This window comes from Corynebacterium confusum (assembly GCF_030408715.1).
Classification (GTDB): domain Bacteria; phylum Actinomycetota; class Actinomycetes; order Mycobacteriales; family Mycobacteriaceae; genus Corynebacterium; species Corynebacterium confusum.
Window position 1 is genome coordinate 2,236,004 of record NZ_CP047202.1, and the last position, 115,343, is coordinate 2,351,346.

Consider the following 115,343-nt stretch of genomic DNA (forward strand, 5'->3'; position numbering starts at 1 on the left):
CCTGCAGCAGGACGTCGAAGACGTCCGAGTGGGCCTTTTCCACCTCGTCGAAGAGCACCAGCGTGTACGGGCGGCGGCGGACCGCTTCCGTGAGCTGGCCGCCGGCCTCGTGGCCGACGTATCCCGGAGGGGCACCGACCAGGCGGGAGACGGAGTGCTTCTCCCCGTACTCCGACATGTCGATGCGCACCATCGCCGAGGCGTCATCAAACAGGAAGTCCGCCAGGGCCTTGGCCAGCTCGGTCTTACCGACGCCGGTCGGGCCCAGGAAGAGGAAGGAGCCGGTCGGGCGGTTCGGGTCCGCGACCCCGGCGCGCGAGCGGCGCACCGCGTCCGAAACGGCCTTGACGGCCTCGGACTGGCCCACCACGCGGCGGCCCAGGATCTCTTCCATGTTCAGCAGCTTCTCGGTCTCGCCCTCGAGCATCTTGCCAGCCGGGATACCGGTCCACGCGGAGACGACCTCCGCGATGACGTCCGGGCTGACCTCCTCGGTCAGCATGGAGTTGGTCTCCGACTGGGCGTGGGCGCGGGACTCGGCGTCGGCCAGCTGCTTCTCCAGCTCCGGGATGCGCCCGTAGCGCAGCTCCGAGACCAGCTCGTAGTCGCCGTCGCGCTCGGCGATCTCCGCCTTGCGCTTAAGCTCCTCGAGCTCCTCCTTGGCCTCCTGGACCTCGTCGATAGCCTTCTTCTCGTTAGCCCAGCGGGCCTTGAGTTCGCCCAGCTTCTCCCGCTCGTCCGCCAACTCCTGCTGGAGCTTGGCCAGGCGGTCCTGGCTAGCGGCGTCGGATTCCTTCTTCAGCGCCAACTCTTCGATCTCCAGCCGGCGGACGACGCGCTCGAGCTCGTCGATCTCCTGCGGGGAGGAGTCGATTTCCATCCGCAGGCGGGAGCCGGCCTCATCGACCAGGTCGATGGCCTTGTCCGGTAGGAAGCGGTTGGTGATATAGCGGTTCGACAGCTCCGCCGCCGAGACCAGCGCCGAGTCCTGGATGCGCACGCCGTGGTGCACCTCGTAGCGCTCCTTCAAGCCACGCAGGATGCCGATGGTGTCCTCCACCGAGGGCTCGCCCACGTAGACCTGCTGGAAGCGGCGCTCCAGGGCCGCGTCCTTCTCGATGTACTTGCGGTACTCGTCCAGGGTGGTCGCGCCCACTAGGCGCAGCTCGCCGCGGGCCAGCATGGGCTTAATCATGTTGCCCGCGTCCATCGAGCCCTCGCCCGTCGCGCCGGCGCCGACCAGGGTGTGCAGCTCATCGATGAAGGTGATGATCTGACCCTCCGAGGCCTTGATCTCATCGAGCACCGCCTTCAGGCGCTCCTCGAACTCGCCGCGGTACTTCGCGCCAGCGACCATCGAGCCAAGGTCCAAACTAATGAGGGTCTTGCCCTTTAGCGACTCCGGCACGTCGCCGGCCACGATGCGGCGGGCCAGGCCCTCCACAATCGAGGTCTTACCGACGCCGGGCTCACCGATGAGCACCGGGTTGTTCTTGGTTCGGCGCGAGAGCACCTGCACCACGCGGCGGATTTCCTGATCGCGGCCGATAACCGGGTCGATCTTGCCTTCCCGGGCCCGGGCGGTCAGGTCGGTGGAGTACTTCTCCAGGGCCTGGAACTGGTCCTCCGGGTTTTCCGTGTTGACCTTGGCAGCCCCGCGCACCGACGGGAACGCGCCCTTAATGGCGTCGTAAGTAGCGCCGCGGCTGGTCAAAAGATCCGCCGCGTCCGTCTTCGAACCGGCGATGGCTGCCAACAGCACCTCGGTCGAAACGTAGTCATCCCCTAATTCGCCCGCCAACTCCTGGGCCCGGGTCAGCACGTTGAGCGCGTCCCGGTTGAAGTTCGGGTTGGCCATATTCGACCCCTCGGCCTTCGGGTAACCGTCGACCAGGCCGCGGGCCTCCTGCAGCACGGTCTGCGGGTCCACGCCGGTGGCCTTCAGCACCGGGGCGGCGATGCCGTCCTGCTGGTCCAGGATGGCCGCCAGCAGGTGGGCCGGGCGGATATCCGGGTTCCCACCCGCGGAGGCGGTCTGCAGCGCCTGCTGCAGGGCCTCCTGAGTTTTCGTAGTTGGGTTGAATGAGTTCATAATCTGCTTTCTCCTTTAAGTAAATCTCCCTACCTCGGGGCGATGATCCCACTGTAGAGGCTTCACTAGATGTAACGCAGACAAACTTGAGTATATTCCACTCAACTTTCGAAAATCTTATTTTTCTTGGTTTTGGGACGCCCCCTCGGCTGCGTGGCCGGTTCGGTGTCTACCCTCGTGCTCGCCCTCGCGCCAGCCGACAGCCTCACCGAGCTGCTCGGTCAGGTAGTCCGGCGCGATAACCACCACCGTCAGCCCCGTCGAGGCATTGTCCAACCGCGCCGTCGACGTGCGACGGGCTAGCCTTCCTACCGGGCCCCGACCACCTGCGCGGCCACCGGGTCGCCGTCCGCGGTCATCGGCATATCCGTGACGTAGACGAACCGGTCCCAGCCGTAGCGGGCCCGAATAGCCTCCGCCGAGGACGATAGCGCGATGTTGCCGGCGCCATCCGTGGGCACGGACTCCACCACCACGTCCGAATCACTTAGTTCTTGATTGACCACTCGGACGGGCAGGCCGTTATCGACCAGCACTCCCCACTTGGACACACGCGTCACGCACCTTTTCTCTTCACATATTCGGGGAAGCTTATTCTACGCGCGGGGTCTGGCTCGGATCGGCAAAGCCGCCGCGACCCCTTTTTCGGACTTGGGTGCGGCGGCTGGCGGCGCCGGGGCTTTAGGACTTCTGGCCGACGTGGCCGATGCCTTCCTTGAAGATGGTGCCGCGCGGCGGCATCCAGCCGGCGAAGCGGAAGGTGAGGTAGATGCCGACGGCAATCGCCAGCGAAATCCAGCCCAGCCCGGCGGTGAAGCCGTAAATCACGGCGATCGGGGCGACGACGGTCATGCTGATCTCGAAGGGGCCGAAGCCAACGTAGGCCATGCCGTATTCCGACAGGGCGCCGGACTCCAGCTTCGGGTCGACGATCTTGAGGATGGCGATACCGGTGGCGACGGTGGCCGTAGCCCAGCCCCAGCCGAAGATGCCGCGCTCAATCCAGCGCTCGCCGAAGAACTCGGCCGGGAACCACAGCAGGAAGAAGGTGCAGTAGATGGTACCCAGCACGAACAGGATCAGCAGCGGGACCCAGTAGCTAGCGATAGCGGCCGGCACGATGGCGGCGATACCGAAAGCGATCAGGTAGTCGGTGGCGGCGCCGGAGACCGTGGAGACGGCCTCGCGGTCCAAGTAGTCGTTAGCGCCGATGGCGTTCATGATGGCGCGGATGATAAGGCCCACGACCATGGACATGGCGAACAGCGGGATGGAAACGTTCTCCCAGACCGAGGAGATAGCCGAGTTGATGAGGTAGGCAATCATGACGGTCAGAACGATGAAGCCCAAGTGCAGGGTCAGCGGCTCAATCGCGGACGGGTTGGTGGTCGCGCGCCCCAGGGACGGGCGTTCCTCCACGTTGCGGATGTAGCCGCGGCGCAGCTCCTCCGGCAGCTCCTTCGGGACGTGGGAGACCTTGCCGCGGCGAATGCCCCAGTTGCCGGCGACGACGCCGCCGGTGATGGCGGCCAGCGTACCGACGGTCGCCGCGGTGAAGCCCAGCGACGACGCGGCCTCCGCGCCGACGCCCTCCAACGCGCCGCCGACCGCCGCGGCGGTACCGAAGCCGCCGGTGAAGCCGACCGGCAGCATCATGCCGAACCAGTTCGGGGTATCGAAGACCGGCATGAACAGGAAGACGCCCAGCAGGATGAACAGGCCCCACTGGCCCGTGAACATCATGGTGGAAAAGCCCCACATGTTGCGCGCGCCCTTGCGCATGGAACCGCCGACCTCCATGGAATACGCCATGGAGGCGAACACGACCGCAATCAGCAGGGAGGTGTAATCACCCAGCGCGTCGGAGAAATTGATCCAGCCCAGCACTTCGGGGCCCACCAGCAGGCCCAGCAGGCCGGCCGTGATCGGGGCGGGCAGGAGCAGGTCCTGGAAAATGAACTTGACCTTGTGACGCAGGACGTTGCCGATCACCATGAGCAACGAAATCCAGCCCACGTCCAACATCAGGGAATAAGCAGAAAACTCTTCCACCGGCTATCCTTTCACCTTCATCGTGAATTGCCGCCGCCCACCGCGGGCCGCGGCCGCTCCCCGCGGGGCGCCGGCCTGTGAATTCGCCGTGGAACCGCTGTCACCGCGGCACGCCAAATTCGAAAAAGCTGACTTTTGGGGGAGGACTGACTGTGAACACATTACTTGCTTACGGGTGATATACAACATACCGGGGTGTTTTATTAGGGCCCCATTACCCCCGAATAAAAAGGGTCAATCCTCGGCAAACCATTAGACTAGCTGGTATGCGCTCAGCCGAAGTTGTGGTCATCGGCGCCGGTCAGGCCGGGCTCGCGCCCGCACCCACGCCGGCAAGCGCCCCGCCTCAGTCGTGTCCACCACGGGGATTCCGCCGTGGCAGGACTACTTGGACGCCGTCGACCGCGGCCTGCTGGTCTCCCGCGGCATGTTCAGCGCCATCGATGCCACCGGCGTCACCTTCTCCACTCCCCGCCCGTTCGCGTCCCCGGAGGTTCACGACGCGGATGCCGAGACCCGCGCCAAGGCCTGGCGCCCCTTCCCCGCCGGCACCCACATCGAGGTCAACACGATCTTTTGGAACACCGGCTTCCGCCCACACCTGGGCCCCCTCGCGGGACTGCGGTTGCGCAGCCCGCACGGGGGAATCGAGATGCTCGACGAGGTCACCCCGGCAGCCAACCCGCGCGCCCTGCTGGCCGGGTACGGCTCCACCGCCTCGACCGTGGGCGCCACCCGCGCCGGCCGGCTGGCCGCCAAACGCGCGGCGGAGATTTTGGGTAGGTTTTAGGGCTGGTTTGGGCGGTAATGCGAGTTCCGACCAACTTTTGGCCCGCCTGCCCGCTCCGGAGACGCAAACTTGATCGGAACTCTCGCGAGCGCGGGCCGGCCGCCCCGCGCCTACTAGCGCCGGCTAGCGATAGCGCGCCCAGGACACCTCCCGGATAATGCCCGAGTGCCAGTTCCACACCCCACTGGATGACATGGGCGCCGGCCGCGGCTGCGTCACCTGCTTGACCACCCGCTCGAGGTGGTAGTGCACGCAGCTGCCGCTGTAGCGCAGGACCGTGTACCCCGCCTGCGTGGCCTCGTTCGCCTTCCACCGGTCCCGGATGAAGGTGTCGGGCGACTCCGCGGTGTGAAACTGGTAGCCGTCCACCTCGATGAGCATCTTCAGCTCCGGCAGGTGGAGGTCGAAGAAGTACTGGCCTACCTGCACGTTGGTCTCCACCCGGTACCCGGCGTCCCGCAGTCCCCGCACGAGTTTGCGCTCGAGCGGGGAATCGCTGCCGATGGAGGCCCGCCCAATGAGGCCGCGAGCCCGCTTGCTGAGCCGCAGGCCGGAGTTGTGCCGCTCCAGCATGCTCTTCGCCTTCCGGCCCCGATACGTCTGCTCCAGCAGCTCGATGGCTTCCTCGTCAGTGCAGTGGTCAATCACTTGGGCGGGTAGATGCACCCGTACCCCTTCCACCTGGAGCACCGCCAGCCGCTGGGTCCGGTAGCCGACCACGTAGGCAGACCGCGGGAGCTTGCGCGAGGCCGCTACGTGCAGCGGGAAGCTGAGCGGCTGGCCCAGGTAGATCTCGCGCGCGGTCGGCCCGGTGGCCACCGTCCGGGGCCAGTGGCGCATGATTATTGCCAGCAGCTCCCCCGGCGTCGGCTCCCGCGTCAGGTACAGCCCCTTGGCAATCTTGACGTAAACTCCGGCTGCTGCGCGCCGCCACAGCGTCTTGGCGTCTACGCCAGACACGACGATGTCGTCCATAAAGTATTCCCCCTGCTCTACAGGCTAGCAGCGGAGGGCGCTTCGCCGGGGCGCACGAGAATCTCGCCGGTGCGCACGAGAGTTCCGATCAATTTTTCTCCGCGGGAGCGCGCTGGCAGACCACAACTTGCTCGGAACTCTCGGTGAAACACGCTTGCAAGCCCCTACGCCCCTGAAACCCACGCCTTTCCCTTTTGTTGATACGTCCACTGGAATGGCGGGCATGAAAGCCTTCGGATTCTTAAGCTTCGGACACTACGCATTCGGCAACCAGCGCGGCCCCTCGGCCAGCAAGGTCGCCCGCATCCACCTCGACCTCGCCCAGGCCGCGGACGAGCTGGGCGTGAACAACGCCTCCTTCCGAGTGCACCACTTCGTTCCCCAGGGCTCCGCCCCGATGCCCCTGCTGGGCGCGGTGGCCGGCAGCACCAAGCGCATCGAGGTGGGCACTGGTGTTATCGACATGCGCTACGAAAACCCGCTTTACCTGGCCGAGGAGGCCGCCGCCCTGGACCAGATAGCCGACGGACGCGTCGCGCTGGGCATCTCCCGCGGCGCGCCGGAGGTCGCCGAGCGCGGCTGGGAGGCCTTCGGCTACCGCTCGCAGGCCCCCAACGGCGCCGACCTAGCGCGGGCAAACTTCGAGTGCTTCCTGACGGGCATCGATGGCGCGGGCATGGCCACCGCAGCGCCCCTGGACCGCCAGTACCCGAACATGTTCCAGCCGGGATCGCAGCTGCCGGTCTTCCCGCACTCGCCCGGGCTGCGTCGCAATATTTTCTGGGGGTCGGGCACCTACCAGTCGGCGGAGCAGGCCGCCCGCGACGGGGTGAACCTGATGTCGTCCACCCTGGTCTCGGAGACCTCCGAGCAGACTCTGGGCGAAATCCAGGCCGAGCAGATCCGCCGCTACCGCGCGGCCTGGGCCGCGGCGGGCCACGATTGGGCCCCGCGCGTGAGCATCTCCCGGTCCATCTTCCCCATCGTCGACGGCGCCGACCACCAGCTGTTCGGCATGCAGGCCACCAGCCACGACCAGGTCGGCATCCTGCCGGACGCGGGCGCGTCCACCTTCGGCCGCACCTACGCGGCTGAGCCGGACAAGCTCATCACCCAGCTGCGCAAGGACCCGGCCATCGAGGCCGCCGATACCCTGCTGCTGACCATCCCGACCGCCATGGGCTTGGAGACTAACGTGAAGCTCCTGGAGAACTTCGCGCAGCACGTCGCCCCGGAGCTGGGCTGGCAGCCCAACACGGAAGGCCCGGTCACCGGCTACGAAATCTAGCCCGCCCGCGTCGGCCGGCCGCTCCGGCCCAGTAGACTGAGGGCATGAATTCGCGTGTGGAAACCTACGGGCTAGCGGCTGCGTTTTCCCTGGAGGAAGCCGCGGAGCTTATCGAAGCCAGCCACCCGGACGCCGAGCGCCTCCACCGCGCGGTGCACGAGAACCTGTTTGTCGACGTGGTCGAGTCGCGCCAGGTCTTCTCCTGGGACCAGCACCGCGTCCACGCGGACTTCCTGCCCGCGCTGGCCTGGCTGGTGCGCTCCGTGCGCGTCGAACCGGGCGAGCTGGTCATCCCCGCCGCGGTCACGAAGCGGCTCGAGGACATGGCCCGCGCGCACCGCCGCCACGGCTTCCCCGCCGAGCTTTACTCCACGCTCGCCAGCGCCTTTGGGAAGGCGCTGCGGGATGTAGGGGCATCGACGACCATTTCGCGGCGGCTTTCCAGCGTCTTCACGCAGGTCTGCGAGGTGATGCGCGCGGCCCACCACGCCGCGGACATCGCCGGCATCCCGCCGGCCTACGCGGGCCGCGTGGTGGCGGTGGACAAGCCCAACCGGGCGACCGCCGTTGTGCACGTGGAAATCGGCACGGCCCTGGAGTGTTCGCCCGGCCAGTCCGTGCCCGTGACCTCCTCCCTGCTACCCGGCACCTGGCGGGAGATGACCCCGGCCGCCCCAGTGGATGCGACCGGGCAGCTCGAGTTCCACCTGGCCGCGGCCGGCGATGCCTCCACCTCCCTCATCCGTTCCCACCCCGGGGATTGGTGGACGCTCGGCGCCCCGGCCCAGGATTTTCCGGCCGGGGCCGGCAACGCTGAAGTCCTGGTCAGCCGCAGCACCGGCTGGGCCGCGCACAAGGCCCACCTCCTGGCGCTGTGGGCCAACGTCGCTGCGGGCAGGGTGCCCGAGCCCGCGCGCATCGATGTCATTCGCCTGGCCGAAAGCCCCGGCGCCTTCTACGACACCCATTTCCAGGAGAATTTCGCCGCGCTGGCGCCCTGGGTGCGCTTCCACCACCTGGCGGAAAGCCCGCGGGATCCGTGGCTGCTGAGCCCGGCGGATCCGGCGCAGTCGCTCGACGTCACCGTCACGGACGATGGCGCGGCGGCCATCACCGCCATCGCCGGCGGGCGGGACACCCACGTGGTTGGCCCGGGCATTACGCAGTTAGCCAGCCGCGTGGGGGCGCGAGCCGCGGACTGGCAGCCGGCGGGTTTCCAGGCCTAGCCGCCAGCTGGTCTAGGTCCGCGACTCCAGCACCGGCAGGGCGCGGCGCGTTTCTGCGACCTCATCGGCGTCAATGTCGGCGTAGATAATCTCTTCCTCGTAGCCGGCCTCGGCCAGGCGCTTGCCCTGCGGGTCCACGATGACCGAGTGGCCGATGCCCGTGGGTCCGGAAGGGTTGCCCGCCTCATCGTTGCCGCCCGGGCGGGCCTGGCCGGCCGCGCACAGGTAGCTGGTCGAGTCCAGCGCGCGGGCCGCGGACAGCAGGCGCCACTGCTCAAGCTTGCCCGGTCCGTCGGCCCAGCTGGTGGGCACGACGATGAGCTGCGCGCCGCGCTGGGCCAGGGCTCGGAACTGGTCCGGGAAGCGGATATCGAAGCAGACGGCCACGCCGACGGTCCACTCGCCCACCTCGAAGGTCACGAGATCGACGCCGGGGCGCACGGTGTCGGATTCGCGGTAGTCGAAGGCGTCGTAGGTGTGGATCTTGGCGTAGCCGCGGTGGATATCGGGTCCGGTAATCAGCGCGGTGTTGTAGACGCGGTTGATGGTCTTGTCGCCCTTGACGTAGCTGTCGGCGGGGCTGAACATGCCCGCCACCACGGTCACGTCGAGTTCGGTGGCGAGCGCGTGCAGGCGCTGAGCAAATTCACCATCTAGGTCCTGGGCCCCCTCGTCGAGGCGACCCGTGGCGAAGGCCTGCATGGTCGCCTCGGGCAGGACCACCAACTGCGCTCCCTCTGCCGCCGCTTTGCGTACCTGACCTTCGGCTTTGGCGAGGTTTTCCGCCCAGTCGGGCCCGGTGGTTACCTGGACTGCTGCAATCTTCATGGTCTCCACACTAGGGGGATATCCGCCGGGTTGCGAGAAAAATCCTGGCCCTCGATCCGTGACAGCCCTAGCGCCGGCGTGGACAAGACCTTCAGACTGAAGGCATGAACCAGTTAACTATTAGTAGCTCTGCCCGTGATTTAGTCCGCCGACAACTATCCGACTCCTACCCTTACCCGGCGCAGGAGACCTCCCCGCCGCTGGGACGCTACGGCGCCCGGACGGCGGCGGTCCTCCACCGCGCGCACGCCGCCTGGAACGCCCGCACCACCGGCTGGGAGGCGCGCCGCCGGGAACAATTAGCCGACCTCGCCCGCTTCCTCGACTACGCGGCGGGCATCGATGAGACGCTGGTTGCCGCCTTCAAAGGTGGGCAGCACCGATGACGACCTCGCTCGCCCTCCGGCAAGCAGCCGGGAGCCTAGACGCGGCCAGCGGAACGCTCGCGGACCGCTCTGCATATCTTACCCATGATGGGGCTGCGCTATTGTGGGCTGGACTAAGCGGCGAGGCACCGCTGGTGGCCAGTCGAAACCTGCAGTACTACGCCCGGCAGCTCGAGCCCGAAGCGCAGCAAATGCGGCTGGCCGCCGGTCTGATGCAGGCTTACGCGGAGCTCCACGCCCGCCTGGAAGACCTGGAGGGCCGCGCCGTCTTGGCGCTAGGCGGAGCCGCGGCCACGCCGCTATTGATGGCCCTGCGCGGCATCGGCGACGGGCTGGACTGGGCGTGCGCGCGCAGCATCGACGCGCTATGCACGGGCACGCTGCCGGAGCCGCCGCAGTGGCTGGGCGATTTCGAGGACCTGAGCGTCGATGCCATCCACGAGCTCAACCTAGTGGCCTCCTCCGAATTCGTCCAAGAGTTCACCCGGGCCAACCCGGATATTCGGCTGCTGGAGGTCTCGGAAGGACGGATGGTGGCGATTGTCCCGCCGCCCGGGGAGCAGGTGTCCACCGAGCCGGCCAGTGTCACCACCTTCATCGAAGGGGTGGGCTCGGCCGATCCGGAGAAATGGCAGCGCACCATCGACAGGGCCCGCCAGATAGCCCAGGCCACGGGCGGGCCGGCCATCGCCTGGGCCGGTTACGCCGCCCCGCCCGGCCTCGCACACGGGGTCCACGCAGAACCCGCTCAGCGCGCCGGCCGCGACCTGGCGCGCTTCCAACGCTCGCTGCGGCAGCGCTACCCGGGCGCGCGGCAGACGGTGGTGGGCTACTCCTACGGCAGTGTCGTTGCCGGCTCCGCCGCCACCCAGCCGGAAGGCCTGGCGGCTGACGACCTAGTCCTGCTGGGCAGCCCCGGCGCGGTGGCCGAAAGCGCGCGTGACTACCGCCTGCACGGCGACGACCCGCAGGTGCATTCGCTAACAGCGAAGGGGGACCCGATAGACGCGGTCGCCTCACCGTGGGGCGGTATCCACGGCCCCGATCCCACCAGCCGCGGTTTCGGGGCCCGGCCCTGGCCCGACCCGGTTTATGGCGACCACGGTTCGTATTTCTCGGATCCCCGGTTCTTCGAGCACCTCGGCGACATCGCGCGAGGTAAGGAAGGAGGTTTTTAGAACAGGCCGGTTGGCTTCTCGGAGTAGGACACGAGCATGTTCTTGGTCTCCTGGTAGTGATCCAGCATCATCAGGTGATTCTCGCGGCCCAGGCCGGACTCCTTGTAACCGCCGAAGGCAGCGTGCGCCGGGTAGTTGTGGTACTGGTTAATCCACACGCGACCAGCCTGGATGGCGCGGCCGGCGCGGTAGCAGATGTTCTGGCTGCGCGACCACACGCCGGAGCCCAGGCCGAAGTTGGTGTCGTTGGCAATCTGGATGGCTTCGTCGAAGTCCTTGAAGGTCGCCACGGACAGCACCGGGCCGAAGATCTCCTCCTGGAAGATGCGCATGTCGTTGGTGCCCTTGAAGACGGTCGGCTCGATGTAGTAGCCGTTTTCCAGGCCATCGAGCTGGTTGACGTTGCCGCCGATGAGGGTCTCAGCGCCCTCGTCCGGGCCGATCTTCAGGTACTCGATGATCTTGTCCATCTGCTCCTGGGAGGCCTGCGCGCCCATCATGGTCTCGGTGTCGAGCGGGTGGCCGATCTTGATTTTCTTCACGCGCTCGATGGCCAGTTCCAGGAACTTGTCCGCGATGTCCTCGTGGACCAAGGCGCGCGACGGGCAGGTGCAGACCTCGCCCTGGTTCAGCGCGAACATGACGAAGCCCTCGACGCACTTTTCCAGGTAGGAGTCGTCCTCGTCCATGATGTCCGGGAAGAAGATCGACGGGGACTTGCCGCCCAGCTCCAGGGTGACCGGGATGACCTTGTCCGCGGCGGTCTTGTTGATGATCTTGCCAACCGGGGTGGAGCCGGTAAACGCAATCTTGGCGATCCGGTCGGAGCCGGACAGCGCGGCGCCGGCCTCGTCGCCTAGGCCGTTGACCACGTTGAGCACGCCCTCCGGCAGGATGTCGCCGATGAGATCGAGCAACAGGAGGATGGAGGCCGGGGTCTGCTCGGCGGGCTTGAGGACAATGCAGTTGCCGGTGGCCAGGGCCGGGGCGATCTTCCACGCGGCCATCAGGAGCGGGAAGTTCCACGGGATAATCTGGCCCACGACGCCGAGCGGCTCGTGGAAGTGGTAGGCCACGGTGTCCTCGTCCAGCTGGGAGATGCCGCCCTCCTGGGCGCGGATGGCGCCGGCGAAGTAGCGGAAGTGGTCCACGGCCAGCGGGATATCCGCGGCGAGGGTCTCGCGCACGGCCTTGCCGTTTTCCCAGGTCTCGGCAACGGCGATCTTCTCGAGGTTTTCCTCAATGCGGTCCGCAATGCGCAGGAGCACGAGGGAGCGCTCGGCCGGCGAGGTCTTGCCCCAGGTCTCGAAGGCCTCCTCGGCGGCATCGATAGCCAGGTTGATGTCGGCCTCTTTGCCGCGGGCGACCTGGCAGAAGACCTCGCCGGTCACGGGCGTGATGTTGTCCAAGTACTCGCCGTCGACCGGCGGGACCCACTGCCCTCCGATGTAGTTGTCGTAGCGCTCGCGGAAGTTAACAATTGCGTCCGGGGTGCCGGGGTTTGCGTACTGCGTCATGATGTGAAGTCCTTCAACTGGTAGTCGGCATTTACTGCATTTACTGCGGTCACTGTGAAGACATTCGCACGAAGCTCCGCTTAGTGAGCCCAGTCACGAAATCTTGCACGCCATCATATCCAGTTGGCCCGCCCGCCGCTAGGGTTTTCTTTTCCCTGCCAAACCAGTCGCCAAACCACCAGTTGAGAGAAGCAAAAATCTCTGCCCCCGGAGTCGGGGAACAGAGATTGGCTCGGCCGCGTAAACGCGCACGCTTAGGCCGAACGGTGCTTGCCGCCGCGGCGCGGGGACCACATGACCACGGAGGTCGAGCGCGGCACGTGGACCAGCTCGCCGCGCTGCGGCTGCCTCCCGCGCTTTTGTAATTCGGCGCGCAGCTGGGCGACCTCGTTTTCCAATTCGTCGCGCTCGGCGGCCAGCTTGTCGCGCTCCTCGGTGAGCTCGATGATCGCCTTGATGCCGGCCAGGTTGACCCCGTCCTCTTGGGACAGGTTCTGGATCTTGCGCAGCATCGAGATGTCGCGGTCCGAATAGCGGCGGCCGCCGCCGCTGGTGCGGGCCGGGGTGACCAGCCCCAGGCGGTCGTAGGTACGCAGCGTCTGGGCGTGCATACCAGACAGTTCCGCGGCCACGGAGATGACGTACATGCTAGAAAACTCGCTCATGGCTTCTCACCTCCTAGTTCCGCGTGGTGCCCCCGGCCCATCCGGCGCGGGGGTTGAACCCGGAGTCCTTCTCGGCCTGGGCGTAGGAGCGCAGCGCGCTGGAGGCGGCGGCGTCCAGATTGTTCGGAACCTTGACCTGGACGGTGACCAGCAGGTCGCCGGCCTTGCCGCCGCGGGTCGGGATGCCCCGGTTGCGCACGCGCAGCGTCCGGCCGTCCGGCGTGCCCGCCGGGACCTTGACGCGCACCGGGCTATCGAGGGTCGGCACCGTAATGGTGTCGCCCAACGCTAGCTCCGCGAACGAGACCGGGACCGTGATTTCCAGGTCGTCGCCCTTGCGGGTAAAGACCTGGTCGGGCTTGACGTGCACGGAAACGAACAGGTCGCCGGCCGGGGTACCGTTGGGCCCGGCCTCGCCCTGGCCCGCCAGGCGCACCTTCTGGCCGTCGATAACGCCAGCCGGGATGCGCACGGTGATAGAGCGGGTGCGGTGGACGGTACCGGTGCCGTTACAGCTCTCGCACGGGTCCGTGACGGTCTGCCCAGTGCTGCCGCAGTTCTGGCAGGGCGCGGAGAACCCGAAGCTACCGCGGTGTTCCGAGGTAAAGCCCGTGCCGTTGCACTGCGTGCAGGTGGTGGTGTGACCGGTCTTCGAGCCCGAGCCGTGGCAGGTGGTGCACGGGGCCTCGCCGCTGAGCTGCAGCGGGATGGTGCTACCCTTGGCGGCCTCGCGGAATTCGAGGGTTATTTCCGTTTCGACGTCCGCCCCGCGCGTCGGCCGAGCTGCGTGGCCAGCACCACCGCCGCGGTTGAAAACGCCACTGAAGATATCCCCAAAACCACCGCCTCCAGTTTGTCCAGAGTTCCCGAAGAGGTCGGAGAGGTCGAAGTCTTGCGCCCCGTGCGTTTGGCGAAACCCGCCGGGAAATCCGGCGCCTCCTGCCCGGCCGAAGCCGCCGCCCCTGCGCAGCATGGCCTTGAAATCGTCGTACTCCTTGCGTTCCTTCTCGTCGGAGAGGACGTCGTACGCCTCGGCGGCTTTCTTAAACTTCTCCAGCGCCTCCGGGTTGTCCGGGTTGGCGTCCGGGTGGTTTTCCCGGGCTAGCTTGCGGTAAGCGTGCTTAATCTCGCCAGCGCTTGCGGACGAGGAGACCCCCAGATCCGCGTAATAATCTTTGTCTGCCCATTCTGGCTTAGCACTCACTGGGCATCTCCTCCTTTCGAGGTGAAATAGTGTTTCTCAGCCTCGCTATGTGTTTACTAAAAATTTTATCTAAGACTAAATAAAAGGGGCGCCGAGGATAACCTCCCCCGGCGCCACCATTAGGAACTAACTCTGCTCGGACCCGTGCGAGTCCGCGCCGCCTTCCGCGTCGTCTGCGGATGCGGACGAATCACTGGGGTCGGCGATGGTGACCATCGCGTTGCGTACCAGCCGGTCGCCGACGCGGTAGCCGCGCCGCAAGACGGTGCCCAGCACCTTCTCGTCGCCGCTGGAGAGATCCTGCACTGCCTCGTGGATCTCCGGGTCGAAGGCGTCGCCCTCTTCGCCGAAGGCGGCGAGCTTCTGGCCCTGCAGCACGTTGTTGAGCTTGTCGGCCATGGATTTGAGCGGGCCGTCCTCCAAGTCCCCGTGCTGGCGGGCCAGCTCGAGGTCGTCGAGGATGGGCAGCAGCTGGGCGATGACCTGGGCCTTGGCGTTGTCAATAACGCCCTGGCGCTCGCGTTCGGTCCGACGGCGGTAGTTGGTGTACTCCGCGTTCAGACGCTGCAGGTCTTCGGTGCGCTCGGCCAGCTGTGCCTCGAGGTTCGGCTCCGCGGCCGCCTCGGGGTCGACATCGCCTTCGACGTCGGCCAGGGCCTCGTCCACATCTGCCTCGAGCGTGGGATCCAGCACGGCCTCTTCGGCGGCGTCCGCCTCTGCGTCGGCCTGGGCATCGGCAGCCTCGGCGGCAGCTTCCTCAGCACGGTCCGCCGAGGTAGCCTCCGGATCGGTGTTGTCCGGGTCGCCGGGGTTATCCGGCATTCCGTTGAACTGAGTCATTACTTGTCGCCATCCTTGTTGTCGGTGTTGTCGGTGTCCTCGTCCACGACCTCAGCGTCGACGACGTTCGGATCTCCCTGGGCACCAGCGTCACCGGACTGGCCTTCCTGGCCAGCCTCGGCAGCCTGTGCCTCGTAGATCTCCTTGCCCATCTCCTGGGAGACGGTGGACAGCTTCTCCACGGCGGACTTAATAGCCTCGATGTCGTCGCCCTTGAGGGCCTCGTCGACGGCATCGGCACCCTCGGTCACCTTGGTCTTGGACTCTTCGGAGACCTTGTCGGAGTTCTCGTCCAGGAACTTGCGGGTCTGGTAGGAGGTGGATTCCGCGTTGTTGCGGGTCTCCTGCTCCTCGCGGCGCTTCTTATCCTCTTCGGCGTGCTGCTCGGCGTCCTTGACCATGCGGTCAATCTCCTCCTGGGACAGGCCGGAACCATCCTGGATCTTGATGGTGTTTTCCTTGCCGGTGCCCTTGTCCTTGGCGGAGACGGAGACGATGCCGTTGGCGTCGATGTCGAAGGTGACCTCAATCTGCGGAACGCCGCGCGGTGCCGGAGCGATGCCGCCCAGCTCGAAGGAGCCCAGCAGCTTGTTGGCGGCAGCCATCTCGCGCTCGCCCTGGAAGACCTGGATCTGGACGGAAGGCTGGTTGTCTTCCGCGGTGGTGAAGGTCTCGGACTTCTTGGTCGGGATGGTGGTGTTGCGCTCGATGAGCTTGGTCATCACGCCACCCTTGGTCTCGATGCCCAGGGACAGCGGGGTCACGTCCAGCAGGAGGACGTCCTTGACCTCGCCGCGCAGGACACCAGCCTGCAGGGCGGCGCCCACTGCGACAACCTCGTCCGGGTTAACGCCCTTGTTCGGCTCGCGGCCGGTCAGCTCCTTGACCAGGTCGGACACGGCCGGCATACGGGTGGAGCCACCAACCAGGACGACGTGGTCGATATCGCCGACGGACATGTCAGCGTCCTTGATAACCTGGTTGAACGGAGCCTTGGTGCGGTCCAGCAGATCCTGGGTGATCTTCTGGAACTCGGTGCGGGTCAGGGTCTCGTCCAGGAACAGCGGGTTCTTGTCAGCATCCACCGTGATGTACGGCAGGTTGATGTTGGCCTGCTGGGAAGCGGACAGCTCAATCTTGGCCTTCTCCGCGGCCTCGCGCAGACGCTGCAGAGCCATCTTGTCCTTGGTCAGGTCGATGCCCTGGGCGCTCTTGAACTTCTCGACCAGCCAGTCAACGATGCGCTGGTCCCAGTCGTCGCCACCCAGCGAGTTATCGCCTGCGGTAGCCATGACCTCGACGACGCCGTCGCCGATTTCCAGCAGGGAGACGTCGAAGGTGCCGCCGCCCAAGTCGAAGACCAGGATGGTCTGCTCCTGCTCGCCCTTCTCCAGACCGTAAGCCAGCGCAGCCGCGGTCGGCTCGTTGACAATACGCAGGACGTTCAGGCCTGCAATCTGGCCGGCCTCCTTGGTGGCCTGGCGCTGCGCGTCCTCGAAGTAAGCCGGCACGGTGATGACCGCGTCGGTGACATCCTCGCCCAGGTAGGACTCAGCGTCGCGCTTCAGCTTCATCAGCGTGCGGGCGGAGATCTCCTGCGGGGTGTACTTCTTGTCATCAATGTCGACGGTCCAGTCGGTGCCGATGTGGCGCTTGACGGAACGGATGGTGCGGTCGACGTTGGTCACCGCTTGGTTCTTAGCGGACTGGCCGACCAGGATTTCCCCGTTCTTGGCGAATGCCACGACGGACGGGGTGGTGCGGGAGCCTTCCGAGTTAGCGATAACGGTGGCCTCGCCACCTTCCAGTACGGAAACCACCGAGTTAGTGGTGCCAAGGTCAATACCTACTGCGCGTCCCATAGTCTTTTCTCCTTCTAGTGTTTGTTTCTCATAGTTGATTGCCTGTGGCTCAACTTCTGACGAGTACGTCAGCCACTCTAACAGAAGTCTGCTCCAAGTTGTTTCAAACCTGAGTGCTGGCCACTCAATCTACACAACGCACCACCCATCAAAGTTGTTCCCACTCGACTCAACTTTTTATATCTTTTTCATTTTCCCAGCTCAGAGCATGTTGTCCACCTTCGGTTCCGCGAGCGTGTCCGAAAGTTACCTCCAATAAGTATCCGAAAGAAGATAGGCAAGAGGTTCAAAACTCGGCAGACTGTAAAGCACAGCAGCCGGGAACGGTCGCAACAGCAACGGGACTGGCTGGTTTTTCGACCACCCGGGCTGCTCCTATTCGAGAGATTCAGATTCTTCTACACCGAAAGGAACTCTTATGTTCGACTTCCTGACCGACCTCAGCTCCGCCATCGACTTCGAGCAGCTCATCAAGGGCATCTCCGACCTGATCGACGGCTCCTCCGAGGACTCCGCTTCTGAGGCAGCCGAGTCCACCGAAGCTGCTTCCAACTAAGCCTTAACCTCCACTAAATAGAGGCACGAGACTCTTTCACTGAACTTCCCCCGCCGCCCGAGTTCGCGTCGCTCCCAAAAGAGCATCGCATGGGACAAAACTCGGACGGCGGGGGTTCCTCTATCTTCAGCCCGTGGCACCAAACACTAGGCAGTAGGCACGAGCACCACAGCGCTAACGATGCCACCTGCCCCACCGCACCACGTCCGCCTTTCTGACTCCACCACTCCGGCTCCGCATAGCTCGGACGATCTCTTACGGACTAACGTTGAATACAGAACTTTCATCAAGACCGCACCTCGTTCCGCTCGCCAAAGGAGTCCGCTTGTCGGCACTACGACCCCTGCCTGCCCTGCGCAAGCTCCGATCCGTGATGACGCTGGAGCGCGCCGCCATCTTTGTGGGCGCCTTCTGTCTCATACTCAGCCTGCTCGGCGCCACCATGGAGCCGCCGGAACTCCAGCTGGTCTCCGTGGTGTTGGGAATCGCGCTGACCTGCGCGACCGTGGGGGCCTACCGCTACCCGCTGGCCATGACGGTGCTCTTCCTCATCATCTGGATCACCGCCTCTATCGGCACTCACAACACCTACCTCAGCTGCGTTTTCATTGTTCCGGTCCTAGTCGCCATCGTGGCCTACCACGGGCGGGTGTGGCTCACTGCGGGCGCCGGGCTGACGATGTGGGTGGCCGGCCTTATCGATCCGGTCTCAGACCAAACCACCGTCAACCTCCCCACCGCCGCGACCTGGGGCATGTACGTCAGCCTGGGCATAGTCATCGGCAGCGCTTACGGGCACTCGGCGCGGCGCTACAAGTCAGCCATGGTGGAATGGGACCGCGACGTCCGGAGGCGGCAAAACGATCTCGCCGAGATGCTCCATAACTCAGCCGTGTCCAGCATGACGGTCAACACCATGCAGCTGGAGGCCTTGAGCTTGGAATACGCCAAGGATCCCAAGCTAGCCGAGCGCCTCGACGAGCTCAGCGACTCCATGCGCTCGACGATGTCCGAGATCCGCGCTTTGACCAGCGTCCTGCGCAGCGCCAACGACGATCCCCAGTCCGTCCTCGGCATCGGCGACAAGACCGGCAAGAAGCCCACCACCTTCGCGAAGCTGCTGACCGAAGAAGCCAGCCGGCTCCAGAAGCTGAACAGGCATCCAAATACGACGATCATGCTGGACGATTTCGATCCCAGCTTCAGCCAGGACGTCCTCGACGCGGTCGCCGCAATCGTCAACGAGGCGTGCATCAACGCCGTGAAGTACTCCCCGCCGGGGGCAGAGATCAGCCTGACCGTCCGGCCCTACCTGGGATGGATTAGCCTGACAATTTCGAACCCGATCGCGACTTCCCGGGTGGCCGACAACTCCATGTCTTCGGGCATAGGCCAGGCCTCTATGCACCGGATCGCCACCACCATCGACGCCAAGCTCGCCAGCACGGAAGACGACGGCAACTGGGAGGTCACGTTATCTCTTCCGCCACATAGCTATACACGTCGGTGATCTCACATAACCTTGGCGAATATCATTGAGCTAAGTTATGCTAACGCTTGTTATCACCTCAACCACTCTCTAGAACTCTCCCTGGAAGGGACCCCTAATGAACGCTCTCGCAGGTTTTCTCGCCCCGTTATTCCTCTCTTCGCAGCTGATCGGCGGCGCCCCCGCCCTTAGCTCCCAGAACGCACCGGTTACCGTCGCCCCGTACGAGTCCCTCGCCGAAAAGGCCTTCGGCTGCCCGTCCCCGTTTTGCCCGGGTCGGTAATTAACCTCCTGGTCGTCGACGACGACCCGCTGGTACTCGAAGCGCTAGGACACTACTTCGCTAGCGCAGACGACATGAAGGTTGGCGCTACCGCCGAAAATGGAAAAGCCGCCCTTGCTCTGCTCGGGGAGCAAGATTTTGACGTCATCGTGGCAGATATTCACATGCCGGAAATGGACGGCACGACGCTGCTGCGCAAGGTCGGGGAGATGGACAATCCCCCGGTCTTTATCGCGATGACCGCGATGGACAATGACGACACCCTCCTGGACGTCATGTCCCATAAGGCGGCCGCCTATATCCTGAAGAGCTCTAAGCCCACCTATATTTTGGAAACCGTGCGCGAAGCCGTAAAGGGCGGCACGGTGGTCACGCCGCAGTCGCTGACCCGCCTGGTCGAGCACCTGCCGGAGCTCCAGACCACCACCATGCGCCCGACGGCCGCGCTGGATAGTTACGATATTCCGCCGGCACAGCTACGGGTGCTGGAGCTGCTGTGTGAGGGCCAGTCGAACGCGGAGATCGCGGCATCGACGGGCTATGCCGACGGCACGATTAAGAAATACATCTCGTACCTGCTGGCCGAATTCCAGGCCAAGTCGCGCCTGGATCTGGCCATCAAGGCGCTCAAAGCCGGCTACGGCCAGTAATAGCCGCCCACCCCGCTCTACCCCCTAGGTCGGGACTTCCTGCGGAAACGAATCAGCCCTTCTACCCCCATTAGGCAATTTTTCCTACACACTAGCGTCAGTTGTGTGGGTTTCTTATAATGACCGAAATAGCAAGCAGCATTACACCCACCACTTGTGGTTGTCTAAGTCACAAAGGCAGTAGGGTGGCTGCACAACATAACGGTCGTTCCGCCCGGGGCGTCCGCAATCACGAGTCTTTGTCTTAGCTCTAGTGCCTGTGCGCTAGCTCCAGACCTAGTTCTATCTCTTTGTCCTCTAGCCAGGTAAGGAAGGTGAGCGTTGAACGTCTTTCTGGCGCGGATTCGCCGCGCGAGTGACCGGCCTCCCGTATAGACAGCCGGCACACTCCGCCACAAAGATTGGTCCAACCTGCGGCACGCGCACCCGCGTGCACGGCAAGCGTATGGCTGCTTCCCCGCCAGAGAATTCTTCCCCAACCCGGTTGGGGCGGCGTTCGGCGCGGCGGAAGCGTTAAATAACACTTTCCATTTCCACCCGGCCCGGGTAAAACCCCGGGACGCTCGACTAACCCGCACGCCAGCTGGGGATAGCCGCAGCGAGCCACCATCACTGGCCCGGGTCTCACCGCACACAGAGGTAGAACCACCATGACTTCTCCTGCCAACACCCGTTTGCCCGAATCCGACGACGTCGAAGCCATCGTCGAATCCGCCGTCCGCCAGGCCCGCACCTGGCTCGCCGCTAGCGCTAACGAGAAAGACCAGGCCACCGAGCAGCTCGCGGACCTGCTGCGCGACACCGACGGCGTTAAGTTCACCATGGACTTCGTCGACCGCGTTATGCGCCCGGAAGACGACAAGGTTGCAGCTCACGCGCTGAAGAAGATTAACGAAAACTTTGATCCGGCCTTCCTGGGCAAGATCAACGCCTCCCTGATCGGCTTGGGCGGTTTCTTCGGACCGATCCTGCCGAACCTCGTGATGCCGCTAGCCCGCATGCGCATGCGTCAGATGGTCGGCCACTTGGTCGTCGACGCTGAGTCCGACGTCCTGAACAAGACCCTGGACAAGGCCGCCGAGTCCGGCGAGCAGCTCAACCTGAACCTGCTGGGCGAGGCCGTCCTCGGCGAGGACGAGGCCCGCTCCCGCACCGAGCGCACCCTGGCGCTTATCCGCAACCCGCGCGTGACCTACGTGTCCGTGAAGGCCTCTTCCATCGTGGCCCAGCTCAACCCGTGGGACATCGACGGCTCCGTCGAGCGCCTCAAGGAGCGCCTGCGCCCCCTCTACGAGGAGGCCGCCAAGCGCAGCCCGAATGTCTTCATCAACCTGGACATGGAGGAGTACCACGACCTCCACCTGACCATCCGCCTGTTCAAGGAACTGCTCAGCGAGCCGGAGTTCAAGGAGCTGGAAGCCGGCATCGTCCTGCAGGCCTACCTGCCGGATACCTTCGCCGCCCTGCAGGAGCTGGCCGAGTTCGCCAAGCAGCGCGTGGCCGAAGGCGGCGCCAAAATTAAGATCCGCCTGGTCAAGGGCGCCAACCTGTCCATGGAGCACGTCCAGGGCGAGGTCCACGGCTGGCCGGTCGCCCCTTACATCACCAAGCCGGAGGTCGACGCCAACTACTTCCGCCTGCTGGACTACATCCTGCGCGATGAGTTCGCCGACTCCGTGCGGATTGGCGTGGCCACCCACAACCTCTACACCGCCGCCCTGGCCGCGGAGCTGGGCAAGAAGCGCGGCGTCATGAACATGATGGACTCCGAGATGCTGCAGGGCATGTCCCCGGCCCAGCAGGAGGCCGTCCGCAAGGTCTTCGGCGGTCGCCAGATCCTCTACACCCCTGTCGTCCACATGGAAGACTTCGACGTCGCCGTGTCCTACCTGGTCCGCCGCCTAGAGGAGAACTCCGCCCCGCAGAACTTCCTCTACGCCCTGTTCGCCCCGGACGAAGCCCGCAGCGATCACCTGACCCCGCTGCAGGATCAGGAAGCCCGCTTCCGCCGCGCCGTGAAAGACCGCTGGGACACCTTCGCCGGCGCCCGCCGCCAGCAGGACCGCAACGCGGAGGAAGGCCAGGGCCGCCAGGCCCCGGTCACTGGCCGCTTTGTCAACGAGCCGGACACCGACCCGGCGCTGCAGGCCAACCGCGAGTGGGCCCTGAAGTGGCTGGACACCGACCCGGGCGAGCACACCGTTACCCAGGTCACCGACCCGGCCGAGGTGGAAACCGCCGTGGCCAAGGCAAAGACCCTGGCCGAGGACTGGGGCTCCAAGACTGGCCACGAGCGCGCTGAGGTCCTGGATACCATCGGCGACCACCTGGCGGATTACCGCGGCCGCCTGGTCAGCGTCATGGCCCACGAGGCCAACAAGACCGTGACGCAGTCCGACCCGGAGGTCTCCGAGGCCATCGACTTCGCCACCTACTACGCGCACTCCGCGCGCCTGCTGGACGAGGCCCGGTCGAAGTTCACCCCGAACCGCGTGACCGTGGTGACCCCGCCGTGGAACTTCCCCGTGGCCATCCCGGTCGGCGGCGTGCTGTCCTCCCTGGCGGCCGGCTCCACCGTCATCATCAAGCCGGCCCCGCAGGTCGTCCACTGTGCCCAGGTAGCCGTGGAGGCCATCCACGCCGGCCTGAAGGAGCACGGCCTGGACACCGACCTGGTTCAGCTGGTCTACACCGACGAGAGCGAAGCCGGCAAGACGCTCATCTCCCACGCAGACGTCGACGCCGTCATCCTGACCGGCGCTTCCGACACCGGCGCGCTCTTCCGCTCCTGGCGCCCGGAGATGAACCTGATGGCTGAGACCTCCGGCAAGAACGCGCTGATCATCACCCCGGCCGCCGATCCGGACCTGGCCATCCAGGACCTGTACCTGTCCGCCTTCGGCCACTCTGGCCAGAAGTGCTCCGCCGCCTCCCTGGTCATCTTCGTCGGCGCCGCCGGCACCTCGGAGCGCCTGCGCAACCAGCTGCTGGACTCCGTGCGCACGCTCATCCCGGGCCCGGGCTACGAGGTCAAGACCACCATGAACGGCCTGGCCGAGCCGCCGAGTGAGAAGCTCTACCGCGGCCTGACCCAGCTGGAGCCGGGCGAGAAGTGGCTCATCAAGCCGGAGAAGCTCAACGAGGAGGGAACCCTGTGGTCCCCGGGTATCCGCGACGGCGTCCAGCCGGGCTCCTGGTACCACCTCAACGAGTGCTTCGGCCCGGTGCTGGGCATCATGCACGCCGAGACCCTGGAGGAGGCCATCGAGTGGCAGAACTCCACCGGCTACGGTCTGACCGGCGGCATCCACTCCCTGGATGACGAGGAGATTGACTACTGGATCGACCACGTCGAGGTCGGCAACGCCTACGTCAACCGCGGCATCACCGGCGCTATCGTCCAGCGCCAGTCCTTTGGCGGCTGGAAGAAATCCGTCATGGGCCCGGGCGCCAAGGCCGGCGGCCCGAACTACGTGCCGCAGATGGGCACCTGGGAGGACGGCGAGCTGCGCGCCCGCGACGTGGACATCAAGGCCAACATCGCCGGCGAGCTGCGCCAGTGGACCGACCGCCTGGACTCCGTGCTGGACGAAGGCGACGCCTCCTGGCTGTGGCGCGCCGCGGAGCTGGACCAGCTAGCCTGGCAGGAAGAGTTCGGTCGCAACCACGACCGCACGGCTCTGATCTCGGAGGCCAATATCTTCCGCTACCGCCCGCTGCTGTCGGCCCTGTCTGTCCGCGTTGGCGAGGGCTACAAGGTCCGCGACGTCGCCCGCCAGCTGCTGGCCACCGCCATCACCGGCACCCCGATCGACATCTCGGCCCCGGCGAACATCGCCGCGGACCTGCGCGACATGGGCTTCCGCGCCCGCACCGCCAGCACTGAGGAGTTCGCCAACGAGGTCGCCGAGATGTCCTCGGCCCGCATCCGCGCCCTCGGCGCGGTGGAGCAGCCGGTCCAGGAGGCCGCGGTCAAGTCGAACTCGGTCGTCCTCGACCAGCCGGTCCTGGCCGATGGCCGCCGCGAGCTGCTGCCGTACCTGCTGGAGCAAGCCATCTCCGTGACCATGCACCGCTTCGGCATCATCCGCGATACCGGCGATATCCGCCGCTAGGGGCAGTACCAGCGTTTCCGCGGCCGCCGCTTGTATGGCAAAGTTGGTCCCTATGGATAGCCAGCATGACGATATAAGCACCGGACAAGCGTCCGCCTCCCACCAGGCGGACGCCCAACCGGCCAAGGAAAACGCTCAACAAGACGCCAAGAAGGACCAGACCACCACCCTGGTCAGCCAGGACGACCACGGTCTGGGCCGGGAAACCGCGCGCGACACGCCCGGCGACTCGGACAAGAAGGCCCAGGTACTGAGCGCGGATCTGAACTCCGCCGCGCGCACCTCGCTGCAGCTCATCGCTGTCATCGCGGGCGTCGCCGTCGTCGGCTACCTCCTGCGCTTTATCTGGGTCGGGCTCCTGCCAGTCATCCTGGCCATCCTGGTCAGCACCGTGCTTTTTCCCATCACTGCCTGGCTGCGCCACCACAAATTCCCGCGCGCCCTCGCCGCGGTCACCACTCTGCTGGCCTTCTTACTCATCTTCGTCGGCATCTTCTCCGCCATGGCCCCGGTGGTCTCCAACCAGGGCGCGACGCTGGTCAGCCAGGCCGAAAGTGGCATCAACGAGCTGGGCCACCTGGTGGAAGAATCTCCCATCAACGTCGATGGCGGGCAGCTCGAATCCGTCATGGACGACGCGGTGAGCTTCCTCAGGGGCCAGGCCAGCAACATCGCCACCGGCGTGATGACCGGCGTGTCTGCGGCCAGCTCCGTCCTGGTGGCCTTCGTCATCATGCTCTTCGTGACGTTCTTCATCATCAAGGACGGCGACAAGTTCCTACCGTGGCTGCGCAAGTACACCGGTTCCGCCGCCGGCTGGCACATCACGGAGCTAGGCTCGCGCATCTGGTCCACCCTGGCCGGCTTCATCCAGGCCCAGGCCGCCGTGGCCTTCGTGGACGCTGCGCTCATCGGCCTGGGCCTGTGGGCCCTGCAGGTGCCGCTGGCCTTCGTCATCGCCGTGGTGACCTTCTTCGCCAGCTTCATCCCGATCATCGGTGCCGTCACCGCCGGCGCCCTGGCCGTCATCATCGCGCTGGTATCCAACGGCCTGACCAACGCCCTGCTGGCTCTGGCTCTCATCGTCATCGTGCAGCAGGTGGAGGGCAACCTCCTGCAGCCGCTGCTGCAGTCCAAGGCCCTGGGCCTGCACGCCGCCGTGGTCCTGCTGTCCGTGACCATCGGCTCGACGTTGTCCGGCATCATCGGCGCCTTCCTGGCCGTGCCGGTGGCCGCCACCATCACGGTAATGCTGCGCTACTACGCCGAGATGACCGGCCTGCGCTCCGGCGAGATCGACCCGGACGAGCTGGACATCTCCACCGGCGAGGGCCCCACCCCGCGCCAGAAGGTCGCCGAGCTCTTCCACTCCATGAGCCCACAGCACTAAGCAGATACTGCTAGCTAAGCTGCGCGCACGCTAATGCCCGGGCCGATAAACACCGGCCCGGGCATTGTTGTGTTTTTAAGCGTCTCGACTAGCGCGGCAACAGGCCCAAGTCGGTGACGGCGGACATCAGCTGGCGGGCGCCACGGTCCAGCACGCCGGCCCAGGTGCCCACGGAGGACTCGTCGGCCGGGTCGGAGACCTGCTTGAGCAGGGTGCAGGGGACCTCGAAGCGCTGGCAGACCGCGGCCACGGAGTAGCCCTCCATGTCGCACAGGGCGGATTCCTGGGCCAGGCGGTTGCGGGTCTGGGTATCGGAGACGAAAAGGTCGCCGGTGGCCAGCGAGCGCACCGGCAGGCGCCCGGAGGTAGGCAGCTCGATGCGCTCGGGCAGCAGGTACTTGCCGAGGTCGGACAGGACCTCCAGCATGAAATCATGCTTGGTAACCGCGTCCACCTCGAAGACGCCGGCTAGGCCGTCGTGCAGGGCACCGGCGGTACCGATATTGACCACCCGAGAGGGCATCTCGTCACGCAGGCGGGCCTCGGTCAGAACCTCGGTCAGGGAGATTGCGGCCGGCAGCGTCCCAATGCCGGTAATCAGCAGTGCGGCGTCGTCAGGGACGTGCGCCGCTTCAGCGTCGACGGCAGCCACAAACAGCGGTTTATCAGCAATGCATCTCATACTTTCGATCTTACGTGGACACCGGATCGCTTAGCACGGCGGCTCGGGTTTAGTGCCCGCCGCTCCCCGCGATCGCGCCGCGACCTCAGCCCTGGTGGGCGAATTCCCACAAGGTAGCTGCGTGGTGCGGATTCACCTCGATGTCGAAGTGGGTGGCTGCGCCCGGCTCCTCGCTGCCGCGCAGCAGCACGCGGGCCAGGAAGCGGTGGTGTTCTACTCCCAGCTCGCCTAAGACCTGCTGGATGATCTCCGCGTGCTCGAAGCAGAAGCCGCCGCGGCATCGGCAAGCGCGGGCGGACCGGATACCCGGTCGCGGTACTGTTCCAGCATGGTGCCTGGGCACCTCCTTATTGCCGGGCGGCTTCCCTCAGCCGCCTACGTCGGTGGAGGCCCATGATACGCGGGCCCTGCCGCCGGCTACCGCAGGCGCCGCCCCACGAAGCCGGCCGCCAGGGTGTTGCCGGTGCTCGGGTCCACCAGCAGGAAGTTGCCCACCGCGCCGCGGGCGGCGTAGTCCTCGACCGGCAGCTCGACCGGGGTCTGGAGCACGACGTATGCGATCTCGTTAAGGGTAACCGCCTCCGGGTCATCCTGGTCGGCCACGCCGTCTAGGTCCAGGATGCGCTCGACCTGGGTGATGCGGGCCTTGACCACGGCGGTGCCGTAGCGCAGCTTGACCATCGGGCCGGGCTTTAGGTCCTTTTCCGTCAGCGCGACGACGGTGGCGGCGAACTCGCGGGTGGCCTCCGGCCGCTCGGTGCCGGCGATGAGGTCGCCGCGGGCCAGGTCCACGTCGTCGGCCAAGCGCAGCACGACGGATTCGCCGGCGCGGGTGACCTCTACCTCCCCATCGGTGGTGTCGATGTGGGTGACCGTGCTGGTGCGGCCCTCCGGCAGGGCCACCGTGTCGCCGACGGCAATGGATCCTGCCTGCACGCGGCCGGCGTAGCCGCGGTAGTCGCTGGCGTGCTCGCGGATGACGTACTGGATGGGGAAACGGAAGTCCAGGTCCTCGGCGCGGCCGCCGGCCACCGGCACGTCCTCGAGCGCCTGCAGGACGGTCGGGCCGGAGTACCACTCCATCTGGGTGGAGGGCTCGACCACGTTATCGCCCTTGAGTGCGGAGATCGGCACGACCTGGGTATCGGTCAGGCCCAAGCGTTCGGCCAGGGCGCCGAATTCTTTCTCGATGGCGCGGAAGGTCGCTTCGTCGTAGTCCACCAGGTCGATCTTGTTGACGGCCAGGATGACGTGGCGCACGCCCAGCAGGGCCGCGACGTTGGCGTGGCGGCGGGTTTGCTCGACCACGCCGTGGCGGGCATCGATAAGCAGCACCACGACCTGGGAGGTCGACATGCCGGTCACGGTGTTGCGGGTGTACTGCACGTGCCCTGGGGTGTCCGCCAGGATGAAGGTGCGCTTGTCCGTGGCGAAGTAGCGGTAGGCCACGTCGATGGTAATGCCCTGCTCACGCTCTGCGCGCAGGCCGTCGACCAGCAGGGACAGGTCCATGCCGTCGAAGCCACGGTCAACGCTGCTGCGCTCCATGGACTCCATCTGATCGGCCAGCACGGACTTGGTGTCGTGCAGCAGGCGGCCGACGAAGGTGGACTTGCCGTCGTCTACGGAACCGGCGGTGCATAGGCGCAGCGTCTCGCGCTCTTTGAGCTGATCCACTCCCTGGACCGGGGACGGGCTTTGGGTGGTAGGCATCAGAAATAGCCCTCCTTCTTGCGATCTTCCATGGCGGACTCGGATAGCTTGTCGTCCGCGCGGGTGGCGCCCCGCTCGGACAGGGTAGAAATGGAAATCTCGGCCAGCACCTCATCCGGGGTGGAGGCGGTGGACTCGACGGCGCCGGTGCAGGACATGTCGCCGACGGTGCGGTAACGCACGGTCTTGGTCACCAGCTCCTCGCCCTCGGCCGGCCCGCCCCACTCGCCGGGGGCCAGCCACATGCCGTTGCGGTTGAACAGCTCGCGCTGGTGGGAGTAGTAGATATCGGGCAGCTTGAGGCCGCGGGCGCCGATGTATTCCCAGATGTCGGACTCGGTCCAGTTGGAGATCGGGAAAACGCGGATGTTCTCGCCGGCCATCTTGGCACCGTTATAGAGGTTCCACAGCTCCGGGCGCTGGCGGCGCGGGTCCCAGCCGCCGAAGGAGTCGCGCACGGAGAAGATGCGTTCCTTGGCGCGGGCGCGCTCCTCGTCGCGGCGCGCCCCGCCCAGCACGGCGTCGTAGCCGCGCTCGGCGATGGTCTCAACCAGCGGGACGGACTGCAGCGGGTTGCGGGTGCCGTCGGGGCGCTCCTGCAGGTCGCCGCGGTCGATCCAGTCCTGGACCTTGGCCACGTGCAGGCGGGCGCCGGATTCCTCGACCAAGCGGTCGCGGAACTCGATGACCTCCGGGAAGTTGTGCCCGGTGTCCACGTGGAGCAGCTCGAAGGGCACGGTGGCCGGGGCGAAGGCCCGGCGGGCCAGTTCGAAGACCACCACGGAGTCCTTACCGCCGGAAAAGAGCAGCCCAACCTTGTCGAACTGGCCGGCTACCTCGCGCAGGATGTGGAGGGATTCGTTTTCTAGATCTTTCAGGTGTGGGGAAAGTGCAGTCATTATTCGTGTAACCCGCATTCTGTCTTGCCGTCAGCGAATACTCGTCCCGAGCGGGCGTCGTCGCCCTCTGCCACGGGGAAGGTCAGGGGCGCGCACCCGATGGAGCGGTACCCCTGCAGGGTAAGGGGGTGGATGATGAGGGCGTGGTCGCGGATGTAGGCATCCGTGTCATCCAGATCCCAGGTGATCATCGGCGAAATCTTGAGCCGACCCGTGCGGTCCAGGCTGAGCGCTGGGGCTTCCGCACGGTGCTCGGAGTCCGCCCGGCGAAGGCCGGTAATCCAGCCCACGTAGTCATCCATGGCCATGTTCAGCGGCTCCACCTTGCGCATGCGGTTGTAGGAGGCCACGTCCCAGGAGTACATGCGCGGGCCGTAGATTTCGTCCTGCTCCTCCGGGGTCAGCAGGGGCCGGATGCGGCGCAGCGGCAGGTCCGGGTAGCGCTTTTCGACGGCGTCGGCGGTCTCCAGGGTTTCCGGGAAGTGGAAGCCGGTATCGATGAAGAGCAGATCCCCGTCGAGCCCGGCCTGGTGGGCCAGCTCGGCGAGCACGGTGTTTTCCATGGACATGGTCACCGCCACGCGGCCCGGCGCGTGGTTCACGGCGAAGTCCATGATCTCTTCCGCGCTGGCGTTGTACAGCTTGTCCGCCCAGCGGTCCACCAGTTCCTGGTTGGCGGCGGCTACCGCGGGCGGCAGTGGCGCGGTGTCCCGGGTTCCTTCCGGACTCTGGCTGGCGTCGCGATAATTCTTACCACCACCCAGCAAGTTCACGTTTGTTGTCATTATTTTAAGTGCGCTCCTTTGGGGTCAGTGCACCTTACTCTAGGTAATGCGGCCGGTTCGCGCAGCCGAAGTTCCAGCTCCGGGCACCCACGGGGGCGTTGTACTTGGGGAACGGGCAGAATATAATTGCCCCCATACTGAACCGCTCGGACTATATTTACAGACAGTACGGTCTAGACGAATTGCACTAAGGAGGTCATCATGCCTAGCGCCCTCGGCTCGCGCGTCGCCGTCATCGGCGACGGCCCCGCCGCGCTTTCCGCCACGGAACGACTCATCGGGGCCGGCATGTGTGTCGATCTCATCTCCTCCCGGCCCGCCCCCTTCGGGCTCCTGCGTCACTTCGCCGCCCCGGGCACGCCCACCGACGGCATGCCGCACCTGCGGCTCATCGGCAACGTGCGCGTCGGCTCCGACGGCGACATCACCCACCGCGAGCTGCATGCGCTAAGCAACCACCCCGACCCCGATCTGCTGGTCCTGGAGCTGCACGCCCGCGGCCTGGCGATTACCACCTGGGAGGGCTGCTTCCACCCCGCCGCGGCGACCGCGGAGCCCGCGGCACCCACCGACTGGGACGCCGTCATCAGCCGCGCCGGCCTGGCGCCACTGTGCTTCTAGGCTTCTAGGCAACTAGCCTTCCCCGATCCTCGCGCAGACCGCTTTACACAGCTCTAGGCGGGTGTCCCGGCCTTAGATTACTATTGCCTGCGTGGAACTTATCCGAATTATTATGAGCCGCTCGAAGCCCTACGTCGGCTTCGTCCTCGCGGTGCTCGTCCTGCAGTCGGCCTCGACTGCGGCGACGCTCTATCTGCCCTCGCTGAACGCCAGCATCATTGACGAGGGCGTATCCCGCGGCGACGTGCCCTTCATCTGGCGCACCGGCACTATCATGCTGGGCGTGGCCCTAGTCCAAGTGCTCACCGCCGTCGCCGCGGTCTGGTTCGGCTCCCGCACCGCCATGGGGCTGGGCCGGGACCTGCGCCGGGAGGTCTTTGCCAAGGTCACGCGCTTTTCCTCCGAGGACCTGCACCACTTCGGCACGCCGACGCTGATTACCCGCGCCACCAACGACGTCCAGCAGGTGCAGATGGTCTACCTGATGGCACTCAACTTCATCATCACCGCGCCCATCATGTCCATCGGCGGCGTCATCATGGCCATCCGCGAGGACGCCGGGCTGTCCTGGCTGGTCTGGGTCTCCGTGGGCGTGTTGCTGGTGGTCATCGGGCTCCTGATCGCCAAGCTGGTGCCGCTGTTTAGCCGCATGCAGCTGCAGCTGGACGCGCTTAACGGCACGGTCCGCGAACAAATCGCCGGCATCCGCGTGGTGCGCGCCTTCGTGCGCGAACGCTTCGAGACCGAGCGCTTTACCGAGGACAACCGCCAGCTGACCCAACTGTCGCTGCGCATCGGCCAGCTCTTCGTGCTGATGTTTCCCATCATCACCGTCATCCTCAACGTCGCCACCGGTGCGGTGTTGTGGTTCGGCGGCCACCGCATCGAGGCCGGCGATGTCGCCGTCGGCTCACTGACGGCGTTCCTGCAGTATCTGCTACAGATCCTCGCCGCGGTCATGATGGGCTCGTTCATGGCCGTCATGTTCCCCCGCGCGATGGTCTGCGCCAAGCGCATCACCCAAGTGCTGGCCCACTCGCCCAGCATCGACGAGCCGGCCAACCCGCAGGACCCGCCAGCCGCGGGGACTGGCTGCACCGTCGAGATGCGCGAGGTCAGTTTCAGCTACGCCGGCGCCGAGGAACCCGTGCTCAGCGACATCAACTTCACCGCGCACCCCGGACGCACGACCGCGATCATCGGCTCCACCGGCGCGGGCAAGACCACGCTGATCTCGCTCATCCCGCGGCTCTACCTGCCGGCTTCCGGCCAGGTCCTCATCGACGGCGCGGACACCGCGCTGATGTCTAGGGCCGCCCTGGTCAAGCGCGTCAGCATGGTCCCGCAGAAGTCCTTCCTGTTCAGCGGCACCGTGGCCAGCAACCTGCGGATGGGCAACCCGGCAGCTAGCGATGCCGATCTGTGGGACGCCCTGCGCATCGCCCAGGCCGACTTCGTCAACGACCTCGACATGCCGATTGCCCAGGGCGGCACGAACGTCTCCGGCGGCCAGCGCCAGCGCCTGTGCATCGCCCGCATGTTGGTCGCCCGACCCCAGGTCTACCTCTTCGATGATTCCTTCTCCGCCCTGGACGTGCTCACCGATACTCGCGTGCGCGAGGCCATGCAGGAACGCGCGCGGGAGGCGACCACCATCATCGTCGCCCAGCGCGTGGCCTCCATCCAGGACGCGGACCAGATCCTCGTGCTCGAGGCCGGGCGGATCGTGGCCCGCGGCACCCACGAAGAATTGCTCACCACCTCCCCGACGTACCGAGAAATCGTCGAATCTCAAGAGACTGCGAGGGCCTAAACCATGGCTGATACTCCTTCCACCTCCCAGCCCACCGATTCCCAGCCCACCGACGCGGAGCTGGCGGCTCTCGAGTCCCAGGTCTCCGGCGACGACTGGTCCGGGGCCGCGCCCCGCCAGGCCAAGCACTTCTGGCCCTCGGCCACCCGGCTGGTGGGCCTGCTCGCACCCTACAAGTGGCAGCTCGCATTCGTGGGGCTTTTGACCGTCGGCAGCGTCTTCCTCACCGTCTACGCTCCCCGGGTGCTCGGGCGCGCGATGGACGTCATCTTCTCCGGCGTCGTCTCGCGCCAGCTGCCCGCCGGCCTCAGCGCCGAGCAGGCCGTCGAGGGCCTGCGCCAGACCGGCCACGACCGGATGGCCGACATGGCGGCCGCAATGGATCTGGTGCCCGGCAGCGGGATCGACTTCACCAAGCTTGGCCAGCTCATCCTGATTGTCATCGCCATGTACGTCTTAGGCTCGGGCTTCCAGCTCTGGCAGGGGTTGGTGCTCAACCGCCTGGTGATGGACACGGTCTTTAAGCTGCGCCAGGACGTCGAGGCCAAAATCCACGCGCTGCCGCTGAGCTACTTCGACACCACCCAGCGCGGCGACCTCCTCTCGCGCACCACCAACGACCTGGACAACGTCCAGCAGGCCCTGCAGCAGGCGCTGTCCCAGCTGTTCTACAACCTCCTGCTCATGGCAGGTATAACCGTCATGATGTTCACGGTCTCCTGGCAGCTCGCGCTCGTCGCGCTGCTAGCCATCCCGCTGACCGGCGTCATCATGGCGGTCATCGGCACCCGCTCGCAGCGCCAGTTCGTCTCCCAGTGGCGCTCTACCGGCCAGCTCAACGGACAGGTCGAGGAGTCCTTCACCGGCCAGGAGCTGTCCCTGATCTTCGGGCGCACCCAGGCCATGCAGGAAGAATTCGATAACCGCAACACCGCGCTCTACGAGGCCAGCGCCTCCGCGCAGTTCCTGTCCGGCATGATGATGCCCATCATGCAGTTCGTCTCCTACCTGTCGTACGTGGCCATCGCCGTCCTCGGCGGCCTGCGCGTGGCCCACGGGCAGATGACGCTGGGCGATGCCACCGCGTTCATCCAGTACTCCCGCGAGTTCAACCAGCCGCTGGGCCAGCTCGGCGGCATGATGCAGCAGATCCAGTCCGGCGTCGCCTCGGCCGAGCGCGTCTTCGAGTTCCTAGACGCCGACGAACAGTCCCCGGATCCGGCGCCGGCCGGAGGGAGCTCGCCGCAGCGCGCCCGCGGGCTGGTTGAGTTCCGCGACGTCAGCTTCTCCTACGACGACCAGACCCCGCTCATCGAGGACCTCAACCTGCGCGTCGAACCCGGCCAGACGGCCGCCATCGTCGGCCCCACCGGGGCGGGCAAGACCACGCTAGTCAACCTCATCATGCGCTTCTACGACATCGACTCCGGGAGGATTCTCCTCGACGGCACGGACACCGCCGAGCTCTCCCGCGGGCAGCTGCGCAGCCAGGTCGGCATGGTGCTCCAGGACGCGGTCCTGTTCAAGGGGACCATCGCCGACAACATCCGCTACGGGCGCTTGGACACCACCGACGAGGAGGTCGTTGAGGCGGCCCAGGCCACCTTCGTGGACCGCTTCGTGCACTCGCTGCCGGATGGCTACGACACCGTCATCGATCAGGACGGCGGCTCAGTCTCGGCCGGCGAGCGCCAGCTCATCACCATCGCCCGCGCCTTCCTGGCCCAGCCCGCGCTTCTCATCCTGGACGAGGCCACCTCCTCGGTCGACACCCGCACCGAGATGCTGGTCCAGGACGCCATGAACGCTCTGCGCGCCAACCGCACCTCGTTCATCATCGCGCACCGGCTCTCTACCATCCGGAACGCGGACGTCATCATCGTGATGGACAACGGGCGCATCGTCGAGCAAGGCAGCCACTCCGAACTGCTCGCCCGGCGCGGCGCCTACTGGCGGATGAATATGAAATCTTGATTCCACGCCCTACCCTTTAGTCTAGGTAAGGTACTTTCCCCCTTGACTTATCCGCAGCCAATGAAGGAGCCCGCCCATGCTTACCGGCTGGATCGCCGTTGTCCTCTCGTTGCCCGTCTGGGCGTATTTCGGCTACCGCGCCTGGGGCATGTTCTCCTTCATCCGCTCCGGCGGCCCCACCCAGCTCAACCGCTTCGACCAGCCGCTGCACCGCCTGGGCCGCGTGCTGGTGGAGGTCTTCGGGCACGCCCACTTCAAGGGGCGCCCGCTAGTCAACGCCGCGCACTGGCTGGTCATGATCGGCTTCCTCTTCGGCATCCTGGTCTGGTTTGAGGCCTATATCCAGGCCTTCAACCCGGCCGGCGGCTGGCCGCTGTTGAGCGACTGGCCGGTCTACCACTTCCTCGAAGAGGTCCTGGCGCTCGGCACCATCTTGGGCATCGGCTTCCTCGTCGCCGTCCGCCTGAAGCTCGGCCATACTGAGCGCGGCAGCCGCTTTTATAATTCGCAGACCACCAGCGCCTACCTGGTCGAGGCCATCGTCTTTTCCGAGGGACTCGGCATGCTGCTGGTCAAGGCATCCAAGCACGCCACCTACGGCGGCGGGAGCTGGGCCACCGACTTTGTCAGCCTCCCGCTGTCGCAGGTGCTGCCGGCCTCCCCGGGGCTCATCCAGGCCTTCGCGTTGTTCAAGCTGCTGACCGGCCTGGCGTTTATCGTGCTCCTCTCCCGCCAGTTCACCTGGGGAGTGATGTGGCACCGCTTCCTGGCGTTTTTCAACATCTTCTTCCAGCGCAACCCGGATGGGGAGAAGGCCCTGGGCAAGCTGCCGACCCCGGATCTGGAAGAAGACCTCACCCCGGGCAGCTGGAAGCTGCTGCTGGACACCGGCACCTGCACCGAGTGCGGGCGCTGCCAGGATCTGTGCCCGGCCTGGAATACTGAGAAGCCCCTGTCACCGAAGAAGCTGGTCATGGACCTCGGTTCTGCCGCGGTGGATAACTACAACCCGCACGCGGGCGTGGACGTGCTGTCCATGGCCGGGGTCATCGATGACGATGTCCTGTGGTCGTGCACCAACTGCGGCGCCTGCGTCGACCAGTGCCCGGTCGACATTGAGCACCTCGACCACGTCGCGGATCTGCGCCGCTTCAAGGTGCTGGCCGAGTCCGATTTCCCCTCGGAACTGACCGGCCTGTTCAAGAACCTGGAGACCAAAGGCAACCCGTGGGGCCGCAACAATTCTGAGCGCCGCACCTGGATCGACCAGGCCCGCGCCGACGGCATTGAGATCCCCATCATCGGTGAGGACGAGACCGATTTCGCGGACCTGGAGTACCTGTTCTGGGTCGGCTGTGCCGGCGCCTACGACGACGCCGCCAAGGTCACCACCCGCGCCGTCGTCGATCTGCTGCACACCGCCGGCGTGAAATTCGGTGTGCTCGCCACCGGGGAGACTTGCACGGGTGATCCCGCCCGCCGCGCCGGCAACGAGTTCCTGTTCCAGATGCTGGCCCAGGAAAACGTCGCCACCCTCAACGAGACCTTCGACGGCGTGCCCGCCGGGCAGCGCAAGATCATCACCACCTGCCCGCACTGCTTCAACACGCTGCGCAACGAGTACCCGGACTTCGACGGCCACTTCGACGTCTTCCACCATACGCAGCTGCTCAACCGCCTGGTGCGCGACGGGCTGCTCAAGCCGGTGCCCCGCACCGCGGAAAACCGCAAGCCCATCACCTACCACGACCCGTGCTTCCTGGGCCGCCACAACAAGGTCTACGACCCGCCCCGGGAGCTGCTGGAGGCCACCGGCGTCAAGGTCAACGAGATGGACGCCACCCGCGACTCCGCCTTCTGCTGCGGCGCCGGCGGCGCCCGCATGTTCATGGAAGAAAAGCTCGGCACCCGCGTCAACGAGTTCCGCACCGAGCAAGCACTGTCCACCGGCGCCGAGGAAATCGCCACCGGCTGCCCCTTCTGCAACGTCATGCTCACCGGCGGCGTCAAGACCCTCAACGAGGGCAAGACCCCTGTCACCGACGTCGCCCAGATGCTACGCAGCTCCATCGCTACCGATGCCGACGGCACCCTGCCGCCAGCCCGCCCCAAGGCCTTCCTCGGCGAGCCCATCCGCCTGACCCGCATGACCGCCGAGCCCACCGAGAACACCACCGACACAGCAGAAACAGCGAACACCGAAACCGTCACGCCCGCACGGCCGGCAGCCCCAGCAGCACCTGCTTCCAAGGCCCCGGCAGCACCTAGCGCGCCGGCCGCTGCTCCCAGTGCTCCGGCTGCACCGGCCGCGCCAAGCAATCCTTCCGCGCCGGCTGCTCCTAGCGCTCCCGCTGCACCATGTGTGCCGAGCGCACCTGCCGCTTCGGCAAGTCCCGCGTCTTCGGCTCCCACAGCTCCCAAAGCACCTGCTGCCCCGGCATCGCCTGCGTCTTTTGCTCCAGCAGCACCTAGCGCGCCCGCAGCTTCCAGCGCACCTTCAGCCCCGGCTGCGCCGAAGGCTCCTACTGCACCCGCAGCTCCCCAGGCACCTGCGGCACCTAGTGCCCCGAGCGCACCCTCTGCGCCTTCGGTCCCCAAGGCACCAGCAGCGCCTGAAGCACCGGCCGCGCCCTCTGCCCCGGCGGCGCCAACTGCACCAAGTGCGCCAGCCGCGCCGAGCACTCCTGCTGCCCCGGCTGCACCGAAGGCTCCTACTGCACCCGCTGCACCCCAGGCACCTGCCGCGCCTTCCGCGCCGGCAGCGCCGAGCGCACCCGCAGCGCCCGCTGCTCCTTCGGCCCCGGCTGCTGGTTCGGCATCGGATGCCGAACCGGACGCTGAGGCAGACTCCGACCAGGACGACTAAGGCGGGCGTCGGCTGCGGCATCGTGAGTGAGCTGCGTGACGCTGCTTGAGTTCTGGGAAAAGGCCTGTTCCGGCTAGGGTATAGCAGGTGTTTAATAGTGACTCCGGCGCCGCCCTGATTCTGGCGGCGAGTGACGAAGGAATTACAAATTCACTGGTCTCCTTCGCGTGGATTATGGCCGCTGCGCTGGCCGCGCCCCTGGTTTCCTTCATGACTGGGCGGCGGCTGCCGGCGGTGCCGCTGCTGCTGATTTTCGGCATGATTATCGGCCCGTCGGTGCTGGATCTGGCGCACGAGGACCCGGGCATTGAGATGCTCAGCGAGATTGGCGTCGGTGCGCTGTTCTTACTGGCCGGCTTCGAAATCAACATCACGTCGCTGAAGTCGAAAGAGGCCCGCACGGCGGCCTCCACGTGGGCGATGTGCCTGGCGGCGAGCCTGCTGGGCGCGTGGGCGATCTTCCGCTTCGATAACCTGCCGCTGGCCATCGTCATCGCCATCGCGGTGACCTCAACGGCGCTGGGCACCATCACGCCGATGCTCAAGCAGAACGGCATGATGGGCACCCAGGTGGGCCGCTCAGTCATGATTCACGGGGCCATCGGTGAGGTCGGCCCCATCCTGGCGATGGCGCTGCTGCTGTCCACGCGTTCTACCTGGCAGACCGGGCTAATCCTGCTGGGCTTTTTCGCCATCGCGGTGGCCCTGGCGATGGTGCCGAGACTGGTCGCCAAGGCCATGCCGCTGGTGCGCAACGCCTTTCTGCAGGGCGCCGGTTCGACAAACCAGACCATCCTGCGGTTCATCATGCTGATGCTCGCCGTGCTGATGGCGGTGGCCGCGGTCTTTGAGCTCGACATCGTGCTGGGCGCGTTCGCCGCGGGCATGATTTTCCACCAGATCATCCCCAACGAGTTCCACCAGCGCCTCGAGCACCGCCTGGACGTGCTGTGTTATTCCCTGCTGATCCCCGTCTTCTTCGTGGCCTCCGGCATGTCGATCGACTGGAACGTCATCATCAGCCGCCCGCTGCTCGTAGTGAGCATCCCGCTGCTTATCCTCGTCACCCGCGGCCTGCCGGTCTTCTTGCGCGAGAACCTCCACCACACCGGCTCCGAAATCGAGACTGTGCGCGAGCGCCTCCAGGTCGCCTTCTATGCGGCCACGGGCCTGCCAATCATCGTGGCGGTGACCTCCATCGCGGTCAGCTCCGGGATCATGGACAACGAGCAATCCTCGCTCTTCATCGCCGGCGGCGCGCTGACCGTGCTCATCTTCCCCATCCTGGCCAGCCTGTGCCAGGAAAAGGACCCGGTCACCGGCAAGCGCTCCACCTACCGTGCGCGCGTCGTGGAACAGACCCCGGCGCATGATTCCGAGCCGACCTCCCTGGCCGAGCTGCGCGACCGCGACAACGCCGAACACGAGAACCTCAAGCGTCACGAGGCCAGGCACAACGGACAGGGGTCCGAGGCGGCTAGGTCTGAGTCGTCTGAAGCTGAGGCTACTGGGGATGGTGTCGCAAAGGATGGCGACGGCGTCAGCAAGAACGGATAGACTTTTGGGTATGAGCTACGACGATTCCCTGCGCCTGTCTGATGCCGAACGCAACGACGCCCTGACCGCTTTGGCCAAGGCCGTCGGCGAGGGCCGCCTCAGCGTGGACGAATTCGAGGAACGCTCCGATTCCGTCATGGGCGCGCGCACCCGCCGCGACATCGTCCCCCTGTTCACCGACATCCCGGACCAGCCCATCGCCGAGCCGAAGATCTACTCCCGCGCCGACGTCGAGCGCGCCTGGGAGGCCGGCCGCAAACCCAAGCTGGCCACCGGGCTCATCGGCAGCCTGCTGCTGACCATCGGCGGGACCTCCACATTCATCGGTGCCTTCGGCGCGGCCGGGGTCGGCGCCGCGGTGGGGTTGGTGTCTGCCTCCGTCGCCGCCTTCCTGCTCATCCCGGTGCTGTGGATCGCGCTGTATGTGCTCAAGGTAGGCCCCAGCTCCTGGCACGCGCCCAGCCCCCGCCAGGTCGAGCGCCAAAAGCACAAGGAAATCCTGGCCACCCAGGCCGAGCAGCGCGCCCTGATGTGGGCCCATAACAAGCAGACCGCGGGCGAGCTGACCGGCCAGGCCCTCGACTTCGCCAAGCGCCGCGTGGACAACTGGAGCCAGTCCAAGGACGCCAAGAAGCGCAGCGATTAGGACACGTCCCGGTCTAAATTTCGTCATCGCGGGTGAAAAAGTGGCACAATTGCGGCATGACTACCACGCCGAACCGCCGAATTTTTGACCAATCCGACAAACTCAAGGGTGTCGCCTACGACATCCGTGGGGAGGTCTCGGCCGAGGCAGAGCGCATGGAGCTCGACGGCCACAACATTCTGAAGCTCAACACGGGCAACCCGGCGGTCTTCGGCTTCGACGCCCCGGACGTCATCATGCGCGACATGATCGCCGCGCTGCCCACCTCCCAGGGCTATTCCACCTCCAAGGGCATCATCCCCGCCCGTCGCGCCATCGTCACCCGCTACGAGCTGGAGGACTTCCCGCACTTCGACGTCGGGGATGTCTACCTGGGCAACGGCGTCTCCGAGCTGGTTTCCATGACCACCCAGGCGCTGCTCAACGACGGCGACGAGGTCCTCATCCCGGCCCCGGACTACCCGCTGTGGACGGCGGCCACCTCCCTGGCCGGCGGCACCCCGGTGCACTACCTGTGCGACGAGGAAGACGACTGGAACCCGTCCATCGAGGACATCAAGTCCAAGGTCACGGAGAAGACCAAGGCCATCGTGGTCATCAACCCGAACAACCCGACGGGTGCGGTCTACTCCCGGCAGACGCTGCAGCAAATCGTGGAGATCGCCCGCGAACATAACCTGCTCATCCTGGCCGATGAAATCTACGACCGCATCCTCTACGACGGCGCGAAGCACACCTCCATCGCCTCCCTGGCCCCGGATCTGCTGTGCATTACCTACAATGGCCTGTCGAAGGCCTACCGCGTGGCCGGCTACCGCGCCGGCTGGATGGTGCTCACCGGCCCGAAGAACCACGCCTCCGGCTTCATCGAAGGCCTGGAGTTGCTCGCCGGCACCCGCCTGTGCCCCAACGTTCCGGCCCAGCACGCCATCCAGGTCGCGCTCGGCGGGCGCCAGTCCATCTACGAACTGACCGGCACGGACGGCCGCCTGCTCAAGCAGCGCAACATCGCCTATGAAAAGCTCAATGAGATCCCCGGCGTCAGCTGCGTGAAGCCGATGGGTGCGCTTTATGCCTTCCCGCGGCTGGACCCGAACGTCTACGAGATCCACGACGACTCCAAGCTGATGCTGGACATCCTGCGCTCGGAGAAGATCCTCATGGTGCAGGGCACCGGCTTCAATTGGCCGGACCCGGACCACTTCCGCGTGGTCACCCTGCCGTGGGCGTCCCAGCTGGACAACGCCATCGAGCGCCTGGGCAACTTCCTGGCCAGCTACCGCCAGTAGCCGCCGGACGCGCGCCCGCCCGCGGGAGCCGCGGTAAGCACGCCGGGCCCAGCCCCGGAGTGATTTTTCGCTGCCGAGGCTACTTTGTGCGCACACAGAATTGAAAACATTTACTATTAGTGGCTATGGCACGACACTCAGTAAAGCCGGCCGGTCTGAACCCGTGGCAGCGCGTCCTCGTGGGCGTGCTGGGGCTGGTAGTAGCCGCCACCGCCGTGGGGCTCGTCTGGCTCTGGCCGAGCTCCGGCCCGGACACGAGCGAAGACTTCGACCGCGCGTACTCACTGAACCAGCAACGGGTGACCGGCACCGTCACTCAGGTCGATTCCAACGCCTGCGCTTCCCCGGCTACCGGCACGGCCTTTGATACCCCGCCGCGCACCACCGCCGCGGAGGCCGCCGGGGCCCATGATGATTCTTGCCGCCGCGCCCTGGTGGACCTGGAAGACGGGCCGGACGCAGGGAAGATGACCCAGCTGGTGCACTACGGCGTCGCCGGCGAGCCGGTACTTGAGGTTGGTGACCACATCACCATGACCCTGTCGGAAAACTCCGCCGACGGGCAGACCCACTACGCCTTCGCCGACTACGAGCGCAGCTCCGCCCTGTGGGCCTGGGGCCTGGCCATCGTTGCCGCCATCCTCATCTTCGCCGCCTGGCACGGCCTGCGCTCACTCATCGGCCTGGCCTTCAGCCTGGCCCTCGTCTTTTTCTTCCTCCTGCCGGCTATAACCGCGGGCCAGCCCATCATCCCCGTCACGATTGTCGCTTGCGCGGCCATCCTGGTGGTGGCTATCCCCCTGGTCCACGGCTGGAACTTCAAGTCCGCCTCGGCACTGGCCGGCAGCCTGGTCGCCCTGGCCGTGGCCACGGTCGTGGCCATCATCGCCATCCGGACGTCCCACCTACAGGGTCTATCCTCCGAGGACAACCTCAAGCTGCTGCTCTACCTGCCGCAGCTGTCCGTGGTAGGCGTGCTGCTGGCCGGGTTCATCGTGGGCGCGCTGGGCGGGCTCAACGATGTCTCCATCGGGCAGGCCTCCACCGTCCACGAGCTGGCTGCCATCGACCCGGCGATGCCGCGGTGGCGGCTGTTCTTCTCCGCTATGAAGGTCGGGCGCGACCACATCGCGTCGATGGTCTACACCATCGTGCTGTCGTATACGGGTGCGGCGCTGCCGCTGTTGCTGCTCATCTCCGCGGCCGATGCCTCCGCCGGCCAGGTCTTGAGCAGCGACGTCATCGCCACCGAGCTACTGCGCTCCGGGGTGGGCGCGCTCTCCCTGGTCAGCGCCGTGCCGGTCACGACACTGATTGCGGCGTTTACGCACTCCGACCCAGGGCCACGAGATCCCAACCGGCCGCCTGCCATTCACGCACATTAAGCACGTTGCGCCCGTCGATGATGTGTTGGCGGGCGACCATTTTGCCGGCGGCGACCGGGTCGAGCTCGCGAAACTGCTTCCACTCCGTAGCCAGGATGACCAGCTCGGTCCCCTTAAGAGCCGTGTCCACGTCGGGGGCGTAGTCCAGCGTCGGGAAGACCTTCTTGGCGTTGTCCATGCCCTCCGGGTCGTAGACCGTCACCGCCGCGCCCGCCAGGGACAGCGAGCCGGCCACGGATAGGGCCGGCGAGTCGCGCACGTCGTCCGAGTTCGGCTTGAAGGAACAGCCCAGCACCGTCACGCGGTGGCCCAGCAGGGAGCCGGCGAAAGACTCCTTGGCCAGATCCACCACGCGGTCACGGCGGCGCATGTTGATGGCGTCGACCTCGCGCAGGAAGGTCAGGGCCTGGTCCGCGCCGAGCTCGCCCGCCCGCGCCATGAACGCGCGGATATCCTTCGGCAGGCAGCCGCCGCCGAAGCCCAGGCCGGCGCCTAAGAACTTGCGACCGATGCGCTCATCCAGCCCGATGGCATCCGCTAGGGCCACGACGTCGGCGCCGGCGATCTCACAGATCTCCGACACGGCGTTGATGAACGAAATCTTGGTGGCCAGAAACGCGTTCGCCGAGACCTTGACCAGCTCGGCGGTCTGCAGGTCCGTCACGATGAAGGGAGTGTCCTGGCGCAGCGGCTCGGCGTAAATCTCGCGGGCAATCTCCTCCGCGCGGGACTCGCCCTCCCGGCAGCCGATGACGATGCGATCCGGGGTGATGGTGTCCTTGACGGCGTAGCCCTCTCGCAGGAACTCCGGATTCCAGGAGATCTCCACCTCGGTGCCCTCCGGGGCCAGCTCGTTGGCCATCTGCTGCAGCTCCGCGGCGGTGCCCACCGGCACGGTGGACTTGCCCAGGATGAGGTGCTGGCCTTTGAGCAGCGGGACCAGCTTTTCGATGACCGCGCGGACATAGGTCATGTCCGCCGCGTAGGAACCGTGGCGCTGCGGGGTGCCCACGCCCAAAAAGTGGACGTTGGCGAAATCAGCGGCCGCGGCATAATCCGTGCTAAAGCTCAGCGTCCCGCCGTCTAAGTTGCGCTCGAGTACCTCCGGCAGGCCCGGCTCGTAGAAGGGAACCTTGCCCGCTGCAAGGGAGTCGATTTTTGCTTGGTCCACGTCCACGCCGAGAACCTCGTGGCCGAGTTCGGCCATGCAAGCGGCGTGCGTTGCACCCAGGTATCCAGTGCCAATCACAGTCATGCGCATAAGCGGTAATCTTAAGCGCCCGAGTTGAACAGAGGATTAAATCTGGGTGCCGGATCCTAAAACCTTAGCGAAAGTTCAGGTAGGACTTCGACGGGGTCGGCCCGCGCTGGCCCTGGTACTTCGAGCCCAGCGCCCCGCTGCCGTACGGATCCTGCGCCGGCGAGGTCATCTTGAAGATCGCCAGCTGGCCGACCTTCATGTTCGGCCACAGGACGATCGGCAGGTTCGCCGTGTTCGACAACTCCAGGGTAATGTGCCCGGAAAAGCCGGGGTCAATAAATCCTGCGGTGGAGTGCGTAAGCAAGCCCAAGCGCCCCAAGGAGGACTTACCCTCCAGGCGGCCGGCCAGGTGCGGCGGCAGCGTGAACTTCTCTAGTGTGGCACCCAGGACGAACTCGCCCGGGTGCAGCACGAAGGCGTCGCCGTCGGCCACCTCGACCAGGCTGGTCAGATCCGGCATCTCTTCTTTCGGATCAATGTGGGTGTACCGGGAGTTGTTGAACACGCGGAAGTATTTATCCAGGCGCACGTCCACGGACGAGGGCTGGATGAGGTCGGCATCGAAGGGCTCGATCTGCAGCGATTCATCCTCGATGGCGGCCCGGATATCTCGATCTGATAAAAGCACGTGTCCGAGTCTACTAGCAGGTAGGCGACCCGGTTTTCACCCGGGGTCAGCGAGGGTGTAGAGTGTTTCCCAGCGCTTGATGTATGCCCAGCAATGGGCGCACAATTCAGGCTCCGCCGGCGTAGTTTAATGGTAGAACATCAGCTTCCCAAGCTGAGAGCGCGAGTTCGATTCTCGTCGCCGGCTCCACTTAGACGTCGAAAATGATAAGTCGGTGTTAGCGTTAGCGAGTATGGCCCAAGGGGGTCAAGAAAATCGCTTGCGTTAGCGAGTGTATAGCGCGTTTGCCCTGACCTGCGGAAACGCTTTCCTCTCTTTCGGCTGAGCGAGCGTTTGCGTTAGCAGGCGTTGATTTGGTCGAGGCGGACGCTATGGTCGGCGACCTCGGTAACGAGTTCGGCGTCGTGGGTGATGACAATGACGACGGCACCGGTATCGGCGAGTTTACGCATTACTCGGGAAATCGCGACAAGGTGCTTGTAGCCCACACCTGATGTTGGCTCGTCAAAGATGTAAACTTTCTTGTTCGCGGCAAGCGCTGTAGCAATAACCAGGCGTTGGCGCTGCCCACCGGACAGAGCCTGAGGATGATCGGACTCGTGCTCCGCAAGATCGAGTTCTTCAAGGATCGTGTGGGCGTCGATGTGCTGCTTTTCGGCTTTGGTCGTGCCGAGCGTGACTTCGTCAATAACGGTGTCCGAGAACAGCTGCCGGGTGGGGTCTTGCATGACGAGGTAGGCGTCCCGGCCGGCGAATTTTTGCCCATTGAGTGTGATGGATGCACCTTTGGCTTTTTCGAGTCCGCAGACGATCCGTGCCAGTGTTGATTTGCCCGACCCGCACGGGCCAATGAGCGCTGTGATTTTCCCTGCCGGAAAGAGCACATGGCCGACATTGAGAACCGTTTTCCCGTGGCGGTAGGCGAAGGTGAGGTTGTCGATCGTGACCCCTTCACCTTCTGGTTCGGGCAGGCTCGGCATGGGTACGGGCACTAGGGATCGCAGTCCAAGCTGTTTGCGCTCCTCATCCGAGGTAGCGTAGAACTCTTCGCCGGTTGCGGTGAGGGCGATCTTGCCTTTATCGAAACAGTAAACGCAGTCGACGATCCCGGCAAGGAAACTCAGCCGGTGTTCAGCGATGATGATGGTGTGTCCATCGGCTTTGAGCCTGGCGATGAGAATGGCGAGTTGGTCGATAACGTCAGCTGACAGGTTCGCGGTCGGCTCGTCAAAGACAATCAGCGACGTGTTGTTGCACATGGCGACGGCGCAGGCCACGCGTTGCATCTGTCCGCCTGATAGTTGTGTGACGCGGGATTCCAACAGGTCGGCGATACCTAACTCGGCTGCAACCTCGTCAATGCGGGCACAGATCTTCTGCGGGTCGCGACCGAGATTTTCTGGGCCGAAGGCGAGTTCTTGACGCACGTGAGTGGTGTAGAACTGGGTGCGCGGGTTTTGAAACACTGTCGAACAGTGGTGGGCAAGGCGTGGCAGGTCTGTTTGTGCCACGTCAATGTCGTCAACCGTGACGCTTCCGGTAAGGTCGCCGTCGTGAAAGTGTGGGATGAGCCCGTTAAACAGCCGTAACGCGGTGGTCTTCCCCGACCCTGAAGCGCCACACAGCAAGGTGACGGTTCCGGGTGTGATGGTGATGGTTGCGTCATTGATTGAGGGGTGGTCTGCTCCCCGATAGGTGAAGGTGACGCCGGTGGCTTGGGCTGTTGTCATAGGACGATTCTCCATATCGCGAAACCGATAACGATGAGCAGAATGACTGCGTCGATCACACGGAATTTCACGACCGTGACTGAGGTGGGCTTTGCGGTTCCACCCAGTCCGCGCACGAGGGCGGCCGATGCCAGTTCGTCCCCACTGCGTACCACGGTCGATAGCAGCGGGATTGTGAAGTACTGGGCCGCGCGCAGGGAAAGCGCGGACATGCCGCGTAGCCTCATCGCATCTGAGATCGCTTTAACCTCGTGGCCGATCACGGGCAGCACACGTAAGGCAACCGAGATTGGGATCGTGAAACAGGTCGGGATCCGTGAGCCGGCGAGTGCTTTTTGCCAGGTGGCGGGTCGGATCACGCCGATCGCGTAGGCTCCCATTCCTGCGCTGACACTGAATCGCCACATCCACTGCAAAAACACCACGAGGAACGCGCCGGCCGTTGACTTCCACACCTGTGGTATCACGAAGACGAGCCCGCCGAGGACCGCAAACGTGGCCAGGTAGACGGCCACCCAGATCGGGCGCACGAGCGTGTTGGGGTTGATCGCAACGCTCGCCAGCATCACGGCGGCGAATCCGCCCAGAGCACACACGAACCACGGCGAGTAGGCACTGTAGATCGTGGTGGAAACGATGACGAGCGTTGCGATAATGGTGCGCGGGTCGGGAAGTTTAGACAAGACCGGCCCGTTCAAAGTGTTTACGCGCAATCCGAGTTCCCATCAGACCTGCGATCCAGCCAACGATGAGCATCACGACGAAGAAGCCCAGCAGAATCGGAATCGTGACCACCTGCGCCATCTTGGCGGCGTAGTCTGCGCCCATTTGTTCGGCGATCTGCGACATATATGCGTCTTGGTTCATAAATAGCGGCATCCACGGTGACACGTAGATCGGCAAAATAAACAATGCGTAGGCCAGGGGAACGCGCACTTTCATGCTCTTCGGCCCCTTGGTGACGACCAGATCGGCAAGCAGGCCGAACACAATAGCAATAGCAATGCCGCCTACCCAGTGCCCGGTCACGGAGAAGAGGATTTCGATGATAATCAGCATGATTGTCAATGCCCACATCTTCGGCGTACGGGCAGTGAATAGAGCAAAGACAATGCCGTTAATGAGGATCGAGATTAAGAAGCCGGGGAACATCGCGGCCGGACCGAAGAAGCCGAGCATTCCGAATGCAAACACGATGACGAACATCAAGGCGGTGAAGACGCCAATGTTGATGAAGTCGCGCGTGTTGAGGCGCGAGGACGTGCGTGTGGACATAGTTATTCCTTTCACGATTGTGAACAGTGCTGTGTTTAGACGAGTTGCCATCCGGCTGCGTTGATGCGCTCTTGCCAGAAATCGCGGTATTGACCTGGCTGGTTGACCAGCTCGTCGTGGCACCCGCGCTGGGCGATATGCCCACCGTGGGAGAGGACGATGATTTGGTCGGCTTGGCGAATGGTTTCAAGTTTGTGGGCGATCACGATTAGCGTGGAGTGCCTGCGTAGCTCGTTCATCGCCGCAACAATGTTGGCTTCGTTTTCCGCATCCAGCGCGCTGGTGGCCTCGTCGAACAGCGCGATCGGGGCTTTCTTCACCAAGGCGCGGGCGATAGAGACGCGTTGGCGTTCCCCACCTGACAGTGCGCGCCCGCCAGCACCTGCCAATGAATTCCAGCCGTCTGGGAGCCGGTTGACGATTTCCGTCACGCCCGACAGGTCAGCGGCCCACCTGATTTCTTCATCGGTAGCTTCTGGGTTGCCAAGGCGAATGTTGGCTTCGAGAGTGTCATTGAATAAATAGACGTCTTGGAAAACGAGAGACACCTGGCGCATCAAATCTTCGGTGGTCTGCTCGCGCACATCAACCCCGCCAACGCGTACGCTGCCGGACTGCACATCCCAGAAACGTGCAACCAACCTCGCGATTGTGGTTTTTCCGCAGCCGGAAGGGCCAACCAGGGCACACATGCCGCCTTGCGGGACATGGAAGGAAATATCACGGAGAACCGGGGTGTCCGGATCGTAGCCGAAGGTGACGTCCTCGAAACGAACATCACCAGGAGCGCTCACCGGTGTGGAGACATCGGGTTCGGACAGTTCGGGAGCGTCCATGACCTTGTCGACGTGATTCATCTGCTGGCGGCGTTCTTCCAGCCCGGTCATGCAGCCACCGATGTCTTGGAGCATGGTGGTGAACCGCAGGCACATGCCGATGGTGACCACAGCGTTCAACGCATTCATCTGCCCGCCGAGGGCGAGTTGGGCGGTCAGCCAAATCATTACCACGACAAGGGCTTGGACGAACATTCCGTTTATCAGGTTCGCTAATGTTTCGATCCACAATGCTTTGCGGCTTTTGCGGTCAGCCTGTTTGAATGCCCGATCAAGGGCCGGGTAGTCGTCGGCGACGTGACAGGAGCGCAATGCGCCTTGGCAGGTGGCGAATTCGACCATGCGAGCCGCCAACTCTGACTCGGCTGGTTCGGAAACCTTCTTACCTTTATCAAGAAGCACGCGGGAGATATGGAGGAAGGCGAGCATGATTGGGAAGGCGATCGTCAAGGTCAGTCCCAGCCGCCAATCCCAGAACCAGGTTCCCACAGTGACTACGAGCACGGCTGAGAGTTTTTGGAGGAGGGAGAAAATAAAGTGCGCCGCCGACTCACCCAAGTTCATCATTTCCTGGGTGACCATGCGCGACAGCCGTCCAGAACTACCCGAATCGAACATGCCCAGTGGTAGGCGGGCTACCTTGTTGCCGACCGCTTGGTGGACGTCGTGAATGAATCCGAGGGCCCCGATATAGCCGGTGCGCATGCCATAAAACTCCGTGCCCACGCCCAGCACCGCGATTACCGCCAAGGCGATGAGCCATCCCCAAAACGATAACCCCCACACTGGCATTCCGGTCGCTAGGGCACTTGCTGCGGGGAGTAGCGCGAGCAGGGCAAAGCCGTGACACAGTCCTGAGACCGCACCCCACGCTTGGCCGACCGAGAGGTTTCGCCACGAGGCGGGTTCCATCAAACGCTTAAAGCGTGGCAGCAATAGTTGGTTCATCGTGTCATCTCCTCGCATGCACCTTGGGCAAGAAGTGCCTGATAGTGCGCATTACCCAACAGCTCGTCGTGTGTACCGACCACAGCAATGCGCCCGCGTTCCATGACGACGATTTGGACTGCCCCTCTGATCGAGGCCAGTCGGTGGGCTATCACAATCACGGTTCTGCCTTTGGCAAGCGTGGATAGGGCTTGTTGGATTTTCGATTCTGATTCCGGGTCCGCCATCGCCGTCGCCTCGTCCAGCACCAACACTGGGGCATCAACCATGAGCGCCCGGGCGATCGCGATACGGGCTGCCTGCCCGCCCGAAACGTGGGTGTCCTCCCCCAACACGGTGTCGTAACCATCTGGCAGGCTCATGATGAACTCGTCGATCTGCGCTGCCCGCGCCGCCTGCCGCACCTCTTCTAAAGTCGCCTCTGGCGCGCCAAGAGCGATGTTGTTTCGAATGGTGTCGCGAATAAGCTGTGCATCTTGCAGGACGAATGCGACCGTCGAATACAACACGTCCTGGGAAATGTTCTTTAGATCAACCCCGCCGATGGTGATCGTGCCAGCGTCCGGGTCATCGAAGCGGGCAATCAAACTCGCCAGCGTCGACTTCCCCGCGCCCGAAGGCCCAACCAGCGCGGTCACCGTGCCTGCCGGAATGCTCAGGCTCACTTCGTCTAACGCTTGGGTCTCGTCATAGGCATACGACACACCCCGAATCTCGATATCATGACCGTGTGGTGTCTGCGGCGCATTGGGCTGAGGCAATGCCGGTAGCTCCATGACGTTCACCAGCCTCACTGCCGCAGACCCTGCGAGCTGGTACGACCAGGCGATGGTTGCGACTGCCATCAACGCTCCCGGCAGCACCAAGGCGATCAACGTGGTCGTTATCACCTCGTAGATGCTCACCCAACCGGCGTTCATCATCAACGCGCCACCGCCAAGGTTCACGATCAACAACACCGGGATTGACACCCACGAAAATGAGGCGACCGACATCGACACCAGCGGCATACACCAAGCCCGGTAGAACTTAGAAAACTCGTTAGCTGCATCTAAATAGGCTTTATGTGCTTGGCCGACCTTGCCGAACGCTTTCACCACTGAGATACCGGCCACGAACTCGGCCATCGTTGCCGAAACTTGGGCGAGCTTGGTGTCCATTTGCGCGGTCTTTTCGTTCATGCCGCGCATCGACATGCCATACATGCCCACATAGATCGGGATCGTCGCGATCGACAGCAACGCGAGTCGCCAATCCACCACGAATGCATAGGCCAACAAAGCGAGCGGGGAGACGATCGCGTTCAGTTTCTCGATCGGCCCGTGCGCGATCACTGTGTGCACCGTGGCCGTATCATCCTGAATGGTCTTGCGGATCTTTCCCTCACCCTCGCGGGTAAACCACGACAGCGGAGCAGTCGACATTCGGGCGGCAATTTGCCGACGCATCTGATTACGCAACGACAGGTCAATAAAATGCGTCACGCCCAATGCAACAAAATATAAGGTCAACCGGGCCATGTATGCGCTGACGAGGAGCATCACGATCCAGTTCACCCCCGCCGGGTCCACCTGGTCTTGCATAAGTTCTCTGCCAAGCTCCACCAGAGCCACATACGGGGCAATAGCCAACACACCAGAGAGAAAAGCCAAAACCTGCGCGATAAACAGTTTGCCTTTCACCGGCTGCGATAGCTGACGGATCGCGTTCTGGCCAGCGACAGATTTTTCCTTCGCCGACCCGTACTCGTCTTCAACAACCTGATCCGTTACACTATCGTTCACGTAAACACCATCCTTATTAAGTAAGACTAACCTTACTTTATTTCTGGGAGGTGTGCCTAACCGTGCACGTCAACTGATACGAGCATCACTCTTTCAGGGCCATGCTCACCTGTTCACCTGTGCGGAATACGAACCGGATCGTATCCTCGGTGACGATGGCGTGGTCGATGAGTGCGCTCCATTGTGCGGGGTGAAACTCGCTCACCGGTTCCCCTGTCAGATCATTCAGGGTTGTGGTGATGGCGGCGTGCTTGGCGGTGTTCGCTGCGATATCTGCTTCCAGGCTTGTTTTACGTGCGAGCGTCTTACGGTAGATAGTATCGAGTTCGGTGTAGCGGGCTTGGTAGGCGTCCTGGTTGAGCGCACACCGCTGGTTTTCCGCAATCAGCGCCTCGATCTGCTCGGTCAGCTCCACGATTTTTGTTTGGCAGGCAGCGGCCTGTTCTTCCAAACGGCTCGTACCGAACATGTCGCCAAGCACCTGCGGTAGCTGGCTTTGCTGCGGACGGCGGGCGATCAGTTGATTGAGCGCTTGCACGAAAGAATGAAGCGTCCTGGGTTTAGTTCCGCTTCTTTTACGGCCCCGTGTTGATGGGCTGGGTGAGATAGTACTCGGTTTCTACTTCCTGTGGGGTGGCGTAGTCCAAAGCTTCATGAAGCCGCTTGGTGTTCCACCAATGCACCCACCGCAAGGTGGCCAGTTCGACTTCTCCGACCGAAGTCCACGGGCCTTGGGCGTGAATGAGTTCAGCCTTGTAGAGCCCGTTGACTGTTTCGGCTAGTGCATTGTCGTAAGAATCGCCGACTGTTCCCACACTCGGGCGGATTCCGGATTCCGCTAGCGCGGTGGAATACTTCAGTGACACGTACTGGCTGCCCCGATCGCTATGGTGAATTAACTGGTTTCCATGAATTCGTCCTGCAGTCGTTAACGCATGTTCCAATGCCTCCATGGGCAGCGCATCGGTACGCATCGTCGAGCGTGTAGCAACGCCAACAATTTTTCGGCTGTAGACATCCACGACAAACGCGGTGTAGGCGAATCCTGACAGGGTGCGAACGTAGGTAATGTCGGCAACCCAAAGCCTGCCTGGTGCCCGCGCACGGAAGTTTCGGCGCACAAGGTCCGGGCGATGATCCGGTGTCTTCGGGCTGATCGTTGTTACTGGGGTTCGCCCACGTCTGCGGCCAGAAACACCTGCTAGCTTCATCAGTCGTGCAGTCTTGTCGCGACCAATATGAAAGCCTTCACGGTTCATCGCGTGCCACATTTTGCGGATGCCGTAGACCGAGAAATTCTGCGCATGCACACGCTGTATCTCTGGGATGAGAAGGCTATCGCTTAAGGCCCTTGCGCTGGGAACACGAGTGGTGGCTTTGCGGTAGCCGCGTGAAGTAATGAATCCACGATCTGCTTGTTTAAGGACTCGGCAGATGGCCTCGACCCCAAACTGATCTTTATACGTGTCGATGTAAGAGATCATTTGGTCGTGGGTCGGTCGAGTTCCGCTGCGAAAAAAGCCGAAGCAGCCTTAAGAATCCCGTTTGCTCGCTTCAGCTCACGGTTTTCGCGGCGCAGACGCTTGATCTCTTCTTCCATTGTTTCGCCGCCTGACGCGTCGGAGTCATCACGTACTGAAGCGCTGTCACGGTACCAAGCCCGCAACGTGTGGTGAGATACTCCAAGCAGCTCACCGACCTCCGTGTAGGCGCGTTGCAGTGAGCAAGACTCCAGGCGAACCATTTCGATGATCTGATGGACCGCCTTCTCCTTGAACTCGACGGAATACTTTCTAGGCATAGTTCAATCCTTCCTTAGCTGAGGTAGGAACTAAACCCAGGACGCTTCAGTTCGCCCCCGAGGTTGACCACATAGTTGGCGACTTCACCAGCCTATCTATTCTCAGCGTGGATACCCAGTGTGCACCATCGTTCCGGGACCGCGCTGCAGCGCTACACAGGCGCATGTTCAGCAATCTCGATCACGGCAGTGTCTCCGGCGTGTCGGTGCAGCGAATGCTTACTAAGCAACGCGGTGCTCGGGTAACCATGCCGGTGGTCTTCACGTGTGGCCTGGGCGTCGTGGAGCACCCCGAGTCAGATCAGAGTCCTTACCTGGGCGTAATCGATCATGGCCTATCGCAGACGCCACAGGTATGGATGGACCTCCAGGTCTATGAACACGATGGTGGCCTGATGCTGAATATGGACGCGGTCGAGGCGATCTTCCCCGACGACATGGTGGCGGAGCTTTTCACCAGCCTTACAGCCACTCTCTCGCACCTCGCAGAGTCCCCTGAACTCTGGAACGCGCCCACCAGTACCATAGCTCCGACGACCAACGCGCCCACCGCAGATCGAATCAACGACACAGACCGGGAACTCCCCGGAGCGGATAAGAGCCTACTGGGGCTGTATCAGAAGGGACTTGCCGAGCATGGTGACAACCTCGCGGTGATAGACGCCACCACGCAATGGACATACGAGCAACTCAATGAGCAGTCGGATAAGTGGGCCCAGCTTATTGCTGCAACTGACCCGGCGCCTGGTGATCTCGTTGGCATCATGATGGAAAAGTCCGCACAACAGATCGCAGCGGTACTAGGCGCAATGAAGGCCGGATGCGCCTACTTGCCGCTGAGCGTGGACCAACCGGTGGGGCGTAACACTTCCATCATCAACGATGCGGGTGCATCCATTGTTGCGATGGACCATCCGGACGATGATTTCGCTGCGTTAGCCGAGCACTGCACAGTCATCACTCTGGCCGATGTCGCCCGGCATCGGCCAGGTGACCAGGCCTTAAGCGAATCGAGTCCGACACCCAGCTCGCTTGCGTACGTCATCTACACGTCTGGTACGACGGGCACTCCCAAAGGAGTAGCCATCACCCACGAGTCGGCGGTCAATACGATTGTCGATGTCAACGAACGCTTCGGGGTGACTCCGACCGACCGGATATTGGGGATTTCAGAGCTAAACTTCGATCTATCGGTATACGACATCTTCGGGATGTTCGCGCGGGGTGCTACCTTGGTGTTGCCATCTCCAGCAGACAAACGTGATCCGCAGTGCTGGGCAGATGCCGTAACTACGCACTCGGTGACGCTGTGGAACTCTGTGCCAGCACTTTTTTCGATGTACGTGGAACACCTCCGCGAACGGAGCCTCATTGGTTCCTCCGTACGGTCGGCACTACTCAGCGGAGATTGGATACCTGTAAATATCGCTTACCAGGTCAGCACCCTCTTCCGGGACTGCACAGTTTTCGCTGCTGGGGGTGCTACCGAGGCATCGATATGGTCAAACTGGTACGAGGTAGGCGTCGATGATGCCTCGCGTACCAGCATTCCCTATGGAACGCCGCTGGCAAATCAGCGAATGTACATCCTCGATGAGGCCCTGAACCCCCGACCCACGCATGTGCCGGGAGACCTTTACATTGCCGGACGTGGCCTGGCCATGGGGTACTGGAAGGACCCAGAGAAGACCGCAGCATCATTCATCACCCACCCCCGCACCGGCGAACGAATGTACCGCACGGGCGACAAGGCCCTCTACAATCACCTTGGTCACATCATCTTCCTGGGGCGCGAGGACGGTCAGGTTAAGGTCAACGGCTACCGCATCGAACTCGGTGAGATCGAGTCAACAGCACGAAAATTCAACGAACTCCGCGATTGCGTCGCTGTCAACGACCATGGCATTGTTCTCTACGTTGTTACGCATGAGGGCTTTAACATGGCAGCACTCAATAACCACCTCGCCGAGTCTCTCCCTGCCTATATGCGTCCACGCGTGATATCACGCATTGATGGGCTACCACGGTCTTGGAACGGCAAGATTGATCGCAAGAGTTTAGAAGGAAAAACCTTTGAACAACCACAAACAAGGGAACGCTCTCGTAATCACCGAGATTCGGGTATCATTACCATCTTGCAAGAACTCCTCGGGCCCAAGGAGATCAGCATCGACGATGACTTCTTCACCATCGGTGCCGACTCGCTCACGGCCGTGCGGCTTACTAACTCGATTCGTCGAGAAATGTCAGTAGAGATCTCCATACGTGACGTATTCAACCATCCAACGGTCCGAGAATTGTCCGACCTGATCGCCGACATCGTCGGCAGCGACGTAGAAGAAGGCGAAATTTAGAGTTCATGCCACACCTGTTTCACTCACCTGACAAGCCACTTGCCCCCAACCCAGTGCTACGCACAAGCAGCCTAATCTGAAAGGAAACATCATGCCCAGTACTCCCCACACCACCCCGAAAGATGCAAAAGCAGGACGGCTGAACATCACCGACCTGATGAACATCGGCATCTTCTTCGTCATCAACTTGGTAGCCGGCGTGGTCATCGCCTTCATCGGCATCACCCCCATCACCTACGTGATGATCACCAGCGTTCAGGCCCTCATCCTGGGCATCCCGATGATGCTGTTCTTGGCCAAGGTGCACAAGCCCGGCATGGTCTTCATATTCCTTCTTCTCAGCGGCCTCGCCAGCCTGCTGCTTGGTTTAGGCATATGGCCACTGCTGCTCAGCTTGGTCATGGCCGTGTTTGCCGAGTTAATTTTGCGCGCCGGCAAGTATACGAGCGCAATACACAGTGTGATCGCCTATGCCTTTATAGCAGTGTCACCCACCGCATCATATATTCCGCTTTTCTTCACCACTCGGCGCTACATAGAGAGCAGCGGCATGCAGACCAAATATGGTGCTAGTTTCGCGGATGGCCTCACCTCTATTGGCCAGATGACTTGGCTATTCCTCATCATTGTGATAGTAACCTTCGTCTGCGGGATCCTCGGCGGGATCCTCGGCCGGCGCATCTTCACCAAGCACTTCCAGCGAGCAGGAATCGCCTGATGTCGCCCACTTTGCCCGGATCAGGCACGCACACAGCGGGACTCCATCTGGACCCACGCACCACGGTGCTGGTCATCCTCGTGGTGTCCTCGGTGCTCATCTCACCGGCCGGGTCCAGTGGGGCGCTGGGCAGCACCGCCCGGTGGATGCTCATTGCCGTTCCCGGGGCACTTTTCCTCGCCTCCGGCATGGTGGCCGCTGCACTGCGATACGCACTCACCTTCGCGGTGCTCGCCGGCTTTCCTGCGGTGGTGGTACAGGCCCTGCCCGAGCGCCACATCATCGTGGACGTGTGCGCTACGTGGTTCGCAGGGATTTCGCTCATCCTCCCTGGCATCACGTGCTGCTGGTACCTACTACGCACCGTCTCGGCCAGCGAATTCATGGCCGCGATGCAGCGCATGCGGAGCCCCGACGCCCTGACCATCCCCACGTCCATCATGTTCCGGTTCTTCCCGACGATTCTCGAGGAATACCGCGATATCCGCACCGCCATGCAGATGCGTGGCATCTCGGGCCTGCGCAACCCGATCGCTATGCTCGAATACCGCTTTGTGCCACTGTTGGCGTCCGTTGTGAGCATCGGCAACGAGCTGGCTATGTCTGCAGTGACCCGCGGATTGGGCTCGCCTCGCCGACGAACCACGCTGTGCGAGATAGGCTTCCGCGTAGGCGACGCAATAGTCATAAGCGTGCTCGTCGTGTCCCTGATCCTACTACTGGTAAATATAGTGATGCTGCCGTGATAAAGCTGCACGATGTGTCACTATCCTATGGTCAAAACACAGCGGAGCCGGTGCTGCACCACGTAAATCTCACCGTGGCGAAGGGCGAACTAGTTCTAGTGTGTGGCGAATCAGGCTGCGGTAAGTCCAGCCTGCTACGCCTGATAAACGGCGTGGCGCACACGTTCTGCGACGCCCAGATTTCGGGGGAGGTGCTGCTGGACGACGAAGACATCACTCATGCCCACCCACACGACATCGCCGAACGCGTAGGCTCAGTGTTCCAAAACCCCAAGTCGCAATTTTTCACGCTGGAAGTAGCCAGCGAACTCGCCTTTGGCTGCGAAAACCTCGGCGTGGCGCCCAACGAGATTCGACAGCGTATTGGGGAACTTTCCGCAGATTTCGGCATGGTTCATCTCCTCGACCGGCACCTGTTCACACTTTCCGGCGGCCAGAAACAAAAAATAGCATGCGCTTCAGTGGCCGCGATGCACCCACAGGTACTACTACTAGACGAACCATCATCAAATCTCGACCTCGCCGCCGTCGATGAGCTGCGCCGCATCGTCGCGCAGTGGAAGACACAGGGCCGCACCGTCCTGATCGCTGAGCATCGGCTTTCCTACCTAGTTGACATCGTGGACCGAGTGCTGGTTATGCAGGACGGGCAGATCGCTCATGATCTCAGCGGCTCGGAGTTTCGCACCCTAGACAAGGCCGAACTGTACCGCATGGGCTTGCGCTCAGCGCAGCAGGTCCCCGAGGTGACCCGCGAGCCACGCCCTTCAAGTGGCACGATGGTGCTCAAAAAGCTACAGTTCACCTACCCCAAGGCTACAGAGCCATCCCTGAGCATCAGCCACACGGAGTTGCCGCAAGGACAAGTCATCGGCGTGGTAGGACGCAACGGGGCCGGAAAATCTACCTTTGTGCGCGTTCTGACTGGCCTGGAATCTAAGGCCACCGGCGTGGTGGACATCAATAACCGCTCGCTCTCGGGTCCCCGGCAGCGCCTGCGCCAGTCCTATTTAGTAATGCAGGACGTAAACCACCAGCTTTTCGGGGAGAGCGTGGAGTCCGACGTAATCATCGGCACCAGTGGACCGGATGGGAAAAACGAAGCGCGCCTTACCGAGGTGCTTGGTGCACTTGATCTCGCGGACAAGCGGGCCCGGCACCCGATGTCGCTTTCGGGCGGCGAACGCCAGCGCGTGGCCATCGCCTCAGCAGTCCTAAGTGAGCGCGAGGTAATCGTCTTCGATGAACCCACCAGCGGGCTGGACCTGTGCCGCATGCACCGGGTGGCCCACCTGCTAGACGCCCTAGCCCGGCAGGGCAAGACCGTTTTGGTAGTAACCCATGACATGGAGCTGGTGGCGCGGTGCTGCGATCTTCTCCTGCGCGTGGAAAAAGGCCGCCTTACCGCCTGCGAACCGTGCGATGATCTCGCACTGGCGCGCACGGTGCGGTATCTACGCGGCCGCGACAGCTAGTCCCTACAGCTTCCAGCTGGTGGCGTCGCTCTTTTCACCCCAGAAGCTGCGGTAGCGTGGGGAACTCTCCATGAGTTCCTCGTGGTTGCCGATAGACTCCACGGTGCCGGAGGGACTCATCATCACAATCTGGTCCGCGTCGCGGATGGTGTGCAGCCGGTGCGCAATGACGACGATGGTGCGCTCGGCAGAAAGCGTTTTCATACCGCGCATCACAAGGTGCTCATTCTGCACGTCTAGAGAGCTAGTCGCCTCATCAAGCAGCACGATCCGCGCGTCCTTCAGTAGCGCACGAGCGATGGAGACACGCTGACGCTCACCACCGGAGAGATTCTGCCCGCCCTCGCTAATCAGGGTGTCAAACCCCTGCGGCAGCTGCCGGGCAATCTCGGTGACACCGGCCAACTCCGCTGCGCGGAGCACCTCCTCCCGCGTTGCATTGTGGCAGCCCAGGCGGATGTTTTCATACAGTGTGTCCTCGAAGAGGTACACGTATTGGAACACCATAGCCAGCGAATCCAACACCGCCCGGGAGCCAAGATCGCGAATATCCACACCACCGATACGGATGGTCCCCTGGTCAACGTCATAGAAGCGTGCCGCAAGTTTTAGCAAGGTGCTCTTGCCGCAGCCGCTGGGACCCACCAACGCAGTAGTAGTTCCGGGCGCCACGCGGAAACTCACGTCGCGGACCACTGGGGTGTTGGGTTCGTAGCCAAAGCCCACCCCATCGAACTCGATGCCATAGTCGCGTGGCGCCGCCGGAACCGCAGGCTCCGGCAACACCCGCGCATCGAGGATCTTTTGGATCTCATCTAAGGTATTGCGCGCGGATTCCAAGCCCTCGCCGTAGGGTATGCCCGACATAGCAACGCGAGCCAGGATGAACACCAACACAATGACGCCAATGTAGGTGCCTGCTTCTAGCCAGTGGTTGAGAAGTAGCACGGTGGCCAGGGCATCAATGACCACGGTACCGACCATGATGATTAAAGCCAGACGACCCATGATCATCTCACCTGTCTTCTGGGTGTGCTGCTGGGCGCTAAGCTGCTCTCGAATCGAGGCGCGCACGGCGCGCTCCCCCAGCGAATCCGGCCCAGCCATGCGCAGCACCGGCTGCACCTGGGCGAACTCCAGCACCTCCGCGGCGCCGTGCTCGTTGCGCTCGCCCTTCTGGCGCTCTGCCACGCGGTACTGCCGCATTAGGCGGTTATAGGCGAACCACACCACGGCAGCCACTGCAACGGTAACCAGCCCCAGCCGCCAGTCCACGGCGATGAGAAACACGCAAGCCAAACCGGCCGAGGCAGCACCGTGCAGCATGGGCCGCAGCATCATTGCCGGCGCGTTAGCGGCAAACAGCGCACCGCTGGTGGCTACAACACCGATCTGGCCGGCGCGATCTTCTTCAAAATAGCCCAGGGGTAGCTGTGCCGTGCGATCGGCGATAAGCCGGTGGATGCGCAGCACGTAATCATGCCCCAGGTCCTGGGCAATAACCTCAGTGGGCCAGTCTGCGGCGGCGTAGACGAGGACGGAGATAATGATCCAGGGCAACCATGCTGCGGCCTGCGCGGGATCTTCGCTAAACAGCGTGTCCAAAAACAGTGCAATGAGGATAAGGCCAATGGCCAACGCCACCGCGGAAATCCCAATTAGCGTAAGGACCAGCACCAGACGGCGACGATCAGCCGGACTGCCCAGTGAATAGAGCGTGCGGATCATTATTTTTCCTCCCCTTGGATGCCCGCCTGCGCGGTTTGGTAGCGTGCCCACATCGTGGCGTAGCCCTTGCCTGCCGCCACTAACTCTTCGTGAGTGCCTGCTTCGGTGACCTCACCGTTTTCCAGCATGAGGATCCGGTCAGCGCCGGTGATCGTGTGGAGCCGGTGTGCGATAACTACTAGCGTGCGCCCGGCCACCAGCTCGGTAATGGCCCGCTGGATCGCGGCCTCGGAGTCCGGATCCGCAAAAGCGGTGGCCTCATCCAACACGAGGATCGGCGCGTCGAGCAAGATGGACCGGGCAATAGCCAGCCGCTGCTGCTCGCCACCGGAAAGCTGCGCGTCCTCTCCCACCACCGAGTCGTAGCCGCGCGGCAGATGGGTAATGCGCTCATGAATCTGGGCGGCGCGGGCGGCGCGAACCACGTCTGCGTCGGTGGCCTCCGGGTGAGCGAGGCGAATGTTATCCCGCACGCTCATCCGCATAAGGTAAGGGTCCTGGAAGACGAACCCTACCCTACGGTAGAGCTGGTCAGATCGGAGATCAGTACTAGGGACGCCACCAATGCGCACCGACCCCTCCGTGGGGTCTAATAGCCGGGGGATGAGCGCGGCTAACGTGGACTTCCCCGAGCCGGAAGGTCCCACCACCGCAGTGATGCTGCCGGCGGTAAGTTTTTGGTTAATGCCGGAAAGCACCGGGGTGTCCGGCACGTAGGAGAAGCTTAAATCTTTCAACTCAATTCCGGCGTTTGCAGGCTCCCTGCCGCCAGCAGCGGGCGGCAATACCGGGATGTTGAAGAACTCGGTGAGATCCGCCGCGGCAGCCTTCGCCTCCGAAAACATGATGTTAGTGCGCGAAAGCATAAGCAGAGGCGCGGCGATGTTGTTGATGAACAAAAACGCTGCCAGCACATCGGCCACTGGTACGCCCGCAGACGTGATGAGCCACGGGCTGGCCGCGGCTACCACCAGCAGGCCAAACCCGGTGGAGGTGAAGATCTTCATCAAAGCGGTGGGGTGTACGGTGGCGTGCAACCACTCGCGATAGAACCCACCAAAACTCCGGGAACGACTAAGGAAAATGCTCTCGTCGTAGCCTTCCGGAACAAACACCTTGATAACCGGGATGCCGCGCACCAACTCTACGACGGCGGCGTCTAGCTGCTTCTGGCTGGACTTAAATTTCTCCGCCTTTTCTTGAAACTCGCGCATCATAAACGGCATGGTGGCCACTGCCAACAGCAGTGGTACCAGGCCCAGCAGGCCTATCCGCCAGTCCACCACGAACATGTATCCCAGGCTCAATAGCGGTACGAGTACACCGGCCGAATAATCGTGCGGCGCGTGGGCGATGAGCTGGTGGATCTTGGTGACGTCGTCTTCGATGTAGGTTTTCACAGTCCCCGAAGGTGTCCGCGTAAACCAAGACAGCGGGAGCCTACCCAGCTTGGTAATCTGCTGCTGGCGTAAGTGCTCGCCCAAAAGGCCGTCGGCCTGGTGGCTTACCTGGAGGCTCTTCACGGTTGCCTGTCCATGTAGGACGGTGGCCACCATGAGCGCCGCGACTAGCAGCCACAGCTTTGACGCATCTATCGGCTCTCCCTGGAAGGACAGCATTACGGTGCGCACCAGCTCAACCAGCACGATTACCGGCACCAGCGACAAAACCGCCGCCAGCACCGCCAATAGCAGCGACACCGTGATCTGCCGGTGGGCAGGTTGAGATATTTGCCTAAATGTAATGGGTGGTTTTTGTTCGGTCATCGGGGCCTCTTTACTTAACAGTCACAATCACGCATTGTTCCGCGCTAACCAGGCAGTGTTCCCAGTAATTCCCGCTAGAAAACCGGCAAGCAGGTCGAGGAACTCGGTTCCAGTATCGAGCGGGAAGAAATGCCCACCCGGCAGGACCTTCAGTTCAAAACTACCGCTGGTAAAATTTTCCCACCGGGAAAGCATCTCTGGGCTGACAGCTGGGTCGCTATCCCCCGCCAATGCCAGCACAGGAGAGCGAAGCACCGTGGTTGCATGGTGAAAGCCCTCGTGTAACACATAATCGCGACGAATGTCAGCGAGCAGCAGCTTCATCACATCATCATTGGCAAGGATCTCAGGTGGTGTGCCACCTACCTTCTCAAACTCCCTGCGCAGCGCACCGAACCCCATTGACGAGTGGTATTCCCCAGGCACGGTTTCTCCGGGCGCCTGCCGTGCGGCCACCACCACGGCTTCCGGTATAGTGGGCCGATGCATCTGCTGCAGGCAGGCAGCAACCTGGTAGGCCAGCGCTGCCCCCATGGAGTGGCCGTACAACGCAATCGGCGCGCCCGCCGCCAGATCTACTATCTCGGTTGCGCACATATCGGCGAGCTTGTCAAAGTCGCTTACCCATTTCTCTCGGCGACGGGTTGCCTTTCCGGGAAGCTCCACCGGCACCACGTCAATGCTTGGGTTGACCCCCACCCATCCACGATAGACGGAAGCGCTGCCTCCTGCGTGATGGAAGCAAAACAAGAGGGTTCCAGTGCGATGTCCGGCCACAAACGGAAAGACTCCCTCGCAGCTGATTTCTGTCATTTTTCGCCTTTCGCTAGGTCGGACTGATTAAGCACGATTTCTACTGCTGCGACGGTACCCGGGTCTGTGGCAAGCAACTCGGGCATCCTGCGGGCTGCGGAGTCGTATGCTCCACTTACCAAATCGGCAATTCCGGCGGCCAGGGACTGGGCACTCAGTTCGCCTCGCTGGGCGTCAATATAGTTCGGCCCGGCACCGTTTCGACAAACTGCGTTGGCATGGAAGTGTTGGTCACCACCGAATGCAACCGCAAGGCACGGCTTGCCGGCGCGCAGGATCGCCCCGGTGGTGCCCAGTGAGCCGTGGCAGATGCCTGCACGGCACCACGGAAGCACAGTCGCGAACGGGACCCGGGCGACGGTGAGGATTCCTTCTCTCACACCAGGCTCATGATCGGGATCGACGATTATCGCCCGCAGACCATGCTCGATGCACGCGTCTCGAGTCCATCGTTGAAGGTCATAAACGCGATCTGAGACCATACTCCCAAAGCTTGCCAGAACCGGGGCCGAGCCGGCAGCCACAAACTCCTCGACTGCTGGGTCTAGGGCGAGTTCACTGTGGTGCGGGTCAAGCCACTCGCCAGTGACGTGAATGTGGTTTTTCCATTCCGGCGCCGGCGGACTCAACGCGGGACTGAATTGGTAGATCGTGGTTGGTGGAGAGGAGAGCGCTCGCTGACGCAGCCCCAACCTACGGCGCCATGCCGCTATCACTGGGCGCATCGCCCAAGCCATCAGAGTATTGGACATCCAGTGGGTGACCAGAGCTCCGACAGAGCCGTCCAGTTTTCGCGGATCCACGAGGCTGTAACGGAGGCAGGGTTCGGTAGGGAAAACCTGCACCCGAACGCTGGGGACTCCGCGTGCAGCCCCTAACAACCGAGCAACTTCACTGAATTGGGTGTACATGACCACGTCAACGCCATCCATGGCATGCTCTAACACATCGAAAACGTGGGCGTCAGATATCATCTCACGGATACCTAAGACAGTGTCCATCATGCCTTTACTATCGCCCAAAAGGCGCTTCATTAACGCCCGGTAATCACCGGGTAACTCGATGTAGTCCACCCCGTTTGCACGAAAACTCCCGCCGAATTCGCTAAACCCAGCCAAAACAAACTGGTGGCCACGATCTCGAAGTGCGACACCAAGGTGCGCAAATGGCAGCATATCACCCTCAGAACCCAGGACGACCGCGAGAACTTTCACAGCCGTCTCAATCCGTAATCCAACTAGGCCACTCAGGAACCCAAGACTCCCCCATGAGCTTATCTTCCGGGCCAATATCACGAATGACTCGGCACGGATTACCGGCTGCGAGTACCATGGGCGGAATATCTCTTGTCACAACACTGCCAGCACCAATTACTGCACCATGCCCAATCGTGACACCCGCAGTTACCGTGCAATTGCCACCAAGCCACACATGGTCTTGTATGGTGATCGCACCCCCGGTACACACCATGTATTGCCGCTCTACGGGGTCTAAGGCGTGATTGCCAGCAAAGAAGGAACACCATGGACCAACCATGACCTCATTGCCGAATGTCACCGGGGCCATATCAAGTACCGTCGTTCCTCGATTGAAGGTCACGCCATCTCCGACCTTGATTTTCGAGCCATATTGGACATGAAATGGCAGGAAAACCATTAAGCGCTCCCCCAGTTCACCAAGCAGGTCTGCCATCACTGCCTGCTTCTCCGCTGTTTGAAGTGGACGAAGCTGGTTGAGATCGTGACACTTCTCCGCCGCCTCCATCATCTCGTAATAGAGATCCGGGTCCTCAATAGGGCGGAAGGGCTGACCGCAGAGAATCTTATCTTCGATTTGCTCTCGAGAATCCATGGATACTCCTTTGTGCTTGAGAGGCGCGAGCCACAATACGAATTACGGTCAGCCACGCGGTTTGACCCTGACTAGTCGGAATACCCAGATTCTTAGCTCACACTTGGTAGCTTACAGGCCTTCGACTTAATTGTCAAGCATGCCATGCCTAATTATGGTATGCTCAACTTTGCAGCAACCTGCAGCGTCGCCGCCGATCAGCCGACCTGTGCAGCCCTCTCCTGCGGGGCGCTGTGCACGACCCGGTGCCGCTAGACATACATCATTTTCTAAGGATTAGTTGGCACTACCCCAGGCGCTTGCTCCGTGGACCACAATGCATCGTTCGCGGGCAATAATCGGTTTTCCTTCTGCGGTAGGAGAATCGGTGCGCCGTCTAATAGACCGTTGACGTATATCCAGGGATGAATCATGAAAGAAAACCCCACCACGGCAACCGCTAGCGGTGACCCCAGCGCCACCGCAGTCCCCTCAACCAGCGCCCACGCAAAAGGCCGCGACCTGGTGCTTGATGTCCAAGATCTGCGATGTAGCCTGGGAAAAGTCAAGAAGCGAACGGAAATCCTGCGCGGTGTGACCCTCGCCATTCCGCGCGGGGGCATCCTCGCCGTCCTAGGCGCCAATGGTGCCGGCAAGACAACCTTGGTCAATGTCCTTTCCACGCTGCTGCCCGCCACGGGCGGAACCGCCATCATCGATGGCCACAACTTAGCCACGGATCCTTCCAAGGTGCGCGCTTCCATCGCGCTGACCGGGCAATACGCCGCAGTGGATGAGGAGCTTACCGGCAAGGAAAACCTCATCTTCTTTGGCCGCCTGGCAGGGCTTAAAGCTAGCGATGCGAAGGCCCGCGCCGCGGAACTTCTTGAGCGCTTCGATCTGGTTGGCGCCGCCGACCGCCTGGTTTCGGCATACTCGGGCGGCATGCGCCGGCGGTTAGATATCGCCGCCTCCCTCACTGTCCCGCCCGCGCTGCTGTTCCTCGACGAGCCGACCACGGGCCTCGACCCCGCCGCGCGCAGCTCCGTGTGGGATACCGTCCGCGGGCTGGCGGCCGACGGCACCTCGATCCTGCTTACTACCCAATACCTGGAAGAAGCTGACCAGCTCGCAGACCGCGTCGCCGTGCTCGCCGGAGGCAAGGTGCTCGACGAAGGCACCCCCGCCGAGCTCAAGGACCGCTATGGCACCACGGTGTGCCTCATCACGATGTCTAGCCCGGACGATGCCGCACGCCTCACCCACACCTTGCAAGAACACCGCATCGACTGCCGCCAAGAGGACACCGTATTGCGCGTCGATGCGCCCGATGGCCACCGCACCCTAGTCCGGGCGCTGGCCTTGTGGGATGGCGACGACACCTCGGTCGCGGACGTCTCCTTGGTTCCGCCCTCCTTGGACGATGTCTACTTCGCTATCGCCGGGTCCGGCGACATCGCGCAGCAGGCTCCCCACACCGGTGGAGGCTCCCAGTGAACGCGCTCGGAGCAGTCGCTGCCTCGTGGCACCGCAATGTCCTGCGCACCGTCCGCAACAAGGCCGTAATGGTTTCCGCCGTGGCAATACCCAGCCTGTTCATGGTCATCTTTTACGCCACCTTCGCCAAGGCTTCGACGGAACTCGGCATCGATTACGCCGCCTTCCTCCTGCCCGCCGGCGTTATTCAGGCGATTGTGTTCGCCGCCGGGGGCTCCTCCTTGGCGATTACGCGTGACGCCGAAAACGGCATCCACGACCGCATCCGCGCCACCGGGACGCCCGCCTGGGCCACGGTCGTCGGCCGGCTGCTGGCAGATCTCACCCGCGCCGCGTGGTCGTGCAGCATCGTCGTCCTCACCACGATCCTGCTCGGTGCCCGCTACGCTGCCGGACCGGGTCGTATTATCCTTACCATCGCCCTTTTCGCCGCCCTCACCATCATCCTCTCCGCGTTTATCGATGGCTCCTGCCTGTTGGCCCCCAAGCCCACCTCGGCGTCCTTGCTCTTCCAAAACCTCGTGCTGGTCATGGTGATGTTCTCCACCGCATTCGTGCCTGCGGATGCGCTGCCCGGCGGCATTGGCCCCATCATCCGGCACGTACCGCTATCTCCCATCTTGGACACCGCCCGCAACCTACTAGGTGGCGCTGCCCTGGGGGCGCGCGGAGTCGAAGCACTGTGCTGGCTCATCGCCATGACCGTCGTTGGCGTATGGGGCTTTATCACCGCTTTCCAGGGGAGGAAACATGACTAACCACACCACCGCCACCGTGTCGCACGACACCACCTGGCTGTCCACTGTCGCCACGCATTTTGGAAGGCACCTGCGCGCCGCCCGCCGCGATAGCGCGGTAATTACCAATACCGTGGCTGGTCCCGTTTTGATGTTCCTGGTCATGCGGTGGCTGTTTGGCGACCTCATGGCGGCCTCGCAAGGCTCTGCCACGCTCGACGCGTTACCGCTTACCATCGCGCTCATCCTTTCCAGCGAACTGATGAATGGCACCTCCGCCGCCGCGCAGATAATTAAGGAACGCCAACGCGGTATCACCACCCGCATCGCGACCACGCGCTACGGCACCAGCCCGGAGATCTTCGGCCGCTGGTGTTTCGATTCCTTACGCAGCCTTATCTCCGGCTGCGCGGTGCTGCTGGCTTCCGTGGCTTCTGGCCTGCGTATTCACACGCTGGCCGGGTTTGGCTGGGTGCTGTTAGTCATCATCTTCGGCGCGGTGGTGGCCGCCTCGCTATCGGCCATGGTGGGCGCGATGTGCGCCACCCCGGAGGCCGCCATTGGCCCGGCCCCCATCATCATGGCGGCCATGGCACTTAACGGCGGCCTCGTGCCCGTGGAGCAATTCGCTGGTGTGGTTCAACCCATCGCCCGGTGGAATCCGCTTACCTTCGCCGCCCGCGCCGGCGCCGCCATCGACGGCACGCCAAGCGCCGAAATCCTTGCCACCGGCCAGCCCGGCACCGCAGTCTGGGCTTTCGTGGCCTGGATGGTAGCACTCACCGTAGTGCTGCTAGCCGCCGCAGCTGCGTTCCGCCGCCCCACCATGTCGTAAATAGCGCCGGTTAGCGCGACAGTGCTACTTGTCGCGCGGCGGCGTCCCCAGCGGCGCGGTAGCGCTACTTGCCGCGCAGGGCGCGCCGCCGCGATAAAGAGCTGCGAATCTTTACCCGCGGCCGCGCTAAGGCGGGTAGTGTCGCCGCCGGTTACCGGCAACCAGGCGGCCTCGCCCGGGGCTAGCTCCAGGTCGTTTACCGTGACCACACCAGAAGTAGCCAGGGCGATGGCCGGTCCGGGAAGCTGCGTGGAAACCGTGGTGCCGGCGGGCAAATCGTAGCGGGTCACCGCAAACTCCTGCACCGGCAGCGGGTACTCTACTACCGTCGCGGTGTTGGGCGCGGCATCGGCAACAGCGGCGCTCTCCGCGCCTGCACCATCGCCCAGGGAGGTGTTCCTATATAGTTTGTCAATTCCGTGGGTGAGTTTGTTGGGGGGTGTGAAGGGTTTCTGCTTTTCCTTGTGGATGTTGTTTTCGGGCACGGTGAGGAGCCGATTGGGCTTGCTGTGCAATCGGCTTGAGGTGAGGGTCTGTTGGTTCTAGGCTGCTGCGGCCTCCTGGACTGTGGAGATGTCTCGGTAGAGCTCGCCGTTTCGCATCATGGCGAAGAGAACGTTGAGGCGCCGGCGTGCGAGTGCGACGACTGCGGCGTTGTGTCTTTTGCCTTCTTTGCGTTTTCGTTCATAGAATTGCCGGGAACGCTCGTGGAATCTGATCGATGCAAAAGACGATTGCCATAGGGCGTTCTTTAATTTTTTGTTGCCAGTCCGGTTAGGCGAATTCGACATGATAGACGTTCCTGACTGATTCGTCCGCGGTGATAGCCCTGCATAGGATGCTAGGTGCGCTGCATCGGGGAAGTCGGACATATCGCCAACAGTCATGAGGATCTGCGCTGCGCTACGCGGGCCGATACCAGGCATGGATAAAAGAATCTCGGTCTGCGGAATGTCCTGAATCAGCTTGAGTACCTGCGCTTCGATTTCTTTACGATGCTCGAGTTTGGTTAGTGCATCTGTGGCGGACATTGCTACGCCAAGTTCGGCGTATTCTGCGCCGGCAATGGATACGGTCTGTTCGTGGATGGCAGCAAGCGAGCGTGTCAAGTTGTTTGTGTGTGGGGCTGGGTTTATAGGTATTTGTCGAAGCGGTCGGGGTAGGCCACGGCCATTTGATTGATGGCTTGTTTCCAGCCGGAAACCCGGGCTCCTTCCATAAGCCTGCCGGCTGTTCTTGAGACTCGTTTGCCCTGCTTCGCCCTCTTTGCAGCTCGTTTGTCTTCAATATTGCAGATCATCAACCACAGTGTTTTAAGCGCTGATTCATCGTTGGTGAACTGCACCCTGTTGCGAGTAGCTTTACGCAGCTCGTTGTTAAACGACTCAATGGAATTCGTCGTATAGATAACCTTTCTGGCCGCTGGCGGGAACTGCAGAAACGGGACAAACCGGCCCCACGCGTCCTGCCAGACCTTGACTGAGCGGGGATATTTTTCTCCCAATTCAGAGGCTTCAAATTCGTCCAAAGCAGCACGGGCTGTGGGTTCATCCGCAGCGGTGTAAATCTTTTTTAACGCCGCCGATACACCCCGACGATCCCCGTAGGCTACCCACCGGTTCGCGGCACGAATCAGGTGCACGATACAGGTTTGCACCATCGAGTTCGGCCAGGTTGCCTCCACTGCTTCTGGTAGGCCTTTGAGCCCGTCACAGCAGACGATAAAGACGTCTTTGACCCCACGATTAGCCAGGTTAGAGCACACCTGCGCCCAGAATGAGGCGCCTTCTTCTTTGGCAATCCACAATCCGAGGATGTGTTTGATTCCGTCAAGGTCCACCCCGATTGCCATGTACGCGGACTTGTTGACAACCCGGCCGCCGTCACGGACTTTAATGCGTAGTGCGTCCAGGAACACCACGGGGTAGAACTCGTCTAGCTGGCGGTTTTGCCAGACCATGACTTCATCCAAGACGGCGTCAGTAACTGCAGAAATCGTCTCATGGGAAATATCAACCCGCATCGCAGTTGCCATGTGGTGTTGGATATCCCTAATGGTCATCCCACCGGCGTACAAGCTGATGATCATGTCATCGACATCGGTCAAACGCCTCGAGCCTTTAGGGACCATAGTTGGCAAGAATGTTCCAGCCCGATCCCTAGGGATATCAACGGTAACTGGCCCGTAGTTAGAATCCACGGTTTTTGGGTAGGTTCCGTTGCGGTGATTGTCTGTCCCAGCTGCAGCTTTAGCTGCTCTATCGCCGGACTCGTAGCCAAGGTGAGCATCCATCTCAGCGTTTAATCCCCTAGTAATCGAGGCTTGTAGCATGCCCCGAACTAGGTCATTGGCATCCGTTGTCGATGTGCCTAGGTCATCAATGAGTTTCGCGATTTCAGGGTTAGCAAGCAGCTTCTTTTCAATCGCATCAATCTTGGCCTTATCAGCCGGATCTCGTCTCGTCACAGTAGTCATTCTGGTCCATCTCCTCATGCGGGTTAGGTTCCCACACACAAACCATCAGACACTCTCACCGACCACGATGCCCCGTATGTGCTGGGCAAATGAAGAAAAACGGCACCACATCCAAAGGAACAACACGATGGCGGTGCAAAAGCCCCAACTGCGGCAACTCAACGACACGCACCCGCACCGATCTGAGCCACACCCGCGACTTCAAAGCCTTCCACTCCTACATCACGTGCACCGCAACACTGGCTGAAGTAGCCCGCCAGCAAGGAGTAAGCAGATGGACGCTTGATCGCCGGTTTACACCGTTTTGGCTCATAGAGGTACCCAACCCCGGTGAGCCTCACCGCGTCTACGATCAGATCTTCATCGACGGCACATATACCGCTGCCGGGTGCTTGCTCGTCGCCGCAAGCTATGACCATGTCATCGCCTGGCATTGGGCAAAAAGCGAAACCGCCCACGCCTACACGCAGCTTTTAAACAAGATCGCAGAACCCTTATGCGTTGTCCTTGACGGCGGGCAAGGCGCCTACACCGCTATCAAAGCGTGCTGGCCCAATGCACAGATCCAGCGCTGTGTGGTCCATGCCCAGCGCGTTATCCGTCGCTACACCACCTCTAAACCACGCACCAGCGCAGGCCAAGCCATTTACGCGCTCGCGTTGAAGTTGACGCGGATCACCACCATGGAACAGGCCCGCGAATGGACTCTGAACTTGCACGATTTCGGGGTCGTCTATGCCAGTTTCCTCAACGAGAAAACACCGGTGCCGAAGGAACGCAGAACCCTCAACCACCGGTGGGAATGGACCCACCTGCGGGTACGCAAGGCCTACAATTCGCTGTTGCACCTCTCGCGGAAGGGGTGGTTGTTTACCTATCTGCAGCCACCACCGCACGCGCTCGAACCAGGCCGGTGGGCCGCAACTACCAACAGTCTGGAAGGCGGAGTCAACGCGCAACTCAAACGACTCGCCGACGCTCACCGCGGCAGGACAGGAGAGCGCCAACGCACAATGCTCGAGTGGTACCTCCACTCCAAAACGCAGCTGCCTGACGATCCCCTAGGAATCGCCAGGCAGTGCAATTTCGGGCAAGACCAACTCGCCAAAGTCAACAATCTTGCCGAAGAAGACCACAACAAAGCCGACCAGGAAACAGGCCGACCAGCCTTCTACGACAACGCTATCCCAACCGAATACAACCACTCCATCGGAATCAGGAAAGGACCCTTCAAATAAAAATGCGCCCGACGGCGACACGCCGACCGGACACACTTTTTGCTACTTAACCCACCCAGGGTTGCCGACTGCCTAACTGCAGGTGACGATCGGCTGCGGGTCGTAGACCGTGGTGGTGGTTTCCCGGGAGATCTCCTGCCCGCTCAGGTTGCGGATGACGCGCGTGTCCGAGGTGGTGAAGCCCGGCGCGCCTGACGACGGCGAGCAATCGTCGGCATCGACCTGCTTGGGCTGCGGCTGGGTCTGAGCCCAGCGGCCGTTGTTGATGGATTCGACCTCGACGGTCTTGGTTCCCTTGAGCTGCACGGTGATTTCGCTGTTGCTGTAGCTAGTCGAAATCATCACTGGGTGCTCGGAGTTGTTGGTGAACTGCAGGTCGATAGCACCCTCGTACACGGTGGCCTCGCGGCCGGCCGGGTAGCGCGAGATGTAGTAGGAGTGCGGGGTGTGGGCGGTATCTTCCATGCCCGCAAAATAGGCGGCGTTGTACAAGGTGGTGGCGAACTGGGAGATACCGCCGCCGACGGCCTCACCCGCGCGGCCGTCGATGATGATGCCGGACTCGACATAGCCCTGCGCGGTGCCGCGCGGGCCGGTGTAGCCGTTGAGCGAGAAGGTCTCGCCTGGGGCGAGGAAGGCACCGTTGACCTGGTCGGCCACGCGCTTGATGTTCTGCCCCGACGCGCCAGAGAAGCCGCTGGTGGTGAACTCCCCGATGACGTCGTCGAAGCTGGCGTTTTCGGCCTGCTCGGTGGTGAACGTGGCGGGCTCGTCGCGATACTCGGCGTCCCACTCGCGGTCCTTGTTGTCCTTGACGCGCTCGTCAAAGCCGTCCATGGTCTTGTCCCAGTCGATGACCACGCCGTCGCGGTGCGGGGTGACCTGCTTGGAACCGCCGGCAAAGGAGATAGTGGCGTTCTGCTTGACCTGGACCGAAGGCTTGAGGCCCTCCCCAATCATTTCCTGGGCGCGCTCGTTGTTGATCTTCAGCTCCAGCTTGCCGTCGTGGGGCTCAATCGTGACGAACTTTTCGATCTCCTCCGAGGTGATGCGGGACTCGACGTCGTCGCGGCCGCGGGTGACGAGATCGCCAGCCACAGCGTCGGCGGCGTCGCCCTCGGCCATCTTTTCCACCTCGTCCTGGGTGATGGCGGGCTCGATTTCCTCCGCGTCCACCTCGACACCCTCGGGGTTAACCCACCCCTCTGAGACCTCCGTGGCCAGCTCCTCGCGGTCGACGGACTGGCCGGTCACGGCGTCGGTGACGTTAACCTTGCCGCCGGCGAGATTAATCGCACCGTCCTTGGGCTCGACGGTCAGGTCTTGGTTGAGGCGATCGACGGTGGGCTGGAATGCAGCCTCGTCAACGTCGGTGTTCACGTCGTATTCGCGCTGGGGCGCGAAGAAGCTGTAGACGCGGGCGAACGGGTTGAGGGAAGCGTTCTCGATGCCGTCCACGGCTTTCTTAAAGTCCATCCGCAGGCCGACCTCGTGGGGGATGAACTCCGTGGTCTTTGCCCCGGCGGTGACCGTCACGGGCTGGTTTTCCACGTCCCCGAGCTCGTCCTCCAGTTTCGCCACGGCGTCGCGGCGTTCCATGTTGGAAATATCTACTCCACCGACGGAGACGGCCCGGGGCGTCTTGCCTTGGTTCGCCACGACATCCATGGCGTAGGCAACGCCCGCGATGACGAAAAGGCCGACCAAGATGCCCAGGGCAATGGCCCAACCCTTCACTCCGCGTTTTCCGTTCGCTTTACTCACACGCACTACAGTAATGGCTTACCGGCCCTAATTCCTAGTCAGGAGGCCTAAAATATTATCAAGACAACCGCGCCGGGCGGGTAAGAGGACACCGGGGGTGACACATGTAGCGGCCTCGGCGGCTACTCCGCGGGGGAGCCGCCCCGGGACCCGCGCCTGGGGCCGGCTCGGGCTCCGTATGAGATTCGGCCACGCGCAGGGCGGATTCGGCCACCCGCTCGGGCGGGAGTTGGCCGCCATCCACGGCCGCTTCCAGGTGGTTTAGGACGATCTGGAAATCCACGGCAGTCGACCATAGCGCCTGGTCCGCGCCGGCGGCCAGGGAAGCAGTGACGGCTTCCTCCGGGGACATCTGGTCCGTAATCGCCTTCATGCCGGTGAGATCATCGGTATAGGTCAGGCCGCGGAAACCGGCGTGCTCGCGCAGCAGCCCGTAGGCGTGGTTGTTGAGACTGGCCGGGGTGACCCCGTCGCCCAGACCCGGCACCACCAGGTGCCCCACCATGACCCCGGCGCCCGGCGATTGGGGCAGCGCGACATCGAAGGGCACTAGGTCGTAGCCCACCAGCTGGTCCAGCGGCGGGGTGGTTGCCATTCCTTGGTGCGTGTCCCCGCTGGCACGGCCATGCCCCGGGTAGTGCTTAAACACCGGCCGTACCCCGGCGTTGTGCAGGCCCCGGGCAAAAGCGGCGCCGAGCTCACCCGCGGCGGCCGGATCCGGGGAGAAGGAACGGTCACCCACCACGTTCAGGCCACCACCGTCGAGGTCGATAACCGGGGCGAAGTCCACGGTAATGCCGTGGGCGGACAGGATCTGGCCCACCGCGAAGCCCTGGCGCTCGGCCTCGGCGGTGCCGCCCGCGGCCATGTCCCGCGGGGTCGGGAAATCCCCCAGGATTTCCGAGAAACGCTGGACCCGTCCTCCCTCAAAATCGATGGAGACATCAAAGTCGCGACCGACCGCCGCGCGCAAGGCGTGGATATCCCGCCCCGGGGTCCGCAGCAGCTCTGGATCCGCCCAGCTGGTGATGAAGATACCGCCGGCCCCGGCCTTGAGCTTCGCCAGCGCGTCGTCGTAGTTGACCACTCCCGGCATCAGCAACGAGGCGAGCTGCTCGCGCCGGGTGGCGGGCAGCTGCACCGCCGGTGCCGTTTCCGGCTGACTCGTGGGAGAGCTCGTCTGCGGGGCCGAGGAACTCGCTATAGTTTCACTGCTGGCCACACCAGCCGGGGGCGCGGCCCGCTCCGCCTCGTCCGACGAGCAGGCGCTGAGCGCGCCACCACCGGCCACGACGGCTACCACGGCAACCAGCGCGACCCGCGCACACGGGCCACTGATGCGGGTGCCAGCGGGCAGGCGACGACGCCACTGCGCGGGCCGGGGAAACGGAATCATGGCCTATATTCTGCCATTAGTCAGCCACATCACGCCCGAATGCCTACTAAGATGGCGGGCATGAGTAACGGCCAAACCATGTTAATTGCGTTCGACGGCTCGGAGCGCGCCGCCTGCGCCATGCAGCAAGCCGCTCAGCTGCTGCGCCCCAGCACGGTGGAGATCCTCACCGCCTGGGAGCCGGCCGCCCGCCAGGCTGCCCGTGCGGTTAGCCGCACCGGCCTGCACCAGTCGACGGTCTCCCCGGAGGCCACCGAGGAAGACCCAGCCTACGAGGAGGCGCTGGCCATCTGCCGCCACGGCGTCGAGGTGGCCGAGGGGCTCGGCCTGGCGGGACGCGCCCACCTAGTCGAATCCGCCACGACTATCGCCTCCGCGATCGTGGATGCCGCACAGGAGCTGGACGTGGACGTCATCGTCACCGGTACCCGCGCGCTGACGGGCTTCCGCTCCTGGTGGACTAACTCCACCGCGGACCAGATCGTGCGCAACGCCGGCATCCCGGTCTTTATCGTCCCGCCGGAAAACGACGAGGACGAAGAAGATGACCCGGAGTACTTCGAGTAGCTGCTAGGATTTGGTCCCATGGCAGTAGAATCCGACTCTTTGACAAAGCGCACGCTGGGCCCGGCCGTCGGCAGCGCCGTGGTCGGCCTGGTGCTCGGCGTGGTCACCATCGTGGGGATCGCACAGTTCAGCGACGCTGATACGGTGCCTTCCGGCCACGCGGTGCCGGCCGATGACGCCGTGTTGGGCGGGCCTGAGTACGGCTCCCGTCAGTAGCCGTGCCCCGGCTGCCTACTAAACTTCGCCCCCACCTCGCCGGGTGGGGGCTTTTGGCGATCGCCGTCTTTGTCCTGCAGTTCGGACACAACACCCAGGTCGCGGCCGACACCAAGCACGACCTGCTGGCGAACCCGGCGGGTTTTCTGCGCGAGGCGCTGACCCCCTGGACGAATGTGTTTACCCTGGGTCAGCTGCAAAACCAGGCCTACGGTTACCTCTTCCCGCACGGGCTCTTCTTCCTAGCCGCCGATCCCCTGCCGGAGTGGGTGGCACTGCGGCTGTGGTGGCTGCTGGTGACCGGCGTGGGCTTTTCCGGGGCCTTCCTGCTGGCCCGGCGCGCCACCGACGCGGGCCCGGGTTGGTCCTTCGTCGCGGCGTTGACCTACGCGCTTTCCCCGCGCGTGCTGACCACGCTGACCACGATCTCCTCGGAGACCTGGCCGGTCATGCTGGCCCCCTGGGTCCTGGTGACCTGCCTCGTTCCGCGGTCGGCGCGCTGGCAGTGGGCGGCCGCGGTCATCCCGGTCGCGATGATGGGCGCGGTCAATGCCACCGCCACCCTGGCCGCCTGCGTGCCGGCGGCTGTGGTCTTGCTCTGCCAGCGGCGCTGGCGTTTCTTCGGCGCCTGGCTGGCCGGCTGCGCGCTGGTCAGCGCCTGGTGGATCGTCCCGCTGCTGGTGCTGGGGCGCTTTGCGGCGCCCTTTACGGAATTCATCGAGTCGGCATTCGTCACCACGCGCTGGCTCAACCTGGCCGAGATCCTGCGCGGAACGACCAGCTGGTCCCCTTTCGTGGACACCGAGCGCACCGCCGGCGTACTGCTGGTGGCCGAACCCGTCTTCGTCCTGGCGACCGTGGCCGTGGCCGCCGCCGGGCTGGTGGGACTGTGCCGCCTGCCGCGGACGTGGTCGGTGGTGCTGATAGTGGGCATCGCGGTGCTGGGTACCAGCCTGCCGGCTTACCGGGAGCTACTCGACGGACCGCTGGCCGCGCTGCGCAACCTGCACAAATTCGATCCGCTGGTCCGCCTGCCGCTGGTGCTCGGCCTGGCGCAGCTGGGCGCGCGCCTCGGCTGGCCGCGGACGTTGCGCCCCGACCGCCGGCAGACCGCCGGGCTGCTGCTGGCCGTGGTGGTGGCGGCCAACGCGTTCCCGGCCCTGTCCGGGCGCCTGCTCCCGCGCGGGGCCTACGAGGAGGTGCCAAGCTACTGGACCGCTGCCACTGATTTTCTGAACGAACACGCCGCCGGCACCCGCACGCTCATCTACCCGCCCGCGTCCTTTGCCCGGCAGGACTGGGGCTGGACTCGCGACGAACCGGCGCAGCCGCTGCTTGAAGTCCCCTGGGCCGTCCGCGACGCCATCCCGCTTATCCCACCGGAGGCCATCCGCGGCTTGGACGGGATTACCGCGGCCTTAGAGCACGACCCGGACGCGGGTGCGAAGGCCCTGCAGCGCCTGGGCATCGGCGCGGTGCTGCTGCGCCACGACCTGGACGAGCCGGCGGGCGGGGCTAGCTCGGTGCGCGCGGAAGACCTGCCGGGCACAATCCACACCTTCGGCGAGGTGGACGTGGTGCTGCTCGACCCGCAGCAGGACCTGCAGGTGGCTAGCGCTGCCCCCGTGCGCGTGGCCGGCGGCGGCGAGGTCCTCGCCCTGCTGGACATGGTGGACGCGCCCGGCGCGCGCGAGCTCGTGGACGCGGACGCCGACATCGTGACCGATACCCCGCTGCTGGTGGACCGCAACTACGGCACGCTAGACGGCCCGGTCTCTGCGCCGCTGGCCGAAGGCGATAGGCCCCGGATCCATAACCGGCTGCGCGACTACCCCTCGGCAGGACAAACGGTGGCGGTCGAAGAACACGGCGGCCGCGTGGTGGCGGAGTCCTCGGCCGCCGATGCCGACTCCTTCGGCGGCGCCGATCCCGCCCGCTCCGTCACCGCCGCGGTCGACGGGCAGGACGACACCGCCTGGTGGCCGGCCCCGGGACAGACCGGCTGGCTGGAGCTCCAGGCCCCGCAGGGCGAGGCCTTCGCCTCCCCGGTTCTCAGGCTCACCGCCACCGACGACACCCGCGCGACCGTCTCGTCCGGATCCGCCTCCGTCGAGGTGGAGCTTAGCGCCGGCGAAGAGTCCACGGTGCGCGTGCCCGGCGGCGACAGCGCCGCGGTGCGCATCACCCCGCACGAGCGCGTCGGCATCACCGCCGCCGAGGTCGCCGGCCACCCCATCGAACGCGTCGTGACGGTGCCGGATACCTCACCCGACGTGGAGGCCTTCTTCTTCCAGCGGCTGACCGTGGACACGGGTACTATCATCCGGGACTTCACCGCGCCACGAGACATGGAGCTTCCCCTGCGCGCAGGCGCTGAATCCGACGCCGACGAAGACGCTGCGGCGCCGGGGGTGCGCATCGACGGCCGCGACTACCGCCCGGGCGAGACGGTGCGGCTGCCGGCCGGCCCGCACCGGCTGGAAACAGCGGCAGCCTGGGTCCAACTGGGCGAGCTGCCGCGCACTCCCCTAGAACCCACCGGGGAGGCTATCGCCCCGGCAGACCACGAGCGCCTGCTGATTACCGGGCGCGCGTACAACTCCGGGCTCAACGGCTGGCTGGACGATACCCCACTGCAGCCCCGGCAGGTGGACGCGGCCACCCAGGCTTTTGTCATTCCGGCGGGCGCGAGCGGCACCTTCCGCATGACCTTCGCGGCAACCGGCGCGTACCAGGCCGGCCTTCTCGGCGGCGGGGCGCTGGGGCTACTGACGGTTATCGTCTGCGCGGTGATCTGTTGGCGCCGGCGCGGCGAGCACGTGCCGCGCTCTTTCCCGGAGCCGCCCCGGGCGCTGTGCCTAGTACTGGCCGCGGGCGGGCTCGTGCTGGTGGGCTGGCTGGCCCTGCTGGCAGGGATAGCGGCGTTCGCGGCGGTGCGCTGGACGACGTTGCCGGCCCCGGCCTTGTCCGCCGCGCTGCTGGCGGCCGCCGGGGCAATGCTGGCCCGCGCGCCCTGGCCGAGTGCGGGCTATGCCGGCGATTCGATGCTGGTCACCGTCCTGTGCGCCGGGGCGGTCGCGTGCGTGTTCGCCGCTACTTCCCGGACCGGCCACAGCGCCCGCACCACGCGCGCGCCGGGGCGTTCCACCCATTCGTAGCCGGCGGCGCTGACCACTACCGTGCCGGCCACCGTGGCCAGCCACACGAGGACGAAGTTTATGGCCCCGCCGCTAAACAGGTCGATTCCCATCAGCGGGAAGACCAGGTCCAGCACCGCCACGTGCCAGAGGAAGATGCCATAAGACCAGACCCCGGCCGCCTGCAGGGGCGCGGATTCCAGCACTTTCGAGCGCGGCGCGAAGACGAAGGGCAGCACCACGCAGGCGGCGAAGGCCCCGCCGACCAGGATGCGGCAGGCGAACTCGTCCGGGTCCGGGTGGATCAGCCCGCGCGGGCCGAACCACTCCCGGCTGGCCAGCCAGATGCCCCCGGCGGCTAGGCCCAGCCACAGCCAGCGCCACCTGGCGGCTCGCTGGACCCAAGCCGGCACGCGGCCTTCGGCCTCGGCGGCCAGCATGCCCACGGCAAACCACAGGGTATAGGCCGGCGGCCAGATCTGGGTATTAATCCCGTCCGGATCCGCGTTCGCCACGAAGGGCAGCCACGCCCAGCCCAGGCTCACCGCGGCCCAGGCCGCAATCACCAGGCAGCGCACCCGGCGCCCGCCCGGGAGGAGATCGGCGGCGATGGCCAGCAGGGGCATCGTTAAGTAGAAGGCGATCTCCACGCACAACGACCACAGGTGGGTCAGCCCGGGGGCCAGCCCCTCCGGCCAGAAGATCTGGGTCGAGGTGAGGTTGGCTACAACCTGCTGGAGGCTCACCCCGGCAGCCGAGGGCAGGAAGGCCAAGACCGCGATCACGCAGGCCAGGTAAGCCGGCACGATGCGGGCGGTGCGGCTGCGGTAGTAGCGCGACCAGCCGCGGGCGGCGTAGCGCTCCCGCCGGCGCCACAGAACGAAGGCGCTGAGCGCGAAGAAGACCGCCACGAAATAATCAAAGCGCTCGGCCCAGCCCCAGCCGGTGCCGGTCTGGAAGCTGACGTGGGTGACGATGATGCCCAGCGACGCGACCGCCCGCAGACCGTCTAGGGCGTCGAGCCGCTGCGGTAAGGTGTTATGCACGCCGGTGTGGGGCGCGGCGGGCTGGCGGTGCTTCGCGTGAGCGTGCGGCACGCTGCCTCCTTCCCTCGCCGGGGCATGTTCGCTTGGGGTTTAACCGCAAGCGTCCGTGCAACCAGAACCTGTAACTTTCCGTGATTGGACATGATACTGCAATGAAGCGCTTCCTCCGGCTCCGCGGCCGCTTGTTCTGGACCGTGGTGGCGGCAGCCTGCGCGCTCATTATCGGCGCGGTGGTCCCCGCGATGTATGAGAACCAGACGCGCCAGCTCTCCCGCGACATCGACTACCAGGTAACGGCCACCTCCCCAGAGTCGATGGTGCTGGACTACCAGGCCTTCCGCGCCGGGAAGCCGAACTCGCAGCGCGCCGCCGGCCCCGCGTGCGAGCCGGCAAAGCTGGCCAACGGCCAGACGCAGTACCCGCTGGCCTGCTTCATCCGCGACGTACCAATGGAGGTCGAGCGCCACACCCAGACCGGCAAGGCGGACGACTCCACGCTGGCCAGCTCCGAATCCGAGGTCACCACCCTCATCAACGACCACCTGGCCGCGCGCGTGAGCGAGTCCTCGGTGCTGAACCGGGAGTCGACCTTCCCGGCCTCCGGGCTCTCGACCGCGCTGACGCTGTCGCTGGGCGAGGGCGGCGACGAGATCACGGACCCCGGCTTCGAGCGCGACGGGCTGCAGTACTTCTTCCCCGCCGACACCGAACAGCGCTCCTACCCTCTCTACGACCCGCTCCTGCACGGCTCGGAGCCGCTGGACTTCTCCGGCACCGAGAAGGTAGACGGCATCCCCACCTACACCTTCCAGCAAGACCTGCACGGCCGTGAGCTCGACCCGGAGGTGAAAAAGCTGCTCTTTTCCTCCCTCGCCGGCGCGAGCGCGGACGCGGAAGAGGCCACCGAGGTCGTCGGACCGGCGGGGAACTTCTATTCGCAGGCCGACATGGAGCGCTTCGCCTACCAGCCGGAGGACACGGTCGTGCTGGAGCCGTATTACTCGGTCAGCCGCACGGTCTGGGTCGAATCCACCACGGGCACCATCGTTAACGCCGTGACCCACGTGGACATCAGCTTTGCGACCTCCCCGCAGGAGGCCGCCCAGCTCGACGCCACCGACCCGGCGCGCGAGCGGGCGGTGGTCAACGCGCGCCTCGAGTGGAGCCCGGACAGCCAGCAGCGTGCCCTGGACGCAGTCGCCAGCACGGTCAACATGACCAAGGCGATGTCGATTCTCGGCTGGGGCGGTAAGGCCCTGGGCGTGGTCCTGCTCATCATTGCCGCGCGGATGTACATGCGCCGCCGCGCCGGCGAGGCGAACTAACCAGCCACAGGTCCGCCCATGCCGCGCCTTCTTCCCGCCAGCCGCCCCGCCGCGGTGAACGCGGCCTGCTTGGTCGCGGTCGCCGCCGCGTGCATCGCCGGCGTTACCTGGCCTTTTGTCCTGCCGGGCGAACTTGTCTGGCGGGACATGGTCGTGCCCTCGGACATGGCGTTCAGCCCCGCCAATTTCGGCGGCGGGGACCTGCCCGCCCGGGCTGCTCCCCAGGACGGACTGCTCGCCCTGGTCGCCCAGCTCATGCCGGCGCACTGGCTCGTGCGCGCGCTGGTCATCGGCTCGGCAGTCGCCGCAGCCTGGGGCGGGTGGCGGCTGACCAGGTTGTGCGCGCCGGCGGCAGGACAATCTTCGGAACCTACGGTGGACCGGCGCCTACTGGGCCCGGCCGCGGCCATCGCCTTGTGCGTGGCCAACCCCTTGGTGGTCGAGCGGCTCTTGCAGGGCCAGTGGTCCATCGCGGTGGCCGTCTGGCTGGGACCTGCCATCGCGGCGGCGGGCCTGGCGGGGCGGCGGCCCGGGCAGTGGGCGGCCATGTTCGTCTCCTCGCTGACGCCGACCGGCGCGCTGTTGGGCGCGCTGACGGGCATCGCCACCACGCGGCGGCGGCTAGCCACGGCCTGCTACGGCCTGGCGCTGTGCCTGCCATGGGCCCTGCCCGGGCTGTTAGGGGTCGTGCGTGGCACCGCGCCGGGGATGGATGCGGCCGCCGCCGTGGCGGCCTTCGCGCCGCGCGCTGAGGCCCACGCCGGGCTGCTGGTCACCGTGCTCGGTCTGGGCGGCATTTGGAACGCGGACGCCGTGCCCGCCTCCCGCCAGGCCGGTTTCGCCCTTGTCGGCGTGCTGCTTATCGCCGTGGTGGCGATCGGCTGGACCCGGTTTTTCGGTGCGGGCCGGGGTGCGGGCTCGGAGCGCTGGCCGGCCGGCGCCGGGGCGCTGCTTGGCCTGGCTGCGCTCGGGCTGGGCGGGGTTCTGCTGGCTGCGGTATTCCCCGGCGCGCTGGCCTGGGTCGTGGACACGGTGCCGGGCGGCGCGCTACTGCGCGATAGCCAGAAATTCCTGGCCCTGGCCGTGCCCGCCTACGCGGTGGGCCTGGGCGCGGTGCGCGGCCCGAGTGCAGCGGCCGGGCTCGTGGCCGTAGCCCTCTTGGTTCCCGATGCCGCCCGGGCGGTGGCGCCGCTGCAGCCGCGGCCGGCGGGCACGGACAGCGCCCTGGTCCACCAGCTGGGTGGCCGGGACGCCCTCTTCGTCGACCGGCCGGAGCTGGTGGAGGTCCCCGGCGGCGTGGCCGTGGACCCGTATTCCAAGGTCGCGGCGAAGGTCCAATCCGGCGCCTTGCACGTCGACGGCGCAGTCGTGGACTACCCGGCGCCGCGCTGGGTGGCCGCCCAGCGCGCGTGGCAGGATCGGGACCTGCGGGGCCTGGAACACCTCGGCGTGGGCGCGGTCGTCGAGGACAGCCAGATCGTCGCCGAGACCGGCGCCGGCCCGCAGCCGCGGCCCTGGGGCCTGGTCGTGGCCTGGCTATTGACCCCGCTGGCGGCCGGGCTTATCGCGCGCTGGTTTTCCCGGTCACGCGCGCGAGCAAATCTATAAACCGGCGGCCGGTGGTCTCCCAGGAAAACTGGTCGGCGAATTCCTGCGCCCCGGCGCCGAGGCGGTCGCGCTCGGCCGGGTCGGCGATAAGCTCGCGAGTGGCCTCGAGGAGCTGCGCCGGGGTCTCCACCAGCCGGCCGGTGACCTGATCGTGGACGCTGTCGCGCAGACCAAAGGAATACCCCACTGTGGGCACCCTATGTTGGGCCGCCTCCATGACTGCTAGTCCCCATCCTTCCTTGCGGGAGGGCATGAGGTGCAGGTCCGCCTGGGCCAGCAGGGCGTGCTTGTAGTCCTCGGTGACCTGGCCGCGGAAACGCACGCGCTCGCCCAGCCCCAGCTTTTCGGCGTACTCGCGCAGGCTGTGTTCCCACCAGCCGGAGCCGATTATGTCCAAGACCGCCTCCGGGATCTGCGCGACGGTGTCCATGGCGTGCTCGATCTGCTTGTGCGGCACCAGGCGCGACAGGGTCACCAGGTGGATGGCGGCCTCGCGCCCCAGGCGCGGCACGTGCGGCGGGATGGGGTCCACGCCGTTTTCGATGATCTCGGCCCCCTGCACGCCCAGGGTCTCCAAGTCCTGGCGGGAGGCCGGCGAGACGGTCACGTACGGCGCGCCGCGGTAGACCGCAGGCGCCACGCGGGACTCCAACCACCAGCCCAGGCGGGCCAGCACCGGGCCGGCCACGGGCCACTGCTCCTTGTGGAGGTGGTGGGTCAAAAGGACCGTCGGCACTCCGGCGACGGGGCGGGCGAAAAACGGGATGCCGTTTTGGGTATCCACCGCCACGTCGATGTCGCGCAGCGGGCCCAGCCCCACCCGGCCGGCCAGGATGGCGGCCAGGGCATAAGGGTAGACGCTGTACTTGCCGCCCACGCGCCAGTAGTTAACGCCGTCGCGTTTGTCGTGGCGGGCGCCGTTCATGTGCTGGGAGGTCCAGTAGATGACCTGGTGGCCGTGGGCGACGAGGTATTCGCCGACCCGCTCCAGGTAGCGTTCGGAGCCGCCGCCCTGGGGGTGGGTGGAATCGCGCCAACAGAGTAGAAGTATTTTCATGTCGAGCTACTAGCCTAGTGGCTATGCGCTACACCCGAGCCCTGGCCACGCTGAGGAGATCCTGGCAACTCCTGCGGGCCTTCCCGCAGGAGCAGACCAACCCCGCCGCCTTTTACGGCCCCCTGGCCAAGGACACCGCCGAGCTCATCGGGCGGCTGGCTCACGATGCTGGACTCGCCCTCCGCGACTCCTTAGTCCTCGACGTCGGCGGCGGCCCGGGCTATTTCGCCGCCGCCTTCGACCGCCGCGGTGCCCGGTACATCGGACTGGAGCCCAACGCCGGGGAGATGTCCGCGGCGGGTATCACGCTGGCCAACAGCGTGCGCGGCGACGGCACCCGGATGCCCTTTGCCGACGGGACCTTCGACGTGGTGTATTCCTCCAACGTGGCCGAGCACGTACCGGACCGGGAAGCACTGGCCGAGGAGATGCTGCGCGTGACCCGCCCCGGCGGCCTAGTGGTGCTCAGCTACACCGTGTGGCTGGGCCCTTTCGGCGGGCACGAGACCGGCCTGTGGCAGCACTACGTGGGCGGGGCCTTTGCCCGGGATTACTACACCCGCCGGCACGGCCACCCGCCCAAGAACGTCTTCGGCACCTCGCTCTTCGCGGTCAGCTGCGCGCGCGGGCTGCGGTGGGCCGAAAACGCGCAAAAGCGCGGGGACGCCGAGCTGTTGTTGGCGTTCCCGCGCTACCACCCGCGGTGGGCGTGGTGGCTGACCCGCGTTCCCGGGTTGCGGGAGTTTCTAGTCAGCAACCTGGTGCTGGTGCTACGCGCCAGCACCTAGAACCTTTAGGCGCTCTGGTGCTCCTCCACGCGCGACTTCAGGGCGTCGAACTGGTCCCAGACCTCCTGCGGGACGCGGGAGCCCAGGAAGTTCAGGTAGTCAGAGTTGTCCTGGATGTCGCCGGACCAGTCCTCGGCGTGGACGGCCAGAGCCTGCTTGACCTTGTCAATCTCCACGTCCAGGCCGTGCAGGTCCAGGTCCTCGGCGCGCGCGGTGGAGCCGATGATGGTCTCCTCGGCGCCGACATTGCCCTCGATGCGGTCGATGATCCACTTGAGTACGCGGGAGTTCTCGCCGAAGCCCGGCCACAGCATCTTGCCGTCGTCGCCCTTGCGGAACCAGTTGACCAGGAAGATGGCCGGCATGCGGTCGCCGCCCTTCTCGCCCATGTTGACCCAGTGCTGCAGGTAGTCGCCGGCGTTGTAGCCGATGAACGGCAGCATGGCCATCGGGTCATGGCGCAGGGCACCGACCTTACCCTCGGCCGCGGCGGTCTGGCCGGAGGCCAGCAGGGAGCCGATCATGGCGCCGTGGTTCCAGTCGAAGGCCTGGGTGACCAGCGGGACGGTGTCGGCGCGGCGGCCGCCGAAGAGGATGGCGTCGATCTTCACGCCCTGCCAGTCGTCGTACTCCGGCGCGGCGGTCGGGCACTGGGAGATCGGCACGCAGTAGCGGGAGTTCGGGTGGGCGGCCTTCGTGGCCGAGTCCGGGGTCCAGTCCTCGCCGGTCCAGTCGATGAGGTGGGCTGGGGCGTCGCCGTCCATGCCCTCCCACCAGACGTCGCCGTCGTCGGTGAGCGCGACGTTGGTGAACAGGGTGTTGCCCGGTTCCATGGTCTTCATGGCGATCGGGTTGGAGGCGTAGTTGGTGCCCGGGGCCACGCCGAAGAAACCGTTCTCCGGGTTCACGGCGTACAGGCCGTCCTCGCGCAGGTGCAGCCAGGCGATGTCGTCGCCGACGACCTCGGCGCTCCAGCCCGGGATGGTGGGCGTGATCATCGCGAGGTTGGTCTTACCGCAGGCCGACGGGAAGGCGGCCGCGATGTGGTAGTTCTTGCCCTCCGGGTTGGTCAGCTTCAGGATGAGCATGTGCTCGGCCATCCAGCCCTCTTCGCGGGCCATGACGGAGGCGATACGCAGCGCGTAGCACTTCTTCGCCAGGATGGCGTTGCCGCCGTAGCCGGAACCGTAGGACCAGATCTCCTTGGTCTCCGGGAAGTGGGTGATGTACTTGGTCTCATTGCACGGCCAGGCGACGTCTTCCTCGCCCTCGGCCAGCGGGGCGCCGACGGAGTGCAGGGCCTGCACGAATGCACCATCGGTGCCGATCTTCTCCAGCGCTTCCGCACCCATGCGGGTCATGATGCGCATGGACAGGACCACGTAGGCCGAGTCGGTCAGCTGCACGCCCAGCTTCGGGTCCGGGTCGCTAATGGGGCCCATGCAGAAAGGAACGACGTACATCGTGCGGCCGCGCATGGCGCCGCGGAAGGCGTCGGTCATCTCTTCCTTCATCGCGGCCGGCGGGGCCCAGTTGTTGGTCGGGCCGGCGTCTTCCTCGTTCTCCGAGCAGATGAAGGTGCGGGACTCGACGCGGGCGACGTCCGAGGGATTGGAGCGGGCCAGGTAGGAGTTCGGGCGCTTTTCCTCATTGAGCTTGAGCAGAGTCCCCTTCTCCACCAGCTCGCCGGCGAGCCGGTCGGCTTCTTCCTGAGAGCCGTCTACAAAGACCACTTGGTCCGGCTGAAAGAGCTCCACGTTCTCATTGATCCACGCGATAAGCTCCGAGTTTTCAGTCGGAAGTTGTCCAACAAGGCCTTTAATTTCGGCGGTCATCTAAAGTCTCCTGGGGTTATTTCTTCACGTTGTCAGACTTAAGCCATGGCTTATGTCTTAGAGGGCATTCCACCTCCAGCGTAACGCGCCAGCCGACGCAAGTACCGACAATTCGCCGGGCACTGGATATACCCACACTGTTTACCACAACTTAACCGAGGGTAGGCCATACCGTCACCGGCAATCTCATAGTTTTCATACCCCCGTCCGGGGGATCGAGCCGGCGGGCCGAGCCACTGCCCCACTCATGGCGCCACCCCCAAGCAGTCTGCCTTCGCCCGGCTGGTCATAACCGGCACGCCTCCGCGCCCGGATCCGGCCGCAGCGTGCGGCCTACTCCTTAATGTTCTTTCCCCACTGCCGGCCCTGGAACCGGCATTGCTGCCGCCGACGGCGCGGCAAATTGCCAACTGCGCTGGCTAAGTGAACAATAGACCACGATGGATAACTCTAGTAACACCCCTACCGCCGTGGGCGAGATGCCGCCGGGCCGCCCGCTGCAGACCGAGTTTAACGACGGGCTGGACTACCCGCGCCTGGGTAACGTGACCTTCCGTCGTGGCAGCCTGACCGACAACCAGCAGGCGCTTTTCGCCGAGCACTGGCCCCGCCTCGGCCGGGTGCTGGCGGACGAACGAATCGATATAGAGGAATGGTTCGGGCGCAGCGGCGCCAAGACCGTGGTGGAGATCGGCTCGGGTACCGGCACCTCGACCGCGGCAATGGCCCCGATCGAGCAGGACACCAACATCGTCGCCGTGGAGCTCTACAAGCCGGGCCTGGCCAAGTTGCTGGGCCAGGTGGTGCGCCAGGACATCGACAACATCCGCATGGTGCGCGGCGACGGCATCGAGGTGCTCGCCCGCATGTTCGCGCCGGAGTCCCTGGACGGCATCCGCGTCTTCTTCCCGGATCCGTGGCCCAAGGCCCGCCACCACAAGCGCCGGATCATCCAGTCCGGGCCGCTCAACCTGTTCGCCTCCCGCCTCAAGCCAGGCGGGGTGCTGCACGTGGCCACCGACCACGCCGGCTACGCCGAGTGGATCGACGAGCTCGTCGAGGTCGAGCCCACCCTGCGCTACCGCGGCTGGCCGTGGCCCGAGTGCCCGCAGCTGACCGACCGTCAGGTCATCACCAAGTTCGAGGGCAAGGGCCTGGATAAGGACCACGTTATTAAGGAATACCTCTGGGAAAAGAGGCCGCAGTAATGACTACCCGCAAGCTGCTGCTCGTCTGGGACGCGCCCAACATGGACATGGGCCTGGGCGCCATCCTGGGAGGGCGCCCGACCGCCGCCTTCCGCCCGCGCTTCGACGCCATCGGCCGCTGGATCGTGCGCGAGGCCTGGGATCAAGACGCCCAGCCGCACGCCGCGGTCTTTACCAACGTCACCCCGGGCGGGGCGGACGTCATCCGCCCCTGGGTCGAGGCCATCCGCAACGTCGGTTTCGCCGTCTTCGCCAAGCCCAAGGTCCACGACGACACGGACGTGGACCCGGACATGCTCGACTACATTGCCGCAAACCGCGACGAACTCGCCGGGCTGGTGGTCGCCTCCGCTGACGGCCAGAATTTCCAGGAGACCCTGGAGGAGCTGGCCGACGAGGGTGTGCCGGTCACGGTAGTCGGCTTCCAGGAGCACGCCTCCTGGGCCGTGACCCACCCGGTCATCGACTTCGTGGACTTGGAGGACATCGACGGCGTCTTCCGCGAGCCACTGCCCCGAGTCAACCTGGACAACCTGCCCGATGGCGGCGCCTGGCTGCAGCCTTTCCGCCCGCTTTCTGCCTTGCTCGACGAACGCTAGGAGCCGCATGTTTTATAGCTGGGGCCGTTTTTCTTATGCCCACCGCAAGCTCATCCCCGTTATCCTGATCGCGCTGATCCTGGCTCTGTTCGCTATCTTCGGCATCCGGCTGGAAGACCGCATGAGCCAGGAAGGCTGGGAGGACCCGGGCGCGGCCTCCACCGTGGCCGCCGAGCTCGAGCAAACCACTTTCGGGCGCGACAACAACGGCGACGTCATCGTCATGGTGGAAAACCCGGATGAGAACTTCGACGCCGCCCAGCAGTACTTCGCCGACATCAAGGCACAGTACCCGGACCAGATTTCCCACCTCAACGGCTACTTCGACAAGAAAAACCCGAATTTCATCAACGAGGACGGGACTTATGCCTTTACCGCCATCGGGCTCAAGGGGGACGCGGAGCAAACGCTCAAGGACTTCCGCACCATCGAGCCGGCGCTGCACGAGACCGACCTGCCCGTGCAGGTCGCCGGCGCGACCGCGGTGGCCGATGCCCTGGACGACGGCATGTCCAACGACATCTCCCGCGCGGAGAAGGCCGCCCTGCCGCTGGTCGGCCTGTTGCTGCTAGTGGTCTTCGGCTCCGTCGTAGCGGCGTTCATGCCGCTTATCGTCGGTGGCTTGTCCATCCTCGGATCGCTGGGCATTTTGTCGATCCTGGCCGGTTTCCTGCAGGTCAACGTCTTCGCTCAGGCGGTCGTCACGCTGCTGGGCCTAGGCTTGGCCATCGACTACGGCCTGTTTATGGTCTCCCGCTTCCGCGAGGAGCTCGATCGCGGCCGCAGCACCCAAGACGCCGTGGCGATTACCACCGCCACCGCCGGCCAGACGGTGGTCTTCTCCGCGGCCATGGTCGCCGTGGCCCTGTCCGGCCTCTTCATCTTCCCGCAGGCCTTCCTGAAATCCGTGGCCTACGGCTCGATTTCCGCCGTGGGCCTGGCCGCGCTGCTGTCCGTGACCGTGCTGCCGTCGCTGTTCGGCCTGCTGGGCAAGAACATCGACAAGTGGTCCATCCGGCGCACCAAGCGCACCGCCCGCCGCCTGGAGGACACCTGGTGGTACAAGCTGCCGGCGTGGGCCATGGACCGGGCCAAGCTGATGACCGTAGGGATCTGCGCCCTGCTCATCGCGCTGACCATCCCGCTGATCAACATCGCCTTCGGCGGCATCAACGAGACCTACCTGCCGCCCAGCCAGGACACCCGTGTAGCCCAGGACACCTTCAACGAGGAATTCCCCACCTTCCGCACCGAGCCGGTCAAGCTGGTGGTCGAGGGCGCCGATAACCAGCAACTAGCCGACGTCTACCTCCAGGTGCGCGACATGGAGGGCCTAACTGAGCCGATGAGCCCGTCCACGGCCACCAAGGACGGCATCACGGTGCTCTCCGCCGGTATCCAGGACCGCGACGACTACGCGGACATCGTCCACCAGCTCGAGGCCGTCGACGCCCCGGAGGGCGTGAACCTGTACGTCGGCGGCACGCCTGCGATGGAAGTCGAGTCCCTCGACGCCCTCTTCGACAAGCTGCCGTGGATGGCTATCTACATCGTCGTGGCCACCTTCATCCTCATGGCCCTGGTCTTCGGCTCGGTGGTCCTGCCCGCCAAGGCCATCATCATGACGCTGCTGACCCTAGGCGCGACCCTGGGCATCCTGACGGCCATGTTCGTCAGCGGCGTCGGCGCGGACCTGCTCAACTTCACGCCGGGCCCGCTGATGAGCCCGATCCTGGTGCTCATCATCGCCATCATCTACGGCCTGTCCACCGACTACGAGGTCTTCCTGGTCTCCCGCATGGTCGAGGCCCGCAAGAAGGGCGCGACCACGGACGAGGCCATCTCCTACGGCACCGCGCACACCGGCGGGATCATCACCGCTGCTGCACTCATCATGATCGTGGTGGCCGGCGCGTTCGGCTTCTCCGACATCGTGATGATGAAGTACATCGCCTTCGGCATGATCTTCGCACTGTTCATCGACGCGACCATCGTGCGCATGCTCCTGGTGCCGGCCGTCATGCACCTGCTGCGCGAGGACAACTGGTGGGCCCCGCAGTTCATCCACCGCGCCTACGAGAAGCTCGGCCACGGCAAGGAGCCGGCCGCCGCGACACCGGCACCCGCAGCTGCCCCGCAGCGCACCCCGCGGGAGGAAGGCCACTGGGAGGAGATGCCGGCCCAATCCGCGGCCGTCCTGGCTACCGATGCCGATGACTCCACCGACTACGAGCGCGAGTCGGCACCACAAGAGGAGCCCGCGGCCCAGCCGGCCGTGGACGATGACCGCGATTATCCGGCGCGGGGCAACCGCAACACGTCCACCGATGATTCCCTGATACCGTTTAGCGAGCTAATGAAAAGACTAAACAAGGACCAGGGAAGGAACTAGGCGTTGAAGAAATGGCTGCAGTGGGGCGCCGCGCTTGTGATTCTCGCGGTGCTCATCTGGGTCTTTCGCGATGAGCTGGACTTCCTCCAGGACGGGTTCCGACGGCTGCGCACCGCCGACCCTCTCGCCGTGGGGCTGGTGGTAGTCGCCTCCCTCGGCGCCATCGTCGCCATGGCGGAAGTCATGCGCCTGCTCATCCGGGCCGGCGGCGTGCCCGTCCCGCTGAAGGAGACCACCGCCATCACGCTGGCCTCCAACGCCTGGTCCACCACCCTGCCGGCCGGGCCGGCGTTTTCCGCCATCCTCACCTTCCACGTCCAGCGCGGCTGGGGTGCCTCCGTCGCCCTGGCCGGCTGGTTCTTCGTGCTGTCCTCGGCCGTGTCCACCATGTGGCTGGTGCTCATCGGCCTGGGCGGGGTGGTCTTCCTCAACGCCCAGATGCAGGTGCTCTCCCTGCTGCTGACCCTCACGGCGGTGGTGGCGCTGTGCGGTCTGGTCTTCTGGATATCCAACCACCCGCGCACGATTGAGCGCTGGCTGTCCCGGCAGAAACTCCTGCGCGGCGGCAAGCGCGACGCGCTCATCAAGCAGGTGCGCAACCTCTCCGAGGTCCACCTGAACCGCTGGCAGTTCGCACAGGTCGCCGGGTATTCCCTGGCCAACCGGCTGCTGGACATGGCCTCCCTGTGGGCATGCGTGTGGGCTATCACCGGGGACGTCCCGGCCCTGCACGCCGGGGAGGACCAGACCACCCTAGCCGGCGTCGCCCTGACCTACCTGACCGCCAAGCTAGCCGGCTCCGCACAGGTCACCCCGGCCGGGCTCGGCACGGTCGAGGCCGCCATCATTGCCACGCTGGTGGCCACCGGCATGACGGCTATCGATGCCACCGGCACCGCCGTAGTCTACCGCCTGATTTCTTTTGCCCTCATCACCGTCATCGGCTGGATCGTCTACTTCTGGCACTATGCTCGAAATGGACTGACCTATGACGCCCTCAACCGAAAGGATCACGCCGATGCGTCCCGCACCGCTGCTTGATATCGTCGCCATCATGCTCTTCGCGCTCTTCGCGCGAATCGCCCACCCGCCTTTCACCTTCACCGGGCTGCTGGCCGCCTTCTGGCCCTGGGCCGTGGGCGCACTGCTGGGCTGGGTCTTCATCACCAGCATCAAAGCCTCGCCCGGTCGCTGGGTCGAGGGCGCCATCGTGTGGTGCTCCACCATCGTCGGCGGCATGATCCTGTGGTCCATCGTCAACAGCCAGCTGCCGCACTACAGCTTCCTGCTGGTCGCCTCCATCATGTCCGCCCTGCTGATGTTCGGTTGGCGCGCCATCGCCGCCTTCCGCGCCCGCCGCGCCGAGGTCGCCGAGCTCAACGCCCAGCGGCGAACCCGGACCGCTACCCGCCCGCCGCGTCGCTAACCGGGCGTTAATACGAAAAATAGGCCGGCGCTGCGAACCCTGGGAAGGGCGCAGCGCCGGCCTTTGGCCTTTCGGCAGGACATTAGCCGAAGGTGTGTTCCAGCTGGTTGCCGATGGCAATGACCAGACCGACGATCTCGCTGACGATGTCCAAAGCGCTGCTCAGAAGCATGTTTCCTCCACTATTACTCGGCGAGCCGGCCACGGGTGCCGGAGATTACTTTAGACATATCGTCCCCGACGGCCGGTTTCGTTACATCGGGGCGATGGTGTGCTTCTTCGGCAGGTCCCGCACGTCCTTGGTGGCCAGCTGGCGCAGGGCTTGGCGCAGGGCCAGCCGCGACTGGTTCGGCTGGATCATCGCGTCCAGGTAGCCGCGTTCGGCGGCCACGTAAGGCGCGGTCATGGTCTCGTCGTAGAAGTCCATGAACATCTTCTTAGTCATCGCGCGCTGCTCCGGGGTCTCGGCGGCCTCCAGCTGCTTGCCGGCGATCATGACCACGGCCGCGGCCGCGCCCATCACGGCGATCTGCGCGGTCGGCCACGCCAGGTTGATGTCGCCGGTCAGGTTCTTCGAGCCCATGACGGCGTAGGCGCCGCCGTAGGCCTTGCGGACAATCAGCGAGACCTTCGGGACGGTTGCCTCCACCACGGCGAAGGCGAACTTCGCGCCGCGGTGAATCAGGCCGGCCTTTTCCTGGTCCACGCCCGGCAGGTAGCCGGGCGTGTCGACCACGAAGACCAGCGGGATGTTGTAGGCGTCGCAGATACGGATGAAACGCGCGCCCTTGTCCGCGGCATCGGCGTCAATACAGCCGGCCAGATGCATGGGGTTGTTCGCCACGAACCCGACGGCCTGGCCGTCGATCCGCCCGAAGGCGGTGATCATGTTCGGCGCGAAGTTCTCCTGCAGCTCGATGAGCTCGTCATCGTCGCCCAGCTGGCGCAGGAGCTCCTCCATGTCGTAGCCGGCGTTGGTGTCGTCGGGCATAAACGCGTTGAGCTCGTCGTCCTCGGCGACCTCCTCGTCGCTGGGGGCGGCGAAGAGGGGCGCCGGGTCGTAACAGGTCAGCGGCAGGTGGTCCAGCAGGTCGCGGACCAAGTCGAAGGCCTCGTCCTCCGACTCAACCACGGCGGAGACGTTGCCGTTTTGCTCCTGCTGGCGGGCACTGCCCAGCTCCGCGGAGGTCACGTCCTCACCGGTGACCTCCCGGATGACGTTCGGGCCGGTGACATACATTTCCGCCTCGCCGTCGACGGCGATGACGAAGTCGGTGGTCACCGGGGCGTAGACCGCGCCGCCGGCGGACTTGCCCAGCATGATGGAGATCTGCGGGCTGCGGCCGGACAGCGGCAGCTGGCGGCGGGCGATCTCCGAGTACATGGCCAGGGAGGTCACCGCGTCCTGAATGCGGGCGCCGCCCGAGTCCTGGATGCCGATGACCGGGCAGCCGATCTTGATGGCCATGTCCATGACCTCGGTGACCTTCTTACCAAAGGTCACGCCCACCGAGCCGCCGTAGACGGTCTTGTCGTGCGCGTAGATGCACACCTGTCGGCCGTTGATGCGGCCGTAGCCGGTAACCACGCCGTCGGAGTAGATGGCGTCCGGGTCCCCCGGGGTTTTGCCCAGGGCGCCGGTCTCCACGAAGGAGCCTTCGTCAAGCAGTTCCTCGATGCGCTTGCGCGGGGTGGTGCGGCCGGACTCATCGCGGCGGGCGCGGGAGCGCTCGCTGCCCGGGTCCTGGGCCTTGTCCAGCCGGGCGCGCAGATCCGCGAGTTTCTCAGCGGTGGTTGCCACGAATCTTTACCTCGATCCAATCCTCGATGTGCTTGCCCACAATGCCGATTGCGGGCTCGTCCGGCACGGCTAGGTGGTCGCCGGGCAGCTGGACGATCTCTAGATCCTCCACGATAGCGCCCCAACCGCCGTCCGGGTCAATCTCGGCGTAGCGCGGTTCGAGCTCGATCGCGCCGTCGTGCATGCGCTCCGAGCGGAACAGCAGCACCGGCACGTCGACGTCCTCCCAGCGGCGCATGTCCAGCTTGCCCAGGATCTGGTTGTCCACGAAGGAGGCGCGCTGGTGCTCCAGCACGCCGGCCGCCAGGCCATGCTCCGAGGCGTCCGTGGTGGCCAGGAACTGCGCGAGCATATCCATCACAGCGTCCTCGCCGGCGGTTTCCAACAGCTCGTAGGGCACCGGGAACTCCAGCCCGTAGGTCTTTTCCGCAAAAGCGGCGTAGCGCTCCCAGCGGGCCTTAGTCTCTTCCAGGGTGTCCGGTGCCGGATCGGAGGGCTGGGTGGTATCTAGCAGCGCGATGAACGCGACCTCCACGTCCTTGTTGCGCAGCTGGTGCGCGACCTCGTAGGCCAGCGCGCCGCCGAACGACCAGCCGCCGAGGACGACCTTGCGACCGCGGGCGTACTTGACGATGTCGGCGATGTAGGCCTGCGCGCGGTCTTCCAGGCTGCCCTCGAGGCGCTCGACGCCGTAGACGGCGACGTCCTCGGGCAGGCGGCGCACCAGTGGCTGGTAGACCACCGTGGTCCCGCCGGCCGGGTGGAACATGAACACGGCCGGGCCGTCGGCCTCCCGCAGCACGCGGATATTGCCCTCGACCTCGGTCTCCAGGCCCTCGCGGACCAGGTCCGCCAGCGGCTCCAGCGTTTCGGCCTCGCGCACGGCCGCGGCCGTGACCTCGACGCCGGCGCGCTCGGAAAGCCGCTCAGCGATCTGGGTGGCCTGCTCCTCGGTCAGCTCCGGCAGCGGGCTGGTCACGCCGGCCGCCGCTTTCCCGGTGATCGACGCCCAAGTGCCGAAGACCATTCGCTCGGAGGCGTCGCGCGGGGCCACGCCCACGCCGGTGCCAGTGGCGGCCTCGGCGTCTGCGGTCTCGTCGGCTTCAGCATCCGTTTCCGACTTTGCGGTGTTGTCGGTTGCGGCCGGCGTGGTCTCAACGCCGTCGGTCTCGCGGCCTTCGACGGCGGCGGTGACCATGTCGATGACGTCGGCCAGGGAGGCATCGCGCAGCGCCTGGACCTGCAGCGGCGGGATCTGGAAGTCGTTTTCCACGCGGTTCTTGATGCGCATGCCCATTAGCGAGTCCAGGCCGAGATCGATTAGCGGCAGCTCGCGCGGCAGGTCGGTCACGTCGTAGCCCATGGACTCCGAGACGATAGCCGCCAGGCGGTCCTCCACGGACTCCGTGGCCGGGTCCCAGCGCACGGCCTCGATGTCGGCGTCGCCGGTCTGGACCGTGGCGTCAGCCAGCGGGGCGTAATCCGGCAGGTCGGCCACGCCGGGCACGGCCTTGGTCCCCAGGTCCAGGGAGGTGGCGAAGCCTTCCGCCACCAGGGTCGTCTCACCGTCGCTGACGGCATAGGCCGCGACGGCCACGCCGCCGAGCGACTTGGTCACCATGGTGGTGACCTCGCCCTGGGCGGGCAGCGCGCCGAGTTCTTCCACAGCGACGAGGTGGGCGCCCGGGGACACGGCATCGATAGCCGCCTCCAGCAGCGCCAGGGCGCTCGGGGCCTGATCGGCGTTGGTGGAAAAGGCGGTCTTGCCCTCCGGGAGGTTCACGCGCGTGCCCGGCAGGCCGGTGACCCCGGAGGACGGGCGGGCGTGGGTCCAATAGCGCTGGCGCTTGAAGTGGGTGTGCGGCGCGTCGCGCACGGGCCCGTCGCCGAAGGCGGCGCGGTAATCCACCGGCGCGCCGGCGACGTAGAGCTTAGCCAGCAGGTCCAGCAGGGACGCGCTCGGATCGACCTTGCGCTTGAGCGCGTAGAGCAGCTGCGCGTCCGCCTTGCCGACGGCGAAGGCGGTAGACATCATGCCCATCAGCGCCACCGGGTTCGGGGCGATCTCCACCAGCTGGGTGTGGCCGGCGGCAAAGGCCGCGCGAGTGGCGTCCTCCAGGAAGACCGGCTGGCGGGTCATGCGCAGCCAGTAGTCCTCGTCGTGGACGGTGGAACCCGGGCGGTAGACCTCGCCGCGGTCGACGGAGCTGAACAGCGTGGTGTGCAGCGGGCGGGCGGTAATGCCCGCGATGTCGCCGGCGAGCTCGCCGAGGATCGGGTCCACGGCCGAGGTGTGCCCGGCGCCCTTGACGTTGAGCGCGCGGGCGAACTTGCCCTCGCCCTCGAGCTTTTCCACCAGGTCCAGGACCTCCTGGCGCGGCCCACCCACGGTGGTCATGCCTGGGCCGGTGTAGACGGCCGGCTCGATGTTACCGTCCAGGGCCGCGATGTCGTCCGCGGTCAGCTCGACGACGGCCATCGCGCCCTGCGCTTCCTCGGTCAGCTGGGCCTCGCCCTCGCCCATGAGACGGGCGCGGTGGCAGGCGATCAGCATGGCGTCGTCAGCGCTGATACCGCCGGCGGCGTAGGCTGCGGCGATTTCGCCCATCGACATGCCGATAACGCCGGCCGGGCGGGCGCCGAAGCTGGCCAGCAGATCCGTCAGCGCAATCTGGATCGCGGTGATAGCCACCTGGGCGGTCTCGGTGTTGTAGGTCTGCTCGTCGTCGCGGACGATGTCCAGGATGGACCAGCCGGACTCGAAGTCCACGATCTGGTCCAGCTCCTCCAGCCGGGCCACAAAGTCCGGGGAGACGGCGATGAGGTCCTTGACCATCTTGCGGTGCTGGGAGCCGAAGCCGGAGTAGACGAAGACCGGGCCCGGCACCGACGGGGAGTCCGCGGCGGTGACCCCGACCGAGATCTTGCCGGCGGCGACCTGCCGCAGGCGGGAGATGGCTTCCTCCGGGTTGGTGGCGTTGACCACCGCGCGGGAGCGGGCGTGGTTGCGCCCGGCCAGGGAGCGGGCCAGCGCGAAGAGATCCGCGGTGCCCAGCTGCTGGTCCTCGATGAAATCGGCCAGCGTGGCTGCCGCCTGGGCCCGGCGCGACGGCAGCAGGCCGGAGACCGGCAGGCTGACGGTGGCAGCGGTGGCATCGTCGGCGGCGTCGATAGCGGCGTCGGTGGCGACCTGGGCGGCGCGCTGCTGCGGGCTACCCTGGTAGTCGCTGAGCACGACGTGGGCGTTGGTGCCGCCAAAGCCGAAGCCGGACACGCCGGCCAGCTTGTGGCCGGAGTACTCGGGCCACTCGCGGGGGTCCTCGACGACCTCGAGCTTTTCCGCGTCGAAGTCGATGTAGCGGTTCGGCGCGGAGAAGTTGATGCTCGGCGGGAGGGTGTCGTGGCGCATGGCCTGGATGACCTTGATAAGGCCCACCACGCCCGCGGCGGACTCGGAGTGGCCGATATTGGACTTGGCCGAGCCCAGCAGCGTGGGGTTCTCCGCGCCGCGGTGGGCGCCCAGCACCTCGCCCAGGGCGGTGGCCTCGATGGGGTCGCCCAGGATGGTGCCCGTACCGTGGGCCTCGACGTAGTCGACCGTGGCCGGATCGACCTCGGCGTCGGCGTAGGCGCGGTGCAGCACGTCGACCTGCGCCTCTGGGTTCGGGGCGGTCAGGCCGTTGGAGTGGCCGTCGGAGTTGATGGCCGAGCCCTTGATGACGGCGAGGATCTTGTCGCCGGCGGCCTCGGCATCGCTAAGCCGCTTGAGCACCAGTACGCCGCCGGCGTCCGCGCGCACGAAGCCGTCCGCGTCGTCGGAGAAGGCGTGGATGCAGCCCGTGGGCGAGATGACGCCGAGTTCGCCAAAGGCGGTGGACACGAACGGGGAAGCCATGATGTTGATGCCGCCGGCCACGGCGACGTCGGCGTCGCCCTCGCGCAGGCCGCGCACGGCCTGGTGGACGGAGACCAGCGAGGACGAGCAGGCGGTGTCCACGTTGACCGAGGGCCCGCGCAGGTCCAGCGCGTAGGAGATCCGGTTGGAGATGATCGCCGAGGAGGTGCCGGTCAGCGCGTACGGGTGCGCCTCCGCCGGGTCGGCGGTGATCAGCATCCCGTAGTCATTGTTCGACGAGCCCATGTAGACGCCGGTGGCGGTCCCGCGCAGCTCGTTGGCCGGCAGGTGCGCGTCCTCGAGCGCCTCCCAGACCAGCTCCAGCAGGATGCGCTGCTGCGGGTCCATGTTGGTGGCCTCCACCGGGGACAGACCGAAGAATTCCGCGTCAAAGCCGGCGATGTCATCGATATAGCCGCCGGCGAGGTTCTGCTCGGCCATCCTCTGGGTCATCACCGGATCGGCGGCGTAGTCGGACCAGCGGCCGATGGGCAGCGGGCCCGTCGCTCCGCGGCCTTCGACCAGCATGTCCCAGAACTCGTCCGCGTTCTTAGCGTCCGGGAAGCGGCCGGCCAGGCCGATCACGGCGATGTCCTCGTGGCCGCCGGCCGGGTTGATCCGGCGCGGGGCGGACGCCGGCGCCGCCGGCTGGGCCGGGCCGTTAATCAGGCGGTCGGCCAGCTGGGCGATGGTCGGGTATTCGTAGGCGACCGTGGGGTCGAGATCCACGCCCACCAGGTTTTCCAGCTCGCCTGACAGCACCACGGCGTCGCGGGAGGACAGGCCGAAGTTTTCCAGCGGCTTAGAGTCGGTAATTTCCTCCGCGGGAACGCCCGTGGTCTGGGCTACCCAATTACGGATCCAATCACGCAACTGCTCTACGGTCATACGCCATGCTTTCTTTCGCTTACGTTCATTAAGGGGATCACAAAGAATAATCGTCTTTGGTGAAAATGCTCCACCTTAGGCTATCGAATTCGGGCCCCAAAACGTTAGTGGCAAGCGCCTGCCAGGCGGATGTGCAGAGCTTTGGCCAAGCCCCGCCAGGATTTAGCCGCGCTGGGCCAGGTAGTGCTTCTTAGCCACGCGGCGTGCGATCTTGCCCGAGGAGGTCCGGTTGATCTCGTGGGCCTGCTTAAAGACGATGTCGTCCGGGGTCAGGCCGTGGTGGGCGGAGACTGCCGAGCGGATGGCCTCGGCCGCGGCGGCGTCGCCGGAGGGCTCGGCCGTATCGACGCGCTCGACCAGCAGCACCAGCTGCTCGGTGTCCGCGCCCTCGACGGAGAACGCCGCCACGGAGTCCGGGCGCACGTGCTCGCTGGCCTCCTGGACGGTGGACTCGATGTCCTGCGGGTAGTGGTTGCGGCCGGCCACGACGATGAGGTCCTTCAGGCGGCCGGTGATGTAGAGGTGGCCGTCCAGGATAGTCCCCAGGTCGCCAGAGGCCATCCAGCGATCGTCGTCCGGGGCGCCGGCCACGCGGGTAGCCGCCATGCGCTCGCCCAGGGTGTTGTGGAAGGTCGCGGCGGTGTCCTCGTCGCGCTCCAGGTAGCCGGCGGCCATGTTCTCGCCGTGGGCCCACAGCTCGCCGATGACGCCGTCGGCGACCTCGGCCCGGGTCTCCGGGTCGACGATGGTCAGGTACTGCGGCTGCACCACCTGGCCGACGGAGGCAAAGGCCACGGTCTTTTCGGAGGCCTCTCCCACCTCGGCGCGGCCCTCGGCCAGCGCGGCGCGGTCGAAGTGGGTAATCAGCGGGCGCTCGTCGGTCTGCGGGGTGCTCACCAGGAGGGAGGCCTCCGCCAGGCCGTAGGACGGGCGCAGCGCAGCGCGCTTGAAGCCGTAGGGCTCGAAGGTGTTCAGGAAGCTGTCCACAGCGGACTCGGTGACCGGCTCCGAGCCGACGATGAGGCCGTCGATGTGGGACAGGTCCAGCTCCTCGCCGTCGGCCGGGGCGCCGTAGCGCGCGGCCAGCTCGAGCGCGAAGTTCGGGACCACGCCGTAGGTGGCCTGCAGCTTGTCGTCGATTGGCTTGCGGTTGAGCTGGCCCACCCAGCGCTTCGGCTGCTGGATGAAATCGCGCGGGGACATCAGCTCGAAAGGCAGGCCCAAGATGGTCACGAAGACCGTGAGGATGATGCCCATGTCGTGGTGCAACGGCAGCCAGGTGACCAGGCGCAGCGGCATCTTCAGCTGCGCGGCGCGGAAGATCTGCAACACGTTGGTCAGAATGGAGCGGTTGGTCAGGATCACGCCGGCCGGGGTACGGGTGGAGCCGGAGGTGTACTGCAGGAAGGCGGTCTGGTCCAGGGGCATGACCGTGGACATCGCCAGCTGCTGCTGGCCCTCCAGGGTCGACGCCGGGTTCTGGTAGGACGCCGCAAGGCTGTCCGGCAGCGAGTCGACGGAAAGTACGCGCGGGCGCTCCCGGGAGGGCAGGTCGGCAAAGTGCTTGCGCACCGCGGCCGCCGATGCCCGGTTGGTCAGCACCAGCTTCGGCTGGGCGTCGGCGAAGACCGCCTTCAGGTGGTCCGCGTGGCCCGGCTCGTTCGGATCGTAGAGCGGGATGGGCGTCATGCCGGCGTACAGGCTGCCCAGGAAGCCGAAGAGATACTCCGGGGAGTTGCCGGCCAGGATGGCTACCCGGTCGCCCAGCTTGCCGACCTGCTGCAGGCGGGCCGCCACGGACTTGATGCGGGTGTTGACCTCCTGGCGCGAATAGGTCACCAGTTGACCGTCCCGGCTTTCGGAGTAGTCCCAGAAACGCAGGACCTTCCGGTCACCGCCGCCGGTCTGCAGATCGCCCTGGTAGAGCAATTCCGCGAGCCCGGCGAGGGTCAGCTGCGGCGCGAGGGTGATCTCCCCCTGGTCGTTGAAGAACTGGCCCATGGCGGCGTGTAAGTCCATGTCAGTAACGCTCCTTGAAATCCGATTCGCTTTATTTTGCTACTAAAATTATCAGACGAGGCGGCCGCCGTGTTACACCGCGGGCGGCCGGTTTTAGATGCCGTCGATGATTCCGCGGGCCCAGCCGACCACCCAGTCGTTGGCGGTCGTGCCTTCGACCACGTGCGGGTTGGAGGCGTACTGCGCGTGCACGCCGTTGGCGGCGATGAGATCGCGGGCGCGCTCCAGGCCGTTGGCGGCATCGCGCGGAGCATCGCAGATGGAGTCGTCCGGCGCGCAGATCTGGAAGGTCCGGTCTGCCAGCTCGCCGAAGCCGTTGGGGCGCGCGCCGCGCATGGTCGCGCCCGGCACGATGGGCTGGACCAGCTTGCTGATAGGCTCCAGGGCAATCTCCGCGCCGATGCCGTTAACCTCGACGCCCGGGTTGATACCCACGCCGGGCTCGCGACGGCCGTCGGCGATAAGGGCCACACCGGCCACCGACTCGGCCGGGACCGCGCCCGTGCCCGCGCCGATCTGGTCGGCGACGTCGCCCAAGATGACCGCACCCTGGGAGAAACCGGCCATGACAAACTTCGTCGCCGGGCAGGTCTCGTGCATGGTGCGCAGCTCGCCCTCCAAGGTGGAGGTGCCCTCCTGGCGGGAGTCGTCGTAGGACATCTCCTCCTGGGAGTTGATGTTCTTAAACTGCGCGGTGTACGGCAGGGTCCACACCTTCACGTCCTGCGGGGCGTAGGCCTGCTGCAGCGGCTGGGAAATCGACAGCATGAAAGAGCGCGGGTTGGCGGTCGGGTTGATGGGATCGTCGTCCGCCTTGGATTCCCAGGTGCCGGGGGCGGAGATGACCTCGACCCGCGGGCACCAGTCCGGCTGCTCCGGGGCGGCCGGCTCGTCCTCGCCGGGCTGCGTGGCCGGCGGCTCCGACAGGTTACTCGAGGAGGTGCTGTTGAAATAGCGCACCGCGGAGGCGCCCAGGATCACCAGCAGGATCACTACTGCTACCGCAGCAAGGGTCTTTTTCATGTGTTGTGCCTGTCTCGTCTAGCAGTAGGCGGATCGCGCTTCGTCGGCCAGGAACCGGGTCAGCTCTTCGTAATCCAGCTCCGTGCGGCCCTGCTCGATGAGCTGGCCGGCAACCGCGTTCAGGGTGATGGGTTCTTCTTCCACGCAGACCCGCTGCGCGGCGGAGACCAGCTGCGTTTCCACGCCGGCCGCGTCGATGTCGCGCTCGCCTACCGCGCCGAAGAACTCGGCATCGCCCGCAGACGCGTCAGCTTCCGGGGAGGGGATTTCGGAGATTTCCTCCGCCCCGCGGTCCTCCGGGGCGCGGTCGCCGGCTGGCGCCGGGGCGGAATCCTTGGTGCTGCTTTCGGCCGACTCCGACTCGGAGGCGGATGCCGACTCGGACTCCGAGCCGCGCTCCAGCGGCGCCACCGAGGTCGGGGCCTCGGCCTCGTTATCGTTGTCTACGGTGGCGGAACCGCAGGCCGCCAGGCCCAACGATGCCGCCGCGGCCAGACCCGCAATCAATTTTCGCATGGCGCTGATAGTACTCCTTCCGGCTGGCGTTTAGGACTTCTGCACGCGGCCGAAGATCTCGCTCAGAGTGCCCTTCTGGAACTTCTGGGTCAGGCCGCCGGCCGGGATCTGCTCCGTGTCGGAGGTCGGGTAGCCCATCTCGCCCTGCTCGAAGCCGCGATCGCCCCAGGCATCGAAAAGCTTGCCATGCATGATGAAGTGCGCGCCGGTCTTCGGGGACCAGTAGATGTTGCCGTGCTCGAACTCCTGGAAGGCGCCGCCCTTGATCTTGATCTCGTCGCTGGTCGGGAAGCCCAAACCGGTGGTCGCGCCGCCCATCTCCTTGTACTTGGCGCCGATGGCGCCGTGGACGATGTGGTGGGAGTTATCCGGGTTACGGGTCAGGACGCCGTTCTCGAACTCCTGCTGGAAGCCACCGTTGACCTCCTGCGGCGCGGAGGTCGGGTACTTAAGATCCCCGCCTTCCCAGCCGTTCTTGCCCCAGGCCTCGACCATGTCCTTCGGGATGGCATAAGCGCCGGTCTTGGCGGTCCAGTAGATGGAGCCGTTCTCAAAGTGGACGAAGCGGCCGCGCTGATCCGGGGTCTTTACCTCGTTGGTCAGCGGGAAGCCCAGCCAGGAGCCCGGGCCACCCATCTCGCTATAACGCGCGTTGATGCGGCCAACCAGCGCTTTGGCGCCGGTCTCCGGGGACCAGTACGCGGTGCCCGCGCTGAAGTCCTGGGCCTTGCCGTTATCGCCGGCGTCGTATTCGTTGTTGACGCACTCGCCGATGGTGCCGGACCTAGTGGCCTCACCGATGGCACCGATGGCTTGGCAGTCCGCCCCGCGGTCTTCCTTGGGGATGGCCAGGGCGTCCGCGATGGACGGCCAGGCCTGCTGCATCTCGAACTGCCAGTATTCCCAGCTGTGGACGCCGGACGGGCGGAAGTGCGCCTCCGGCTCCACGCCGGCGCGCTTGGCGTAGGTCATGAAGGTTCCGCCGGACATGCGCGAGATGGCCTCCAGGCCGATACCGGCCATGTTCGCCGGGCCCTTGGCGACGGACTCGGGGTTGCCGAAGTCGTCCTTGCCGGAGCCGGCGGAGATGTAGACCTTCATGTCCTTCAGGTTTTCGATGCCCAGCTTCGGGTCGTGGTCGATCCAGTCCTGGGAGCCCGGCGGGCCCCACATGGCGTCCGAGTTGTACCCGCCGGCGTCCATCTGCGCGGCGCGGATGGCGGCCGGCATGCCGCTGCTGGTGGTGTCAAGGTAGCCGGAGAAGGAGCCCACGAAGTCGAACAGGTGCGGGTTGCGCTCGGCCAGGTTGACCGCGGCGGTACCGCCCATGGAGATACCCGTCACGGCGCGCTTGTGGTTGGAGCGGTACTCGTTGTCCAGGATCGGCACCAGCTCTTGGGTCAGGAAGGTCTCCCACTGGTAGTGGGTGCCGTTGTCTGGGCGCTGCCAGTCGGCATAGAAGGAGGACTCGCCGCCCACCGGCATGATCAGGTTCACGTTGCGGTCGGCGTACTGGTTCAGGATGTTGGTCTCGATGGTCCAGCCGGACTCGTCGTCGCGGGCGCGCAGGCCGTCCAGGGCCCAGACTTCCGGGAAGGTGGCCTCCGGGTTGGAGTACCAGTCACGCGCCAGCTGGATCTGGACCTTCTGCAGCTTGTCCGGCATGGCCGCGGACTTGATGTAGACCATCAGGTGGCGGTTGGTCAGGTACTCCACGCGCTCGATGTCCACGCCCTCCGGCAGGCCTTCGACGTCCGGGTAGGTGGTGTCAACCGGGGTACGCTTCGGCGGCGCCGAGGGGGCGAAAGAATCCGACAGGCTCGACCCAGACGAGGAGGAGCTGAGATCTCCCAGGCCCTGCTGGGCGGTGGCGTTAGGCAGCAGGGCGATGCCGACGGCCAGCGCCGTGGGCAAGGCCGCGGCGGCCAGCCCGCGGCGGGTACGAGTCTGGTACGTGTTGCGCGCCTGGCGCGGGGAGGGCTTCGGAGCGGATGTGCGCATGGAGGTATCCTTGACGTTCGACTAGTAGACAGACAGCGATGGAGTCCCAGCCAAAAGAGCCAACGAGGCAGCGCCCGCCGAAAACACGGCTAGCGCACCCGGAAACTCACGCAATCCGAAGGTTCCCCTCCTCCGGAGCACGTACCTGGGTTGTTGTGCGCTCAAGTTTAAGTTCAACTTGAGACTTTTCCTAGCCGACACGCCCAAAGTCACATTCTGATCCCGAAATACCAAAATCCCCGCGCTAGGGCTAGTTCACTAGCACGGGGATTTGGTGTAGTTCTGGTGCGGGTCTAGGACCGGCTTACCAAGCGTTCATCACGTTGAGGACGCGCGGCTTGGTCTTATCCAGCTGGCGGCCGAACTGGTTCCAGTTGTGCAGGCCGACGTTCGGGTAGTCCGTGGTCAGCTTGACGCCGTCGGCGCGGGCCTTGAGCTCGTACAGGCGGGTCGAGACCATGGAGAAGGCCTCCAGGGCCGCCCCCGATGCCCGGTGCTGCGGCAGGTACTTCTCATCGCCCGGGCCCGGGATACCGGAGGCGGCGGAGACGTAGACGTCCTTGCCGCGCAGGCCGGAGGTCAGGTGGAACGGGTCGTTCGCGAAGCGGCGCGGGCTGATCAGGGTGCCGTACATGGCGTTGATGTTAAAGCCGCCGGCGTCCAGCATGGCCAGGCGCATGAAGGTCTGGGCGCCCGGCAGCGTGGTGGTCAGGTAGCCGGAGAAGGACATGGCCTGACGGAACTGGTTCGGGTGCTTGCTCGCCAAAACGATGGATGAAGTAGCGCCCATGGACAGGCCCGCGATGGAGTTGTTGTTGCGGGCAACGCCGAAGTTGCGCTCCAGGTAGCCGGGCAGCTCCTGGGTCAGGAAGGTCTCCCACTTGTAGTTGACCGGGTTGGTCAGGTCGTAGGTGGCCGGACCTTCCCAGTCGGCGTAGAAGGAGGACTGGCCTCCCACCGGCATGACCAGGGTGATGTTGTGCGGCTCGTAGGTCTTCGCCGCGTTCACGTCGTTGACCCAGGCGTTGGTGCGGTCGGTCGCGCGCAGGCCGTCCAGCAGGTAGAGGCCGGCGTTGCCGCCGCGCTTGGCCGGCTGGATCTGGACCGGGATGTTGCGGCCCATGGACTGGGACCACACGTCGCAGCGCTGGACCCACCAGCCCACGCGGTCCCAGTCGCAGTGACCGGTGGCGTCGGCACGCAGGTAGTCACGCGGGGCGGCTTCGGCCCGCTGCGGGCCAGCCACGGCGAGCATGGTGACGACCATAAGGATGGCCGCGACCACTGCGGTGACCCGGCGGGACGCGCGGGAGGCGAAAGACGTCAGTGTCATGTCTCTCCTTGCTTGTGTACTTTTTGTTTCAGTTTTTACTGAAGGGTTCCTTCAGTACGTATCGATCGCAAGCGGAGTTGCGTTAACAATCACGATTTTATAACAGTGCCTGAGATTCTAGACGATTGCTGTCAATTTGTCTCATTCCGGCAGCTGACTGGGGACTACTTGAGGTAGTCCTGTGCGTTATCTGTAAACTGCAGCGTCCGCCCGTCGGTCAGCGAGAACTTGATGTTTTCGAAGAACCTTCCGGCATCCAACGGGCCGCGGTAGGTCGCGAAAAGCTGCTGGAAATCCGGGTGCTCGAGGGCCCGGCGGTTCTTAGCCACCTCGTCCTTGTCGTACCACGCGGGCAGCTCATCGATGTCCACCGCGGAGTCCGCGGCCCGCCAGCTAAGCGGCAGGGACTTGTCGTGGCCGATGCGCCCGTCCTCGATCCGCGGCTGCCGCGCCGCCAGCGGCGTGGCCAACCCGATGTTGTCCAGCACGCGCACGTCCAGCGGCGAATACATCGAGGACATGCCCATGTTGATGAGGTACAGCGTCGGCGGGTCGTGGCGGTTATCATCGCGCCCCGCGGTCGTCCAGGCGTTGTCTTCGACGGAGTCGCCGTCGAGGTAGCGGATGGCCAGCGCGTCGCCGCGCTGCAGCCCGTCAATGGCGTCATCGAAGCCGCGCAGCAGGCGCATCTTCCGGTAGTCTTCCGCGTCCTTCGGCGGGTTTCCGGGTTCCCGCTTGGTGGCGTAGGTCCAGTAGTCGCGCTCGTCGATGATGGAGAGCTCGCCCTCGTAGATTTTCCAGTCCACCGGGTGCCCGCGCCAGGCCACCACCGCGGCCCAGACCGCAATCCCCGCCACGCCGGCCGCGGCCCAGTAATCCCGCACCGGCAGCACGAAGACCGGCAGCAGCAGCGCGAAGAACGGCAGCAAGAGCATGCGCCCGTGCATGAAATCGCCGCCCACGCGCAGCACGTAGAGCAGGTGGATCAACGCGCAGACGAGCAGCAGGCCGACGACGACGGGCTGGCTGCGCACCGCGGAAAAGTGCGCATCGCCGCGGAATTGGTAGACCGCCAGCGCCAGCAATACCAGCAGAGGCAGCCAGAGCCAGTAAGGGCCGACGAAGTCGCCGAGGTAGTTGAAGCCGGCGCCCCAGGCGGCATCGGCAGCCGACTTGGCCACGGCCGTGTGCGGGGTCAGTAGGCCGTAGTAGCCCATGCGGAAAACCTGATAGGCCAGCGGCAGGGGCAGGGCCACACCCAGGATGCCCGCCCAGTGCGCCGGGCGGCGGTGGGTCACCAGCAGGACGATGCCGGTCAGCCCGCCGTAGAGCGCCAGCTCCGGGCGCACCAGCCAGGACAGGCCGGCCCAGAAGGCCACCAGGTAAGGGTTGGCCCCGCGCACCCAGCGGGTCAGCAGCCACCACAGGACCGCGAGGTAGAAGATGGACAGGCCCCACTCCAGCCCGGAGGTGAAAAAGTCCCGGGCCGGTGGCAGCGCTAGGTAGACCAGCGCGCCGGCGGGCAGCACCACCGCGCGCGTGGCGTGCCGCCCGCCGGTGTTGTGCACCTGCGCCGTGGCCCACGTGCCGACCACCAGGGCGGCCACGGACAGCGCGATGGCCAGCCACATCGCGATTTCCTCCAGCTGGGCGCCAGTGACCAGGCGGCCCAGGTAGATCAGGTACTGCCACAGCGTGGAGGTGTTGGCCTCCACGCGCTCCCCCGCGTTGAAGACCGGCCCGTTACCGGCCAAAAGGTTGCGGACGGTGCGCAGGACGATGAGGCCGTCGTCGGCAATCCACCGGCGCTGCCACGCCGCGAAGAAGGTAATCGCCCCGATAGCGACACTGCTGCCCACCACTGAGAGGTGGGCCGCGCGGGGACTACCGATTTTTTGCATAACAGAGCAGGTTACCAGTTGTCCCCCGAATTAGATCATCGGGAAAACATAGACCGCCATGGCAATACAAGCCAGCCAGAGCAGCGCCAGGATCTGCAGGACGCGGTCCTCCAGCGCGATCTCGTCCGGCGCGCCGCCGTGGCCGCGGTCGACGTCCGCGGCGTAACGCAGGATAGCGATGGTAAACGGCACCATCGAGACTTGGTACCAGATACCGGCCACGCCATCGGCCTGGCTGGACAGCTCGAAGCCCCACAGCGTGTAGGACATCACCACGGCCGTGGCCGCCAGGGTCCACACGAAGCGCAGGTAGGTAGGTGTATAGCCTTCCAGCGACTTGCGGATCTTCGCGCCGGTGTTCTCCGCCAGCAGGATCTCCGAGTAGCGCTTGCCGGAGGCCATGAACAGCGAACCGAACGCGGCGACCAGCAGGAACCACTGGGACAGCTCGATGCCCGCGGCGACACCGCCGGCCATGGTACGCAGCATGAAGCCGGAGGAGACCAGCGCGATGTCGATCACCGGCATGTGCTTCCAGCCGAAGCAGTAGCCCAGCTGCAGCGCGATATAGACCGCGATGACCAGCGCCAGCTCCACGCCCGCGGTGGCCAGCAGCGACAGGCCGATGGCGCCGACGATGAGCACCGCCGCCATGACGTAGGCCAGCTGCACCGGCAGCACGCCGGCGGCAATCGGCCGGAAGCGCTTGGTCGGGTGCGCGCGGTCGGCCTCGACGTCGCGGGCGTCGTTGATGAGGTAGATGGACGACGCACCCATGCAGAAGACCACGAAGGCCAGCAGGACGTCCAACAGCACGCGGCCGTGGAACAGCGCGTCCGCGCCCGCGGCGGCCGGGGCGGCCAGCACGAGCACGTTTTTGACCCACTGTTTGGGGCGCAGGGCCTTGACCATGCCGTCGGCGAGGTTCTTCGGCGGCTTGCGCTTCCGGCCCGTGTCTACGCCGGAGGTGTGAGGCTCCGAGTGAAAGAAGCTCTGGTTGCCGTCATCGTGCGGATGGGCGCTCATGCGGTTTTCCTTTCCAGCCGGCTTACAACCTGCGCCGTGGTGGCCCCCAGCAGGGCGCCCACGGCAGTATCAGAGGGATAATGCACCCCCAGCACCATACGCGACGCCATCATCACCGGCACGCCCAGCCAGAAGCTACGCTTGCCAGTCACACGGGCAGCCGCCACGAGGAAGGCCGCCGTCGACGTCGAGTGCGAGGACGGGAAGGACAGGCGCGACGGCGTTGCCACCCCGACCCGCACGTAGCTGTAGTCCGGGCGGCGCCGGCGCACCACGCGCTTAATCACTACCGATGCCGCGTGCGAGCCAAAGGCCGCCACGCCCACCCCGGCCCACTGGCGGCGCCGGGGCTTATCGATGCCCGCCGCCATCGCGGACAGCGCCATCCAGCCGAGCGCGTGCTCGCCGAAGTGGCTCAGGCCCCGCGCGGTCGGCAGAACGCCGGGCACGTCGAAGGCGACGTCCTGGATGGCTTTGAGGACGTGCGACTCGGCATCGTTGAGCTGAGAAATGCTACTCAAAGATCTTCCTCCAGGATTCACGGCTGGTCAGCGCCGGCAGGGCGGCGCGGTAGGTGGCGCGCAGTTCGTCGAAGTGGTTCTCGATCTCCTTGAGCAGCTCGCGGGTCTGCCCCACCAGGTCTTGGGCCAGCTCGCGGTCGCGCTTGCGGAAGGCCACGCCGGTGCCGCCGGCGGTCGAGACCGTCGCCGAGTCCAGGCGCGACAGCGTGAACCAGCGTGCCTCCTCCGGCGTCAGGTTTAGCTGCGGCGCCGCGTGGTGTGCCGGGTCTTCCTTGCTGGCCAGGTGCTTGATGCTCTTGAACAGCCAGGGCAGCTTCTTGATCTTGCCCAGGCGGCCGCCGATGTTGCGGGTCGGCACGCCCGGCGCGCCCGTCGGGGCCGGAAGCTCGGCCGCCGAGGGCAGGATCTGCGCGTCGGAGTACTGCGAGCGGATCTTGTTGATCCGCGGCAGGGAGGACTCCAGGATGTCGAAGAGCTGGTCCGGGCCGGCCAAAAAGTCCCGCATGGCCTCCAGCTGAATGGCCATGGTGGAGTACTCCATGCACATGGTGTGCTTGAGCGTGGACTTGAAGATGGAGCGGGTGATACCGCGCGGATCGCCGTCGTGGTAGATGGCCGCCACGATCAGGCGGTTGCGCAGGTGGAAATAGGCCTGCCAGTCGATGGCGTCGTCCTTGTCCGCCCAGGCCATGTGCCAGATTGCCGCGCCCGGCCAGGTCACAGTCGGGAAGCCAGCGCGCCCGGCGCGCAGGGAGTACTCGGTGTCGTCCCACTTGATAAACAGCGGCAGCGGCTGGCCCATCTTTTCAGCCACCACGCGCGGAAACAGGCACATCCACCAGCCGTTGTATTCCACGTCGACGCGACGGTGCAGGGCACGCGAGTCGTACTTGTTGGGTTCCTTGTGCGACTGGGCATCGCCAATAGCTGAGAGCGGGTACCTAGCGAAGTCGTGGTCGTAGACCGCGTGCGGGGCCGGGCCCCACATGAAGTCGGACTTGTTGACCTGCTCGCCGGTGGTGCGCAGCTGGCTGCGCTCCTGCAGGTTGAGCATCTGGCCACCGACGATGATGGGGCGTGCGGCGTAGCGGGCCGCCTGCACCGCGCGCAGGATGGAGTCGGGCTCGATGGCGATGTCGTCGTCCATGTAGAGGATGAACGGCGAGTCGGTGTTTTCGATGGCCTCGAACATGATGCGGGAATACCCGCCGGAGCCGCCCAGGTTGCCCTGGCGGAACTCGCGGAAGCGCTCGCCGAAGTGGGCGACGGCCGCGTCGTAGCCCGGCTCATCCGCCGGGTGCTGGTTGCCCTGGTCCGGCATGAGCACGTAGTCGATGATGCCGTCGACGACCGGGTCCTCGGCCAGCGCCTGCAGTGCCGCCACCGCGTCGGTCGGGCGGTTGAAGGTTGGGATGCCCACGGCCACGCGCTTGTCCGCGGCCGGCTGGGTGGTGCCGTCAGGCAGCACCTGCTCGCCCGGGGCGTGCGGGGCGCACCAGGCGACCTGGGAGAGCTCGGTTTCGGTCTCGGCGGTGACGTCGAACCACAGCCAGCCGCCGTCCTCGAAGTTCTTCAGCGGCAGCTCGAAGTGGTGCTCGCCGTCCTCGACCAGGTGGTTGGCCACGCCGATGCGCTGCCCGTTTTCCTTGGAGCGGTACACCGAGACATTCGCCTGGCCTTTGACGTGCAGCGACAGGACGATAGAGTCCAGCTGCGACCAGCGGCGCCAGTAGGACGCCGGGAAGGCGTTGAAGTAGGTCTCGAAGGAGACCTCCTCGCCGGCCGGAATGGTCAGGGTGGTGCGGTCGTGCCAGCTCAGGCGCTGGCGGTTCTGCGGAGATTCAATGAGGTAGAGCATGCGCACGTCATTCGGCTCGCCGCGCTTGGGCAGCAAGACGCGTTGCACTGCTTCATATTCCTGGGGGTAAGTCACGATGGCTTCTTTTTCTCCAAACGTTTTTTACACTCTTCTAGCGAGTAAGGGTAGTGCCCCCAGGCGCCCAGCACGTTCTCACACACGGTCATGGGTCCGAATTCACAGCCGCCCGCCCGGATGCGGCAGGCGCACAAAAACCCCGCCGCCACCCCGGGATAACCGGGACGGAGCAGGGTTTTGATCGGTTTCGGGTGCGCCTTAGGCCTCGACGGCAACCTTTTCGTTCACCGGGTCGATGCCCAGCTTGCCCAACATGTAGAGCACGCGGGCTTCCAGATCGTCGGCCAGCTCACGGGTCTGCTCGACCGTTACGGCCGGCAGGATGTCCCAGATCTTGACGTCCTTGCCCGCCTCGTCGCGGACGACGTCGCGGCCCAGGTAGACGATGAAGTCCGGCATGGTGACCGTCCGGGCATCGTCGAAGTGGCGCGGCTGGCCCTCGCTGAGACCCCGCTCGGCCAGGACGTGGCCCATGTGGCTGGCGTCCTCGTTTTCCGGGTGGGACACGGCCGCATCCACCAGCAGGGCGTCGCCGGCGTGCTTCTTGGTCAGCTCCACGGCGGCCTCCGCCAGGGCGTGGTCGGTACCGGCGGCAAAGCGCACGTGAATGCGGTGCTCGCCGAAGTACTCCATGACTTCCCGCTCCACCAGGACCGGGACGAACTCTTCCAAGACAGCACGCTCGGAGTGCTTGGCGATGACCTCATCCAGCTTGGCATCAATCGCCTCGGCGCTGTGCGCATGCCCGAAAGCTGCGTGCAGGTCCTTGCGCAGGGTGTCAAAAACTCGGTTATTATTCATCATCGCTATTCACCTGATTTCTTGTTATTACGGCGAAGTTTCATTATCTTCAACCACTCGAGTGAACCTTTTGTTTCCTCAAAGTTAACCTACCGTTAACCTTAGCAGATCGCTGGGCGATTGCAAACGATGGGCCTCAACCAAGTGTTTAGCGGGTGGGATCGCGAAAGCGCCGCCGCTTCCCTTTCGAAACGACGGCGCCCACGATGCCGCGTGCCGGCTACTTCTTTTCCGCCAGGCGCAGCCAGGTATCGACCACGGTGTCCGGGTTCAACGACAGCGAGCTAATCCCCTGCTCGACCAGCCAGTCCGCCAGATCCGGGTGGTCGCTGGGGCCTTGGCCGCAGATTCCGATGTACTTGCCCTGCTTCCGGCAGGCCTCGATGGCCCGACCCAGCAGCACCTTGACCGCCGGGTTTCGCTCGTCGAAGTCATGCGAGACCACACCCGAGTCGCGGTCCAGGCCCAGCGTGAGCTGGGTCAGGTCGTTCGAGCCGATGGAGAAGCCGTCGAAGTACTCCAGGAACTGCTCCGGGATGAGCGCGTTGGACGGAACCTCGCACATCATGATGAGCTCCAGACCGTTCTCGCCGCGGCGCAGGCCGTTGGCGGCTAGGGCCTCGGTCACCCGGCGCGCCTCATCCGGCGTGCGCACGAACGGGATCATGATCTTGACGTTTTCCAGGCCCATCTCCTCGCGCACAATCTTCATCGCCTCGCACTCCATGGCGAAGCACTCCGCGAACTCCTCGGAGACGTACCGCGAGGCGCCGCGGTAGCCCAGCATCGGGTTTTCCTCGTGCGGCTCGTAGAGGTGGCCGCCCAGCAGGTTGGCGTACTCGTTGGACTTGAAATCCGACATACGCAGAATGACCGGGTTCGGGGCGAACGCTGCCGCAATGGTGGCCACGCCCTCGGCCACGCGCTGGACGAAGAAGTCGCGCGGCGAATCATAAGCGCCGGTCAGAAGCTCCACCTCGGACTTCAGTTCCTCGTCCAAGTGGGGGTAGTCCAGCAGCGCGCGCGGGTGGATGCCGATCTGCCGGTTAACAATGAACTCCAGGCGCGCCAGGCCCACGCCGTCGTTGGGAAGGCGGGAGAAGGAGAAGGCCTGCTCCGGCGTGCCGACGTTCATCATGATCTTCGGGCCAATCTCCGGGACCTGATCGACGTCGGTCTCGGTGACCTCAAAGTCCAGCGAGCCGTCGTAGACATAGCCGGTATCGCCCTCCGCACAGGAGACGGTGACCTCGCTGCCCTCGGCCAGGACCTCGGTGGCATCGCCGGTGCCGACGACGGCCGGGATACCCAGCTCGCGGGCGATGATCGCCGCGTGACAGGTGCGGCCGCCGCGGTTGGTGACAATCGCCGAGGCGCGCTTCATGATCGGTTCCCAGTCCGGGTCCGTCATGTCCGCGACTAGGACCTCGCCCGGGTTAAAGCCGTGCATCTGCTCCAGCGAGTCGAAGACGCGCACCTTGCCGGCGCCAATCTTCTGGCCGATGGCGCGGCCCTCCGCCACGACGGTGCCGCGCTTTTCCAGGCTGAAGCTCTGCAGCACGGAGCCGCGGCGGGACTGCACGGTCTCCGGGCGGGCCTGCAGGATGTAGAGCTGGCCGTCCTCGCCGTCTAGGCCCCACTCGATGTCCATCGGGCGGCCGTAGTGGTCCTCGATGATGAGCGCCTGTCGGGCCAGCTCTTCTACCTGCTCGTCCTGCAGGGAAAAACGCGCGCGGTCGGCCTCCGGGGCGTCGACGAACTCGGTGGTGCGGCCGACGCTGGCGTCGTCGGTGTAGACCATCTTGGTCGCCTTCGCGCCCAGCGAGCGGGAGATCACCGCGCGCTTGCCGTCGCGCAAGGCCGGCTTGTAGGCGTAGAACTCGTCCGGGTTGACCGCTCCCTGGACCACGCCCTCGCCCAGGCCGTAGGCGCTGGTGACGAAGACGACTTGGTCGAAGCCGGACTCGGTGTCCATAGTGAACATGACGCCGGAGCTACCGATGTCCGAGCGCACCATCTTCTGCACGCCCGCACTCAGCGCGACCGCGTCGTGGTCGAAGCCGTGGTGGACGCGGTAGGCAATCGCACGGTCGTTGTAGAGGCTGGCGAAAACCTCGCGGATGGCCACCAGGACCGCGTCGATGCCCTGGATGTTCAGGAAGGTCTCCTGCTGGCCCGCGAAGCTGGCCTCCGGCAGGTCCTCCGCCGTGGCCGAGGAGCGCACCGCGAAGCTGGCCTTATCGCCGGACTCGGCGGCCAGTTTGTCGTAGGCAGCGCGGATATCGCGCTCGATACCCTCCGGCAGCGGGGTGTCCAGAATCTCCGCGCGGATCGCCTTGCCGGCGGCCTCCAGCTGGCGCGTATCCTCCGTGTCCAGACCCTCGAGCAGCTTCGAGATCCGCTCGTCCAGGTGCGTTTCCGTCAGGAAAGCGCGGTAGGCGTCCGCCGTGGTGGCAAAGCCGTCGGGGACGTTGACGTTGAGGCGGGCGAGGTTGGAAACCATCTCTCCCAGGGAGGCATTCTTGCCGCCCACTTGCTCGACGTCGTTCATTCCGAGTTCGGAGAACCAGCGAATATTATCGCTCATATTCAGGCATCCTTAGTATTAAACGGGGTAAGTGATGGCAAGCATTGTAGTCGCCGGGTGGGCCCGCGTGGGCGGAAATCGCAGGGGTAAAAATCACACTAGCGACCGCTCGTTATGGATAGGTGCTGCAGGATCATCGCCGACATTTCTTCAACAGATTTTGTCGAAGAATCCACGTACGGAACCCCATTAGCATTCATCATCGCTTTCGCGCTGCGCAGCTCGAAGCTGACCTGCTGGCGGGAGGCGTAGCGCGAATTCGGCCGGCGCTCGTTGCGCACTTGGCACAGGCGCTCCGTGCTGGTGACGATCCCGAAGAGTCGGTCCTGGTACTTGCGCACCGGGCGCGGCAGGGTGGTGGACTCGAAGTCCTCGTCCACCAGGGGGTAGTTCGCCGCGAACAGGCCGTGCTGCAGCGCCAGGTACATCGACGTCGGCGTCTTTCCGCAGCGCGACGGCGCCAGCAGGATGATGTCGGCCTGCTCCAGCGCGCGCAGGGACTGCCCGTCGTCGTGCTCGATGGCGAACTCGATGGCCTGCATACGGCTGTTATAGCGCTGGCTGTCGGCCAGGGTGTGCAGCTGCTTGGCCCGCCGCACGCTGGTCGTGCCCAGGGCCCGCTCGACGCTGCCCAGGTAGGCGCTCAGCAGGTCGATGACCGTGGCCTTCGAGCTCAAAATGCAGTCGCGGATCTCGTCGTCGACCGCGGTCGAAAAGACCAGCGGCGTACGCCCAGCGGCGACCTGCCTATCCAGCCGGGCCACCAGCTCGCGCGCGGCCTCCAGGCTGCCCAAAAACGGCACCGTGGTGCGCGTAAAAGTCAGGTGCGGGAACTGCACGAGCAGCGCGTTACCCATGGCCTCCGAGGTGATACCCGTCGAGTCCGAAACGAAGAAGACGGGCACCACCGGCTTGTCCTCGCCGTTGACGGGAGGGTGATTAATCGCATCCATGATGCCATCCTAGTCCCCTTGAAGAAGCCTGCGGCCCGCACTATACAGGGACATATAAGCACATTTGCATTAGAGAACCCGAACACCGGACGCTCCGAAAAAGAATTCCCCCGCCTCGACGATGCCGCCCGCGACGTCGAAGAGGCCATCGCGATCGCCAACGACTCCGACTACGGCCTGTCCAGCTCCGTGTGGTCCACCGACCTGGAGCAGGCCAGCGCCGTGGCCGCCCGTCTTAACGACGGCATGACCTTCGTCAACGAGCACGCCGTGACCGCCGCGGGCCTGCCCTTCGGCGGCATCAACCGCTCCGGCTACGGCCGCGAGCTGGCCCGCTGGGGTGTGGGCGAATTCGTCAACGAGCACCTCTACCGCGTCAGCGGGCAGGACGATGCCGGCCAGTCCCCCGCCCTCTAACCGCCGCTAGTCTCCTAGTGGCCGCGCTCCTGCTCCAACGGCTTGCCGTCGTTGAAGTAGGGCGCGATTTTGTTGTCGAACATCGACAGCGCCGAGCCGATGGCCATGTGCATGTCCAGGTACTGGTAGGTGCCTAGGCGCCCGCCGAAGAGCACCTTGTTCTCGCGGGCCTCGGCCGCGGCGAGCTTGCGGTAGGCCTCCAGCTTGCTCCGATCCTCGGGGGTGTTGATCGGGTAGTAGGGCTCGTCGCCCTTGTCGGCGAAGCGCGAGTATTCCTTCATGATGACGGTCTTGTCCTTGGGGTAGGCATCGCCGCGCTCGGGGTGGAAGTGACGGAACTCGTGGATGCGGGTGTAGTCCACGTCGGCGTCGTTGTAGTTCATCACCGGGGTGCCCTGGAAGTCGCCGGTATTCAGGACCTCCATGTCGAAGTCCAGGGTGCGCCAGCCCAGATCGCCCTCGACGTAGTCGAAGTAGCGATCCAGCGGGCCGGTGTAGACGACCGGCGCGTCCGGGTTGGCCGCGCGCAGCTCGTCGCGCACGTCGAACCAGTCGGTGTCCAGGCGCACCTCAATGAGCTCGTGGGCGGCCATGTTCTCCAGCCAGGCGGTGTAACCGTCGACCGGCAGGCCCTCGTAGGTGTCGTTGAAGTAGCGGTTATTGAAGGTGTAGCGCACCGGCAGGCGGGTGATATTCGCCGCCGGCAGGTTCTTCGGGTCGGTCTGCCACTGCTTGGCGGTGTAGTCCTTGATGAAGGCCTCGTACAGCGGGCGGCCGATGAGCGAGATCGCCTTCTCCTCGAGGTTCTTCGCTTCCTTCGGGTCGAACTCGCCGGCCTGGTCCTGGATGAGCTGGCGAGCCTCGTCGGGGCTGTAGTAGCGGCCGAAGAACTGGTTGATAAGGCCCAGGCCCATCGGGAACTGATAGGCGGTGCCGTCGTGCATGGCGAACACGCGGTGCTGGTAGTCGGTGAAGTCGGTGAACTGGTTGACGTAGTCCCACACGCGCTTGTTGGAGGTGTGAAACAGGTGGGCGCCGTACTTATGCACCTCGATGCCGGTCTCCGGCTCCCGCTCCGAGTAGGCGTTGCCGCCCAGGTGGTTGCGGCGCTCGACGATGAGCACCTTCTTGCCCAGCTGCGAGGCCGCTCGTTCCGCGATTGTCAGGCCAAAGAAGCCGGATCCAACGATAATGAGGTCATAGTCAGTCATGCCTCCTAGCCTAAAGGAGCCCCGCCGGCTCGGCAGGTCTGCCACACGGGAAAACGGC

At 64.8% G+C, this 115,343-nt stretch carries 89 protein-coding genes, 1 tRNA gene and 3 pseudogenes (1 of these 93 cut by a window edge); 41 read left to right on the forward strand and 52 right to left on the reverse strand.

The window, feature by feature from the left end:
- The 4 genes from clpB to CCONF_RS10390 all read right to left on the reverse strand — a co-directional run.
- On the reverse strand, window positions 1-2,092 hold the 5' portion of the coding sequence (gene clpB, locus CCONF_RS10375) for an ATP-dependent chaperone ClpB (protein ID WP_290223446.1). The gene continues 485 nt to the left of window position 1, outside the view; 2,092 of the gene's 2,577 nt are visible here — the first part of the coding sequence; the start codon lies at window positions 2,090-2,092; its stop codon lies off the left edge, out of view.
- Between the two features lie 117 nt (window positions 2,093-2,209).
- Complete coding sequence (locus CCONF_RS10380) at window positions 2,210-2,368, reverse strand: hypothetical protein (protein ID WP_290223448.1); 159 nt, start codon at window positions 2,366-2,368, stop codon at window positions 2,210-2,212.
- Window positions 2,369-2,400: 32 nt separating this feature from the next.
- Window positions 2,401-2,643, reverse strand: a complete 243-nt coding sequence (locus CCONF_RS10385; RefSeq protein WP_290223450.1) for a hypothetical protein — start codon at window positions 2,641-2,643, stop codon at window positions 2,401-2,403.
- Window positions 2,644-2,773: 130 nt separating this feature from the next.
- Window positions 2,774-4,144: a sodium/glutamate symporter gene (locus CCONF_RS10390; RefSeq protein WP_290223451.1), complete on the reverse strand. Its 1,371-nt coding sequence runs from the start codon at window positions 4,142-4,144 to the stop codon at window positions 2,774-2,776.
- Window positions 4,145-4,496: 352 nt separating this feature from the next.
- On the opposite strand from CCONF_RS10390, the gene CCONF_RS10395 reads away from it, so the two are divergent.
- Window positions 4,497-4,934 (forward strand): NAD(P)/FAD-dependent oxidoreductase, encoded by a 438-nt coding sequence (locus tag CCONF_RS10395; RefSeq protein ID WP_290223453.1) that lies wholly within the window; start codon window positions 4,497-4,499, stop codon window positions 4,932-4,934.
- 123 nt (window positions 4,935-5,057) lie between these two features.
- On the opposite strand, the gene CCONF_RS10400 is transcribed toward CCONF_RS10395, so the two are convergent.
- The gene (locus tag CCONF_RS10400; protein ID WP_290223455.1) at window positions 5,058-5,909 is read right to left on the reverse strand and encodes an endonuclease domain-containing protein; all 852 of its coding nucleotides are present in this window, start codon (window positions 5,907-5,909) and stop codon (window positions 5,058-5,060) included.
- A gap of 223 nt (window positions 5,910-6,132) precedes the next feature.
- Here CCONF_RS10400 and CCONF_RS10405 point away from each other — a divergent pair, with 223 nt between their 5' ends.
- Both CCONF_RS10405 and CCONF_RS10410 read left to right on the forward strand, forming a co-directional pair.
- Window positions 6,133-7,197 carry an LLM class flavin-dependent oxidoreductase gene (locus CCONF_RS10405; RefSeq protein ID WP_290223457.1) on the forward strand — a complete coding sequence of 355 codons (1,065 nt, stop codon included), beginning with the start codon at window positions 6,133-6,135 and terminating at the stop codon, window positions 7,195-7,197.
- 44 nt (window positions 7,198-7,241) lie between these two features.
- Entirely contained in the window at window positions 7,242-8,423 is a 1,182-nt protein-coding gene (locus CCONF_RS10410) for a 2-polyprenylphenol hydroxylase (protein ID WP_290223460.1), read from the forward strand.
- Between the two features lie 12 nt (window positions 8,424-8,435).
- Here the strand turns inward: CCONF_RS10410 and CCONF_RS10415 are convergent, their stop codons facing one another.
- Window positions 8,436-9,251: a carbon-nitrogen hydrolase family protein gene (locus tag CCONF_RS10415; protein WP_290223462.1), complete on the reverse strand. Its 816-nt coding sequence runs from the start codon at window positions 9,249-9,251 to the stop codon at window positions 8,436-8,438.
- 104 nt (window positions 9,252-9,355) lie between these two features.
- Here CCONF_RS10415 and CCONF_RS10420 point away from each other — a divergent pair, with 104 nt between their 5' ends.
- Window positions 9,356-9,637 carry a hypothetical protein gene (locus CCONF_RS10420; protein WP_290223465.1) on the forward strand — a complete coding sequence of 94 codons (282 nt, stop codon included), beginning with the start codon at window positions 9,356-9,358 and terminating at the stop codon, window positions 9,635-9,637.
- 134 nt (window positions 9,638-9,771) lie between these two features.
- Window positions 9,772-10,815, forward strand: a complete 1,044-nt coding sequence (locus tag CCONF_RS10425; protein WP_290223469.1) for an alpha/beta hydrolase — start codon at window positions 9,772-9,774, stop codon at window positions 10,813-10,815.
- Here the strand turns inward: CCONF_RS10425 and exaC are convergent.
- The 5 genes from exaC to dnaK form a co-directional block, all read right to left on the reverse strand.
- On the reverse strand, window positions 10,812-12,332 hold the full coding sequence (exaC, locus tag CCONF_RS10430; protein ID WP_290223473.1) for an acetaldehyde dehydrogenase ExaC: 1,521 nt from the start codon (window positions 12,330-12,332) through the stop codon (window positions 10,812-10,814). The two genes, CCONF_RS10425 and exaC, sit on opposite strands and share 4 nt — an antisense overlap.
- 254 nt (window positions 12,333-12,586) lie before the next feature.
- A complete protein-coding gene (locus tag CCONF_RS10435) occupies window positions 12,587-12,997 on the reverse strand; it encodes a heat shock protein transcriptional repressor HspR (RefSeq protein ID WP_290223475.1) in 411 nt (136 codons plus the stop codon).
- A 13-nt stretch (window positions 12,998-13,010) separates the two neighbouring features.
- Window positions 13,011-14,201 carry a molecular chaperone DnaJ gene (gene dnaJ / locus CCONF_RS10440; RefSeq protein WP_290223479.1) on the reverse strand — a complete coding sequence of 397 codons (1,191 nt, stop codon included), beginning with the start codon at window positions 14,199-14,201 and terminating at the stop codon, window positions 13,011-13,013.
- Between the two features lie 126 nt (window positions 14,202-14,327).
- The gene (grpE, locus tag CCONF_RS10445) at window positions 14,328-15,041 is read right to left on the reverse strand and encodes a nucleotide exchange factor GrpE (protein WP_290223481.1); all 714 of its coding nucleotides are present in this window, start codon (window positions 15,039-15,041) and stop codon (window positions 14,328-14,330) included.
- A complete protein-coding gene (gene dnaK / locus CCONF_RS10450) occupies window positions 15,041-16,903 on the reverse strand; it encodes a molecular chaperone DnaK (RefSeq protein ID WP_290223484.1) in 1,863 nt (620 codons plus the stop codon). Before dnaK ends, grpE begins: the two co-directional genes overlap by 1 nt.
- Before the next feature lie 418 nt (window positions 16,904-17,321).
- Here dnaK and CCONF_RS10455 point away from each other — a divergent pair, with 418 nt between their 5' ends.
- The 7 genes from CCONF_RS10455 to CCONF_RS10480 all read left to right on the forward strand — a co-directional run bounded on the left by CCONF_RS10455 (window position 17,322) and on the right by CCONF_RS10480 (window position 25,386).
- Window positions 17,322-17,459: a hypothetical protein gene (locus tag CCONF_RS10455; protein ID WP_290223486.1), complete on the forward strand. Its 138-nt coding sequence runs from the start codon at window positions 17,322-17,324 to the stop codon at window positions 17,457-17,459.
- 325 nt (window positions 17,460-17,784) lie between these two features.
- Window positions 17,785-18,969: a sensor histidine kinase gene (locus CCONF_RS10460; RefSeq protein ID WP_290223487.1), complete on the forward strand. Its 1,185-nt coding sequence runs from the start codon at window positions 17,785-17,787 to the stop codon at window positions 18,967-18,969.
- 12 nt (window positions 18,970-18,981) lie between these two features.
- Complete coding sequence (locus tag CCONF_RS11530; RefSeq protein ID WP_353959503.1) at window positions 18,982-19,140, forward strand: DUF1569 domain-containing protein; 159 nt, start codon at window positions 18,982-18,984, stop codon at window positions 19,138-19,140.
- On the forward strand, window positions 19,067-19,231 hold the full coding sequence (locus CCONF_RS10465; protein WP_290223489.1) for a hypothetical protein: 165 nt from the start codon (window positions 19,067-19,069) through the stop codon (window positions 19,229-19,231). The genes CCONF_RS11530 and CCONF_RS10465 overlap by 74 nt, the downstream gene beginning before the upstream one ends.
- The gene (locus tag CCONF_RS10470; protein ID WP_290223491.1) at window positions 19,216-19,881 is read left to right on the forward strand and encodes a response regulator transcription factor; all 666 of its coding nucleotides are present in this window, start codon (window positions 19,216-19,218) and stop codon (window positions 19,879-19,881) included. Before CCONF_RS10465 ends, CCONF_RS10470 begins: the two co-directional genes overlap by 16 nt.
- 650 nt (window positions 19,882-20,531) lie before the next feature.
- Window positions 20,532-23,996: a proline dehydrogenase family protein gene (locus CCONF_RS10475; RefSeq protein WP_290223493.1), complete on the forward strand. Its 3,465-nt coding sequence runs from the start codon at window positions 20,532-20,534 to the stop codon at window positions 23,994-23,996.
- Window positions 23,997-24,048: 52 nt separating this feature from the next.
- Entirely contained in the window at window positions 24,049-25,386 is a 1,338-nt protein-coding gene (locus tag CCONF_RS10480; RefSeq protein WP_290223495.1) for an AI-2E family transporter, read from the forward strand.
- 88 nt (window positions 25,387-25,474) lie between these two features.
- Here the strand turns inward: CCONF_RS10480 and CCONF_RS10485 are convergent, their stop codons facing one another.
- The 5 genes from CCONF_RS10485 to CCONF_RS10505 all read right to left on the reverse strand — a co-directional run bounded on the left by CCONF_RS10485 (window position 25,475) and on the right by CCONF_RS10505 (window position 29,465).
- Window positions 25,475-26,068 (reverse strand): nucleosidase, encoded by a 594-nt coding sequence (locus tag CCONF_RS10485; RefSeq protein WP_290223497.1) that lies wholly within the window; start codon window positions 26,066-26,068, stop codon window positions 25,475-25,477.
- Between the two features lie 85 nt (window positions 26,069-26,153).
- A complete protein-coding gene (locus CCONF_RS10490; protein WP_290223500.1) occupies window positions 26,154-26,411 on the reverse strand; it encodes an arylamine N-acetyltransferase in 258 nt (85 codons plus the stop codon).
- Between the two features lie 74 nt (window positions 26,412-26,485).
- Complete coding sequence (locus tag CCONF_RS10495) at window positions 26,486-27,781, reverse strand: sulfate adenylyltransferase subunit 1 (protein WP_290223502.1); 1,296 nt, start codon at window positions 27,779-27,781, stop codon at window positions 26,486-26,488.
- Entirely contained in the window at window positions 27,781-28,680 is a 900-nt protein-coding gene (cysD, locus tag CCONF_RS10500; RefSeq protein ID WP_290223504.1) for a sulfate adenylyltransferase subunit CysD, read from the reverse strand. The genes CCONF_RS10495 and cysD overlap by 1 nt, the downstream gene beginning before the upstream one ends.
- Window positions 28,680-29,465, reverse strand: a complete 786-nt coding sequence (locus tag CCONF_RS10505) for a phosphoadenylyl-sulfate reductase (RefSeq protein WP_290223506.1) — start codon at window positions 29,463-29,465, stop codon at window positions 28,680-28,682. The genes cysD and CCONF_RS10505 overlap by 1 nt, the downstream gene beginning before the upstream one ends.
- Before the next feature lie 201 nt (window positions 29,466-29,666).
- Here CCONF_RS10505 and CCONF_RS10510 point away from each other — a divergent pair, with 201 nt between their 5' ends.
- From CCONF_RS10510 to CCONF_RS10545, 8 genes are all read left to right on the forward strand, one after another.
- Window positions 29,667-30,086, forward strand: a complete 420-nt coding sequence (locus CCONF_RS10510; protein ID WP_290223508.1) for a methylenetetrahydrofolate--tRNA-(uracil-5-)-methyltransferase — start codon at window positions 29,667-29,669, stop codon at window positions 30,084-30,086.
- A 91-nt stretch (window positions 30,087-30,177) separates the two neighbouring features.
- Window positions 30,178-31,899, forward strand: coding sequence for an ABC transporter ATP-binding protein (locus tag CCONF_RS10515; RefSeq protein WP_290223511.1), 1,722 nt, complete (start codon window positions 30,178-30,180; stop codon window positions 31,897-31,899).
- Between the two features lie 3 nt (window positions 31,900-31,902).
- Entirely contained in the window at window positions 31,903-33,873 is a 1,971-nt protein-coding gene (locus CCONF_RS10520) for an ABC transporter ATP-binding protein (RefSeq protein WP_290223513.1), read from the forward strand.
- 76 nt (window positions 33,874-33,949) lie between these two features.
- Window positions 33,950-36,739 (forward strand): (Fe-S)-binding protein, encoded by a 2,790-nt coding sequence (locus CCONF_RS10525; protein ID WP_290223515.1) that lies wholly within the window; start codon window positions 33,950-33,952, stop codon window positions 36,737-36,739.
- Window positions 36,740-36,826: 87 nt separating this feature from the next.
- Complete coding sequence (locus tag CCONF_RS10530; RefSeq protein WP_290223517.1) at window positions 36,827-38,296, forward strand: cation:proton antiporter; 1,470 nt, start codon at window positions 36,827-36,829, stop codon at window positions 38,294-38,296.
- Between the two features lie 10 nt (window positions 38,297-38,306).
- Complete coding sequence (locus CCONF_RS10535) at window positions 38,307-38,942, forward strand: DUF1707 SHOCT-like domain-containing protein (protein WP_290223519.1); 636 nt, start codon at window positions 38,307-38,309, stop codon at window positions 38,940-38,942.
- Between the two features lie 56 nt (window positions 38,943-38,998).
- Window positions 38,999-40,231: a pyridoxal phosphate-dependent aminotransferase gene (locus CCONF_RS10540; protein WP_290223521.1), complete on the forward strand. Its 1,233-nt coding sequence runs from the start codon at window positions 38,999-39,001 to the stop codon at window positions 40,229-40,231.
- Window positions 40,232-40,356: 125 nt separating this feature from the next.
- Window positions 40,357-41,616, forward strand: a complete 1,260-nt coding sequence (locus CCONF_RS10545) for a YibE/F family protein (RefSeq protein ID WP_290223523.1) — start codon at window positions 40,357-40,359, stop codon at window positions 41,614-41,616.
- Here the strand turns inward: CCONF_RS10545 and CCONF_RS10550 are convergent.
- Together CCONF_RS10550 and dcd are read right to left on the reverse strand one after the other, a co-directional pair.
- Window positions 41,555-42,871 (reverse strand): UDP-glucose dehydrogenase family protein, encoded by a 1,317-nt coding sequence (locus CCONF_RS10550; RefSeq protein ID WP_290223526.1) that lies wholly within the window; start codon window positions 42,869-42,871, stop codon window positions 41,555-41,557. The two genes, CCONF_RS10545 and CCONF_RS10550, sit on opposite strands and share 62 nt — an antisense overlap.
- 70 nt (window positions 42,872-42,941) lie before the next feature.
- Window positions 42,942-43,505 carry a dCTP deaminase gene (gene dcd / locus CCONF_RS10555; RefSeq protein WP_290223528.1) on the reverse strand — a complete coding sequence of 188 codons (564 nt, stop codon included), beginning with the start codon at window positions 43,503-43,505 and terminating at the stop codon, window positions 42,942-42,944.
- 115 nt (window positions 43,506-43,620) lie between these two features.
- Here dcd and CCONF_RS10560 point away from each other — a divergent pair.
- Window positions 43,621-43,694, forward strand: a tRNA-Gly gene (locus tag CCONF_RS10560).
- A gap of 149 nt (window positions 43,695-43,843) precedes the next feature.
- On the opposite strand, the gene CCONF_RS10565 is transcribed toward CCONF_RS10560, so the two are convergent.
- The 7 genes from CCONF_RS10565 to CCONF_RS10595 form a co-directional block, all read right to left on the reverse strand.
- The gene (locus CCONF_RS10565; RefSeq protein WP_290223530.1) at window positions 43,844-45,235 is read right to left on the reverse strand and encodes an ABC transporter ATP-binding protein; all 1,392 of its coding nucleotides are present in this window, start codon (window positions 45,233-45,235) and stop codon (window positions 43,844-43,846) included.
- Complete coding sequence (locus CCONF_RS10570) at window positions 45,232-45,918, reverse strand: energy-coupling factor transporter transmembrane component T family protein (RefSeq protein ID WP_290223532.1); 687 nt, start codon at window positions 45,916-45,918, stop codon at window positions 45,232-45,234. The genes CCONF_RS10565 and CCONF_RS10570 overlap by 4 nt, the downstream gene beginning before the upstream one ends.
- Window positions 45,911-46,510 (reverse strand): MptD family putative ECF transporter S component, encoded by a 600-nt coding sequence (locus CCONF_RS10575; protein ID WP_016458319.1) that lies wholly within the window; start codon window positions 46,508-46,510, stop codon window positions 45,911-45,913. Before CCONF_RS10575 ends, CCONF_RS10570 begins: the two co-directional genes overlap by 8 nt.
- A gap of 35 nt (window positions 46,511-46,545) precedes the next feature.
- The gene (locus CCONF_RS10580) at window positions 46,546-48,294 is read right to left on the reverse strand and encodes an ABC transporter ATP-binding protein (protein ID WP_016458320.1); all 1,749 of its coding nucleotides are present in this window, start codon (window positions 48,292-48,294) and stop codon (window positions 46,546-46,548) included.
- The gene (locus tag CCONF_RS10585) at window positions 48,291-50,078 is read right to left on the reverse strand and encodes an ABC transporter ATP-binding protein (protein WP_016458321.1); all 1,788 of its coding nucleotides are present in this window, start codon (window positions 50,076-50,078) and stop codon (window positions 48,291-48,293) included. The genes CCONF_RS10580 and CCONF_RS10585 overlap by 4 nt, the downstream gene beginning before the upstream one ends.
- An 85-nt stretch (window positions 50,079-50,163) precedes the next feature.
- Window positions 50,164-50,616, reverse strand: coding sequence for a hypothetical protein (locus CCONF_RS10590; protein WP_290223543.1), 453 nt, complete (start codon window positions 50,614-50,616; stop codon window positions 50,164-50,166).
- Window positions 50,617-50,653: 37 nt separating this feature from the next.
- Window positions 50,654-51,879 (reverse strand): IS3 family transposase gene (locus CCONF_RS10595; protein WP_290223545.1). Its coding sequence is split into 2 segments (ribosomal slippage): window positions 50,654-51,600 and window positions 51,600-51,879, totalling 1,227 coding nucleotides; the frame shifts between segments, so codons are not numbered across the junction.
- A gap of 164 nt (window positions 51,880-52,043) precedes the next feature.
- Here CCONF_RS10595 and CCONF_RS10600 point away from each other — a divergent pair.
- The 4 genes from CCONF_RS10600 to CCONF_RS10615 all read left to right on the forward strand — a co-directional run bounded on the left by CCONF_RS10600 (window position 52,044) and on the right by CCONF_RS10615 (window position 57,172).
- Entirely contained in the window at window positions 52,044-54,233 is a 2,190-nt protein-coding gene (locus CCONF_RS10600; protein ID WP_290223547.1) for a non-ribosomal peptide synthetase, read from the forward strand.
- Between the two features lie 91 nt (window positions 54,234-54,324).
- Complete coding sequence (locus CCONF_RS10605) at window positions 54,325-54,951, forward strand: MptD family putative ECF transporter S component (RefSeq protein WP_014307391.1); 627 nt, start codon at window positions 54,325-54,327, stop codon at window positions 54,949-54,951.
- Window positions 54,951-55,697: an energy-coupling factor transporter transmembrane component T gene (locus tag CCONF_RS10610; RefSeq protein WP_290223552.1), complete on the forward strand. Its 747-nt coding sequence runs from the start codon at window positions 54,951-54,953 to the stop codon at window positions 55,695-55,697. The genes CCONF_RS10605 and CCONF_RS10610 overlap by 1 nt, the downstream gene beginning before the upstream one ends.
- On the forward strand, window positions 55,694-57,172 hold the full coding sequence (locus CCONF_RS10615) for an ABC transporter ATP-binding protein (RefSeq protein WP_014303364.1): 1,479 nt from the start codon (window positions 55,694-55,696) through the stop codon (window positions 57,170-57,172). The genes CCONF_RS10610 and CCONF_RS10615 overlap by 4 nt, the downstream gene beginning before the upstream one ends.
- Window positions 57,173-57,175: 3 nt before the next feature.
- Here CCONF_RS10615 and CCONF_RS10620 read toward each other — a convergent pair whose 3' ends face one another.
- From CCONF_RS10620 to CCONF_RS10640, 5 genes are read right to left on the reverse strand one after another with little or no spacing between them, the layout of a single operon-like run.
- A complete protein-coding gene (locus CCONF_RS10620) occupies window positions 57,176-58,900 on the reverse strand; it encodes an ABC transporter ATP-binding protein (RefSeq protein ID WP_014303363.1) in 1,725 nt (574 codons plus the stop codon).
- The gene (locus CCONF_RS10625) at window positions 58,900-60,666 is read right to left on the reverse strand and encodes an ABC transporter ATP-binding protein (RefSeq protein ID WP_034970331.1); all 1,767 of its coding nucleotides are present in this window, start codon (window positions 60,664-60,666) and stop codon (window positions 58,900-58,902) included. Before CCONF_RS10625 ends, CCONF_RS10620 begins: the two co-directional genes overlap by 1 nt.
- A 27-nt stretch (window positions 60,667-60,693) precedes the next feature.
- The gene (locus CCONF_RS10630; protein WP_023018093.1) at window positions 60,694-61,479 is read right to left on the reverse strand and encodes a thioesterase II family protein; all 786 of its coding nucleotides are present in this window, start codon (window positions 61,477-61,479) and stop codon (window positions 60,694-60,696) included.
- Entirely contained in the window at window positions 61,476-62,693 is a 1,218-nt protein-coding gene (locus CCONF_RS10635; protein WP_023018094.1) for a glycosyltransferase, read from the reverse strand. The genes CCONF_RS10630 and CCONF_RS10635 overlap by 4 nt, the downstream gene beginning before the upstream one ends.
- Window positions 62,694-62,700: 7 nt before the next feature.
- Window positions 62,701-63,330 (reverse strand): sugar O-acetyltransferase, encoded by a 630-nt coding sequence (locus tag CCONF_RS10640; protein ID WP_014303359.1) that lies wholly within the window; start codon window positions 63,328-63,330, stop codon window positions 62,701-62,703.
- A 411-nt stretch (window positions 63,331-63,741) separates the two neighbouring features.
- On the opposite strand from CCONF_RS10640, the gene CCONF_RS10645 reads away from it, so the two are divergent.
- From CCONF_RS10645 to CCONF_RS10655, 3 genes are read left to right on the forward strand one after another with little or no spacing between them, the layout of a single operon-like run.
- Window positions 63,742-64,806 (forward strand): ATP-binding cassette domain-containing protein, encoded by a 1,065-nt coding sequence (locus CCONF_RS10645; RefSeq protein WP_014303358.1) that lies wholly within the window; start codon window positions 63,742-63,744, stop codon window positions 64,804-64,806.
- Window positions 64,803-65,564, forward strand: a complete 762-nt coding sequence (locus tag CCONF_RS10650; RefSeq protein ID WP_014303357.1) for an ABC transporter permease — start codon at window positions 64,803-64,805, stop codon at window positions 65,562-65,564. Before CCONF_RS10645 ends, CCONF_RS10650 begins: the two co-directional genes overlap by 4 nt.
- Window positions 65,557-66,378, forward strand: coding sequence for an ABC transporter permease (locus CCONF_RS10655; protein WP_014303356.1), 822 nt, complete (start codon window positions 65,557-65,559; stop codon window positions 66,376-66,378). Before CCONF_RS10650 ends, CCONF_RS10655 begins: the two co-directional genes overlap by 8 nt.
- A 542-nt stretch (window positions 66,379-66,920) precedes the next feature.
- Here the strand turns inward: CCONF_RS10655 and CCONF_RS10660 are convergent.
- Together CCONF_RS10660 and CCONF_RS10665 are read right to left on the reverse strand one after the other, a co-directional pair.
- A pseudogene (locus CCONF_RS10660) lies at window positions 66,921-67,511 on the reverse strand (transposase); the annotation flags it as partial.
- Window positions 67,511-68,854 carry an IS256 family transposase gene (locus tag CCONF_RS10665; RefSeq protein WP_290223564.1) on the reverse strand — a complete coding sequence of 448 codons (1,344 nt, stop codon included), beginning with the start codon at window positions 68,852-68,854 and terminating at the stop codon, window positions 67,511-67,513. The gene CCONF_RS10665 and the pseudogene CCONF_RS10660, both read right to left, overlap by 1 nt.
- A 44-nt stretch (window positions 68,855-68,898) precedes the next feature.
- Between CCONF_RS10665 and CCONF_RS10670 the strand changes: the two genes are divergently transcribed.
- Window positions 68,899-70,092 carry an IS1249 family transposase gene (locus CCONF_RS10670; protein WP_435384107.1) on the forward strand — a complete coding sequence of 398 codons (1,194 nt, stop codon included), beginning with the start codon at window positions 68,899-68,901 and terminating at the stop codon, window positions 70,090-70,092.
- 72 nt (window positions 70,093-70,164) lie between these two features.
- Here the strand turns inward: CCONF_RS10670 and CCONF_RS10675 are convergent, their stop codons facing one another.
- Both CCONF_RS10675 and CCONF_RS10680 read right to left on the reverse strand, forming a co-directional pair.
- The gene (locus CCONF_RS10675) at window positions 70,165-71,856 is read right to left on the reverse strand and encodes a VanW family protein (protein WP_290223567.1); all 1,692 of its coding nucleotides are present in this window, start codon (window positions 71,854-71,856) and stop codon (window positions 70,165-70,167) included.
- Window positions 71,857-71,914: 58 nt separating this feature from the next.
- Window positions 71,915-73,252 (reverse strand): glycoside hydrolase family 3 N-terminal domain-containing protein, encoded by a 1,338-nt coding sequence (locus CCONF_RS10680; protein WP_290223570.1) that lies wholly within the window; start codon window positions 73,250-73,252, stop codon window positions 71,915-71,917.
- A 60-nt stretch (window positions 73,253-73,312) separates the two neighbouring features.
- On the opposite strand from CCONF_RS10680, the gene CCONF_RS10685 reads away from it, so the two are divergent.
- Genes CCONF_RS10685 through CCONF_RS11565 form a run of 3 tightly spaced genes read left to right on the forward strand, consistent with a single transcriptional unit; the run spans window position 73,313 to window position 77,193 of the window.
- On the forward strand, window positions 73,313-73,819 hold the full coding sequence (locus CCONF_RS10685; protein ID WP_290223572.1) for a universal stress protein: 507 nt from the start codon (window positions 73,313-73,315) through the stop codon (window positions 73,817-73,819).
- A gap of 18 nt (window positions 73,820-73,837) precedes the next feature.
- Entirely contained in the window at window positions 73,838-74,035 is a 198-nt protein-coding gene (locus tag CCONF_RS10690; RefSeq protein ID WP_070768425.1) for a DUF2613 domain-containing protein, read from the forward strand.
- A gap of 53 nt (window positions 74,036-74,088) precedes the next feature.
- A complete protein-coding gene (locus tag CCONF_RS11565) occupies window positions 74,089-77,193 on the forward strand; it encodes an alpha-(1->3)-arabinofuranosyltransferase domain-containing protein (RefSeq protein ID WP_435384077.1) in 3,105 nt (1,034 codons plus the stop codon).
- A gap of 62 nt (window positions 77,194-77,255) precedes the next feature.
- On the opposite strand, the pseudogene CCONF_RS10700 reads toward CCONF_RS11565, so the two are convergent.
- A pseudogene (locus tag CCONF_RS10700) lies at window positions 77,256-78,269 on the reverse strand (acyltransferase family protein); the annotation flags it as partial.
- A gap of 101 nt (window positions 78,270-78,370) precedes the next feature.
- Here CCONF_RS10700 and CCONF_RS10705 point away from each other — a divergent pair.
- Window positions 78,371-79,543, forward strand: a complete 1,173-nt coding sequence (locus CCONF_RS10705) for a porin PorA family protein (RefSeq protein ID WP_290223578.1) — start codon at window positions 78,371-78,373, stop codon at window positions 79,541-79,543.
- A gap of 18 nt (window positions 79,544-79,561) precedes the next feature.
- Complete coding sequence (locus CCONF_RS10710) at window positions 79,562-81,151, forward strand: MmpA family trehalose lipid delivery protein (protein WP_290223581.1); 1,590 nt, start codon at window positions 79,562-79,564, stop codon at window positions 81,149-81,151.
- Here the strand turns inward: CCONF_RS10710 and CCONF_RS10715 are convergent.
- Complete coding sequence (locus CCONF_RS10715; protein ID WP_290223583.1) at window positions 81,105-82,208, reverse strand: glycosyltransferase family 4 protein; 1,104 nt, start codon at window positions 82,206-82,208, stop codon at window positions 81,105-81,107. The genes CCONF_RS10710 and CCONF_RS10715 overlap by 47 nt on opposite strands.
- Window positions 82,209-82,231: 23 nt before the next feature.
- Here CCONF_RS10715 and CCONF_RS10720 point away from each other — a divergent pair, with 23 nt between their 5' ends.
- Complete coding sequence (locus tag CCONF_RS10720; RefSeq protein ID WP_290223585.1) at window positions 82,232-82,996, forward strand: class I SAM-dependent methyltransferase; 765 nt, start codon at window positions 82,232-82,234, stop codon at window positions 82,994-82,996.
- 5 nt (window positions 82,997-83,001) lie between these two features.
- Here CCONF_RS10720 and CCONF_RS10725 read toward each other — a convergent pair whose 3' ends face one another.
- Window positions 83,002-84,831 (reverse strand): phosphoenolpyruvate carboxykinase (GTP), encoded by a 1,830-nt coding sequence (locus CCONF_RS10725; protein ID WP_290223587.1) that lies wholly within the window; start codon window positions 84,829-84,831, stop codon window positions 83,002-83,004.
- A gap of 440 nt (window positions 84,832-85,271) precedes the next feature.
- Between CCONF_RS10725 and trmB the strand changes: the two genes are divergently transcribed.
- From trmB to CCONF_RS10750, 5 genes are read left to right on the forward strand one after another with little or no spacing between them, the layout of a single operon-like run.
- Entirely contained in the window at window positions 85,272-86,039 is a 768-nt protein-coding gene (gene trmB, locus CCONF_RS10730) for a tRNA (guanosine(46)-N7)-methyltransferase TrmB (RefSeq protein WP_290223590.1), read from the forward strand.
- Window positions 86,039-86,638 carry an NYN domain-containing protein gene (locus CCONF_RS10735; protein ID WP_290223593.1) on the forward strand — a complete coding sequence of 200 codons (600 nt, stop codon included), beginning with the start codon at window positions 86,039-86,041 and terminating at the stop codon, window positions 86,636-86,638. The genes trmB and CCONF_RS10735 overlap by 1 nt, the downstream gene beginning before the upstream one ends.
- A 7-nt stretch (window positions 86,639-86,645) precedes the next feature.
- A complete protein-coding gene (locus CCONF_RS10740; RefSeq protein ID WP_290223595.1) occupies window positions 86,646-89,030 on the forward strand; it encodes an MMPL family transporter in 2,385 nt (794 codons plus the stop codon).
- A gap of 3 nt (window positions 89,031-89,033) precedes the next feature.
- Window positions 89,034-90,071 carry a lysylphosphatidylglycerol synthase transmembrane domain-containing protein gene (locus tag CCONF_RS10745; protein WP_290223597.1) on the forward strand — a complete coding sequence of 346 codons (1,038 nt, stop codon included), beginning with the start codon at window positions 89,034-89,036 and terminating at the stop codon, window positions 90,069-90,071.
- Window positions 90,049-90,456, forward strand: a complete 408-nt coding sequence (locus CCONF_RS10750; RefSeq protein WP_290223599.1) for a DUF3054 domain-containing protein — start codon at window positions 90,049-90,051, stop codon at window positions 90,454-90,456. The genes CCONF_RS10745 and CCONF_RS10750 overlap by 23 nt, the downstream gene beginning before the upstream one ends.
- A 253-nt stretch (window positions 90,457-90,709) precedes the next feature.
- On the opposite strand, the gene CCONF_RS10755 is transcribed toward CCONF_RS10750, so the two are convergent.
- From CCONF_RS10755 to CCONF_RS10820, 14 genes are all read right to left on the reverse strand, one after another.
- Window positions 90,710-92,257, reverse strand: coding sequence for an acyl-CoA carboxylase subunit beta (locus CCONF_RS10755; RefSeq protein ID WP_290223602.1), 1,548 nt, complete (start codon window positions 92,255-92,257; stop codon window positions 90,710-90,712).
- Window positions 92,241-97,040: a polyketide synthase Pks13 gene (pks13, locus tag CCONF_RS10760; RefSeq protein ID WP_290223604.1), complete on the reverse strand. Its 4,800-nt coding sequence runs from the start codon at window positions 97,038-97,040 to the stop codon at window positions 92,241-92,243. Before pks13 ends, CCONF_RS10755 begins: the two co-directional genes overlap by 17 nt.
- A 162-nt stretch (window positions 97,041-97,202) precedes the next feature.
- Window positions 97,203-99,059 carry a FadD32-like long-chain-fatty-acid--AMP ligase gene (locus CCONF_RS10765; RefSeq protein WP_290223606.1) on the reverse strand — a complete coding sequence of 619 codons (1,857 nt, stop codon included), beginning with the start codon at window positions 99,057-99,059 and terminating at the stop codon, window positions 97,203-97,205.
- Between the two features lie 93 nt (window positions 99,060-99,152).
- Complete coding sequence (locus CCONF_RS10770) at window positions 99,153-100,082, reverse strand: cutinase family protein (RefSeq protein ID WP_290223609.1); 930 nt, start codon at window positions 100,080-100,082, stop codon at window positions 99,153-99,155.
- Between the two features lie 18 nt (window positions 100,083-100,100).
- Window positions 100,101-100,598: a hypothetical protein gene (locus CCONF_RS10775; protein ID WP_290223611.1), complete on the reverse strand. Its 498-nt coding sequence runs from the start codon at window positions 100,596-100,598 to the stop codon at window positions 100,101-100,103.
- Between the two features lie 30 nt (window positions 100,599-100,628).
- Complete coding sequence (locus tag CCONF_RS10780; protein ID WP_290223613.1) at window positions 100,629-102,599, reverse strand: alpha/beta hydrolase-fold protein; 1,971 nt, start codon at window positions 102,597-102,599, stop codon at window positions 100,629-100,631.
- 304 nt (window positions 102,600-102,903) lie between these two features.
- Window positions 102,904-103,932 (reverse strand): alpha/beta hydrolase, encoded by a 1,029-nt coding sequence (locus CCONF_RS10785; RefSeq protein WP_290223615.1) that lies wholly within the window; start codon window positions 103,930-103,932, stop codon window positions 102,904-102,906.
- Between the two features lie 164 nt (window positions 103,933-104,096).
- A complete protein-coding gene (locus CCONF_RS10790) occupies window positions 104,097-105,833 on the reverse strand; it encodes an arabinofuranosyltransferase AftB family protein (RefSeq protein ID WP_290223617.1) in 1,737 nt (578 codons plus the stop codon).
- Window positions 105,834-105,863: 30 nt separating this feature from the next.
- Window positions 105,864-106,859 carry a decaprenyl-phosphate phosphoribosyltransferase gene (locus CCONF_RS10795; protein ID WP_290223621.1) on the reverse strand — a complete coding sequence of 332 codons (996 nt, stop codon included), beginning with the start codon at window positions 106,857-106,859 and terminating at the stop codon, window positions 105,864-105,866.
- Window positions 106,856-107,380 (reverse strand): phosphatase PAP2 family protein, encoded by a 525-nt coding sequence (locus CCONF_RS10800; RefSeq protein ID WP_290223625.1) that lies wholly within the window; start codon window positions 107,378-107,380, stop codon window positions 106,856-106,858. Before CCONF_RS10800 ends, CCONF_RS10795 begins: the two co-directional genes overlap by 4 nt.
- Window positions 107,373-109,313: a glycosyltransferase gene (locus CCONF_RS10805; protein ID WP_290223627.1), complete on the reverse strand. Its 1,941-nt coding sequence runs from the start codon at window positions 109,311-109,313 to the stop codon at window positions 107,373-107,375. The genes CCONF_RS10800 and CCONF_RS10805 overlap by 8 nt, the downstream gene beginning before the upstream one ends.
- Before the next feature lie 201 nt (window positions 109,314-109,514).
- On the reverse strand, window positions 109,515-110,120 hold the full coding sequence (locus tag CCONF_RS10810; RefSeq protein WP_435384078.1) for a three-helix bundle dimerization domain-containing protein: 606 nt from the start codon (window positions 110,118-110,120) through the stop codon (window positions 109,515-109,517).
- Window positions 110,121-110,337: 217 nt separating this feature from the next.
- Entirely contained in the window at window positions 110,338-112,704 is a 2,367-nt protein-coding gene (gene ppsA, locus CCONF_RS10815) for a phosphoenolpyruvate synthase (RefSeq protein ID WP_290223628.1), read from the reverse strand.
- Between the two features lie 98 nt (window positions 112,705-112,802).
- Window positions 112,803-113,657 carry a pyruvate, water dikinase regulatory protein gene (locus CCONF_RS10820; protein WP_290223630.1) on the reverse strand — a complete coding sequence of 285 codons (855 nt, stop codon included), beginning with the start codon at window positions 113,655-113,657 and terminating at the stop codon, window positions 112,803-112,805.
- A 126-nt stretch (window positions 113,658-113,783) separates the two neighbouring features.
- On the opposite strand from CCONF_RS10820, the pseudogene CCONF_RS10825 reads away from it, so the two are divergent.
- A pseudogene (locus CCONF_RS10825) lies at window positions 113,784-114,074 on the forward strand (aldehyde dehydrogenase family protein); the annotation flags it as partial.
- 14 nt (window positions 114,075-114,088) lie between these two features.
- On the opposite strand, the gene glf reads toward CCONF_RS10825, so the two are convergent.
- A complete protein-coding gene (gene glf / locus CCONF_RS10830; protein WP_290223632.1) occupies window positions 114,089-115,285 on the reverse strand; it encodes a UDP-galactopyranose mutase in 1,197 nt (398 codons plus the stop codon).
- Window positions 115,286-115,343 lie beyond the last annotated feature (58 nt).

Coding starts and splice junctions, on each gene's coding strand:
- pks13 (WP_290223604.1), bottom strand. CDS start 97,040: ATGACCGTAGAGCAGTTGCGTGATTGGATCCGTAATTGGGTAGCCCAG.
- CCONF_RS10640 (WP_014303359.1), bottom strand. CDS start 63,330: ATGGATTCTCGAGAGCAAATCGAAGATAAGATTCTCTGCGGTCAGCCC.
- CCONF_RS10580 (WP_016458320.1), bottom strand. CDS start 48,294: ATGAACCAACTATTGCTGCCACGCTTTAAGCGTTTGATGGAACCCGCC.
- CCONF_RS10765 (WP_290223606.1), bottom strand. CDS start 99,059: ATGGACTTACACGCCGCCATGGGCCAGTTCTTCAACGACCAGGGGGAG.
- CCONF_RS10550 (WP_290223526.1), bottom strand. CDS start 42,871: ATGACTGTGATTGGCACTGGATACCTGGGTGCAACGCACGCCGCTTGC.
- dnaK (WP_290223484.1), bottom strand. CDS start 16,903: ATGGGACGCGCAGTAGGTATTGACCTTGGCACCACTAACTCGGTGGTT.
- ppsA (WP_290223628.1), bottom strand. CDS start 112,704: ATGAGCGATAATATTCGCTGGTTCTCCGAACTCGGAATGAACGACGTC.
- CCONF_RS10655 (WP_014303356.1), top strand. CDS start 65,557: ATGACTAACCACACCACCGCCACCGTGTCGCACGACACCACCTGGCTG.
- CCONF_RS10525 (WP_290223515.1), top strand. CDS start 33,950: ATGCTTACCGGCTGGATCGCCGTTGTCCTCTCGTTGCCCGTCTGGGCG.
- CCONF_RS10520 (WP_290223513.1), top strand. CDS start 31,903: ATGGCTGATACTCCTTCCACCTCCCAGCCCACCGATTCCCAGCCCACC.
- CCONF_RS10405 (WP_290223457.1), top strand. CDS start 6,133: ATGAAAGCCTTCGGATTCTTAAGCTTCGGACACTACGCATTCGGCAAC.
- CCONF_RS10420 (WP_290223465.1), top strand. CDS start 9,356: ATGAACCAGTTAACTATTAGTAGCTCTGCCCGTGATTTAGTCCGCCGA.
- glf (WP_290223632.1), bottom strand. CDS start 115,285: ATGACTGACTATGACCTCATTATCGTTGGATCCGGCTTCTTTGGCCTG.
- CCONF_RS10605 (WP_014307391.1), top strand. CDS start 54,325: ATGCCCAGTACTCCCCACACCACCCCGAAAGATGCAAAAGCAGGACGG.
- cysD (WP_290223504.1), bottom strand. CDS start 28,680: ATGACTGCACTTTCCCCACACCTGAAAGATCTAGAAAACGAATCCCTC.
- CCONF_RS10735 (WP_290223593.1), top strand. CDS start 86,039: ATGACTACCCGCAAGCTGCTGCTCGTCTGGGACGCGCCCAACATGGAC.
- CCONF_RS10435 (WP_290223475.1), bottom strand. CDS start 12,997: ATGAGCGAGTTTTCTAGCATGTACGTCATCTCCGTGGCCGCGGAACTG.
- CCONF_RS10775 (WP_290223611.1), bottom strand. CDS start 100,598: ATGCGAAAATTGATTGCGGGTCTGGCCGCGGCGGCATCGTTGGGCCTG.
- CCONF_RS10680 (WP_290223570.1), bottom strand. CDS start 73,252: ATGATTCCGTTTCCCCGGCCCGCGCAGTGGCGTCGTCGCCTGCCCGCT.
- CCONF_RS10625 (WP_034970331.1), bottom strand. CDS start 60,666: ATGACCGAACAAAAACCACCCATTACATTTAGGCAAATATCTCAACCT.
- CCONF_RS10415 (WP_290223462.1), bottom strand. CDS start 9,251: ATGAAGATTGCAGCAGTCCAGGTAACCACCGGGCCCGACTGGGCGGAA.
- CCONF_RS10620 (WP_014303363.1), bottom strand. CDS start 58,900: ATGATCCGCACGCTCTATTCACTGGGCAGTCCGGCTGATCGTCGCCGT.
- CCONF_RS10455 (WP_290223486.1), top strand. CDS start 17,322: ATGTTCGACTTCCTGACCGACCTCAGCTCCGCCATCGACTTCGAGCAG.
- CCONF_RS10410 (WP_290223460.1), top strand. CDS start 7,242: ATGAATTCGCGTGTGGAAACCTACGGGCTAGCGGCTGCGTTTTCCCTG.
- CCONF_RS10475 (WP_290223493.1), top strand. CDS start 20,532: ATGACTTCTCCTGCCAACACCCGTTTGCCCGAATCCGACGACGTCGAA.
- CCONF_RS10720 (WP_290223585.1), top strand. CDS start 82,232: ATGCGCTACACCCGAGCCCTGGCCACGCTGAGGAGATCCTGGCAACTC.
- CCONF_RS10770 (WP_290223609.1), bottom strand. CDS start 100,082: ATGAAAAAGACCCTTGCTGCGGTAGCAGTAGTGATCCTGCTGGTGATC.
- CCONF_RS10540 (WP_290223521.1), top strand. CDS start 38,999: ATGACTACCACGCCGAACCGCCGAATTTTTGACCAATCCGACAAACTC.
- CCONF_RS10715 (WP_290223583.1), bottom strand. CDS start 82,208: ATGAAAATACTTCTACTCTGTTGGCGCGATTCCACCCACCCCCAGGGC.
- grpE (WP_290223481.1), bottom strand. CDS start 15,041: ATGACTCAGTTCAACGGAATGCCGGATAACCCCGGCGACCCGGACAAC.
- exaC (WP_290223473.1), bottom strand. CDS start 12,332: ATGACGCAGTACGCAAACCCCGGCACCCCGGACGCAATTGTTAACTTC.
- CCONF_RS10565 (WP_290223530.1), bottom strand. CDS start 45,235: ATGACAACAGCCCAAGCCACCGGCGTCACCTTCACCTATCGGGGAGCA.
- CCONF_RS10545 (WP_290223523.1), top strand. CDS start 40,357: ATGGCACGACACTCAGTAAAGCCGGCCGGTCTGAACCCGTGGCAGCGC.
- CCONF_RS10495 (WP_290223502.1), bottom strand. CDS start 27,781: ATGCCTACCACCCAAAGCCCGTCCCCGGTCCAGGGAGTGGATCAGCTC.
- CCONF_RS10600 (WP_290223547.1), top strand. CDS start 52,044: ATGTTCAGCAATCTCGATCACGGCAGTGTCTCCGGCGTGTCGGTGCAG.
- CCONF_RS10790 (WP_290223617.1), bottom strand. CDS start 105,833: ATGCAAAAAATCGGTAGTCCCCGCGCGGCCCACCTCTCAGTGGTGGGC.
- CCONF_RS10780 (WP_290223613.1), bottom strand. CDS start 102,599: ATGCGCACATCCGCTCCGAAGCCCTCCCCGCGCCAGGCGCGCAACACG.
- CCONF_RS10665 (WP_290223564.1), bottom strand. CDS start 68,854: ATGACTACTGTGACGAGACGAGATCCGGCTGATAAGGCCAAGATTGAT.
- CCONF_RS10630 (WP_023018093.1), bottom strand. CDS start 61,479: ATGACAGAAATCAGCTGCGAGGGAGTCTTTCCGTTTGTGGCCGGACAT.
- CCONF_RS10510 (WP_290223508.1), top strand. CDS start 29,667: ATGCCTAGCGCCCTCGGCTCGCGCGTCGCCGTCATCGGCGACGGCCCC.
- CCONF_RS10710 (WP_290223581.1), top strand. CDS start 79,562: ATGCCGCGCCTTCTTCCCGCCAGCCGCCCCGCCGCGGTGAACGCGGCC.
- CCONF_RS10685 (WP_290223572.1), top strand. CDS start 73,313: ATGAGTAACGGCCAAACCATGTTAATTGCGTTCGACGGCTCGGAGCGC.
- CCONF_RS10750 (WP_290223599.1), top strand. CDS start 90,049: ATGCGTCCCGCACCGCTGCTTGATATCGTCGCCATCATGCTCTTCGCG.
- CCONF_RS10465 (WP_290223489.1), top strand. CDS start 19,067: ATGAACGCTCTCGCAGGTTTTCTCGCCCCGTTATTCCTCTCTTCGCAG.
- CCONF_RS10820 (WP_290223630.1), bottom strand. CDS start 113,657: ATGGATGCGATTAATCACCCTCCCGTCAACGGCGAGGACAAGCCGGTG.
- CCONF_RS10480 (WP_290223495.1), top strand. CDS start 24,049: ATGGATAGCCAGCATGACGATATAAGCACCGGACAAGCGTCCGCCTCC.
- CCONF_RS10705 (WP_290223578.1), top strand. CDS start 78,371: ATGAAGCGCTTCCTCCGGCTCCGCGGCCGCTTGTTCTGGACCGTGGTG.
- CCONF_RS10610 (WP_290223552.1), top strand. CDS start 54,951: ATGTCGCCCACTTTGCCCGGATCAGGCACGCACACAGCGGGACTCCAT.
- CCONF_RS10535 (WP_290223519.1), top strand. CDS start 38,307: ATGAGCTACGACGATTCCCTGCGCCTGTCTGATGCCGAACGCAACGAC.
- CCONF_RS10575 (WP_016458319.1), bottom strand. CDS start 46,510: ATGTCCACACGCACGTCCTCGCGCCTCAACACGCGCGACTTCATCAAC.
- CCONF_RS10785 (WP_290223615.1), bottom strand. CDS start 103,932: ATGACACTGACGTCTTTCGCCTCCCGCGCGTCCCGCCGGGTCACCGCA.
- CCONF_RS10740 (WP_290223595.1), top strand. CDS start 86,646: ATGTTTTATAGCTGGGGCCGTTTTTCTTATGCCCACCGCAAGCTCATC.
- trmB (WP_290223590.1), top strand. CDS start 85,272: ATGGATAACTCTAGTAACACCCCTACCGCCGTGGGCGAGATGCCGCCG.
- CCONF_RS10485 (WP_290223497.1), bottom strand. CDS start 26,068: ATGAGATGCATTGCTGATAAACCGCTGTTTGTGGCTGCCGTCGACGCT.
- CCONF_RS10725 (WP_290223587.1), bottom strand. CDS start 84,831: ATGACCGCCGAAATTAAAGGCCTTGTTGGACAACTTCCGACTGAAAAC.
- CCONF_RS10690 (WP_070768425.1), top strand. CDS start 73,838: ATGGCAGTAGAATCCGACTCTTTGACAAAGCGCACGCTGGGCCCGGCC.
- CCONF_RS10505 (WP_290223506.1), bottom strand. CDS start 29,465: ATGACAACAAACGTGAACTTGCTGGGTGGTGGTAAGAATTATCGCGAC.
- CCONF_RS10810 (WP_435384078.1), bottom strand. CDS start 110,120: ATGATGAATAATAACCGAGTTTTTGACACCCTGCGCAAGGACCTGCAC.
- CCONF_RS10645 (WP_014303358.1), top strand. CDS start 63,742: ATGAAAGAAAACCCCACCACGGCAACCGCTAGCGGTGACCCCAGCGCC.
- CCONF_RS10400 (WP_290223455.1), bottom strand. CDS start 5,909: ATGGACGACATCGTCGTGTCTGGCGTAGACGCCAAGACGCTGTGGCGG.
- CCONF_RS10795 (WP_290223621.1), bottom strand. CDS start 106,859: ATGAGCGCCCATCCGCACGATGACGGCAACCAGAGCTTCTTTCACTCG.